88 protein-coding genes, 1 tRNA gene and 1 riboswitch (1 of these 90 cut by a window edge) are annotated in these 115343 nt (G+C 61.2%); of the genes, 33 read left to right on the forward strand and 56 right to left on the reverse strand.

The window, feature by feature from the left end; genetic code table 11:
- Nucleotides 1–949, reverse strand: the 5' portion of a protein-coding gene (gene urtA, locus KZO34_RS10030) for an urea ABC transporter substrate-binding protein (protein ID WP_257900377.1). The gene continues 230 nt to the left of window position 1, outside the view; 949 of the gene's 1179 nt are visible here — the first part of the coding sequence; it begins with the start codon at nucleotides 947–949; its stop codon lies beyond the left edge, outside the window.
- Nucleotides 950–1349: 400 nt separating this feature from the next.
- Here urtA and KZO34_RS10035 point away from each other — a divergent pair, with 400 nt between their 5' ends.
- From KZO34_RS10035 to KZO34_RS10045, 3 genes are all read left to right on the forward strand, one after another.
- A complete protein-coding gene (locus tag KZO34_RS10035; RefSeq protein ID WP_219476152.1) occupies nucleotides 1350–4733 on the forward strand; it encodes a hybrid sensor histidine kinase/response regulator in 3384 nt (1127 codons plus the stop codon).
- A complete protein-coding gene (locus KZO34_RS10040; protein WP_219476153.1) occupies nucleotides 4720–5625 on the forward strand; it encodes a response regulator transcription factor in 906 nt (301 codons plus the stop codon). Before KZO34_RS10035 ends, KZO34_RS10040 begins: the two co-directional genes overlap by 14 nt.
- Before the next feature lie 74 nt (nucleotides 5626–5699).
- Complete coding sequence (locus KZO34_RS10045; RefSeq protein WP_374706520.1) at nucleotides 5700–6440, forward strand: DUF3047 domain-containing protein; 741 nt, start codon at nucleotides 5700–5702, stop codon at nucleotides 6438–6440.
- Nucleotides 6441–6455: 15 nt separating this feature from the next.
- Here the strand turns inward: KZO34_RS10045 and KZO34_RS10050 are convergent, their stop codons facing one another.
- Together KZO34_RS10050 and nhaB are read right to left on the reverse strand one after the other, a co-directional pair.
- Nucleotides 6456–7181: a substrate-binding periplasmic protein gene (locus KZO34_RS10050; RefSeq protein ID WP_257900246.1), complete on the reverse strand. Its 726-nt coding sequence runs from the start codon at nucleotides 7179–7181 to the stop codon at nucleotides 6456–6458.
- A 170-nt stretch (nucleotides 7182–7351) separates the two neighbouring features.
- Nucleotides 7352–8857: a sodium/proton antiporter NhaB gene (gene nhaB, locus KZO34_RS10055; RefSeq protein WP_219476156.1), complete on the reverse strand. Its 1506-nt coding sequence runs from the start codon at nucleotides 8855–8857 to the stop codon at nucleotides 7352–7354.
- 400 nt (nucleotides 8858–9257) lie between these two features.
- On the opposite strand from nhaB, the gene KZO34_RS10060 reads away from it, so the two are divergent.
- From KZO34_RS10060 to KZO34_RS10080, 5 genes are all read left to right on the forward strand, one after another.
- The gene (locus tag KZO34_RS10060; RefSeq protein ID WP_219476157.1) at nucleotides 9258–10922 is read left to right on the forward strand and encodes an AMP-binding protein; all 1665 of its coding nucleotides are present in this window, start codon (nucleotides 9258–9260) and stop codon (nucleotides 10920–10922) included.
- 33 nt (nucleotides 10923–10955) lie between these two features.
- On the forward strand, nucleotides 10956–11723 hold the full coding sequence (locus KZO34_RS10065) for an SDR family NAD(P)-dependent oxidoreductase (protein WP_219476159.1): 768 nt from the start codon (nucleotides 10956–10958) through the stop codon (nucleotides 11721–11723).
- Nucleotides 11724–11755: 32 nt separating this feature from the next.
- Nucleotides 11756–12538 carry an enoyl-CoA hydratase-related protein gene (locus tag KZO34_RS10070; RefSeq protein ID WP_219476161.1) on the forward strand — a complete coding sequence of 261 codons (783 nt, stop codon included), beginning with the start codon at nucleotides 11756–11758 and terminating at the stop codon, nucleotides 12536–12538.
- A gap of 24 nt (nucleotides 12539–12562) precedes the next feature.
- The gene (aliB, locus tag KZO34_RS10075) at nucleotides 12563–13702 is read left to right on the forward strand and encodes a cyclohexanecarboxyl-CoA dehydrogenase (RefSeq protein WP_219476163.1); all 1140 of its coding nucleotides are present in this window, start codon (nucleotides 12563–12565) and stop codon (nucleotides 13700–13702) included.
- 83 nt (nucleotides 13703–13785) lie between these two features.
- Complete coding sequence (locus tag KZO34_RS10080) at nucleotides 13786–14265, forward strand: MarR family winged helix-turn-helix transcriptional regulator (protein WP_219476165.1); 480 nt, start codon at nucleotides 13786–13788, stop codon at nucleotides 14263–14265.
- 18 nt (nucleotides 14266–14283) lie between these two features.
- On the opposite strand, the gene fghA is transcribed toward KZO34_RS10080, so the two are convergent.
- Nucleotides 14284–15129: an S-formylglutathione hydrolase gene (fghA, locus tag KZO34_RS10085; protein ID WP_257900247.1), complete on the reverse strand. Its 846-nt coding sequence runs from the start codon at nucleotides 15127–15129 to the stop codon at nucleotides 14284–14286.
- Between the two features lie 53 nt (nucleotides 15130–15182).
- A complete protein-coding gene (locus KZO34_RS10090) occupies nucleotides 15183–16301 on the reverse strand; it encodes an S-(hydroxymethyl)glutathione dehydrogenase/class III alcohol dehydrogenase (RefSeq protein ID WP_257900248.1) in 1119 nt (372 codons plus the stop codon).
- 149 nt (nucleotides 16302–16450) lie between these two features.
- On the opposite strand from KZO34_RS10090, the gene KZO34_RS10095 reads away from it, so the two are divergent.
- A complete protein-coding gene (locus KZO34_RS10095) occupies nucleotides 16451–17323 on the forward strand; it encodes a LysR substrate-binding domain-containing protein (protein WP_219476167.1) in 873 nt (290 codons plus the stop codon).
- A gap of 56 nt (nucleotides 17324–17379) precedes the next feature.
- On the opposite strand, the gene KZO34_RS10100 is transcribed toward KZO34_RS10095, so the two are convergent.
- The 16 genes from KZO34_RS10100 to mnmG form a co-directional block, all read right to left on the reverse strand.
- Complete coding sequence (locus KZO34_RS10100; protein WP_219476168.1) at nucleotides 17380–18624, reverse strand: D-amino acid dehydrogenase; 1245 nt, start codon at nucleotides 18622–18624, stop codon at nucleotides 17380–17382.
- A gap of 166 nt (nucleotides 18625–18790) precedes the next feature.
- Nucleotides 18791–18889, reverse strand: a riboswitch (glycine riboswitch).
- A 99-nt stretch (nucleotides 18890–18988) separates the two neighbouring features.
- Nucleotides 18989–20821 carry a glutamine--fructose-6-phosphate transaminase (isomerizing) gene (glmS, locus tag KZO34_RS10105; RefSeq protein ID WP_219476171.1) on the reverse strand — a complete coding sequence of 611 codons (1833 nt, stop codon included), beginning with the start codon at nucleotides 20819–20821 and terminating at the stop codon, nucleotides 18989–18991.
- Nucleotides 20822–20848: 27 nt separating this feature from the next.
- Nucleotides 20849–22216, reverse strand: coding sequence for a bifunctional UDP-N-acetylglucosamine diphosphorylase/glucosamine-1-phosphate N-acetyltransferase GlmU (gene glmU / locus KZO34_RS10110; protein ID WP_219476172.1), 1368 nt, complete (start codon nucleotides 22214–22216; stop codon nucleotides 20849–20851).
- A 143-nt stretch (nucleotides 22217–22359) separates the two neighbouring features.
- Nucleotides 22360–22782, reverse strand: a complete 423-nt coding sequence (locus tag KZO34_RS10115) for a F0F1 ATP synthase subunit epsilon (RefSeq protein WP_219476174.1) — start codon at nucleotides 22780–22782, stop codon at nucleotides 22360–22362.
- A 47-nt stretch (nucleotides 22783–22829) separates the two neighbouring features.
- A complete protein-coding gene (gene atpD / locus KZO34_RS10120; RefSeq protein ID WP_219476176.1) occupies nucleotides 22830–24224 on the reverse strand; it encodes a F0F1 ATP synthase subunit beta in 1395 nt (464 codons plus the stop codon).
- Between the two features lie 56 nt (nucleotides 24225–24280).
- Nucleotides 24281–25144, reverse strand: coding sequence for a F0F1 ATP synthase subunit gamma (atpG, locus tag KZO34_RS10125; RefSeq protein ID WP_219476178.1), 864 nt, complete (start codon nucleotides 25142–25144; stop codon nucleotides 24281–24283).
- A 73-nt stretch (nucleotides 25145–25217) separates the two neighbouring features.
- Nucleotides 25218–26762, reverse strand: a complete 1545-nt coding sequence (gene atpA, locus KZO34_RS10130) for a F0F1 ATP synthase subunit alpha (RefSeq protein WP_219476180.1) — start codon at nucleotides 26760–26762, stop codon at nucleotides 25218–25220.
- Between the two features lie 28 nt (nucleotides 26763–26790).
- Nucleotides 26791–27327 carry a F0F1 ATP synthase subunit delta gene (locus tag KZO34_RS10135; RefSeq protein ID WP_219476182.1) on the reverse strand — a complete coding sequence of 179 codons (537 nt, stop codon included), beginning with the start codon at nucleotides 27325–27327 and terminating at the stop codon, nucleotides 26791–26793.
- 15 nt (nucleotides 27328–27342) lie between these two features.
- Nucleotides 27343–27813 carry a F0F1 ATP synthase subunit B gene (locus KZO34_RS10140; protein WP_219476184.1) on the reverse strand — a complete coding sequence of 157 codons (471 nt, stop codon included), beginning with the start codon at nucleotides 27811–27813 and terminating at the stop codon, nucleotides 27343–27345.
- Between the two features lie 67 nt (nucleotides 27814–27880).
- Nucleotides 27881–28138 (reverse strand): F0F1 ATP synthase subunit C, encoded by a 258-nt coding sequence (atpE, locus tag KZO34_RS10145; RefSeq protein WP_012138088.1) that lies wholly within the window; start codon nucleotides 28136–28138, stop codon nucleotides 27881–27883.
- A gap of 74 nt (nucleotides 28139–28212) precedes the next feature.
- On the reverse strand, nucleotides 28213–29085 hold the full coding sequence (gene atpB, locus KZO34_RS10150) for a F0F1 ATP synthase subunit A (protein ID WP_219476186.1): 873 nt from the start codon (nucleotides 29083–29085) through the stop codon (nucleotides 28213–28215).
- A gap of 19 nt (nucleotides 29086–29104) precedes the next feature.
- Nucleotides 29105–29506 (reverse strand): F0F1 ATP synthase subunit I, encoded by a 402-nt coding sequence (locus KZO34_RS10155; RefSeq protein ID WP_219476187.1) that lies wholly within the window; start codon nucleotides 29504–29506, stop codon nucleotides 29105–29107.
- A 271-nt stretch (nucleotides 29507–29777) separates the two neighbouring features.
- Nucleotides 29778–30653 carry a ParB/RepB/Spo0J family partition protein gene (locus KZO34_RS10160; protein ID WP_219477276.1) on the reverse strand — a complete coding sequence of 292 codons (876 nt, stop codon included), beginning with the start codon at nucleotides 30651–30653 and terminating at the stop codon, nucleotides 29778–29780.
- Between the two features lie 60 nt (nucleotides 30654–30713).
- Nucleotides 30714–31508 carry a ParA family protein gene (locus KZO34_RS10165; protein WP_219476189.1) on the reverse strand — a complete coding sequence of 265 codons (795 nt, stop codon included), beginning with the start codon at nucleotides 31506–31508 and terminating at the stop codon, nucleotides 30714–30716.
- 21 nt (nucleotides 31509–31529) lie between these two features.
- A complete protein-coding gene (gene rsmG, locus KZO34_RS10170; RefSeq protein ID WP_219476192.1) occupies nucleotides 31530–32174 on the reverse strand; it encodes a 16S rRNA (guanine(527)-N(7))-methyltransferase RsmG in 645 nt (214 codons plus the stop codon).
- A gap of 9 nt (nucleotides 32175–32183) precedes the next feature.
- Nucleotides 32184–34070 carry a tRNA uridine-5-carboxymethylaminomethyl(34) synthesis enzyme MnmG gene (mnmG, locus tag KZO34_RS10175; RefSeq protein WP_219476194.1) on the reverse strand — a complete coding sequence of 629 codons (1887 nt, stop codon included), beginning with the start codon at nucleotides 34068–34070 and terminating at the stop codon, nucleotides 32184–32186.
- Between the two features lie 636 nt (nucleotides 34071–34706).
- Between mnmG and KZO34_RS10180 the strand changes: the two genes are divergently transcribed.
- Nucleotides 34707–35981: an EAL domain-containing protein gene (locus KZO34_RS10180; RefSeq protein ID WP_219476195.1), complete on the forward strand. Its 1275-nt coding sequence runs from the start codon at nucleotides 34707–34709 to the stop codon at nucleotides 35979–35981.
- A gap of 15 nt (nucleotides 35982–35996) precedes the next feature.
- Here the strand turns inward: KZO34_RS10180 and KZO34_RS10185 are convergent, their stop codons facing one another.
- From KZO34_RS10185 to KZO34_RS10195, 3 genes are read right to left on the reverse strand one after another with little or no spacing between them, the layout of a single operon-like run.
- Nucleotides 35997–39143 (reverse strand): efflux RND transporter permease subunit, encoded by a 3147-nt coding sequence (locus KZO34_RS10185; RefSeq protein WP_219476197.1) that lies wholly within the window; start codon nucleotides 39141–39143, stop codon nucleotides 35997–35999.
- Nucleotides 39144–39145: 2 nt separating this feature from the next.
- Complete coding sequence (locus tag KZO34_RS10190) at nucleotides 39146–40240, reverse strand: efflux RND transporter periplasmic adaptor subunit (protein WP_219476198.1); 1095 nt, start codon at nucleotides 40238–40240, stop codon at nucleotides 39146–39148.
- 35 nt (nucleotides 40241–40275) lie between these two features.
- A complete protein-coding gene (locus KZO34_RS10195; protein WP_219476199.1) occupies nucleotides 40276–40836 on the reverse strand; it encodes a DUF3833 domain-containing protein in 561 nt (186 codons plus the stop codon).
- A 248-nt stretch (nucleotides 40837–41084) separates the two neighbouring features.
- Between KZO34_RS10195 and KZO34_RS10200 the strand changes: the two genes are divergently transcribed.
- On the forward strand, nucleotides 41085–42905 hold the full coding sequence (locus KZO34_RS10200) for an acyl-CoA dehydrogenase C-terminal domain-containing protein (RefSeq protein ID WP_219476200.1): 1821 nt from the start codon (nucleotides 41085–41087) through the stop codon (nucleotides 42903–42905).
- A gap of 65 nt (nucleotides 42906–42970) precedes the next feature.
- Here the strand turns inward: KZO34_RS10200 and KZO34_RS10205 are convergent, their stop codons facing one another.
- The 7 genes from KZO34_RS10205 to rpmH form a co-directional block, all read right to left on the reverse strand.
- Nucleotides 42971–43717 (reverse strand): substrate-binding periplasmic protein, encoded by a 747-nt coding sequence (locus KZO34_RS10205; protein ID WP_219476201.1) that lies wholly within the window; start codon nucleotides 43715–43717, stop codon nucleotides 42971–42973.
- Nucleotides 43718–43919: 202 nt separating this feature from the next.
- Nucleotides 43920–44666 carry a substrate-binding periplasmic protein gene (locus KZO34_RS10210; protein WP_308318791.1) on the reverse strand — a complete coding sequence of 249 codons (747 nt, stop codon included), beginning with the start codon at nucleotides 44664–44666 and terminating at the stop codon, nucleotides 43920–43922.
- Between the two features lie 124 nt (nucleotides 44667–44790).
- Nucleotides 44791–46161, reverse strand: coding sequence for a tRNA uridine-5-carboxymethylaminomethyl(34) synthesis GTPase MnmE (mnmE, locus tag KZO34_RS10215; RefSeq protein ID WP_219476202.1), 1371 nt, complete (start codon nucleotides 46159–46161; stop codon nucleotides 44791–44793).
- A 75-nt stretch (nucleotides 46162–46236) separates the two neighbouring features.
- Entirely contained in the window at nucleotides 46237–47940 is a 1704-nt protein-coding gene (gene yidC, locus KZO34_RS10220; RefSeq protein WP_219476203.1) for a membrane protein insertase YidC, read from the reverse strand.
- Between the two features lie 4 nt (nucleotides 47941–47944).
- The gene (gene yidD, locus KZO34_RS10225; RefSeq protein WP_219476204.1) at nucleotides 47945–48235 is read right to left on the reverse strand and encodes a membrane protein insertion efficiency factor YidD; all 291 of its coding nucleotides are present in this window, start codon (nucleotides 48233–48235) and stop codon (nucleotides 47945–47947) included.
- Entirely contained in the window at nucleotides 48235–48642 is a 408-nt protein-coding gene (rnpA, locus tag KZO34_RS10230) for a ribonuclease P protein component (protein WP_219476205.1), read from the reverse strand. The genes yidD and rnpA overlap by 1 nt, the downstream gene beginning before the upstream one ends.
- A gap of 12 nt (nucleotides 48643–48654) precedes the next feature.
- Entirely contained in the window at nucleotides 48655–48789 is a 135-nt protein-coding gene (gene rpmH, locus KZO34_RS10235) for a 50S ribosomal protein L34 (RefSeq protein ID WP_008940054.1), read from the reverse strand.
- 646 nt (nucleotides 48790–49435) lie between these two features.
- Between rpmH and dnaA the strand changes: the two genes are divergently transcribed.
- From dnaA to gyrB, 5 genes are all read left to right on the forward strand, one after another.
- A complete protein-coding gene (gene dnaA / locus KZO34_RS10240; RefSeq protein ID WP_219476206.1) occupies nucleotides 49436–50890 on the forward strand; it encodes a chromosomal replication initiator protein DnaA in 1455 nt (484 codons plus the stop codon).
- Between the two features lie 56 nt (nucleotides 50891–50946).
- Complete coding sequence (gene dnaN / locus KZO34_RS10245) at nucleotides 50947–52050, forward strand: DNA polymerase III subunit beta (RefSeq protein WP_219476207.1); 1104 nt, start codon at nucleotides 50947–50949, stop codon at nucleotides 52048–52050.
- Between the two features lie 10 nt (nucleotides 52051–52060).
- On the forward strand, nucleotides 52061–53332 hold the full coding sequence (locus tag KZO34_RS10250) for an ABC1 kinase family protein (protein ID WP_219476208.1): 1272 nt from the start codon (nucleotides 52061–52063) through the stop codon (nucleotides 53330–53332).
- A gap of 120 nt (nucleotides 53333–53452) precedes the next feature.
- Complete coding sequence (gene recF / locus KZO34_RS10255) at nucleotides 53453–54580, forward strand: DNA replication/repair protein RecF (RefSeq protein ID WP_219476209.1); 1128 nt, start codon at nucleotides 53453–53455, stop codon at nucleotides 54578–54580.
- A 78-nt stretch (nucleotides 54581–54658) separates the two neighbouring features.
- Complete coding sequence (gene gyrB, locus KZO34_RS10260; protein ID WP_219476210.1) at nucleotides 54659–57073, forward strand: DNA topoisomerase (ATP-hydrolyzing) subunit B; 2415 nt, start codon at nucleotides 54659–54661, stop codon at nucleotides 57071–57073.
- A gap of 102 nt (nucleotides 57074–57175) precedes the next feature.
- Here the strand turns inward: gyrB and KZO34_RS10265 are convergent, their stop codons facing one another.
- The 3 genes from KZO34_RS10265 to KZO34_RS10275 form a co-directional block, all read right to left on the reverse strand.
- Nucleotides 57176–57937, reverse strand: a complete 762-nt coding sequence (locus KZO34_RS10265; RefSeq protein ID WP_219476211.1) for a VC0807 family protein — start codon at nucleotides 57935–57937, stop codon at nucleotides 57176–57178.
- Nucleotides 57938–58092: 155 nt separating this feature from the next.
- The gene (gabT, locus tag KZO34_RS10270; protein ID WP_219476212.1) at nucleotides 58093–59370 is read right to left on the reverse strand and encodes a 4-aminobutyrate--2-oxoglutarate transaminase; all 1278 of its coding nucleotides are present in this window, start codon (nucleotides 59368–59370) and stop codon (nucleotides 58093–58095) included.
- Nucleotides 59371–59468: 98 nt separating this feature from the next.
- Entirely contained in the window at nucleotides 59469–61259 is a 1791-nt protein-coding gene (locus tag KZO34_RS10275; protein WP_219476214.1) for an ABC transporter transmembrane domain-containing protein, read from the reverse strand.
- 127 nt (nucleotides 61260–61386) lie between these two features.
- Between KZO34_RS10275 and KZO34_RS10280 the strand changes: the two genes are divergently transcribed.
- Nucleotides 61387–63204: an ABCB family ABC transporter ATP-binding protein/permease gene (locus KZO34_RS10280; protein WP_219476215.1), complete on the forward strand. Its 1818-nt coding sequence runs from the start codon at nucleotides 61387–61389 to the stop codon at nucleotides 63202–63204.
- Here KZO34_RS10280 and recD read toward each other — a convergent pair.
- The 3 genes from recD to recC are packed head-to-tail and all read right to left on the reverse strand — an operon-like array spanning nucleotide 63191 to nucleotide 72758.
- Nucleotides 63191–65431: an exodeoxyribonuclease V subunit alpha gene (gene recD / locus KZO34_RS10285; RefSeq protein ID WP_219476216.1), complete on the reverse strand. Its 2241-nt coding sequence runs from the start codon at nucleotides 65429–65431 to the stop codon at nucleotides 63191–63193. The genes KZO34_RS10280 and recD overlap by 14 nt on opposite strands.
- Nucleotides 65428–69168 (reverse strand): exodeoxyribonuclease V subunit beta, encoded by a 3741-nt coding sequence (gene recB / locus KZO34_RS10290; RefSeq protein ID WP_219476217.1) that lies wholly within the window; start codon nucleotides 69166–69168, stop codon nucleotides 65428–65430. Before recB ends, recD begins: the two co-directional genes overlap by 4 nt.
- Complete coding sequence (recC, locus tag KZO34_RS10295; protein WP_219476218.1) at nucleotides 69165–72758, reverse strand: exodeoxyribonuclease V subunit gamma; 3594 nt, start codon at nucleotides 72756–72758, stop codon at nucleotides 69165–69167. The genes recB and recC overlap by 4 nt, the downstream gene beginning before the upstream one ends.
- Before the next feature lie 166 nt (nucleotides 72759–72924).
- On the opposite strand from recC, the gene KZO34_RS10300 reads away from it, so the two are divergent.
- From KZO34_RS10300 to KZO34_RS10310, 3 genes are all read left to right on the forward strand, one after another.
- The gene (locus KZO34_RS10300; protein WP_219476220.1) at nucleotides 72925–73359 is read left to right on the forward strand and encodes a DUF4864 domain-containing protein; all 435 of its coding nucleotides are present in this window, start codon (nucleotides 72925–72927) and stop codon (nucleotides 73357–73359) included.
- A 69-nt stretch (nucleotides 73360–73428) separates the two neighbouring features.
- The gene (locus KZO34_RS10305) at nucleotides 73429–75135 is read left to right on the forward strand and encodes a VRR-NUC domain-containing protein (RefSeq protein WP_219476221.1); all 1707 of its coding nucleotides are present in this window, start codon (nucleotides 73429–73431) and stop codon (nucleotides 75133–75135) included.
- A complete protein-coding gene (locus tag KZO34_RS10310; protein WP_219476222.1) occupies nucleotides 75132–77384 on the forward strand; it encodes an ATP-dependent DNA helicase in 2253 nt (750 codons plus the stop codon). The genes KZO34_RS10305 and KZO34_RS10310 overlap by 4 nt, the downstream gene beginning before the upstream one ends.
- A 13-nt stretch (nucleotides 77385–77397) precedes the next feature.
- Here the strand turns inward: KZO34_RS10310 and KZO34_RS10315 are convergent, their stop codons facing one another.
- From KZO34_RS10315 to KZO34_RS10325, 3 genes are all read right to left on the reverse strand, one after another.
- Entirely contained in the window at nucleotides 77398–77769 is a 372-nt protein-coding gene (locus tag KZO34_RS10315) for a VOC family protein (protein ID WP_219476223.1), read from the reverse strand.
- Between the two features lie 75 nt (nucleotides 77770–77844).
- Nucleotides 77845–79128, reverse strand: coding sequence for a GGDEF domain-containing protein (locus tag KZO34_RS10320; protein WP_219476224.1), 1284 nt, complete (start codon nucleotides 79126–79128; stop codon nucleotides 77845–77847).
- A 31-nt stretch (nucleotides 79129–79159) separates the two neighbouring features.
- Entirely contained in the window at nucleotides 79160–81523 is a 2364-nt protein-coding gene (locus KZO34_RS10325) for a sensor domain-containing phosphodiesterase (protein ID WP_219476225.1), read from the reverse strand.
- A gap of 156 nt (nucleotides 81524–81679) precedes the next feature.
- Between KZO34_RS10325 and KZO34_RS10330 the strand changes: the two genes are divergently transcribed.
- Complete coding sequence (locus KZO34_RS10330) at nucleotides 81680–83245, forward strand: phospholipase D family protein (RefSeq protein WP_308318793.1); 1566 nt, start codon at nucleotides 81680–81682, stop codon at nucleotides 83243–83245.
- Between the two features lie 27 nt (nucleotides 83246–83272).
- Here KZO34_RS10330 and KZO34_RS10335 read toward each other — a convergent pair.
- The 8 genes from KZO34_RS10335 to def form a co-directional block, all read right to left on the reverse strand.
- Nucleotides 83273–83349, reverse strand: a tRNA-Pro gene (locus KZO34_RS10335).
- A gap of 35 nt (nucleotides 83350–83384) precedes the next feature.
- Nucleotides 83385–83942 carry a D-glycero-beta-D-manno-heptose 1,7-bisphosphate 7-phosphatase gene (gene gmhB / locus KZO34_RS10340; RefSeq protein WP_219476226.1) on the reverse strand — a complete coding sequence of 186 codons (558 nt, stop codon included), beginning with the start codon at nucleotides 83940–83942 and terminating at the stop codon, nucleotides 83385–83387.
- Nucleotides 83943–83973: 31 nt separating this feature from the next.
- Nucleotides 83974–86055: a glycine--tRNA ligase subunit beta gene (glyS, locus tag KZO34_RS10345; protein WP_219476228.1), complete on the reverse strand. Its 2082-nt coding sequence runs from the start codon at nucleotides 86053–86055 to the stop codon at nucleotides 83974–83976.
- A gap of 2 nt (nucleotides 86056–86057) precedes the next feature.
- Nucleotides 86058–87083, reverse strand: coding sequence for a glycine--tRNA ligase subunit alpha (gene glyQ, locus KZO34_RS10350; protein ID WP_219476230.1), 1026 nt, complete (start codon nucleotides 87081–87083; stop codon nucleotides 86058–86060).
- 124 nt (nucleotides 87084–87207) lie between these two features.
- Nucleotides 87208–88611 (reverse strand): Trk system potassium transporter TrkA, encoded by a 1404-nt coding sequence (trkA, locus tag KZO34_RS10355; RefSeq protein WP_219476232.1) that lies wholly within the window; start codon nucleotides 88609–88611, stop codon nucleotides 87208–87210.
- Nucleotides 88608–89909 (reverse strand): 16S rRNA (cytosine(967)-C(5))-methyltransferase RsmB, encoded by a 1302-nt coding sequence (gene rsmB, locus KZO34_RS10360; RefSeq protein ID WP_219476234.1) that lies wholly within the window; start codon nucleotides 89907–89909, stop codon nucleotides 88608–88610. Before rsmB ends, trkA begins: the two co-directional genes overlap by 4 nt.
- A gap of 1 nt (nucleotide 89910) precedes the next feature.
- On the reverse strand, nucleotides 89911–90846 hold the full coding sequence (gene fmt / locus KZO34_RS10365) for a methionyl-tRNA formyltransferase (protein ID WP_219476236.1): 936 nt from the start codon (nucleotides 90844–90846) through the stop codon (nucleotides 89911–89913).
- Nucleotides 90847–90949: 103 nt separating this feature from the next.
- The gene (def, locus tag KZO34_RS10370; RefSeq protein WP_219476238.1) at nucleotides 90950–91453 is read right to left on the reverse strand and encodes a peptide deformylase; all 504 of its coding nucleotides are present in this window, start codon (nucleotides 91451–91453) and stop codon (nucleotides 90950–90952) included.
- Nucleotides 91454–91860: 407 nt separating this feature from the next.
- Here def and KZO34_RS10375 point away from each other — a divergent pair, with 407 nt between their 5' ends.
- The 7 genes from KZO34_RS10375 (at nucleotide 91861) to KZO34_RS10405 (ending at nucleotide 98167) form a co-directional block, all read left to right on the forward strand.
- Complete coding sequence (locus tag KZO34_RS10375) at nucleotides 91861–92877, forward strand: LysM peptidoglycan-binding domain-containing protein (RefSeq protein ID WP_219476240.1); 1017 nt, start codon at nucleotides 91861–91863, stop codon at nucleotides 92875–92877.
- Nucleotides 92878–92951: 74 nt separating this feature from the next.
- Nucleotides 92952–94133: a DNA-processing protein DprA gene (dprA, locus tag KZO34_RS10380; protein ID WP_219476242.1), complete on the forward strand. Its 1182-nt coding sequence runs from the start codon at nucleotides 92952–92954 to the stop codon at nucleotides 94131–94133.
- A gap of 43 nt (nucleotides 94134–94176) precedes the next feature.
- Complete coding sequence (locus tag KZO34_RS10385; protein ID WP_219476243.1) at nucleotides 94177–94749, forward strand: L-threonylcarbamoyladenylate synthase; 573 nt, start codon at nucleotides 94177–94179, stop codon at nucleotides 94747–94749.
- Between the two features lie 8 nt (nucleotides 94750–94757).
- Nucleotides 94758–95687, forward strand: a complete 930-nt coding sequence (hemF, locus tag KZO34_RS10390; protein ID WP_219476244.1) for an oxygen-dependent coproporphyrinogen oxidase — start codon at nucleotides 94758–94760, stop codon at nucleotides 95685–95687.
- Entirely contained in the window at nucleotides 95677–96501 is an 825-nt protein-coding gene (gene aroE / locus KZO34_RS10395) for a shikimate dehydrogenase (RefSeq protein ID WP_219476245.1), read from the forward strand. The genes hemF and aroE overlap by 11 nt, the downstream gene beginning before the upstream one ends.
- 54 nt (nucleotides 96502–96555) lie before the next feature.
- The gene (locus KZO34_RS10400) at nucleotides 96556–97329 is read left to right on the forward strand and encodes a motility protein A (RefSeq protein WP_219476246.1); all 774 of its coding nucleotides are present in this window, start codon (nucleotides 96556–96558) and stop codon (nucleotides 97327–97329) included.
- Nucleotides 97330–97333: 4 nt separating this feature from the next.
- Entirely contained in the window at nucleotides 97334–98167 is an 834-nt protein-coding gene (locus tag KZO34_RS10405) for a flagellar motor protein MotB (protein ID WP_219476247.1), read from the forward strand.
- An 18-nt stretch (nucleotides 98168–98185) separates the two neighbouring features.
- On the opposite strand, the gene KZO34_RS10410 is transcribed toward KZO34_RS10405, so the two are convergent.
- Together KZO34_RS10410 and KZO34_RS10415 are read right to left on the reverse strand one after the other, a co-directional pair.
- The gene (locus KZO34_RS10410; protein WP_219476248.1) at nucleotides 98186–99298 is read right to left on the reverse strand and encodes an ABC transporter substrate-binding protein; all 1113 of its coding nucleotides are present in this window, start codon (nucleotides 99296–99298) and stop codon (nucleotides 98186–98188) included.
- Nucleotides 99285–101015, reverse strand: coding sequence for a chloride channel protein (locus KZO34_RS10415; protein ID WP_219476249.1), 1731 nt, complete (start codon nucleotides 101013–101015; stop codon nucleotides 99285–99287). Before KZO34_RS10415 ends, KZO34_RS10410 begins: the two co-directional genes overlap by 14 nt.
- A 216-nt stretch (nucleotides 101016–101231) precedes the next feature.
- Between KZO34_RS10415 and KZO34_RS10420 the strand changes: the two genes are divergently transcribed.
- Nucleotides 101232–103802 carry a GcvT family protein gene (locus KZO34_RS10420; protein ID WP_219476251.1) on the forward strand — a complete coding sequence of 857 codons (2571 nt, stop codon included), beginning with the start codon at nucleotides 101232–101234 and terminating at the stop codon, nucleotides 103800–103802.
- Between the two features lie 137 nt (nucleotides 103803–103939).
- Nucleotides 103940–105043 (forward strand): GlxA family transcriptional regulator, encoded by a 1104-nt coding sequence (locus KZO34_RS10425; protein WP_219476252.1) that lies wholly within the window; start codon nucleotides 103940–103942, stop codon nucleotides 105041–105043.
- On the opposite strand, the gene KZO34_RS10430 is transcribed toward KZO34_RS10425, so the two are convergent.
- The 3 genes from KZO34_RS10430 to KZO34_RS10440 are packed head-to-tail and all read right to left on the reverse strand — an operon-like array spanning nucleotide 105035 to nucleotide 109082.
- Nucleotides 105035–106771, reverse strand: coding sequence for a formate--tetrahydrofolate ligase (locus KZO34_RS10430; protein WP_219476255.1), 1737 nt, complete (start codon nucleotides 106769–106771; stop codon nucleotides 105035–105037). The two genes, KZO34_RS10425 and KZO34_RS10430, sit on opposite strands and share 9 nt — an antisense overlap.
- Nucleotides 106755–107690 (reverse strand): methylenetetrahydrofolate reductase, encoded by a 936-nt coding sequence (locus KZO34_RS10435; protein ID WP_219476257.1) that lies wholly within the window; start codon nucleotides 107688–107690, stop codon nucleotides 106755–106757. The genes KZO34_RS10430 and KZO34_RS10435 overlap by 17 nt, the downstream gene beginning before the upstream one ends.
- Before the next feature lie 30 nt (nucleotides 107691–107720).
- Nucleotides 107721–109082: a glycine cleavage T C-terminal barrel domain-containing protein gene (locus tag KZO34_RS10440; RefSeq protein ID WP_219476258.1), complete on the reverse strand. Its 1362-nt coding sequence runs from the start codon at nucleotides 109080–109082 to the stop codon at nucleotides 107721–107723.
- A 209-nt stretch (nucleotides 109083–109291) separates the two neighbouring features.
- Between KZO34_RS10440 and KZO34_RS10445 the strand changes: the two genes are divergently transcribed.
- Entirely contained in the window at nucleotides 109292–109609 is a 318-nt protein-coding gene (locus tag KZO34_RS10445; protein WP_219476260.1) for a PA4642 family protein, read from the forward strand.
- A 39-nt stretch (nucleotides 109610–109648) separates the two neighbouring features.
- Here the strand turns inward: KZO34_RS10445 and KZO34_RS10450 are convergent, their stop codons facing one another.
- From KZO34_RS10450 to KZO34_RS10460, 3 genes are all read right to left on the reverse strand, one after another.
- Nucleotides 109649–110101, reverse strand: a complete 453-nt coding sequence (locus KZO34_RS10450; RefSeq protein WP_219476261.1) for an Hsp20/alpha crystallin family protein — start codon at nucleotides 110099–110101, stop codon at nucleotides 109649–109651.
- Between the two features lie 187 nt (nucleotides 110102–110288).
- Nucleotides 110289–111872 (reverse strand): alkaline phosphatase family protein, encoded by a 1584-nt coding sequence (locus tag KZO34_RS10455; RefSeq protein ID WP_308318794.1) that lies wholly within the window; start codon nucleotides 111870–111872, stop codon nucleotides 110289–110291.
- 54 nt (nucleotides 111873–111926) lie between these two features.
- The gene (locus KZO34_RS10460; protein WP_219476263.1) at nucleotides 111927–112463 is read right to left on the reverse strand and encodes a gamma carbonic anhydrase family protein; all 537 of its coding nucleotides are present in this window, start codon (nucleotides 112461–112463) and stop codon (nucleotides 111927–111929) included.
- Nucleotides 112464–112670: 207 nt separating this feature from the next.
- Here KZO34_RS10460 and prlC point away from each other — a divergent pair, with 207 nt between their 5' ends.
- Nucleotides 112671–114716 carry an oligopeptidase A gene (gene prlC / locus KZO34_RS10465; RefSeq protein WP_219476265.1) on the forward strand — a complete coding sequence of 682 codons (2046 nt, stop codon included), beginning with the start codon at nucleotides 112671–112673 and terminating at the stop codon, nucleotides 114714–114716.
- A gap of 57 nt (nucleotides 114717–114773) precedes the next feature.
- The gene (locus KZO34_RS10470) at nucleotides 114774–115025 is read left to right on the forward strand and encodes a YheV family putative zinc ribbon protein (RefSeq protein WP_219476267.1); all 252 of its coding nucleotides are present in this window, start codon (nucleotides 114774–114776) and stop codon (nucleotides 115023–115025) included.
- The last annotated feature ends 318 nt before the right edge of the window (nucleotides 115026–115343 follow it).

Below are 115343 nucleotides of genomic sequence, written 5' to 3' on the forward strand. Positions count from 1 at the left end.
ACAGCCATGGGCCAAGGTAGGCGGCCTGGGTGACGTCGCCGATGACCATGTCATCGCCGTAGGTTTCCTTGAAGGCCTTAACGAACTCCTGGTTGTTGGGGTTGTCGAGGCTCTGGAAGTACTTCATCGAGGCGTAGATGCCTTCCACGTTCTCACCGCCGATGCCGCGGATTTCGTCCTCGGTCACGGAGATGGTCAGCAGCAGGGGCTTTTCCTCGGTGAAATCCACACCGGCGGCTTTCATCTGCTTGTAGAAGGCGACGTTAGAGCCACCAACCACTGACGCGAAGATCACGTCCGGCTTCTTCAGCTTGATCTTGTTGATGACCGAGTTGAACTGGGTGTGGCCCAGCGGGTAGTACTCTTCACCCACGACCTTGAGGCCCAGCTTGTCGATGTGCTTGCGGGCAATCTTGTTGGAGGTACGCGGCCAGATGTAGTCGGAGCCGAGCAGGTAGAAGCTCTTGGCGCCCTTCTCTTTCACCGCCCAGTCGATACCCGCCAGAATCTGCTGGGTGGCTTCCTGGCCGGTGTAGATCACGTTCGGGGACTGCTCGAGACCCTCGTAAAAGGTGGGGTAGTAGAGCATGCCGTTGTACTGCTCAATGACCGGCAGGATGGCCTTCCGGGACGCGGAGGTCCAGGCGCCGAAAATGGCGGCGACATCGTCCTGGCGCAGCAGCTTGCGGGATTTCTCGGCGAACGTCGGCCAGTCACTGGCGCCGTCTTCCTGAACGTACTTGATCTCGCGGCCAAGCACACCGCCGGAGGCGTTGATCTGCTCGATGGCCAGTTTTTCCGCCTGCACCGAGCCGATCTCACTGATCGCCATGGTGCCGGTGATGGAGTGCAGGATGCCGACGGTAACGCTGTCGTCCGTGACCGCCAGTCCTGTGGTGTTGACCTCGGCGGTTGCCGGTGCTGCCGCTTGCGCGGAAGTGGCCAGCATGACCGACGCCGCCAGTGTCATCAGGCTCTTTCGAAACCCGAGCCCCTTGCCTATCGACCGCCCACCGGCGGTTATCTCTGTCGTACCCATGGTGATTCCTCGCAGTGTTTGAAAGCCGGTACCGCGCTTCCTTGCGAAAGCACAGCGCCCACGACAGACATTCTGCTCAGCCCCCTCTCGGGTGCCCATTCGGCAATCACCCCAGCGCACTACGTCATTTGACGCATTCCGGTGCCCGGTGGGACAGGCTAAAACGCAGGTACACGAATTAGATGTCACCGCATCTCACCGCGCACCGGACGATGGCACGGAACTTGTTGAGGCTTTCAGGTCCGGTGCGCGGAACCCCAAAACCGCACCATAACCGGGCACTTAACCAGGTTACACAGGCAAGGCAGCGATGGCCGCACGACAGAACATTTTCCGGGTTCGGCGCAGTTACAATCAGTGGGTCGCCAACCAGACACTCGAAGACTATGCCCTGAGGTTTACCGCCAAGAGCGCCCGGCGCTGGTCCGCCGCCCGGGTCAGCAACACCGCGCTGGGCGCGATTTCGTTCCTGGCCATGGAAGCCATTGGCGGCTCCATCACCCTGCACTACGGGTTCGATAACGCCGTGGCGGCCATTCTGGTGGTCAGTCTGGTGATCTTCCTGACCGCCATCCCGATCAGTTACTACGCCGCCCGCTACGGCGTGGACATTGACCTGCTGACCCGGGGCGCCGGCTTCGGCTACATTGGCTCCACCATCACTTCGCTGATCTACGCCTCGTTTACCTTCATCTTCTTCGCCATCGAGGCGGCGATCATGGCCATGGCCCTGGAGATGCTGTTCGACATCCCGCTGGTGCTCGGTTATCTGATCTGCGCGGTGGCGATCATCCCGCTGGTGACCCACGGCATCACCACCATCAGCCGGTTCCAGGTCTGGACCCAGCCGGTGTGGATCCTGCTGCAACTGACGCCGTTCGTGTTCATCATCTACGCCGACGCCTCCTCCATCAGCGACTGGACAAAATTCGAGGGACTCGGGCCAGCCGCCGGACAGGGCCTGAATGTGGTAATGTTCGGCGCCGCCGCCGCGGTGGTGTTCTCGCTGATCGCCCAAATTGGCGAGCAGGTGGATTTTCTGCGCTTCATTCCGGAGCCTCGGGATCGGGAGGAAAAACGCCGGTGGTGGGTGGCGGTGATGTCTGGCGGGCCGGGCTGGATCGTGATCGGCATGCTGAAGATCCTGGCCGGCTCCTTCCTGGCGGTGCTGGCCCTGAATCAGGGCATCTCCGCCACCGAGGCCGCCGACCCGACCCAGATGTACGTGGTGGCGTTCAATTACATCACCCAGTCGCCGGAGATCTCCCTGGCCATGGCCGGGATCTTCGTGATCCTGTGCCAGCTCAAGATCAACGTCACCAACGCCTACGCCGGCTCCATTGCCTGGTCGAACTTCTTCTCGCGGCTGACCCACAGCCACCCGGGCCGGGTGGTCTGGCTGTTTTTCAACGTCGCCATTGCCCTGCTGGTGATGGAGCTGGGGGTGTACCGGGCGCTGGAGGAAACCCTCGGCTTCTACGGCATCATCGCCATTGCCTGGGTTGGGGCGCTGGTGGCGGACCTGGTGATCAACAAGCCGCTGGGGCTGAGCCCGAAGCACATCGAGTTCAAGCGCGCGCACCTGTACGACATCAACCCCGTGGGCGTCGGTGCCATGATCACCGCCTCGGTGGTGGGCATCACCTGCCATACCGGCATCCTCGGCGACTACGCCGAGGCTCTGTCCCACTTCATCGCCATGGCCGTGGCGCTGGTGACCGCGCCGTTGATTGCCTGGAAGACCCGCGGCCGGTTTTACACCGCCCGCCCGTTCACGCCCATCGCCACGGACCATCAACTGGTGCAATGCACCATCTGTGAGCACAAGTTCGAGCCGGAAGACGTCACCAGTTGCCCGGCCTACGACGGCACCATCTGTTCCCTGTGCTGTTCGCTGGATGCCCGCTGCGGCGACGTCTGCAAACCCGGCGCCGGGTACCAGGAACAATTGCAGCAGTTTCTTGGCAAGCTGGTGCCCGGCGCAATCCTGAGCCGCCTGCACTCCCGCATTGGCCACTTCCTGACGTTACTGGTGCTGATCAATGGCCTGTCCGGCCTGCTGCTGTCCCTGATCTACTTCAAGACACCAGTGGCCTCGGCGCCCGAGGCGCTGCTGCTGTCGGTCACCCTCTGGAAAGTGTTCTTCATTCTGGTGATTGTCACCGGGGTCATCTGCTGGCTGTTCGTACTCGCCCACGAGAGCCGGGTGGTGGCGGAAGAGGAATCCGGTCGGCAGACGCGACTGCTGATGGAGGAGATCGTCGCCCACGAGCGTACCGACCAGGCCCTGCAGCAGGCCAAGGAACAAGCAGAAGCAGCAAATGGTGCAAAAAGCCGCTATTTGACCGGCATCAGCCACGAACTCCGCTCACCGTTGAATGCCATTCTGGGTTACGCCCAGTTACTGGAGAATGACGACTCGGTACCGCCCCACCGGCAGGAGGCTCTGGGGGTGATCCGCCGCAGTGGCGAGTACCTGGCCGACCTGATTGAGGGCCTGCTCGACATCTCCAAGATCGAGGCCGGACGACTGGACCTGCACCGGGACCAGGTCCGTATCGAATTACTGATGGAACAGCTGGTCACCATGTTCCAGCTGCAGGCGGAGGAAAAGGGCCTGGCGTTCGATTACCACTGCCCCTTCCCGCTGCCAGAAATGGTGACCACCGATGAAAAACGCCTGCGCCAGATCCTGATCAACCTGCTCTCGAATGCCATCAAATACACCGACAAGGGCGGGGTGTCCCTGACCCTGCGCTACCGGAGTCAGGTGGCCGAGTTCACCGTCCGGGACACCGGCGAGGGCATCGCCCGGGAGAACATCGAGCGGATCTTCCGGCCGTTCGAGCGCATCCGCACGCCGGGTCAGAGCCGCACCGGTACCGGCCTGGGCCTGACCATCACCCGACTGCTGACGGAGATCATGGGTGGCGACATCGCTGTCCACAGCGAGCCCGGCCAGGGCAGCACCTTCAAGGTCAGCCTGATGCTGTCCAGCCTGCACAGCGCCGGGCCACGGTCGATTTCCGCCCCGGCCCGACGGATCTACGGCTATCACGGCAGCCGCCGCAAGGTTCTGCTGGTGGACGACGACATCTCTCATCGCCAGGTAATTCGCGCCATGCTGTCGCCCCTGGGCTTTGAAATTGTCGATATCGGCAATGCCCTCAAGGTTCAGGAAACCATTGATACCGAGCGCCCGGATCTGGTCTTGCTGGACGTGTCCATGCCCGGCCGTACCGGCTGGGAGGTGTTGCAGCTGCTGCGTGCGGCGAAGCACGCCATGCCGGTAGTGATGGTGTCCGCCGACGCCAACGAGGGCCATCACGCCGCCGATTCACCGCGCCTGCACGATGGCTACATCATCAAGCCGGTGCGCCTGAACCTGCTGCTGGACACCATCGCCCGGGTGCTCAGCCTGGAATGGCGGTTCGAGAAAAGCGCCGAGCCGCTGGCCGCCATCCCAGTATCGGACAGCGGTGACCTGCCCCTGCCCGCTATGGCACACCGGCAGGACCTGGCGGACCTGGCCCGCATCGGGCACCGAAAGGGCCTGCTCGAGGCACTGCATGGGCTCAAGCACCGGGGCGAGGCGGAGGAACCCTTTACCGACGAGCTGACCCAGCTCACCAACGATTTTCAGTTTGAAAAAATCCTGGAATTACTCGAGGTACCCGAACATGAAGCTTCATGAGGACCGGAAAACCGTCGTGATGGTCGTGGATGACGCGGTCGACTCCATTCGCATGATCAACGATGCCCTCGAGGAAGCGGGCATGACCGTCCTGGTCGCGCTGGAAGGTAACCAGGCGCTCACCATCAGCCAGAACATCACCCCGGATGTGGTGCTGATGGATGCGCTCATGCCGCACATGGACGGTTTTGAAACCTGCCGGCGGCTGAAGGAGAACCCGGCGTTCACCGACATTCCGATCATCTTCATGACCGGCCTGAGTGACACCGAACACGTGGTCATGGGCCTGAACGCCGGCGGTGTGGATTACGTCACCAAACCCATCAACACCACCGAGTTGCTGGCGCGCATGGACGTACACCTCGCCAACGCCCGCATGACCCGCAGCGCCCGCAGCGCCCTCGATACCGCGGGCCAGAACCTGTTTGCGGTGGACCGCGAGGGCAATCTGCTGTGGGGGACACCACAGGTCTGCCGGTGTCTGCCCGACAGCAGCCACCCGGAGTTTCCGGATGTTCGGGCCAAGCTGGAGGAGTGGCTCAGCCACAACCTGGAGCCGGGACACGTGATGCCGTTGCGGGCGCTGGACACCCCCCGCTCGGTGGAATACCTGGCGCTGGTGGACGGCCGGGAATACCTGCTCCGGCTGAAAACCCCGCAGAACCAGAACAGCGCGGCCGCCGCCCTGCGAGAGCGGTTCCAGCTGACGTTGCGGGAATCGGACGTGCTACTGTGGATCGCCAACGGCAAGACCAACCGGGAAATCGGACAGATCCTGGACATGAGCCCGCGCACGGTCAACAAGCATCTGGAGCAGGTGTTCCGGAAACTGGGCGTGGAGAACCGGACCGCCGCAGCCGCCAGCGCCATCCGCCTGCTGGCCACGCAGTAGGCGGGTTCGGGCACTTTTCAGGACGTCGGCTGTCAGCCCGGTAATCCCTCACGATTCCTGGCAAGGAGATGATTTTGCGTCTGACGGCACTGAAGTCACTGATCCCCGCACTGGCCCTCGCCAGCAGCCCCTGGCTGATGCCCACCGCGCAGGCGCAGGGCCCTGAGCTGCCCGCCTTTTCGGCTATTGACACACTGGGGGAAGGCTCCGGCTGGGAGCCCCTGGAATTTCCCAAGATTGACCAACACTCCCGCTACGAGCTGGTAACCGACGAGGGCCGCCAGGTGGTTCGGGCCGAGACCGAGGGCGGCGCCTCCGGGATGATTGCCCGGCTGGACCTGCAACCCTCGGACTCGCTGATTTTGCGCTGGCAGTGGAAGGTATCGAATGTGTTCGAGCGGGGCGATGCCCGGGAAAAGTCCGGCGACGACTATCCGGCGCGGATCTACGTGGCGTTCAAATTCCAGCCGGAGAACGCCGGGTTCTTCGAGCGCGCCAAGCGCAAGACCGTCGAGGTGCTGTTCGGCGAAAGCCTGCCAGGCAACGCCCTCAACTACATCTGGGCCAACACCCTGCCCGAGGGCGAGATGATTCCCAACCCCTATACCGACAAGACCATGATGGTATCGGTCAATTCCGGCAACGAGCGCGTGGGCGAATGGGTGACCGTGGAGCGGGATATCGTCGCCGACTACCGTCAGGCGTTCGGGGAGGCGCCTCCGCCGGTGGTCGGCATTGCCATCATGTCGGACTCGGACAACACCGGCGAAGCCGCCACGGCCTGGTATGGCGACATCAGCCTGTCGACCGAGTGAGCCCGGCGGGCGAGGCTAGCGGTATTCCTCGGGAAAGCCGGGAATGACAAACCCCGGGGTTATGGTCCGCACCGGTGGCACGTCCCCGGCGGCTGCCAGTCTCAGATAGGCATCATCAAACTCTTCCCGAAGTACGGCGGCGCGCGGACTGGCCAGCGAGAACAGCCACGCGATGTTGCGGGTGCGCACCTCGGACTCGACAACCTCACTGTCTGAGGGATAGGTCAGAACCTGGTTGACCGGCTGTCGGTAATCGAGCAAGTAATCCCCGCGATTGCGCTTGAGCATGTCGATGGCGGAACGATGATTGGGCGCCTCGGTGATCCGGATGTCATCGGAACGATTCAGCCAATTGATCAGGCCGGCGTAGGTGTAGCCGCCTATCACGATCACGGTCTTGCCTTTGAGCTGACTGAAATTTTCCAGCGGCGCCATGCCCTCCCGGTACCAGGCGCTCAGCTGGATCGCCAGAGGGCTGACCCAGCTTTCCAGGATCTCACCCTCAAGACTCGGGATATCCGTCAATCCTGGCCACAGATCGATCTGGCCATTGCTCAAATACAGATACACCCGGCTCACCGGCAGATAGATAAATTCCGGCACGTAGCCCGCTTCCTCAACGACCTTTCGGGTAATGTCGATCATCTCCCCGTCCGGCTGCCCGGCATGGTTGCGATAGGTCATCGGTGGGAATTCCACGTAGGCAATACGCAGGGTTTTCGGCGTCGTTGCCTGGGCCATCGCAGGCGATGGCCCCAAAAAGACAAGCAACAAAAGCCACAGGGTAAGGACAGTGGGACGACAGGTACGGCAGCTGTTCATGGATTCCGGTTCTTGTAATCGCTTTTGGCAGAGCTTATCAGACCGGGAAATTTGTGCACGGACAACCGCCGCAAAAAAACAACGGGCCCTCAGATGTGGTTGATCACCATATACAGACCAACCCCGCCCATGACCAGGGTATAGGGGAAAGCCATGATCACCATGCGCCCGTAGGACAGTCGGACCAGGGGCGCGATGGCCGAGGTCAGCAGGAACAGGAACGCGGCCTGGCCGTTGGGTGTGGCCACACTCGGCAGGTTAGTGCCAGTGTTGATCGCCACGGCCAGGGCCTGGAAATGCTCATGGCTGATGCTGCCGGCATCCAGGGCCTGCTTGACTTCGCTGATGTACACCGTGGCCACGAACACGTTGTCACTGATCATCGAGAGCACGCCGTTGGCGATGAAGAACATGCCCGGTTGCTGGCCTTCAGGCAGGGACAACACGTAATCGATGATGGGCTTGAACAGGTGCTGCTCGTGGATCACCGCGACCACGGCGAAAAACACCACCAGCAGGGACGTGAACGGCAGGGATTCCTGGAATGCCTTGCCGATCTGGTGCTCGTCGGTGATGCCGGTGAACGAGGTGATCAGGATAATAACCAGCAGGCCGATCAGGCCCACTTCAGCCAGGTGGAACGCCAGGCCAACCACGAGAATACCCGCAGCAATCGCCTGGACCCAGAGCGCAGCCTGGTCCGCCTTGGTGCGTTTGGCCCGCTCATTCTCGGCAAACTCTTCCAGAACCTGCCGGACCGGTTTGGGCAGGCGCCCGCCATAACCGAACCAGCGCAGCTTCTCCAGCGCCCAGCAGGTCACCAGGCCGGCCGCGAGAACCGGCAGGCTGACCGGCGCCATCTGCAGGAAGAAACCGGCAAAATCCCAGCCCACCACCTTGGCGATCAACAGGTTCTGGGGCTCACCCACCATGGTGGCCACCCCGCCGAGGGCGGTGCCGATGGCACCGTGCATCAACAGGCTGCGCAGAAAGGCCCGGAAATTCTCCAGGTCTTCCCGATGCAGTTCGACCACCTCTTCGTCACTGCCGGCGTTGTGGTCCTTGTGGTGATAACCCTTGCCGGAAGCCACCTTGTGGTACACCGAGTAGAAACCGACGGCGACGCTGATGATCACCGCGGTCACGGTCAGGGCATCAAGAAACGCGGAAAGGATGGCGGCCGCGCTGCAGAACAACAGCGACAGGGCGGATTTTGAGCGCACCCCCACCAGGATCTGGGTGAAGGTCACCAGCAGCAGTTCCTTCATGAAATAGATGCCCGCCACCATGAACATCAGCAGCAGAATCACCGGGAAGTTGGTGAGCACTTCCAGATACACCGCATCCGGCGTGGTCAGGCCGATCAGCAGCGCTTCCACCGCCAGCAGGCCACCCGGCAAAAGCGGATAACACTTCAGCGCCATGGCCAGGGTGAAAATGAATTCGCCGATCAGCAGCCACCCGGCCGTCCCCGGCCCCAACAGATACATCACAATCGGATTGGCGATCAGGAACAACAGGATGACCTGCTTGTACCAGACCGGAGCCTTGCCAAGAAAATTATGGGTGAAGCCGGAAATAACGGTAGTGGGCATTGCGGGTTTCTTCTGGGTTAGCGTGCTGAAAACAGAATCCGGATGCGGAGCCTTATGTTCCCTGATAGTTCTTTACCGGGTAATCGGACCAAGGTATCGAATCGATGCACTGTTGGTAGTGGATGCAGCGTCGCATTGTACCCCAAAAACCGGTTACGCGGTGATAGGGCCCTGCCGCTCTAGCAATATCTTGCTGTATATCACTGGGACCTCCGCGGAAATCATTCCAGTTATATCTCATCCGGTGGTGGACGCACCATACCTCTCATTGGCTACTCCTACAAAATTTAAAGCAATATGTTGACATATAATTTCGGGCGGGCGTATGTTTAAGGCAGCCGCGGCGGTCTGCGCTGCCCGGCATCAACAACAACAAAACTCAAGATGACAGGTGGATCACATGGAAACTGGCCTTACGCCCCAACCGGAACGCCGCTCCGCCATGATTCAAAACGGAGCCTGGAACGACAAGCTCATTACCGATTACCTGGACCAGGCAGTCGCCCGAACCCCTGACCGTGAGGCGATCGTCGGCTATCAGGTGACCGGAGACACCCGCACCGCTCTCACGTACCGTGAACTGGACGACACCGTCACCCGCATGGCCGCGGGTCTGGCCGGGCTGGGTATTGGCAAGGGTGATGTGGTGGCCTGCCAGCTGCCCAACTGGTGGCAAACCACGGCCCTGCACCTGGCTTGCATGCGCATTGGCGCCATCCTCAACCCGCTGATGCCGATCTTCCGCGAGCGGGAACTGCGGTTCATGCTCAAGCACGGGGAGGCCCGGCTGCTGGTGATTCCGAAGGTGTTCCGCAACTTCGACTACGAAGCCATGGTCGATGGCATTCGCCCCGAACTGCCCGATCTGGAAACCCTGCTGGTGATCGGTGGCGACGGGGATCGCAGCTTCGAACAGCGCCTGATCAACATCGCCTGGGAAGAAGAGCAAGACACCGAAGCGCTGTTCCGGGAGCGCCAGCTGGGCGCCGACGATGTCATCCAGATTCTCTACACGTCCGGCACCACGGGTGAACCCAAGGGGGTGATGCACACCTCCAATACCCTGTTTTCCAATGTTCGCCCATACGCGGACCGACTGCACCTGGGTTCGGACGACAAGGTCCTGATGGCCTCGCCTCTGGCGCACCAGACCGGTTTTATGTACGGCATCATGATGCCCGTCTATCTGGGCACCACCGCCATTCTCCAGGATATCTGGGACGCCGAGTATGTGTGCAAGGTCATTGCCGCCGAGCAGCCGGCCTTCACCATGGCCGCCACGCCCTTCCTCGCCGACCTGGTGAAAGCCGCTCCCAGCCATGAGGGCGAACTGGACTCCCTGCGTATCTTCGTCTCGGCCGGCGCGCCGATTCCCAGCGCCGTGGTGGAACAGGCCGGCAAGGTACTGAAGGCAACGATTGTCTCCGCCTGGGGCATGACCGAGAACGGCGCGGTCACCATGACCTGTCCGGAAGATCCCGCCGAACGGGCCAGCCAGTCTGATGGCAAGGCTGTGCCCGGGATGGAGGTGAAGATCACTGACTTCCAGGGCAACGACCTGCCCGCGGGCGAGGAAGGCAACCTGCTGGTCCGGGGCGCGAGCCTGTTTGTCGGCTATCTCAAGCGTCCGGAACTCTACGGCGTCGATGAGGACGGCTGGTTCAGCACCGGCGACCTCGCGCGCATGGATAAGGACGGTTACATCCGCATCACCGGCCGCACCAAGGATGTGGTCATCCGCGGCGGCGAGAACATTCCCGTGGTAGAAGTGGAAAACCTGCTCTACAAATTTCCCGGTCTGGTCGATGTGGCTCTGGTGGGCTGCCCGGACGACCGGCTCGGGGAGCGGGTGTGCGCCTACGTGACGCTCGAAGACAACGCCACCGACGTCACCCTGGACGAGGTCAACGGTTACCTGCTCGACCAGAAACTGTCCCGGAACTACCTGCCCGAGTACCTCGAAGTGATCGAGGCCATGCCTCGCACCGCGTCCGGAAAGATCCAGAAATTCAAACTGCGTGAACAGGCCAGGACGGTTCACCTGGACCCGGCCAAACGCAGCTAACCCGTTTATCCACAGACACAGGAGCAAGCGATCATGAGAGGCCTCAACGGAAAAACAGTCATCGTGACCGGTGGTGGTGGCGGCATCGGCCGCGCCGTATGCCAGCGCTTTGCCGAAGAAGGCAGCCTGGTGGCTGTCCTGGACCGGGACGAAAGTGCGGCCCAGGCCACCGTCGACCGGATCACCGAATCCGGCGGCACCGCCCGGGCCTACGCGGCGGACATCACCAATTATGCCGCCATCACCGAGACCGTGGTGGCGATCGAGAACGACCTGGGCGTGCCCACTGTGCTGGTCAATAACGCCGGTTTCGACCGCTTTCTGCCCTTCCTCAAGACGGAACCGAAACTCTGGGACCAACTGATTGCGGTGAACCTCACCGGTGCCCTGAACATGCACCACGTGGTGCTGCCCGGGATGGTGGCCGCAGGCGGTGGCAAGGTTGTCAATGTGGCCTCGGACGCGGCCCGCGTCGGCTCTTCGGGCGAGTCGGTCTACGCGGCCTGCAAGGCCGGCCTGGTGGGCTTCAGCAAGACCGTGGCGCGGGAACTGGCCACCAAGAACATATGCCTGAACGTGGTCTGCCCCGGCCCCACCGATACCGCCCTGCTCAAGGGCGTCGCCGAGAGTGCCCCGAATCCGGAAAAACTGCTGGAAGCCTTCCGCAATGCGGTGCCCATGAAACGCCTGGCCCAGCCGGAAGACTACCCCGGGGTGATCGCCCTGCTTGCCAGCGATGACGCCAACTTTATTACCGGCCAGGTCATCAGTGTGTCCGGCGGCCTGACCATGGCCGGCTGAACGGCCCTTTTCACAAATACGGAGAACCGACCATGACCTACGAAGACATCCTGTACGACGAAACCGACGGCGTCGCGACCATCACCATCAACCGTCCGGACCGCTACAACGCCTTCCGCGGGCAGACCTGCATGGAACTGATCGACGCCTTCAATCGCGCCGGCTGGAACAAGGACATCGGGGTGATCGTCTTTACCGGCGCCGGCGAGAAAGCCTTCTGTACCGGCGGCGATCAGGGCGCTCACGAAGGCCAGTACGATGGCCGTGGACTGATCGGCCTGCCGGTGGAAGAGCTGCAACGCCTGATACGGGAAGTACCCAAGCCGGTCATCGCCCGCGTTAACGGCTTCGCCATCGGTGGCGGCCATGTCCTACACGTGATCTGTGACCTGAGTATCGCCGCCGAAACCGCCATCTTCGGCCAGGTCGGTCCCAAGGTCGGCTCGGTGGATCCGGGATTCGGCACCGCCTACCTGGCGCGGGTGGTGGGTGAGAAACGGGCGCGGGAGATCTGGTACCTGTGCCGCAAGTACTCCGCCCAGCAGGCGCTGGAGTGGGGACTAGTGAATGCCGTGGTACCGCCGGAGCAGCTGGACGCGGAAGTGCGCCAGTGGTGCGACGAAATCCTCGAAAAGAGCCCGACCGCCCTGAGCATCGCCAAGCGCTCCTTTAATGCCGACAGCGACAACATCGCCGGCATTGGCGCCCTCGGCATGCAGGCCCTGAGCCTGTATTACGACACCGAGGAATCGAAGGAAGGGGTGAGTGCCTTCAAGGAAAAGCGTAAGCCCGAGTTCCGCAAGTACTACAAGTGATGGCCCGATAGCCCGGAGAACACCATGAATTTCGCCTTCAACGAAGAACAAACCGCGATCCGTGACCTTGTCGCCCGTTTCAGTTCCGACACGCTGGCGCCGGGCTATCGCAAGCGGGACCAGGCCGGCGTCATCGAACGGGACGTCATCCGACAACTCGGCGAGATGGGCCTGCTCGGGGGCGAATTGCCCGAGAAATTTGGGGGCAGCGGCATGGACTGCGTCACCAGCGGCCTGATTATTGAGGAGATTGCCAAAGGGGATTTCAACGTGGGCTACATTCCCCTGCTGGCCTCCCTGAACGGCCAGATCATCGCCAGCCACGCCGCCCCGGACCTGGCGAAAGCGTGGCTACACGGCATGACTTCCGGCCAGAAGGTAGCCTGCATCGCCCTGACCGAGCCCCAAGGGGGGTCCGACGCCGCCAACCTGCGCCTGAAGGCGGAGAAGAAGGGCGACGTCTATGTGCTCAATGGCGAAAAGACCTCGATCTCCATGGCCGATCAGGCCGATGTGGCGGTGGTGTTTGCCCGCACCGGCACGGTGGAGCAACGGGCCTCCGGCATCAGCGCCTTCCTGGTGCCCATGGACAGCCCGGGCATCACCACCACCCGCTTCGAGGACAATGGGCAGCGCGCCATCGGCCGTGGCTCCATTTTCTTTGATAACGTGGAAGTGCCCGCCAGCCACCGGATGGGCGATGAGGGCAAGGGCTTCAAGCAGGTGATGCAGGGCTTCGACTACAGCCGGGCGCTGATCGGCCTGCAGTGCCTGGCCGTGGCCCAGCAGTCTCTGGATGAAACCTGGCAGTGGCTGACTGAACGCTCCGCCTTCGGCCAGAACCTGTCCGCATTCCAGGGCCTGACCCACCCGCTGGCGGAATACCAGACCTACGTTCATGCCGCGCGTCTGCAGTGCTACCATGCGCTCTGGCTCAAGGACAATAACCTGCCCCACAACGCTGAGGCGGCGATGAACAAGTGGTGGGGGCCGAAACTGGCCTTCGATGTGGTCAAACAGTGCCTGCTGGCCCACGGCCACACCGGCTGGGGCGAGGACCTGCCCTTCGCCCAGCGACTCCGGGACGTGCTGGGGCTGCAAATAGGTGACGGCACCGCGCAGATAATGAAAAATATCATTGTTCGCGAATACCTACCCCAGTGATGCGCCCCCTCTCCGCCGCGATTCGGGGCGCCGATGAAAGCCTTCCCTGGCCAGCCGGCCGGGAAGGACAGACAGGAGCTCAGATGATCGTTAACGAATCCGGCGGCATTCCGAACCGGCTGTTTTTCCGCCTGTTCCAGACCGGAAACATCCTGCAACGGCAGGTTCAGAATGAAATGGGGATCAGCGCGGTTCAGTGGGCGGTGCTGGGCGCCCTGTCACGGGAAGGTTTTGAGGACGGGACGTCCTTCAACCAGCTCAAGGAGTACCTGCACGTCAGCCGCCAGAACCTCGACGGCGTACTTAAACGCATGGAGCGGGATGGCCATGTGGTGCGGATTACCGACCCCCAGGATCGGCGGGCACGGCTGGTGGTGCTGACCGATTCCGGTCGGGAGTTCTGGAACCGGCTCCAGGACACCATCACCGAGTTTTACCAGCAGGCACTGCAGGGACTGAGCTTCGACGATGGGGTCAGCCTGCTGCACCTGCTGAAAAAACTGCAGCACGAACTTGTTCACGTTTCCCTGAACTCGGAGGCCGGGGAAGGCGCCAACGAGTGAGGGCCATGCCCTGCTCTATCAGCCTGTACAGCCCAGATGCCGGCCATGAAAACGCAGTTGCTGTTCCATGAAGCTGGCAACAAAGTAATAGCTGTGGTCGTAGCCGTCGTGACGACGCAGCTCCAGCGGGTACCCGCTGGCCGTGGCCGCCGCCTCCAGGGCCTCAGGTTTTAGTTGTTCCGCCAGGAAGTTGTCGGCCTCGCCCTGGTCCACCAGGGCCGGCACGAACGTCCGGGTTTGTCGCATCAGTTCGCTGGCGTCATAGGCTTTCCAGCGGTCGGTGTCCTCACTCAGGTAGGCGGTAAACGCCTTCCTGCCCCAGGGACCATTAACCGGGTTACTGATCGGGCTGAAGGCCGACACCGACTGGTAACGTTCCGGATTCCGCAGCGCCAGCACCAGAGCACCGTGTCCGCCCATGGAATGGCCGGCGATGGCGCGCTGCTCCGTTACCGGGAACACGGATTCAACCAGGGCCGGCAGCTCACTCAGCACATAATCGTACATCCGGTAATGCCGGTTCCAGGGACTCTCGGTGGCGTTGACGTAGAAACCCGCGCCCTGTCCCAGGTCATAGCCGCCATCGTCGGCGACACCCTCGCCTCGCGGGCTCGTGTCCGGGGCAACGATGGCAATCCCCAGCTCCGCGGCCATCCGGTGGGCTCCGGCTTTTTGCATGAAATTCTCGTCGTTACAGGTCAGACCGGACAACCAGTAGAGCACCGGAACCTTCTGTCCGTTCGCCACCTGCGGCGGCAGGAAGATGGCAAAGCGCATGGTACAGCCGAGGCTCTCGGACGAATGGCTGTACTGCTTGTGCCAGCCGCCAAAGCTCTTGTTGCTGCTCAGGTTTTCAATGGTCATTGAAGACTCCCCCACCGTGGCCGCCGGCCCGAGCAGACCGGCGACCAACCGCATCACTTGTCGAAATGAATAACGCTGCGAATGCTCTTGCCTTCGTGCATCAGTTCAAAGGCCTCATTGATCTCGGCCAACCCCATGGTGTGGGTGATGAAATCATTGAGCTTGAACTCGCCCTGCAGGTAGCGCTCGACAATACCCGGAAGCTCGGAGCGACCCTTAACGCCGCCAAAGGCAGAGCCTTTCCAGACCCGACCGGTGACCAGCTGGAACGGACGGGTGGAGATTTCCTGACCGGCACCGGCGACACCAATCACGACGGACTCGCCCCAGCCCTTGTGGCAGCACTCCAGGGCTGAGCGCATGACATCCACGTTGCCGATGCACTCGAAGGAATAGTCCACACCGCCATCGGTCAGCTCGACAATCACTTCCTGGATGGGCTTGTCGTAGTCCTTCGGATTGATGCAATCGGTGGCGCCCAGCTGACGGGCCAGATCGAATTTGCTCTCGTTGATGTCGATGCCGATGATGCGGCTGGCCCCGGCCATGGTCGCGCCAATGATCGCGGACAGGCCGATACCGCCGAGGCCGAAGATCGCCACGGTGGCACCCTCTTCCACTTTCGCCGTGTTCATGACCGCGCCCATGCCGGTGGTGACACCACAGCCCAGCAGGCAGACTTCTTCCAGCGGTGCGGCCTTGTTGACCTTGGCCAGGGAAATCTCCGGCAGTACGGTGTATTCGGAGAAGGTCGAGCAGCCCATGTAATGGAAGATCGGCTCGCCGTCCTTGTAGAAACGGGTGGTACCGTCAGGCATCAGGCCCTTGCCCTGGGTTTCCCGGATTTTCTGGCACAGATTGGTCTTGCCGGACAGGCAGAACTTACACTCGCCACACTCCGGGGTGTACAAGGGAATCACGTGGTCTCCGACGTCCACGCTGGTCACGCCCTCACCAACGGCCGCCACGATACCGCCGCCCTCATGACCGAGAATGGCCGGGAAGTTACCTTCCGGGTCCTCGCCAGACAGGGTGAAGGCGTCGGTGTGACAAACACCGGTGGCAACAACGCGGACCAGCACTTCGCCCGCTTTGGGGGGCATTACGTCCACTTCTTCGATCGATAAAGGTTGGCCCGGGCCCCAGGCAATCGCCGCTTTGGATTTGATCATGTCAGCCATAACTCTCTTCGCTGCAGGTACGTGGAAGGCAGAGAACCGCCAGTGTATGCCGGCATTGTATTTATTAATCCTTTATCGATAATTACTCCTTTCATCAATTTACTTTTACTGAGCAGTAAAAATCAGGGGTATAGGCCGGCATGACTTCCTGGGAAGGCGTCAATGAGTTCGTCGCGGTGGCGGAAACGGAAAGCTTTACCCAAGCCGCCCGAAAGCTGGGCGTGTCTATTGCCCAGGTAAGCCGGCAGGTCAGCGCCCTCGAAAGCCGGCTGGCCACCAAACTCTTTTACCGGACTACCCGTCGGGTCTCGGTCACCGAAGCCGGCCAGATCTACTACCAGCACTGCCGGCAGGTATTGGATGCCCTTGAAGACGCCGAACGCTCACTGACCGATCTGCAGCAGGTTCCCAAAGGCAAACTCCGGATCACCGCCCCGGTCACCTACGGGGAAACGGCCATCGCACCACGGATCAATGACTTCGTTCTGCGCTACCCGGAACTTGAAGTGGAGATGAAGCTGACCAATCAGATGCTGGACCTGGTGGCCGAGGGATTTGACCTGGCGATACGACTGGGGAAACTGGAGGACTCCAGCATGATGGCAAAGCGTCTGGCGTCCCGCTCGTTGAATGTGTGCGCCGCCCCGGGCTACCTTTCAGCCCACGGCACACCCCACTCGCTGTCGGAGCTGGATCAACACAACTGCCTGCAGGGTAATCTGGACTACTGGCGCTTTCAGGATCGGGGCAAGCCCCGCAATGTCCGTATCAACGGCACCATCAAATGCGACAGTGGTCGGGCGCTGCTGGATGCAGCCCTGAAAGGCATCGGGATTGTTCAGTTACCGGACTACTACGTCCAGCAGGCATTGGATGACGGTGAATTGATCCCGCTGCTGACGCATTACCGGGAAGACGATGACGGTATCTGGGCGGTCTACCCCCATAACCGCCACCTGTCACCCAAGGTTCGGATGCTGCTCGACTTTTTGGCCGAATCACTGGGCCAGTGAGGACATTCCGGGCGCGACCGTGGGGAAATCAGGCCCGGATAACCGGGCCGTAATTACTAGCGGGCAGTGCTGACGGTCAGGCCGGAGGACGCTGTTTCAACAGCCTCGGCCAGCAGCTCGGCGGTGATCGCCGACAGGGTCCAGCCCAGGTGACCGTGACCGGTGTTGTAGAACACGGTCGGCAGGCGGCCCGGACCAACGCGCGGCATCATGTTGGGTAACATGGGGCGCAGCCCCGCCCAGGGCACCACTCGACGGGTGCTGACCCCCGGAAAACATTCTTCGACCCAGCGGGTCAGCGGCTTGATCCGGTCATCCCGGATGTTCCGGTTGAAGCCATTGAATTCCGCCGTCCCGGCAACGCGGAAGCGGTCGTCGCCCAGCCGGCTGGTCACCAGCTTGGTGGCATCGTCGAGCAAACTGACGGTCGGCGCGGCCTTCTGGGAGGCCTCGTCGTCCAGTTGCACGGTAATGGAGTAGCCTTTGACCGGGTAGATATTGACCCGGTCGCCCAGCTTCGCAGCCAGGGCCCGGCTACCGGTGCCGGCACAGATCACCACGCCATCAAAGGTGTCACGGTGTTGCTGTTCGCCATCGTACGCGGTCACCCAGGCGTTGTTCTGGTCCGCACTGAGTTCGGTGACCGTGTGCCCGTAGCAGGTCTTGACGCCGAGACGCAGAATGGCATCGGCCAGGCCGTTGGTGAACTTGTGGATATCACCGGTTGAGTCGCTTTCAGTGAAAAAGCCACCGTAATAGGTTCCGGCCAGGGTGGGTTCGATCGCCTTCATTTCTTCCGGGGTAACGGCCCGGCGCTCAAGGCCGCCGGCGGCCAGCAGCCTGGAGACGTTGGCGGCGTGATCAAAACCGTCCTTGTCACGGTAGATATGCAGGATGCCCTGCTTCTTGAGGTCGAAATCAATGCCTTCGTCCTGAGCCCACTGGAACAGGTGTTCCCGTGCGGCAATGGCCAGGCGGGCGGTTTCGGTGGTGTTCTGCTCGTACTGGGGAATCGCGGCGATAAACTCCGCAAACCAGCTCAGCTTGTGCCAGGACGGCTTGGGATTGACCAGCAGGGGGGCATCGCTGCGCAGCATCCACTTCATGCCTTTCATCACAGTCTGCCAGTTGTTCCAGACCTCGGCGTTGGACGCCGACAACTGACCGCCGTTGGCGAAGGAGGTTTCCATCGCGGCGTAGCGGTGCTTTTCGTAAACGGTGACATCGAGGCCGCGCTTGGCCAGGGTATAGGCGGTCGTGATACCGGTGATACCACCGCCAATAACTGCAATTCGCTTCATATAACACTCTCCAGAAGGCGTCCAGGGTTCCCTTTCCACACAGATCGGTGGAAAGCACCCCTTCCGTCACTGAACCTGAGAGATTCACGCGCCGATTCAACGGAATCGACGGCTTGCTCCTTCGGTGTGCCGACTGACGCGGTCGTCGACAGCTCTTCGGAAAGTATTCAAGTTAGCGGTCCTTTTGCCTGAGAGTTTCCGGGGCAGTTGCTCCTTCGGCGCCGGTCACACTAACGTGCGACACAGTCTCTCCCGCTAACAAGTCTGGTTAAATGCCAGTCTGCTTTGCAAAATAGCAAAAATCGCGGTTTTACAAAACCTCTAGCTGCCCGCACTACGCATTTGGCGACGGGCAGCGGGGAATTTATTCGACGGTCACACTTTTGGCCAGGTTGCGCGGCTGGTCCACGTCGGTGCCCTTGAGAACAGCCACGTGGTAGGACAGCAACTGAAGCGGAACCGTGTAGACGATCGGGGCAGTGATTTCGTGCACCGACGGCAGCTGCATGACATGAATGCTCTCTTCCGGTTTCACGTCGGCAGCCTGATCCGCGAACACGAAGAGCTCGCCGCCCCGGGCACGCACTTCCTCCAGGTTGGATTTGAGCTTTTCCACCAGATCGTTGTTTGGCGCCACCGTGACCACGGGCATTTCACTGTCGACGAGCGCCAGCGGGCCGTGCTTGAGCTCACCCGCCGGATAGGCTTCGGCGTGAATGTAGGAAATTTCCTTGAGTTTCAGGGCGCCTTCGAGCGCCACCGGGAACTGCGATCCCCGGCCCAGGAACAGGCTGTGGTTCTTGTCCATAAAGGCCTTGGACATCTCGGCAATGTCGGCATCCAGGGCCAGTACCTGATCGACCTGCCCCGGCAGCTGGTGAATCGCTTTCACAATGTCAGCCTCTCGCTGCTCGTCGAGACCGTTATGACGGGCCAGAGCCAGGGTGAAAATCAGCAGCGCCGTGAGCTGGGTGGTGAAGGCCTTGGTGGAGGCCACACCAATTTCAGGACCGGCTTGGGTCATGATCACCAGATCGGATTCGCGAACCAGGGAACTGCCCGGTACGTTGCAGATAGCGAGTGCCGCCCGAAAGCCGGCCTGTTTGGCCTGGCGAAGAGCGGCCAGGGTATCGGCAGTCTCGCCGGACTGGGAAATACACAGGAACAGGGTGTCCCGCTGGATCACGTGCTTGCGGTAACGGAACTCGGATGCCACCTCCACGGAGCAAGGCACACCGGCCAGCTCCTCAATCCAGTATCGAGCGACCATACCGGCGTGATAGCTGGTGCCACAGGCGATGATCTGGACGTGGTTGACGTCCTGCAGGAGATTGGCGGCGTCGGTGCCGAGCGCCTGCTCCAGAACACGGCTGTCGGTAATCCGGCCTTCCATGGTGGCCTTGATCACTTTCGGCTGCTCGTAGATTTCCTTAAGCATGAAGTGTCGGTATTCGCCCTTGTCGGCGGAATCGGCACCGTGTTCGAAGCGGGTGATCTTGCGCTCAACCGGGGTGCCTTCCCGGTCGTGAATGATCACCTTGTCCTTGTGAATGTCCGCTATATCGCCCTCTTCCAGGAACATGAAGCGGTCGGTCACAGGCAGCAGGGCCAGCTGATCCGAGGCGATAAAGTTCTCCCCGATACCCACCCCGATCACCAGCGGGCTGCCTTCCCGGCAAACCACCAGGTGGTCCGGCTCGTCAGAGTGCACGACGGCGAGGGCATAGGCCCCGCGCAGGCGGACGATGGCCGCTTTGACCGACGCATACAGGTTGCCAAGGTCGCGGTAGTACTTTTCGATCAGATGGGCAACGACTTCGGTATCGGTCTGGGAGGTGAACTCAAAGCCTTCGCCCTTCAGTTCCTCGCGCAGCTCCTGATAATTCTCGATGATGCCGTTATGAACGATGGCCAGCCGATCGCCAGACATGTGGGGATGGGCATTGAGCTGGGAAGGCTCGCCGTGGGTGGCCCAGCGGGTGTGGGCAATTCCCAGGTGACCGGTTAGCGGATTGGCGTCAATGGCCTCGCTCAGGGAAGCAACCTTGCCCACTTCCCGGGCCCGCTTTACGACCGTACCGCCATCGACCACCGCCATACCGGCAGAATCATACCCCCGGTATTCCAGGCGGCGCAGACCCTCAATAAGAATGCCCTGAACGTCCCGTTCCGAAACCGCACCTACAATCCCACACATGCTGCTTTCACCTGTTCTGTATGCTGATCAATCAGTTTTCTTTGGCCGTTCCCAGCCAGAGATATTGCGTTGGCGACCACGGGCCACGGCCAATTCGCTGTCGGCCACATCCCGGGTAATGGTCGAGCCTGCACCGATGGTGGCGTCCGTGGCAACAGTGACCGGGGCAACCAGGGAGGTGTTGGAACCGACAAAGACGTCATCCCCGATCACCGTCTTGAACTTGTTAACACCATCATAGTTGCAGGTGATGGTGCCTGCACCCACATTCACATTACGACCCAGAGAGGCATCACCGACATAACTCAGGTGGTTAATCTTGCTGCCCTCGCCCACGATGGCCTTCTTGGTCTCGACAAAATTGCCCACCTTGGTGTCGGCCGCCAGTTCGGTGCCGGGGCGCAGACGCGCAAACGGCCCAATCTGGGCGTTGGCACCAACGCTGGCGCCTTCAATGACACTGTGGGCGTTGATCTGGGCACCATCTGCGATGCGGGCGTCTTTGATCACACAGCCCGGACCGATCGATACGTCATTGCCAATTTCAACTATGCCCTCGAATACGACGTTCACGTCAATCAGGATGTCGTTGCCGATGGTCAGTTCACCCCGGACATCAATCCGGGCCGGATCGGCCAGGGTTGCGCCCTCGGTCATCAGCCGTTCGGCCTCCCGGCGCTGGTACCAGCGCTCGAGCTCCGACAGCTGAAGCCGGTTATTGACGCCCTGAACCTCGAACGGATCACCCGGCTGCGACACCGAGATCGTCAGGCCGTTGTCCACCGCCATGGCAATGATATCAGTGAGATAGTACTCGCCCTGGGCATTGGCGTTCGACAGGGCTGGCAGCCAGGCCTTCAGGTGTTTCGCAGACACCGCCAGGATTCCGGTATTGACTTCATGGATCGCCCGCTGGGCCTCCGTTGCATCCTTCTGCTCAACGATTGAGGTTACCTGGCCGGCAGTGTCCCGAACAATCCGGCCGTAGCCATTCGGATCGTCGAGGTTTACGGTCAGGAGCCCCAGCGTGTTGTGGTCCAGCGCAGCAACCATGGCCTCCAGGGTATCCCGGCGGGTGAGCGGCACATCGCCGTAAAGCACCAACACCCGGGCGTCGTCCGGCAGATCCGGCAAGGCCTGGGCGACGGCATGGCCGGTACCCAGCTGCTCGCCCTGAACCACCCAGCTCACGGTCGCTTCCGAGGTGACCGAACGAACCTGGTCCGCGCCATGACCAATGACGGTATGAATCTTTTCCGCACCAAGCTGCTTCGCCGTTCCGATGACATGGTGCAGCATGGGACGACCGGCCACGGCGTGCAGGACTTTTGGCAGGGCGGATTTCATTCTTGAACCCTGACCGGCGGCCAGGATCACAACGTGTAACGGGCTCATTCAGACCCCCGGAGTGTCTTGATGTCTGTGTCAGTCAACAAAAAAAGCCGCAACCCGTATGGCCGGAGTCCCAACGCTGGGCGTTGGATTTCCAGCCGCGCAGGATGCGGCTTTGGTGTTCGGCAAACCCGAAACGAAAATGCTTAGCGCATTTTGTTACGCAGCTGCTGGATGGTGCGAAGCTGAGCAACAGCCTCGGCCAGTTCTGCAGCGGCACGGGAGTACTCGAATTCACCGGTCTTGTCGGCAAGTGCTTTCTCGGCTTCTTTCTGCGCCTCGAGCGCCGCGGCTTCGTCCACATCCTTGGCACGAACCGCAGTATCAGCCAGCAAAGTTACCAGATTGGGCTGGACCTCCAGATACCCGCCGGACACGTAAAGAATTTCTTCCTCACCGCCCTGCTTGATGATCCGAATGGGACCCGGCTTCAGCTGGGTCAGCAGCGGGGTGTGACCCGGGGCAATACCCAGGTCACCTTCAGAGCCCGCAGCGATCAGCATCTCAATCAATCCGGAATAGATCTTTGTTTCGGCACTTACCACATCACAATGCACGGTTATACCCATGTCAGTTGCCTCTCTGATCGATCCGGAAACAAGTGCAACGGCTCAAATTACTTCTCGGCCTTGCTCTTCATTTCCTTCGCTTTCTCGACCGCTTCCTCAATGGTACCAACCATGTAGAAAGCCTGCTCAGGCATATCGTCATAGTCACCGTTGAGGATGCCCTTAAAGCTGCTGATGGTCTCCTTCAGGGACACGTACTTACCGGGAGAACCGGTGAATACTTCAGCAACGTGGAACGGCTGGGACAGAAAACGCTCGATCTTACGGGCACGGGCAACGGTCAGTTTGTCTTCTTCTGACAGTTCGTCCATACCCAGGATGGCGATGATGTCTTTCAGCTCCTTGTAGCGCTGCAGATTGGTCTGCACGCCACGGGCCACTTCGTAATGCTCGTCACCGATGACCAGCGGATCCAGCTGACGGGAGGTGGAATCGAGCGGGTCGATCGCCGGGTAGATACCCTTGGAGGCGATGTCACGGCTCAGTACCACGGTCGCATCAAGGTGCGAGAAGGTGGTCGCCGGAGACGGGTCGGTCAAGTCATCCGCCGGTACATAGACCGCCTGGATAGACGTGATGGAACCAGTCTTGGTGGAGGTAATCCGCTCCTGCAGCTCACCCATCTCCTGGGCCAGGGTCGGCTGGTAACCTACCGCGGACGGCATACGGCCGAGCAGGGCCGAGACTTCGGTACCCGCCAGGGTGTAACGGTAGATGTTGTCAACGAACAACAGGACGTCACGGCCTTCGTCACGGAACTTCTCGGCCATGGTGAGACCGGTCAGGGCCACACGCAGACGGTTTCCGGGAGGCTCGTTCATCTGACCGTAGACCATCGCTACTTTATCAAGGACGTTGGAGTCCTTCATTTCGTAGTAGAAGTCGTTACCTTCACGGGTCCGCTCACCAACACCGGCGAATACGGAGAGACCGGAGTGCTCTTTCGCGATGTTGTTGATCAGCTCCATCATGTTAACGGTCTTACCAACACCGGCACCGCCGAACAGGCCAACCTTACCACCCTTGGCGAACGGGCAGATCAGGTCGATAACCTTGATGCCGGTTTCCAGCAGGTCGGCAGAGGCAGACTGATCTGCGTAACCCGGTGCCTTGCGGTGAATCGCCCAACGCTCTTCTTCGCCGATCTCGCCGGCTTCGTCGATGGGGCGACCCAGAACGTCCATGATACGGCCCAGGGTCTGGGTACCAACCGGTACCGAGATTGCCTTGCCAGTGTTTTCTGCTTTCAGGCCACGCTTCAGGCCTTCGGTGCTGCCCATTGCGATGGTACGAACAATGCCGTCACCCAGCTGCTGCTGGACTTCCAGAGTTGTTTCGCCACCTTCAAGCAGCAGTGCGTCATATACGTTGGGTACGGAGTCACGTGGGAATTCCACGTCGATAACCGCGCCAATGATCTGAACGATTTGTCCGCTACTCATGCTCGGTTCCTCGTTATCTTAAGTAGTCAATAAAACCAGTTGGACTGTGGACGGCATCAGACCGAAGCCGCGCCGCTCACAATCTCCGAAATCTCTTGGGTGATGGCTGCCTGACGCGCCTTGTTGTAGGCCAACTGAAGTTCGTCGATGATGCCACCGGCGTTATCAGTTGCGCTCTTCATGGCGATCATTCGGGCTGCCTGTTCACATGCCAGATTCTCTACCACACCCTGGTACACCTGGGATTCAATAAAACGTGGCAGAAGGCCATCGAGGATCTGCCTGGCATCGGGCTCGTAGAGATAATCCCACTGGTTCTTGATCTCTTCTTCGTCTTCGCTTTCCGGCAGGGGCAGAAGCTGCTCCACCTTCGGGCTCTGGGTCATGGTGTTTACGAACTCGTTGCTGACCACATAAAGACGGTCGATTTTGCCTTCCGAGAACGCATCCAGCATAACCTTGACGTTGCCGATGAGTTTTTCAGAGCTGGGCCTGTCCCCCAGATGGGTCAGTGCCGCAACGACGTTGCCGCCGTAGCTCCGGAAAAAGGAAGCACCTTTCTGTCCGATGGCGCACAGATCGGATTCCACCCCTTTTTCTTTCCACGCTTTCATGTCACGGACAAGCGCTTTGAACAGGTTAATGTTCAGACCACCGCAGAGGCCACGATCAGTCGACACCACAATATAGCCCACGCGCTTGACCTCGCGCTCGACCATGAACGGGTGCTTGTACTGAGCATTCGCCTTGGCAATGTGCCCGATCACCTGACGCATCTTATCGGCATACGGGCGAGTCGCCTGCATGCGCTCCTGAGCCTTACGCATCTTACTCGCCGCCACCATTTCCATGGCGCTGGTGATTTTCTGCGTGCTCTTGATGCTTGAAATCTGGTTACGTATTTCTTTGCCGACGGCCATAACTCACTGCCTTCTCAAGTTAGACACTCATTGCTACGAAAAGCGGCCCGCACCACCGTGCAGGCCCTTTCTCTTACCAGCTCTGAGTGGTCTTGAATTTCTCAAGTGCAGCTTTAAGGCCGGCAGCGATTTCATCGTTGTAATCGCCTTTCTCGTTGATCTTGTCGAGGAGGTCTTTCTGCTCGGAGCGCATCCAGTCGAGCATCTGCGCTTCGAACTTCACAACCTTGTCGACATCAACGTCGTCCAGGAAGCCTTCGTTGGCTGCAAACAGAACCGTACCCATTTCAGCCACAGACATCGGGCTGTACTGGTTCTGCTTCATGAGTTCCGTTACTCGCTGACCGTGCTCAAGCTGCTTACGGGTTGCTTCATCAAGGTCGGAAGCAAACTGTGCGAAAGCCGCCAGTTCACGATACTGGGCCAGAGCCAGACGGATGTTACCGCCAAGCTTCTTCATGATCTTGGTCTGGGCCGAACCACCTACCCGGGATACGGAGATACCGGCGTTCATCGCCGGACGGATGCCGGAGTTGAACAGGTTGGTTTCCAGGAAGATCTGACCGTCGGTAATGGAGATCACGTTGGTCGGTACGAACGCGGAAACGTCGCCGGCCTGGGTCTCGATGATCGGCAGCGCGGTCAGGGAACCGGTCTGGCCTTTCACTTCGCCGTTGGTCAGCTGCTCAACGTAATCGGCGTTCACGCGGGAAGCGCGCTCGAGCAGACGTGAGTGCAGGTAGAATACGTCACCCGGGTAAGCTTCACGACCCGGCGGACGACGCAGCAACAGGGAGATCTGACGGTAAGCCACGGCCTGCTTGGACAGGTCGTCGTACACGATCAGAGCGTCTTCGCCACGGTCACGGAAGTATTCACCCATGGACGTACCGGAGTACGGCGCCAGAAACTGCATCGCGGCCGGATCGGCAGCGCCGGCGGCAACCACGATGGTGTGATCCATGGCACCGTGCTCTTCCAGCTTGCGCACGACAGCGGCGATGGAAGACTGCTTCTGGCCAACGGCCACGTAGATACACTTGATGCCGGTGTCTTTCTGGTTGATGATCGCGTCGATCGCAACAGCGGTCTTACCAATCTGACGGTCACCGATGATCAGCTCACGCTGGCCGCGGCCAACCGGAACCATGGTATCGATAGCTTTCAGACCCGTCTGGACCGGCTCATCAACGGACTGACGTGCGATAACGCCGGGGGCAACCTTCTCCACCGGAGAGGTCAGCTCGGTGCCGAGCTCGCCCTTGCCGTCGATCGGGTTGCCCAGACCGTCAACCACGCGACCCATCAGCTCCGGACCAACCGGAACTTCCAGGATGCGGCCGGTGCAACGAACTTTCTGGCCTTCGGCCAGACCTTCGTAGTCACCCAGAACAACTGCACCAACGGAATCACGCTCCAGGTTCAGAGCCATGCCGAAGGTGCCGTTGGCAAATTCAATCATCTCACCGTACATGACGTCGGCGAGACCGTGGATCAGTACGATGCCGTCAGAGACGGACAGAATCGTACCTTCGTTCTTTGCTTCGGAAGAGATATCGAGCTTCTCGATTCTCTTCTTGATGATGTCACTGATCTCGGATGGATTCAGTTGCTGCATGCCAATATCCTCAAACCTTGTGCTGAAATCAGGAGCCCAGAGCGTCGGCCAGCTTGGTCAGCTTACCGCGTACAGAAGCGTCAATGACCAGATCGCCGGTGCGAATAATTGCACCACCAATCAGAGACTTGTCCATTGACGCTGCGACTGACACTTTCCGCTCGAGTTTGGTCGAGAGTGCCTGGGCGAGCTTCTGTTGCTGTTCGTCCGTCAGCTCATAGGCTGCGGTAACTTCGATATCAACAGTGCGCTCCAGATCAGCCCGGTACATGTTGAAGAGCGCTGCAATCTCAGGAAGGAGAGTCAGCCGGCGGTTTTCCGCCAGTACAGCGAAGAAATTGCGAATCTGATCGTTGACGCCGTCTTCGGCGACCTCGAGGATCAGTTCGGCTTTCTTCGACTCTTCCAGACCCGGATTCGCGAGAAGCTGTCGAATGTCTTCGTTCGCGGTGACCTGTCCGGCAACCGTCAACACCTGGGACCAGTCAGCCAGTTGCTCATGCTCCTGGGCGGCCTTGAATGCTGCTTTTGCGTAAGGACGGGCCAGCGTTCTCAGTTCTGCCATGATGAACCTCGTCGTTTAAAGTTCTGCCGCCAGTTTTTCCAACATCTCGTTGTGCTTGGAGGCATCGACAGAGGTTTCCAGGATCTTCTCAGCACCGGCGACAGCAATTGCGGCAACTTCTGCACGCAGGGCATCACGGGCCTGATTCCGTTCCTGTTCAATTTCGGCCTTGGCCTGCTCAATCAGCTTCTGGCCTTCCTTGCGGGCGTCATCTTTCGATGCTTCCACAATCGCGGCCGCGCGCTTGTTGGCCTCTTCGACCAGACCAGCTGCTTGCTGTTTCGCTTCACGCAGTTCCTGAGCTGACTTTTCCTGAGCCAGTTCCAGATCGCGCGCCGCGCGGTCTGAGGCAGCCAGTCCGTCAGCGATCTTCTTTTGACGCTCCTGCAGTGCGGCCATGATAGGCGGCCACACGTATTTCATGCAGAAGACGACAAAGATAAAGAACGCGATGGCTTGACCAATCATCGTCAAATTAATGTTCACGTCTTCACCTCTCGCCTGTGTTGTTAAGAATCATATGACCGGGGAAAAGCCCCGGTACTCGACTCGATTAACCGGCGATCTGGCCGACAAACGGGTTGGCGAAGGTGAAGAACAGTGCGATACCAACACCGATCATGGTTACGGCGTCCAGCAGACCAGCAACGATGAACATCTTGACCTGCAGCATCGGAGTCATTTCCGGCTGACGCGCAGCGCCTTCCAGGAATTTGCCACCGAGGATACCAAAGCCAATCGCAGTACCCAGGGCACCCAGGCCAATCAGCAGTGCAACGGCAATCGCGGTCATTCCAACTACAGTTTCCATGATAACTCCCAGTTTTCAGTTTAGGTTTTCAGTTTAACGGTTAGGGTTTAAAACTACGGCTTAATGAAGTCCGATCAGTGACTGTCTTCGTGAGCCATGCTCAGGTACACGATCGTCAACATCATAAAGATGAATGCCTGCAGGGTGATGACCAGGATGTGGAAAATCGCCCAGGGTACAGACAGCGTCCACTGAGCCCACAGGGGCAGCAGCGCAATCAGGATGAAGATCAGCTCGCCGGCGTAAAGGTTACCGAACAGACGCAAGGCCAGTGAGATCGGCTTGGCGATCAGGCTCACGCCCTCCAGCAGGAAGTTCACCGGCACCAACAGGATCTTCAGGAACAGGTTGTCAGACGAAAACGGATGCAGGGTCAGTTCGCCCAGGAAGCCGCCCACGCCCTTGACCTTCAGGCTGTAGAAAATAATCAGGAAGAAGACGGACAGGGACATGCCCAGCGTCACGTTGACGTCGGTGGTCGGTACGACCTTCATGTAGTCGGCGCCCGCCAGATGGAACAGCTGCGGCAGGAAGTCCACCGGCACCAGGTCCATCAGGTTCATCAGGAAGATCCAGCAGAAGATGGTCAACGCCAGCGGGGCAATGACCTTGTTCTTGCCGTGGAAGGTTTCCTTGACGCTGTTGTCGACGAACTCGACCATCACTTCAACGAAGTTCTGCAGGCCACCGGGCTGATCGGAGGTCGCGCGCTTGGCCGCCATGCGGAACAGAAACAGGAACAGGACGCCGAGACCGACCGCCCAGCCCAACGAGTCCACGTGTACCGCCCAGAAACCCATGTCCGACGCTTCCTGCGCCGTGTGAGCCAGTGTCCAGGTGGCGTCTTCGATTACGGTTCCGTCGGCACGCTCATAGCCTGCCGGCAGCTTACCGTAGGTGAGGTTCTGGAGGTGATGCTGAATATATTCGGATGCACTTCCTGCCATAACGGTTTCCCAGGTCCAGTTAGCTTTGCTGCGTATTGCTGCCCGCCAGAAGCGGTGTCAACCAGTTGGTGACCAGCATGATCGCAAATGTTAAAAAAAGTGCCGCTACATCAAGCGGCTGAATCCATTTGAACACCATCGTGAAAGAGATGGCGCACAGGATGAGCTTGCCGGCCTCACCCTGGTAAAAAGAACTCATGATCTTCTTGGCAGACCGCGCGCCGGAATAGCGGAATGCCTTGAGCGCAAAATAACCGTGGGGCAGAAGAAAAATGAGACCGCCCAATAGCGCTGAATAACCTGACACCTGGCCTCGAAACAGTAAAAACGCCAGGCTGACGACGACCAGTACCACACTTTCTATGACAAACCATCGTGCGATAGGCGGGCGGCGAATACCGCTCGGAGTCGTCTGCGTCATTTTTTTCCCGGGAGTACGGTGCCTTTAACCCGATGCAGTTTAAAAATTAGACAAATACACCGATACGAGCGCCGCAGATTATATGTGTTCAATGTGCACGAATCAACAAAACCGGGTTCCGCAAAAACCGGTCAGAAAGGGCTTAACGACTGACGTTGCGCCGGATGGGACACAAATAGGCGAGTGACCGTCTTAACAACACTACATGTTGTGTAAATTCGGGAATGCAAACTTTCGTAGGCGTCCGAAGGAATCAGACAATCGGGCCAAATTACTTGATATGGCCGAGAATGCCGTCCAGTTCGTCCAGGGAACTGTACTCGATCACCAGCTTGCCCTTACCGCGCTGACCGTGAGCGATGGACACCCGGGCGCCGAGGCGTTCGGCCAGGTCATCCTGCAATGCCCGGATGTTCGGATCTACCGCGGCCTGCCCGGAGGCCTTCTGGCCCGGCTTCTCCTGCTGAACCCGGCGAACCAGGGCTTCAGTCTGGCGGACGGACAGGGACTTGGCGACCACCTGCTTGGCGACCAGCATCTGCTGCTCCGGTGGCAGGGTCAACATGGCCCGGCCATGGCCCATTTCCAGATCACCATGCTCCAGCATCAGGCGCACATCTTCGGTCAGACCGATCAGACGCAACAGATTGGTGATGGTGGTGCGGGATTTGCCCACGGCCTCGGCGACCTGGGCCTGGGTCAGGCCGAATTCGTCCTGGAGCCGCTGGAGGGCGAAGGCTTCCTCAATGGGATTGAGGTTTTCACGCTGGATGTTCTCGATGAGCGCCATGGCGATGGCGGCTTCATCGGGCACGTCACGAATGATGGCGGGAATACTGTCCAGCTCGGCCATCTGGGTCGCGCGCCAGCGACGTTCGCCGGCAATCAGCTCGTAACGACCCTCGGCAACGGGGCGAACCACCACAGGCTGCATGACACCCTGTTGGCGAATGGAATCCGCCAGCTCCTGCAGGGCGGCCGGATCCATGTCTCGCCGGGGCTGAAACCGGCCACGCTGGACCAGGTCGATCGGCACCTCGCGCAGTTCGCCGTCGTGGTCCTTCAACTCCTGATCGAGGTTAACCTTTGAGCCCGCCAGCAGGGCGCCCAGTCCGCGCTCGCCCAATCCTCGTTTCTTCGCCGCCATGGTGTCAGTCATTCTTCCCGTTGAAATTCGTTGTGCGTTATTGAGTGACAGGGCGGTATGTTACACCGCAACCGGCGCGGATGTCTTTGTTGAGCCATGGCGACGAACCATCTCGCCGGCCAGGGCCAGGTAGGCTACCGCCCCCTTGGAGGCGCGGTCGTATTTCAGGGCAGGCATGCCATAACTCGGGGCCTCGGCCAGCCGGACATTCCGTGGAATGACGGCCCGGTAGACCTTGTCGCCGAAATATTCGCTGAGCTGGCCGGACACATCCAGGGTCAGACTGTTGCGGGGATCGTACATGGTGCGCAGGATACCCTCGACCTGGAGATTCGGGTTCACGGTTTCCTGGATCTGTTCGACCGTGTTCATCAGGGCCGCCAGGCCCTCCAGTGCGTAGTACTCGCACTGCATGGGGATTAGTACGGAATCCGCCGCGGACAGGGCGTTGACCGTGAGCAGGCTCAGGGAAGGCGGGCAGTCGATGAGAATGTAGTCGTACTTGTCGCGGACCGTATTGAGCGCCAGGCGCAGGCGATGCTCGCGGCCAATCTCGTTCATCAGCTCCACTTCCGCCGCGGTCAGGTCGCCGTTGGCGGGCAGAATGTCAAAACCGGAGGCCTCAGCCAGAAAGGTAACCTCGGCTGCGGACGCCCGCTTGGTCAGCAGATCGTAACCGGACAGTTCCAGGGCATTTTTGTCGACGCCGCTGCCCATGGTGGCATTGCCCTGGGGATCCATGTCCACCAGCAAGACCCGACGCTTGGTGGCGGCCAGAGACGCAGCAAGGTTCACGCAGGTGGTGGTTTTACCCACACCGCCTTTCTGATTGGTCACTGCAATCACGCGCGCCATGTCTCGCCTCCTGTTCGCGGGTTACTGGGAATGATCTGCCCGGGCGATCACCAGCAGGTGTCGGTCACCGTCGGCGCCGGGTACTGCCAGGGACCGATGGGAGGTTACCTGCCAGCCGGCCGGAAGGGCAGCCACCTCATCATCCGGAAACTGGCCTTTCATGGCAAGGAACTCACCCTCATTTGCCAGCAGATCACCACACCAGGTCACCAGGTTCTCGAGCGCGGTAAAAGCCCGGCTGCTGATCTGGCTGAACGGCTGCTCCGGCGCACAGGCTTCGGCCCGGCCGTGGATCACCTCGACATTACCCAGCCCCAGTTCCAGCACGCACTGGTTGAGGAAGCGGGTTTTCTTGCCATTGCTGTCGAGCAGGGTAAACCGGCGTTCGGGCAGGGCGATCGCCAGCGGGATTCCGGGCAGACCACCACCGGCACCCACATCAAGCAGGTGTTCGGTGGTCACCCAGGGCAGAATGCTGAGGCTGTCGAGCAACTGCCGGGACACCATCTCCCGTTCATCGCGGACGGCCGTCAGGTTATAGGCCCGGTTCCATTTGTTGAGCAGGGCCAGAAACGCCAGCAACTGCTGTTGCTGGGCCTCGCTGAGGGACAGGTCCATCGTTGCCAGCCCGTCCCGGAGCTGGCGCTGCCAGAGTGCGTTGGTCATGGGATCAGATCAGGCACTCTGTTTACGCAGCAGATCGCGTTTTTTCAGGTGCACCAGAATCTGGCTGACCGCCGCCGGCGTGACCCCCTGAACCCGGGATGCCTGGGCCACGGTCTCCGGACGGACCGCTTTCAGTTTCTGCTTGATCTCATTGGACAGGCCGCCAATGACGTCGTAATCCAGATCCACCGGCAGCGCGGTGTTCTCGTTCCGGCGCAGGCGCTCAATCTCGTCCGCCTGACGGGAAATGTAACCCTCGTACTTGATCTCGATCTCGACCTGATCGGCAACGTTCGGATCCTCGGCGTGCTCCGCCCCGATCTCGGCAATGTGGCTGTAGTCGATTTCGGGACGGCGCAGCAGTTCGGCCAGAGTCTGATCCCGGTTCATTGGCTGTTTGAGAAAGCCATTGGCCCGTTCCCCCGCGTCGGTGTCGGGATGGATACGGGTGGACTCCAAGCGACTGCGTTCTTGGCCAATCGCCTCACGCTTGTCGTTGAACTTCTGCCAGCGTTCGTCGTCCACCAGGCCGAGCTTGCGACCGGTCTCGGTCAGCCGCAGGTCGGCGTTGTCTTCGCGCAGGATCAGGCGGTATTCCGCCCGGCTGGTGAACATGCGGTACGGCTCTGAGGTACCCATGGTGATCAGGTCATCCACCAACACACCCAGGTAGGCCTCATCCCGCCGGGGATACCACTCCTCCTTCTCCTGGGCCCGCAGTGCGGCGTTAATGCCGGCCAACAGACCCTGGGCGCCCGCTTCCTCATAGCCGGTGGTGCCGTTGATCTGGCCGGCAAAATACAGGCCCTGGATGAACTTGGTTTCCAGGGTGTGGCGCAGGTCCTGCGGGTTCAGGAAGTCATACTCGATGGCATAACCCGGCCGGGTGATGTGGGCGTTCTCAAACCCCGGAATCGAGCGCACGGCTTCCAGCTGGATGTCGAACGGCAGGCTGGTGGATATGCCATTCGGGTACAACTCGTTGGTGGTCAGACCCTCGGGCTCGACAAAGATCTGGTGTGAGTCCTTGTCGGCGAACCGGTTGACCTTGTCCTCGATGGACGGGCAATAACGCGGGCCGATGCCCTCGATGTTACCGGCGAACATCGGCGACCGATCGAAACCGCTGCGAATGATGTCGTGGGTCCGCTCGGTGGTGCGGGTCACGTAACAGCATATCTGCTCGGGATGCTGGTCCCGGCTGCCGGTAAAAGACATCACCGGCGCGGGGTTATCCCCCCATTGCTGCTCCATCACCGAGAAATCCACGGAACGGGCATCGATGCGTGGCGGCGTGCCGGTTTTCAATCGGCCGACATTGAATGGCAGTTCGCGCAGACGCTGGGCCAGCGCATTCGCCGGGGCATCGCCCGCACGACCCCCGGAATGGGCCTGCATGCCGATGTGGATAACTCCGCCGAGGAAGGTACCCGTGGTCAGCACGACGGTTCTGGCATTAAAACGGATGCCGGTCTGGGTCACCACGCCGGTGACCTCGTCGTTCTCGACAATCAGGTCGTCTGCGGCCTGCTGGAACAGGGTCAGGTTGGGCTGATTTTCCAGCTCGTGACGAATCGCCGCCTTGTACAGCACCCGATCAGCCTGAGCCCGGGTTGCGCGTACGGCCGGCCCCTTACGGCTATTGAGTACCCGGAACTGGATACCGGCCAGATCCGTCGCTTTCGCCATGGCGCCACCGAGCGCGTCAATTTCCTTGACCAGATGGCTTTTGCCAATACCGCCGATGGCCGGATTGCAGGACATCTGGCCCAGGGTCTCAATGTTGTGGGTCAGCAGCAGGGTTTGGGAACCCATGCGCGCCGCTGCCAGCGCGGCTTCGGTACCGGCGTGGCCACCACCAATGACAATGACATCGAAACGGGTCGGGAAATCCACAGTTCACCTCGGAAATCGGGGGATAAAAACAGGCCGGCGAGTATAACGCCTGATCCATGAAATTGCAGTCGGAATGTGCAAATTTTAACCAGAGCCGGGGCAGGTGGAAAGCCAGTGACGCCCCGGGAGCGGCTAAACCGGCCGGAAATGCGGGGGTGCTTGCGTAGTGGAATACCGAAATTCTCAATTTTTCAAACGCTTGTAAGGGTCTTCTCACAAAAGTTTTCAAGACAGTTATCCACATCCCGGGGTACCGGTTAACCAGCCCTGAATTACATATAACGTTTTGTTTTTATTTATTTTTAAAATATATGTCCAGAGCTTATCCGAAGGTTGTCCAATAAATTATCCACAGATTTCACCACTCTTTTCCCGGCCAGCGGGCGCAGACTCCCACAGGCACTGACGGTGTCACCCTGACGCAACCTGTTTTAGGGCGTGCGGGCGTCGAACACCCAGGGATGCGCACCCTTTTTGTGCAGTCGTTTAATTCCCGGCCCGGTTTCAGACCCTTTGTCTCACGTGTTTGCTGCTCTCACCGGCTTTGGCACGGATTTCGCGAGTCGTTACCATCCTATTGATGTTAATCCATGGCCAGGACGGCTCCAACAACAGCAAGGTCCGAGGGTGCTGACCATGAGCAGCGTAGTCCGGCTTTCACGCCGTAGCCATGCCGGGATCGGGGTGACCCCCGATTCCAACGTTATCCACAGTCACGAATTCCAGTCCGTGTACCAGCCGATTCTGAGTCCAACCCATCAGAAACTCGTCGGTTACGAGGCGCTGGTACGCGTGAGCCGGCGCAGTCAGCCGGTGTCACCGGTGAGCCTGTTCGAGCAAGCGCAGGCACGGGGTCAGACCGCAGAACTGGACAAACACCTGCTGCACCTGCATCTGGCCAATTACTCGGCCCAATCCAGTCCGGTCTGGCTGTTCCTGAACATCAACCCCGACACCTGTGTCCACCCCGAGGCCTCCCTGGAACGCCTGGCTGCCCAATGCAAACGCCACGGCATCCACCCGGAAAAAGTAGTGTTGGAACTGGTGGAAACCGCGTCGGAAGACCCCGGCGCATTGATGGCATTTATCCACAATGCCAAAACCCTGGGTTTTCAGATTGCGATCGATGATTTCGGCATGGGCGATTCCAATTTCGAGCGCCTGTGGCAAATCAACCCGCTGATCGTAAAGCTGGACCGCAGCCTGTTGGTCAACGCGGAGACCAACAATCGGGCCCGACTGTTGCTGGAGAGTCTGGTACGGATGATCCGAGAGAGCGGCAGCATGGTGTTGCTCGAAGGCATCGAAAATGGTGCTCAGGCCAGAATCGCCCTGGCTACTGAAGCCGACCTGTTGCAGGGGTTCCTGTTTGCCCGGCCTGGGATCATTGCCGACGCCACTGTGGATAAATCGGAATCCCGGCTGCGAACGGTGGTGACCGACGCCAGCGAGTGGACGCTGCAGGACCATCGGGACCAGGAAAATTACCTGCGCCTGTTACGCTTCGAGATCATGGATGCCTGCCACGGTCTGGCGCGCGGCAACGATTTCCGCCTCGCTTGCCAGCGCCTGCTGGAACTGGACGGGGTAAAGCGCTGCTTCGTACTGGACGGCAATGGTGTACAGCAGGGCAACCTGGCTCACGCCAGCCAGGATCTCAATCGGGGCAAATTCAACCCCCTGTACCATTCGGCTGGTGCACGCTGGGGCCATCGGGAATACTTCCGTAACGCCCTGGAGCGACCGCAACATATCAACAGCTCCCGGCCCTACGTCGCCCTGCCCGACGCCAAACGCACCATCACCTTGTCGACCAGCCTTCCGACCCGGTCCGGTGTCCAGGTGCTCTGCGTAGACGTGCACCCGGACGAAGTCTTTCACGGCCAGATGGCGTTTCCCTCCACACTCTGAACGGCGGTCCCGACCTCAGAAGTCGTCCGCCCGTTTCCGGGGCGCCGCGGCCATGCCGGAGCCCCCGGCCGAACCGGTAGCCTGGCGTTCCAGCTCCATCTCCACGGCGTTGGTGGACTTGGCAAAACGCGCCAGCAGGTTATACAGCACCGGGATGATGAACAGCGTCAGGGTGGTGGCAAACACCAACCCGCCCAGAATCACCATGCCGATGGCGGCCCGACTCTCTGCGCCGGCGCCGGTGGCAATCACCAGCGGGACCGCGCCGAACACCGTCGAGATGGTGGTCATCAATACCGGCCGGAAACGCAGACCGGCCCCTTCCAGAATCGCGTCTTTAACCGCATACCCCTTGTCCCGCAGCTGGTTGGCAAACTCGACAATCAGGATCCCGTTCTTGGCCATCAACCCCAGCAGCATGATGATGCCGATCTGGCTGTAGATGTTCAGGCTGATGCCGGACCACCACAGGGCCAGCAAGGCACCGGTCCCGGCCAGCGGCACCGGGAGCATGATGATGAGGGGGTGAATCCAGCTTTCGAACTGTGCGGCCAGCACCAGGAAGACGATCACGAATGCCAGCCCGAAGGTCAGATAAATGGCCGCGGACGATTCCTCGAACTCCCGGGACAGGCCCTTGTAACTGACCCGGGCTTCCGGCGGCAGGTTATCCACAGCCAGGTTGTTCAGGTAAGTCAGGGCCGACCCGAGATCGTACCCATCTGCCAGCGACGCACTGATGACCACAGCCGGCAGCCGGTCGATGCGGCGCAGGTCCGGATTGGCACCGGTCTCCCTGACCGATACCAGGGCCTGCAGGGGAATCAGGCTGCCACCGTCCCGGGGGCGCAGGAATATCTGGCCCAGATCCGCCGGTGTTGCCCGATCGGCGTCCGACGCCTGGACAATGACGTCATACTCCCGCCCCCGGTCCAGATAGGTGGTGACCTGACGGGAGGCCAGCATGGTCTGCAGGGTCAGGCCGACATCCTGGACGGTAATATCCAGATCCGCTGCCCGTTCCCGGTCAATGGACACGCGCAGCTCAGGGCGGGTCAGCTCGAAATCGGTTTCCAGATTCAGCAGATTGGGGTTTTCCTTTGCCCGTTCCACGAGTTCATCGCTCCAGGCCTGCACCGATTCGTAATCCGGCCCGGCGATGACAAACTCCACCGGCTGGTTAAAGCCACGCTGCCCCAATCCCGCAGGGTTTACCGCCACGGTCCGGATCCCCGAGATCTGGCTGAGCTTGCCCCGCAACTCACTGGTAATCTGCTGCTGTTTGGTGTCCCGCTCCTCCCAGGGCACCAGCCCCATGATCATGAAGGCGTTGTCTTCCTCGTTGCGGAATCCGACGATGGACAACAGCCGGTCAGCGACACCGGATTCCAGGTAGGGCAGCAGCTGCTCCTCGGCCTGACGAACATAGTGATCGGTATACTCCACCGTCGATCCCCGGGGCGCGCTGGTGGGCATGATGATGATGCCACGATCCTCGGTCGGCGCCAGTTCCTGGGGCAGCTTCGGGTAGATAACCGCAGCGGCAATCAGGCCCGCGATTCCGAGACCGAGCAGCAGGCCCGGCTGGTTCAGGGAGAACTTCAACAACCGCTGGTACCCGCTGGTCAGGCCATCAAGAACCTTCTCACTGGCGGCCCACAAGCGGTGACCCTCGGCCGACTCCGGACTGTGCCGGAGCCATTTCGAGCACAACATGGGCGCCAGGGTGAGCGCCACCAGACTGGAGACCACCACCGCGGCGGCGAGGGTAAAGCCGAACTCGGCGAACAGGCGACCGATGTTGCCGCCCATGAACGAGATGGGCACGAACACGGCCACCAGGGTCAACGTGGTCGCGATGACTGCAAACGCGACCTGCTTTGCGCCCCGGTAGGACGCCAGCAGCGCCGGTTCACCATCGTCGATCCGGCGCTGGATGTTCTCCAGCATCACGATGGCATCATCCACCACCAGGCCAATGGCGAGAATGACGGCCAACAGGGTCAGTACGTTGATGGAAAACCCCAGGAAGCCCAGTCCGATAAAGGCGCCGATCACCGCCACCGGGATGGTCACCGCCGGAATCAATGTCGCACGCCAGGAGCGCAGGAACAGGAAGATCACCAAAATCACCAGGGATACGGCAATCGCCAGGGTGATGAGCACTTCCTTGATCGACGCCCGGATAAAGATGGATTCGTCGTAGCTTTCGGCGATGGTCACTTCCGGTGGCAGGGTTTCCCGGATTTTTTCCAGTTCCGCCTGAACCGCATCGGAGACCGCCACGGTGTTGGCTTTGGACTGGCGGATGATGCCCATGCCGATGGCAGTCTGGCCATTGGCGCGTAACCGGCTGACGTCCGACTCCACGCCCATCTGTACATTCGCGACCTCGCCGAGGCGCAGCAGGTCGTTACCGTCGCGACGGATGACCAGCCGCCGGAATTCGTCGACGGTGGATAACCGGCCCTCGGCCCGGACGGTGAAGTTACGGGTGGAGGAATCCACCGAACCGGCGGGCAACTCCACGTTGTTGCGGCGCAGGGCCGCTTCCACCTCGGCCACGGTAATGTTCCGGGCCGCCAGACGCTCCCGATCCAGCCACACCCGGATGGCGTAACGGCGCTCACCACCAATGGAGACGTCGGCCACGCCATCAAGCACGGACAGCCGATCGGCCAGTGCCCGATCGGCGAAATCACTCAGTTCGGCGCTGTCCCAGACATCGCTGCGCAGCGTCACCCACATCATCGGGCGAGCGTCGGAGTCGGCCTTGCGAACCACCGGAGACTCGGCTTCATCCGGCAACTGATCGGCGACCCGGGACACAGCATCCCGGACATCGTTGGCGGCGATATCCACATCCCTGGCTGTGGAAAACTCGATGCTGGTGCGGGATTCCCCCTGCTCGGTGGACGACTCGATGGATCGGATGCCCTCAATACCGCTGATTGCACCCTCCACAACCTGGGTAATCTGGGTGTCCACCACTTCCGCTGCAGCGCCGATATAGTTCGTGGAAATGGACACCACCGGCGGATCGATGTCCGGATACTCCCGCACCGGCAACCCCAGCAACGCGGCCAGGCCAAACACCACAATCAGGAGACTGAGAACGGTCGCGAATACCGGTCGCTTGATGGAGACATCGGAGAGAATCAAGGTCAGGTCTCCAGGGACTGGCTAAAGCGGTTATCGGGAATGGCATTTTCGCCATCCACCACTTCGATGCGGTCACCGCTGCTGATGCGGTCCTGGCCGGTGACAATCACCGCATCCTCGAGGGTCAGTCCCTCGGCCACTTCCACCCTGCCCGGCATCCGCGATCCCAGGGTGACGGAGATCCGTCGGGCAATGCCATCCTCGGCAACAAACACATACTGTTCATCGCCCCGAATCATCACCGCCTGTTCCGGAATCACCAGGGCCTCTCGCTCCCTGAGCGTCAGGGTCGCCGACATGAACTGCCCCGGACGCAACATACCGTTCGGATTATCAATCAGGGCCCGCACCGGCAGGGTCCGGCTGAGTTCATTGATGCGGGTGCCCAGCTCGGCGAGCTGGCCTGTAAACCGGATCTCGGGAAAAGCGGGCGAACGCCCGGTGACTGGCTGTCCCAGCCCGACCTGACCCAGGAACCGCTCCGGGATGGCAAAATTCAGTTCCATGCGGTCGGTGGAATCCAGGGTGGTTACCGGCGTTCCAGCACTCACATAGGCGCCAACGGCAATGTCGCTGAGCCCAACCACGCCATCAAAGGGTGCTTCAATCCGGTGATTTTCCAACCGAACCCGGGCAGCGTCCAGCTGGGCCTCGGCGACGATCACGGTGGTCCTCAGTGCGTCCACCTGAGCCTGGGATACGCTGTTGTTCGAGCGCAGCCGCTGGGCCCGATCCAACTGTCGGCGGCTGTCCGCCAACTGGGATTCGATCACTTGGAGATCGGCCCGGGCCTGACGGTCGTCCAGTCGCAACAGAACATCCCCTTCACTGACCCGGTCGCCCGGCCGAAGGTTCAGGGCAATCACCCGGCCACTGACCTCGGTGGTCAGCGCCACCGCGTTCATGGCCCGGAGGTTACCCACCGATTTGACCACATCCCGAACGGTATCCTGTTCCGGCAACCGGGTGTTCACCACGCTGGCCGGGCGCTCGCGACCGGCCTTTGCCGCATCCTCGACGCCCAGATTCTGATACCCCACCGCAGCGCCCGCCGCCACTACAACCAAAACCAGTGCCACCAGCCATTGCTTCCACATAAGAGATTCCAGCGTCTGTAAATCGTCAGGTGAGTCTATTTCTTCCGGATGACCAGGACGATCTCCCCGACCTCAATGCCCCACTTACTCATGGTGGTCTGATTGATCAGGGTGTCCGGCGTCACCAGGTACATCCAGTCGTCCATGCGCACGTCCAGGGTGCCGTCACCGTACGCCACCCGCAGGACATAGTTCATGTGAATGGCATTGCCCTGCCACTCCATCATGCCGGGCTCGACCACATCCCCGGCCGTGGCGCGATACCCCTGTTCGACGGGAGCCAGCGTCCAGACCCGGGTCTGGACCTCGCCGTCGTCGAACCGAAAGACCTCGTCCAGAGTGCCAGTGCCATCGTCATCCCAGGAGGCGGAGATATCCGCGTCGAAGGTACGGATCACTTCACCGGAATAGTCCTTCACCACACCCCGGGCCGACAGTTCGCCGGTGAAGAACTGGTCCGGGATCAGCGCGGGCGCGCGCTCACTGTAATCCTCCAGTGAGGGGCCCGCGCATCCGGCGAGTAGCCCCACCCCGAACAATACCCAGAGAACCCGGACCAGACCAGAGACAGCAACGCTAACAGAGGGGATTTGCATGACTTTTACACTCGCGCAACAGAACATGGATGAAACAACTGTGCCCAAGAATACGCAGTACCCGGGCACTCCGATCAGCCTGCGTCAAGGCCTCTCGGCGGTTTCGTCATTTCAGCCAATTGTCTTTCCTGACAGGAGCGCGAGTGCTTTTCGTCAATGGCAGCGCACGGGTAATACCGTAAAACAGAGAGCAATGGAGGCCAAACTGACCTCTCAAACCTGACATCAAGAGAACACGAGGAACCGTTATGCCGGTTTACAAGGCGCCATTGCGCGACATGAAATTCCTGCTCAATGAAGTGTTCGATTACCCCCGACACTACCAGGGCCTTGCCAGCGGTGGTAACGCCACCCCGGACATTGTTGACGCCATCCTCACCGAGTGTGGCCGGTTCTGCGAAGAGGTGCTGAGCCCGCTGTACCAGACCGGGGATGAGGAAGGCTGCACGCTGGAAGACGGCGTCGTCACCACCCCGACGGGCTACAAGGAGGCCTACGAGCAGTACGCCATGGGCGGCTGGCAGGGACTGTCCGCGCCCGAGGAATTCGGTGGCCAGGGCCTGCCCGCGTCCATGGGCCTGCTCAAGCAGGAGATGATGGGCACCGCAAACTGGTCGTTCTCCATGTACCCGGGCCTGTCCCTCGGTGCCATGAACACCATTTTCCTGCATGGCAGTGAGGCGCAGCAGCACACTTACCTCGCCCCGCTGACCGAGGGTCGCTGGGCGGGCACCATGTGCCTGACCGAACCCCAATGCGGTACCGATCTCGGCCAGGTAAAAACCAAAGCCGAGCCCCAGGCCAATGGCAGCTACCGACTGACCGGTACCAAGATTTTCATCTCCTCGGGCGACCATGACCTGACCGAGAACATTGTCCACATCGTGCTGGCCCGCCTGCCGGACGCACCCAAGGGCACCCGGGGAATCAGCCTGTTCATCGTGCCCAAGTTCCTGCCGACCGACGATGGCGGTGTTGGCAAACGCAATGCCGTGACCTGCGGCAGCCTGGAAAAGAAAATGGGCATCAAGGCGTCCGCCACCTGCGTGATGAACTTTGACGGTGCCACCGGATACCTGATCGGGCCGGAGAACGAGGGCCTGAACTGCATGTTCACCTTTATGAACACCGCCCGCATCGGTACCGCCATCCAGGGTGTGGGTCCGGCAGAGCTGTCCTATCAGTGGGCGCTGGCTTATGCCCGGGAGCGCCGCTCCATGCGGGCTCTGTCCGGCAAAAAGGAACCGGAACAGGTCGCCGACGCGCTGATTCACCATGCCGATGTGCGCCGGATGTTACTGACCCAGAAGGCCATCGCCGAAGGTGGTCGGGCCATGCTCTACTACGCTGCCCGACTGGCGGACCACATGGTGGAGGGCCACACCACGGGCGATCAGAAGAAAGCCGACAGGTACGACGACAAACTCGGCTTCCTAACGCCGATCCTGAAGGGCTTCCTCACCGAACTGGGGTGTGAGGCCGCCAATCTTGGCATGCAGGTATTTGGTGGCCACGGGTACATCCGTGAGCACGGGATGGAACAGATTGTCCGGGACACCCGGATCGCCACGCTCTACGAGGGGACCACCGGCATCCAGGCCCTGGACCTTCTGGGGCGCAAGGTGCTGTTGATGACCCAGGGTGGGGCCGTGCGGGACTTTACCCTGAAAGTAGCCAACTTCGCCCGCAAGCACCTGACCGACAAGCGTTTGCGTCCGTATGCCGTGGAACTGCTGAAACTGACCGCCCAATGGAACCTGCTGACCGTCCGCGTAATGCTGGCAGCCCGCAAGGACCGGGACGTGGTGAGTGCGGCGGCAAACGATTTCCTGATGTACAGCGGCTACGTCACCATGGCCTACATCTGGGCCCGCCAGGCGGCCGTGGCCGCAGACCGGCTGAGCAAGGGCGGTGAGGAATCCGCGGCGTTCTACAAGGCCAAGCTGGCCACCGCCGAGTTCTACTACGAACGGCTGCTGCCACGGGCGCAGGCCCACGCCACCAGCATGCTGAGCCCCACCAACAACCTGATGCAACTGGACGCCGAGGACATGGCCTTCACCGGCTGACCGGACCCGCCGTTATCGGGTCATCGCCGGGACTCCACAATCCCGGCGAGCAACCAATCCGAACCTCAGAGACCGTACTTGGTCTCGATGGCCTCAAACATGCCGGAGTCGTGGACCTGCTCCAGGGCCTCGTTCAACTTATCCACAACCTCGTCCGGGGTTCTGGGATTGATCGCCAGGAACAGTTCGGTGTCGTTGAACGAGTAAACCGGGACCAGGCCCTCCACGTTCTGCTGCGAGGCGAAGTAAGGGCCCGCGAGGCGATCGGCGATCCAGAGGTCGATCTGGCCCAGCTCCAGACGCTTGGGGTTCAGGTCGTCGCTGTCCAGGGCCGATACCTCGTAGCCTCGGGCCAGCAGGTATTCGGTCATGACATCGTTGCGGTAGCCACCAAAAACCTTGTCCTCGGCATCGTCGAGGCTGTCCATCTCGAACTCCGAGTCCGCCGGGGCAAAGATGGTCCACAGGTTCTTGGTCAGCGGCCCCACCCACTTGAAGCGCGGTGCCCGCTCCTCGGTGTAAGTGGTGCAAAAGATACCGTGATTGGGCTTATTCAGGGCCCGGTTGTAGCCATAGTCCCAGTTACGGAGCTTGATCACGTAATCGAGATCGGTGTTTTTCAGAATCGCCTTGACCATTTCCGTGCACAGGCCATCAACGTTCGACCCGTTGTGCTCAAACGCGCGGCCGGTGGCGCTCATGTTGTAGGGAGGGAAGTTCTCAGTGTAGAAGTAGAGCTTGTCAGAAGCCTGACTGTTCGGGGTGATGGCGAGGAAAGCCACCAGGGTTGCCAGCAGGGACAGATGCCGCACGTTTTCTCTCCTTTAATTTTTTACCACAACAAACGGTGGCGTCGCTCTTGATGCGGGCGGCAGTCTAGCTCAGCTGGTATCAGGGGTTTACCGAATATGTGTTTAATTTCGTAATTAAATCAATGGAAAACGCCCCCGCCGATCCGGTAACCAGGGAGGTCACGCACCGGGTCGGGGACCGTTCAGGCTGTGGAAAACTCGTTCAGAGACCGTATTTGGTCTGAATGGCCTCGAACATGCCGGATTCCCGGATGGATTGCAGGCCGGCGTTCAGGCTATCGACGATCTCATCCGAGGTCTCCGGATTCAAGGCCAGGAACAGTTCCGTGTCGTTGAACGAGAACACCGGTACCAGCCCCTCGACGTTTTGCTGGGAGGCGAGGTAAGGTCCGCCAAGGCGATCAGCCAGCCAGAGATCGATCTGGCCCAGCTCCAGGCGCTTGGGGTTGAGGTCGTCGCTGTCCAGGGCCGAAACCTCATAACCCCGCTTGATCAGATACTCCGATTTGACGTCGTTGCGATAGCCGCCAAAGACCTTGTCCCGGGCATCGTCGAGGCTGTCCATCTCGAACTCCGAGCCCGCCGGGGCAAAGATGGTCCACAGGTTCTTGGTCAACGGGCCGACCCATCGGAACTGAGGCGCCCGCTCTTCAGTGTAGGTGGTACAGAAGATGCCATGATTCGGTTTACTCAGTGCCCGGTTATAGCCGTAATCCCAGTTACGCAGCTTGATGCGGTACTCAAGATTGGTCTGTTTCAGGGCGGCGGTTACCAATTCGGTGCACAAGCCGTCGATGTCTCCGACGTTGTGCTCGAAGGCCCGACCGGAGGCACTCATGTTGTAAGGGGGGAAATTCTCGGTGTACAGGTACAGCCGTTCGGCCGCCTGCGCGCAGGACCCCGCCATAACCAGGCCAACCAACGCAGAACCCAGGACTGTTTTAACCACGACTTGTTACTCCCAATTGAAAACGACACGAATAGGTCGTTGTCAGAACGCAAGATTCACGCCCTGACCCGGGCCATTACCCGGGAAAAACGTTTCAATTGGTAACCAGTCGGTTTTATCCGGGTTACTTGCCGATGCAGAAGCTCGAGAAGATTTTGCCCAGCAGCTCGTCCGGGCTCAGGTGGCCGGTGATTTCCCCGAGTGCGTCCTGGGCGGCCCGCAGGTCTTCAGCGAGCAACTCTCCGGCGCCGTAGCCTTCGAGCTGGCCTTGCCCCTGCAACAGGAACTCCCTGGCCCGTTCAAGCGCATCCAGATGCCGGCGACGGGCCAGAAATCCGCCCTCGGTGGTGCTCGCAAAGCCCATGCACTGTTTCAGGTGGTCACGGAGAGTCTCCAGTCCCGCCGACGACTTCGCCGCGAGCCGGATCACCGGGGCGCTGTGGCCATCACCCTCGGTAATGCCAACGGCTTCATCGGAAAGATCCACCTTGTTACGGATCACCGAGACCGGCGCATTGGCGGGTAACTGGTCGATGAAGTCGGGCCAGATCTCGTGCGGCTCGGTCTCGGAGGTGGTGGTGGCATCGACCATCAGCAGGATACGGTCGGCCTGACGGATTTCCTCCCAGGCCCGAGCAATGCCGATCTGTTCCACCTCATCGGGACTGTCCCGCAAACCGGCGGTGTCGATGATGTGCAGGGGCATGCCATCAATGTGGATATGTTCCCGGAGTACGTCCCGGGTGGTGCCCTCAATGGCGGTGACGATGGCGGCTTCGCGCCCGGCGAGGGCATTGAGCAGGCTGGACTTGCCGGCGTTGGGACGGCCGGCGATGACCACTTTCATGCCATCCCGCAGGATGGTGCCCTGCTGAGCCCCCGCCAGGATGGTTTCCAGCCGCTCGAGCAGTTGCTGCAGATCGCCGGCGACCTTGCCATCGGCCAGGAAATCGATTTCCTCCTCAGGAAAATCAATGGCGGCCTCGACGTAGATACGCAGGTGAGTCACTGCATCCACCAGGTCATCCACCCGTCGGGAGAATACCCCCTGCATGGAGCGCACGGCACAGCGGGCGGCCTGTTCCGAGCTGCTTTCGATCAGATCGGCTATGGCCTCGGCCTGAGCGAGATCCAGCTTGTCGTTCAGGAAGGCGCGCTCGGAAAACTCACCCGGCCGAGCCAGGCGGGCACCGCGGCTGCAAACCTCCCGAAGCAGGAGATCCAGGATGACGGTACCGCCATGGCCCTGAAGCTCAAAAACATCCTCACCCGTGAAGGAGTGGGGATTGGGGAAGAATAACCCGATGCCCTCGTCGATCAGACCTCCGTCCTGGTCCAGAAACGGGCCGTAATGGGCGTACCGGGGTTTCGGGGCAAACCCGAGCATCTGCTGGGCGATCTCCGCCGCCGCCGGGCCCGAAACCCGCACGATGCCAACACCGGCCTGACCGGGAGCGGTGGCGATGGCGGCAATGGTGTCTGAAGTCTGGCTCATCTGAAATTCCTTGGGCACACAACCAACAGAGGCTCCATGAAGGAGCCTCTGTCTGGTTCAGTTCAGTCGCACTGGTCAGTGCTTCTTGGCTGCCGTTTCTGCTTCAATCTTGCGGGTAATGTACCACTGCTGACTGATTGACAGAATGTTGTTCACCAGCCAGTACAGTACCAGACCGGCCGGGAACCACAGGAAGAACACGGTGAAGATCAACGGCATCATCTTCATGATCTTGGCCTGCATTGGATCCGGTGGTGTCGGGTTCAGGTGCATCTGCAGGAACATGCTGGCACCCATCAGGATCGGCAGGATGAAGTACGGATCCATCTGGGACAGATCCTGAATCCAGAGCATGAACGGTGCGTGCCGCAACTGAACACTCTCGAACAGTACCCAGTACAGGGAGATAAACACCGGCATCTGCACCAGGATCGGCAGGCAGCCACCAAGCGGGTTGATCTTTTCACGCTTGTACAGAGCCATCATTTCCTGGGACATGCGCTGCCGATCGTCGCCGTACAGTTCTTTCAGGCGGGTCAGTTGCGGTGCAACTGCCCGCATCTTGGCCATCGATTTGTAACTGGTGGCGGAGAGATGGAAGAACACCGCCTTGACCAGGACCGTCAACAGGATGATAGCCACACCCCAGTTGCCGACCAGGCCGTAGAACCATTCCATGATGATGAAAAGCGGCAGAGAGATGAAGAACAACCAGCCGAAATCGACGGTGCGATCCAGGTTCGGTGCCACGTTTTCCAAACGGTCGATGATCTTCGGGCCGACGTAGGCACGGGCCCCGACTTCCACGGTTTCCCCGGGCGCCACGGTGGTGGCTGGATAGACAAAGCCCATCACGTAAAGTGGCCCGCGGCGGGTGGTCTGGAACTGTGCCGGCTGGTCACGTTCCGGTACCCAGGCGGCCAGGAAATAGTGCTGCAGGAAAGCCAGCCAGCCGTTGGTCACAGACTGGTTAATGGGCGTTTCCGACAAGTCGCTGAAATCAAACTTTTCGTACGGATCTTCCGGTGAGCTCATCACCATGCCTAGGAACGCCTTGATCCCCATGCTGGTCTGGGCGGTCGGATCGGGGGCCTGGTCACGAACGATCTTGCCAGTGAAGTTACCTTTCCAGGGCTGACCGGACTCGTTGTTGATCAGATACCGGACATCGATCTCATAGCTGTCCCGCTCGAACTGGTACCGCTTGGTAATTGTCACTCCGGCGTCGGTCGTGAACGTGAGATCAACCGTGAGCTGATCCTGACCTTCATCCAAGGTGTAGCTGTTGGCCGTTGTCTGGTAAACCGGCGCGGTGCCATTGGCCCGGCTGTCCGGACCGTCGCGACCGATCAGCCCGCTTTCCATGACGTAGGTGCGGGATTCGGTGTTGGTCAGCAGTTTCAGCGGTTCTGTGCTGTTCAGGGACTTGTCGTAGTCGGTCAGGGAGCTCTGGACCAGATTGCCGCTGACCCGATCGATGGTGAGGTCCAGGACATCGGTTTGCACAGTGACGAACTGGCCTTCGACCGTCACGTCGGCGTCGGTGGAGCTGGCAATCTGTTCGCCCGACTCCGGGGTGGTGAACTCTTCACCGCTCTGAGCGCCTTGCTCCTGCTCGGGAAGCACCATGCTATCGGTCCCGGTAGACGCCTGGGAGGACGCTGCTTCCGCGACCTGCTCAGTGGGCGGCTGCTGGTGATAATCCTCATTCCAGGCAAGCACCATCAGATAACTGACAATAGCCAGGCCGGCAAATAATACGATGCGTTGAATATCCATAGAGTTACTGTCTGGTCTGGGTTGGGGTTTGAGAATGATCAGCCTGCCGGCAAGGTGCCAGTTCGGTGTTTGCGGGTTCTGCCAGGCCGGGCACAGGATCATAACCGCCTTCGGCCCAGGGATGACACCTCAATAACCGACGGATTGCGAGGTAAAGACCTTTTCCCGCGCCATGATGGCTAATGGCTTCAACAGCGAATTGCGAGCAGGTGGGGGTATGGCGGCAATGACTGGCCATCAGGGGGCTGATTGCATACTGGTACAAGCGAATGGGCAAGAGCAGGAGTTTGCGCATTAACCCGTTCCTCTACCGGCAGGCTTTGATGAGTTTGCCCGGGATGGCTGGGATTGCTGATGTTTTCGCTTCAGTCGTTGCCAAAGCTCAGTCAGCGAAGCCCGGATGGCGTGGTTATCGAGACTCGCCAGCCCCTGGCGCCCCAGTACCACGATGTCCAGACCCGGATAGTCGGGCTGGTGCCTGAAGGTCTCCCTGACCTGACGTTTTATCCGGTTTCGCTGAACCGCAAGCTTCAGGTTTTTCTTTGAAAAAATCAAACCGATCCTGGCGTGACCGAGGTTATTCGGTGTCGCCAGGATCAGAAAATTCCGATGCGGAACTTTCAGCTGTACGTCATCGAAGACTCTGCCGTAATCGGCCGGGCGCAGTAGCCGGTGCGATTTCGGGAAACTCAAAGCCTTCATGAGGCGAACTGGTTACGCGGACAGACGAGCGCGGCCCTTTGCACGGCGACGAGACAGTACCTTGCGACCGTTGGCAGTGGCCATACGGGCACGGAAACCGTGAACGCGCTTACGCTTCAGGACGCTTGGTTGAAACGTTCTTTTCATGGTGATGATCTCACAATTCGTAAGTTGGGAATTCCTAACTGGCTGGAAAATGTACAGCCAAAACAGGAGCGGCATTCTATGCAAATGCGGGGGGAAATTCAATGGTTATTGCTAGGGGCTTGTGCGGACCTGGTTATGCGTCCGGTTCGTCGGGCCAGTAATTAAATCTATAGGTCTTTTTAGAATTCTTTTAAAAGATTATTTATTACTGTTATTACTTAGGCTGTTTTCTGTGGATAAGGGAAAAAAAAAGCTGTTTCATAGGAAGTTAGGATATTGATAAGGGTTGTGACAAACCGCGATAAGGTCTGTGGACGGATGGCATACGAAATGTGAATAAGTCCGGCGATGAAATCGGAAGGCAGTTATCCACCGATCCGTACGGGGTTTCACACAGGGTTAATCGCAGGGTATACACACAGGGGTGTGAGTAAGTCGAACCCTAAAAAAATTCTGTACACAAGGCTGTAGGTAAGTCTGTAGTAAATTGAAAAATAAGTTATTTAATTTCCACAGGCTGTTCATGAAACCGGTTTTACCCTTTCACTGATCGGGCGGTCAGGTTAGAATCCGAAGTCACCTCTATGGATTGGATGTCTCCTCATTCTGATCTGAGACATTTCTGGGTTATCGGGAGCAGGCTGTCGTGCCGAACAGTATGTGGCATCAATGTCTTGAAGTACTCCGGGATGAGTTTCCCGCACAACAGTTCAATACCTGGCTCAGGCCCCTTCAGTCCGATCACCGCGAAGGGCAGCTGATGCTGTTCGCGCCAAACCGGTTCGTAATGGACTGGGTGAACGAAAAATATCTCAGGCGTATAGAAGAAGTTCTCAAGGACCTGAACGGTGGTCAGGCACCCAGGGTAAACATGAAGGTGGGCTCGGCACCCCGGGAAAGTGAGCCGGTGACCCGCTCGGAAGTTCCGGTCAAGGCCAAGGGCGGCATTCAGGAAGAGGCGGGCAGTCGGGTAACCGAGGAAGAGAAAGGGGTTGCGGTCAGTGTCGGTCACAACACGGCGGTGCGACCGAAATCGGCGAACGAGCGTCGCCCGGTGCAGGTGGAAGGTGATATCAAGCACCAGAGTTTCCTGAATGAGGGGTTTACCTTTGAAACCTTCGTGGAAGGTAAATCCAACCAACTGGCGCGCGCGGCATCCATGCAGGTCGCCGAAAATCCCGGTGGGGCCTACAACCCGTTGTTTCTCTACGGGGGTGTGGGTCTGGGTAAAACCCACCTGATGCACGCCATAGGCAACGAGATCGTGCGTCGGAATCCGAACGCCAAAGTGGCCTACCTGCGCTCTGAACGGTTTGTCGCGGATATGGTCAAGGCGCTGCAGTTGAACGCGATTAACGAGTTCAAACGCTACTATCGGTCGGTGGACGCGCTGTTGATTGATGATATCCAGTTCTTCGCCCGGAAGGAGCGTTCGCAGGAAGAGTTTTTCCACACCTTCAACGCGCTGTTGGAGGGGGGGCAACAGGTGATTGTGACCTGTGACCGGTTTCCGAAAGAGATCGTGGACATGGAGGAGCGACTCAAGTCCCGGTTTGGCTGGGGCCTGACGGTGATGGTGGAACCACCGGAACTGGAAACCCGGGTTGCGATTCTGATGAAGAAGGCGGATCAGGCGAACGTAAAGCTGAGCAGTGAGGCGGCGTTCTTTATTGCCCAGAAGATTCGGTCGAACGTGCGTGAGCTAGAAGGGGCGCTTCGTCTGGTGATAGCGAATGCTCACTTCACGGGCTCGGAGATTACTCCTCCGTTCATCCGTGAGAGTCTCAAGGATCTGCTGGCGCTGCACGAAAAGCAGGTCAGCATCGACAACATTCAGCGCACGGTGGCCGAGTACTACAAGATCAAGGTGGCGGATTTGTTGTCCAAGCGCCGGACCCGGACGGTGACGCGTCCGCGCCAGGTGGCCATGTCGCTGTCCAAGGAGCTGACCAACCACAGTCTCCCGGAGATAGGCGATGCGTTTGGAGGCCGGGACCACACCACCGTGCTGCACGCGTGCAAGAAAATCGTGGAACTGCAGGAGACTGATCCGGGTATCCGCGAGGATTATCAGAACTTTATGAGATTGCTGACCACCTGATACCGGGCGTTGGCGAATAACATTCACCCTTCCAACCTAAAAGAATGCTGAGTGCCATGAAACTGACGATCAGCCGTGAATCCCTGCTTACCCCGCTGCAAAGCATTGCCGGCGTGGTGGAAAAGAAACAGACCATGCCCGTGCTTTCCAACGTGTTGCTGGTGGCCGAAGACAATACCCTGACCCTGACCGGCACCAATATGGAGGTGGAACTGGTGGGCCGGGTAACGCCGGTGCACGTGGATCAACCGGGACAAATAACCGTACCCGCACGCAAGTTGGCGGATATCTGTCGGGCGCTGGGTGAAGAAGCACCCATTGAACTGGCGCTGGAGGGGGATCGGCTGCATCTGCGTTGTGGCAAGAGTCACTTTACGCTGTCGACCCTGCCGGCTGAGCATTTCCCGAACGTGGAAGACGAGGCGGAGAGTTTTCGGTTGGAGCTGCCGCAGAAGGAGCTCGGTCGGATGCTGGACGCAACGGCGTTTGCCATGGCCCAGCAGGACGTCCGCTACTACCTGAACGGTTTGCTGCTGGAAGTGGACCAGGGGCATGTGCGGACCGTGGCCACCGATGGCCATCGCCTGGCAATGGCCCATCTGGAGCTGCCAACGGGCTGCCCGGAGCCACGGCAGGTCATTGTTCCGCGCAAGGGCGTGCTGGAACTCGCCAGGTTGCTGGATGATGTGGAAACCCCGGTTACCCTGGTAATTGGTGACAACCACCTGCGGGCAACGGTTGGCGCCTATACCTTTACCTCCAAGCTGATCGAGGGCAAGTTCCCGGATTACAACCGGGTCATCCCCCGGGGCGGAGACAAGGTCGTGATGGCGGATCGGGCGACCCTGAAGAACACGTTGCAGCGGGCGGGGATTCTGTCCCATGAGAACATCCGGGGTGTGCGTCTGAATCTGGCGCCGAACGAGCTACAGGTATTTGCCAATAACCCGGATCAGGAACAGGCCGAAGACGCGCTGCCTGTGGACTATCAGGGCGAATCCCTTCAGATCGGGTTTAATGTAGGCTATCTGGTGGATGTCATGAACGCACTGGATGATGACCAGGTGAAGATTACCCTGTCGAACCCGAACAGCAGTGCCTTGATTGAGTCGCAGATTGATAACCGCTGCTTGTATGTGGTCATGCCGATGAGGCTATAGGAGGAAGAACATGGGCACCGTGACGAACGGAATCAAAGGCGCGTTCAGAATCGGGCAGACGCTGTCCGTACTGGGGCGCACGGGTGTCAATTGGGTCCGGGGCGAGCGGCCCCCGACTCCACAGTTGTTGCGCCAGACGTTTGAATCGCTGGGCGCAACCTACATCAAGCTCGGACAGTTCATTGCCAGTTCCCCAACGTTTTTTCCGAAAGAGTACGTTGAGGAATTTCAGTACTGTCTGGATAAAACCCCCAACCTGCCCTTCGGCGTGATCAAGAAGATCATTCGCGATGAACTGGGCCGGCCACTGGATCAGGTGTATTCGGACATCGATCCGGTTGCCCTTGCCTCGGCCTCCATTGCCCAGGTGCATGCGGCGCGTCTGGTCACCGGTGAGGACGTGGTGATCAAGGTGCAGAAACCGGGTGTGGAAAACATACTGCTGACCGACCTTAACTTCCTGTACCTGTCAGCCCGTATTCTCGAAACCCTGGCGCCGAAGCTGTCGTGGACCTCTCTGTCCGGCATCGTCGAGGAAATCCAACGCACCATGATGGAGGAATGCGACTTCATCAAGGAAGCCAACAACCTGAAGGTCTTCCGGACGTTTCTTCACGAATCCCACAACGACGACGCCACGGTACCGCTCGTGTACGAGCATTGCAGCACCCGCCGGGTTCTGACCATGGAACGTTTTCACGGTGTCCCGCTGACCGATCTGGAAAGCATTCGCGGCTACGCCCGGGATCCGGAACGAACCCTGATCACCGCCATGAACACCTGGTTTGCCAGTCTTACCCAATGCGAATTTTTCCACGCGGATGTGCACGCCGGCAATCTGATGGTGTTGAAGGACGGTCGGGTCGGCTTTATTGATTTCGGCATTGTCGGACGGATCAAGCCGGATACCTGGCAGGCGGTGAGTGATTTCATCTCGGCGGTGATGGTGGGCAACTTCGAAGGGATGGCGGATGCCATGATTCGGATCGGCGTCACCCATCAGACCGTTCGGGTCGATGAACTTGCCGGGGACCTTCGTCGTTTGTATCAGCAGATGGACAAGATGGTTCCCGACCAGGTGCCCTACGAAGCGGATCAGGCGGAAGACGACGTAAACCATATCCTGATGGATATGGTGAAGATTGGGGAGAGTCACGGACTGCACTTCCCGAGAGAATTCGCGTTGCTGCTGAAACAGTTCCTGTACTTCGACCGTTATGTACACATCCTGGCGCCGGAGATGGACGTGTTCATGGACGAGCGGTTGAATATGTTGCACTGAGGCATGTCTCGCCTAAACGGGCGTGCTTTTGTACACTAGGGCGGCGTTGCACCAAGTGGCGCTGCCTTTTTTGTGGGCGTTTTGAACTTCCCCACCATCCTCTCTCGAGTTCCCGTTTTTATGGCGCTAGTGAAACTCCAGACCCAGAACTTCCGTAATCTGTCGTCTGCGCCAGTGACCTTTTCTCCCTCTTTCAATCTGCTGTACGGCGAAAACGGCAGCGGCAAAACCAGTGTCCTCGAGGCCATCGGTTATCTGGGGCTGGGTCGGTCATTTCGGGTCAGTCGGCATCAGGCGGTGGTGAGCCATGGCGAACGGCAGTTCACGGTATTCGGTGGGCTGGATCGCGGCCCGGATGGTGAGGCGGAAACGAACGCCAACGGCATTGCCCATCGTGTGGGTATTTCCCGGGATGTGGTCCAAAAAGAAACTGTTCTTAGGGTGGATGGCGAAGGCGTTCGCAGTCTTTCTGCGCTGGCGATGCACCTGCCCGTGTCGGTCATTGATCCCGGCGTTTTCGATATCGTGGCGGGTGGGCCGGGGAAGCGACGCCAGTTTCTGGATTGGGCGGTGTTCCACGTGGAACCCTCGTTTGCCTCGGTATGGCAACAATGCCAGAGGGTCACATCACAGCGGAATCAAACGCTGAGAAATGGTAGACTAGACGAGGGCCTGTTACGGGTCTGGGATACCCAGTATGCCGCCCTCAGTGAGCGGATTAGCGCCGCACGACGAAAGACCTTTGATCAATTCAAGGCCGCGTTCGAAAAGCTGGTCCACGAAGTGGACGTGGGGTGGACCCAGGGGCTGAAGTTGGAGTTTTATCCAGGCTGGGATATCGGCCAATCGCTGGTGGATGTCCTGGCTAGCCACCGGGAACAGGAACGGCGGATGGGGCATACGTTGTACGGCCCGAATCGCGCCGACATCCGGTTAAAATTTCAAGGCCGGCCAGTATCGGAAACGTTTTCGAGGGGCCAGCAGAAAACCCTTGTTATCTTGATGAAAATTGCCCAGGGCATGGTGTTGAGTGACCTGGGCAAGCAGGTGACCTTTTTGCTCGATGATATCAACGCCGAGCTGGATGTGGGCCACCGGGCCATGTTGGCCAGGAAGTTACAGGCGTTACGTTGTCAGGTGTTCATCACGTCCATCGAACATCCCGAACCGGATGTGTTGTGGCCGACCGATCATGCGCCGGAGTACAGAATGTTCCACGTGGAACATGGAAAATTGACGGTAGAATAAAACCGGCCCGGCCGGACCTGAAATCGCCCCGAAGCGACGGCCAGGCCCGCTACCGGTACACCCCTTCAGGAGTCTCTAATGAGCGAATCGAACTACAATTCCTCCAGTATCAAAGTCTTGAAAGGACTGGATGCGGTGCGGAAGCGGCCTGGCATGTACATCGGGGATACCGACGATGGTACGGGCTTGCACCACATGGTTTTTGAGTTGGTGGACAACTCCATCGATGAAGCTCTGGCTGGCCACTGCTCCGAAATCGGTGTCATCATTCACCCTGACGAATCCATTACGGTGAAGGATAATGGCCGGGGCATTCCGGTTGATATCCATGAGGAGGAAGGGGTATCCGCAGCCGAAGTCATTATGACCGTTCTGCACGCTGGCGGAAAATTCGATGACAACTCCTACAAGGTCTCCGGTGGTCTGCACGGTGTCGGGGTGTCAGTAGTAAACGCCCTGTCCTCCACACTGACCCTGACAATCCGTCGGGACAACAAGGTCTACGAACAGACCTACACCCACGGTGTCCCCAATGCGCCGCTGGCCGCCGTCGGTGAAACCGATGCCTCCGGCACCAAGGTTCATTTCATTCCCTCGCCGGAAACCTTTACCCACATCGAATTCCACTACGACATCCTCGCCAAGCGACTGCGGGAACTGGCTTTCCTGAACAGTGGCGTACGCATTCGTCTGACCGACGAGCGCAGCGGCAAGGAAGAGGTGTTCGAGTTTGAAGGCGGGCTGCGGGCTTTTGTTGAGCATCTGAACACCAACAAGACACCGATCAACCGGGTTTTCCACTTCAACCGTGAGCGCGAAGACGGGATCGCCGTTGAAGTCTCCATGCAGTGGAACGATGCGTTCCAGGAGAACATCTTCTGTTTTACCAACAACATCCCCCAGCGGGATGGGGGTACACACCTCGCCGGCTTCCGGGCCGCCCTCACCCGCTCCCTGAACAACTACATTGAGCACGAAGGCCTGGGCAAGAAGGCGAAGGTCAGCACCTCGGGCGATGATGCCCGCGAGGGACTGACCGCGATCATCAGCGTCAAGGTGCCGGATCCGAAGTTCTCTTCCCAGACCAAGGACAAACTGGTTTCCTCCGAGGTGAAAACCGCAGTGGAGCAGGAGCTGTACCAGAGCTTCGCCGACTACCTGCAGGAGCAGCCCAACGAAGCCAAGTTGATCGTCAACAAGATGATCGAGGCCGCGCGGGCCCGAGAGGCCGCACGCAAGGCTCGGGACATGACCCGCAGGAAAGGCGCCCTGGATATTGCCGGCCTGCCCGGCAAACTGGCCGACTGCCAGGAAAAGGACCCCGCCCTGTCCGAACTGTTCATCGTGGAGGGTGATTCGGCCGGTGGCAGTGCGAAGCAGGGCCGGGATCGTAAGACCCAGGCCATCCTGCCCCTGAAAGGCAAGATTCTGAACGTCGAAAAAGCGCGCTTCGACAAGATGCTGTCATCAGTCGAAGTCGGCACCCTGATCACCGCCCTCGGCTGCGGCATCGGCCGGGAGGAATTCAATCCCGACAAGCTGCGCTACCATTCCATCGTCATCATGACCGACGCCGACGTCGACGGTTCCCACATCCGGACCCTGCTGCTGACCTTCCTGTTCCGACAGATGCGGGAAATCATCGAGCGCGGCCACGTCTTTATTGCCATGCCACCGCTCTACAAGGTCAAGCGTGGCAAACAGGAGCAATACCTGAAGGATGAAAAGGCCAAGGAGGCCTACCTGACGCAGACCGCTCTGGAGGGCGCTCAGCTGTTCGTCAATCCGGATGCGCCGGCTATCAAAGACTCGGCCCTGGAAACCATGGTCAAGGACTACCAGGCAGTCATGGCGATGATTGATCGGCTGTCACGGGCCTATCCGGCCAAGGTCCTGGAACAGATGCTGGACAATGTCACCCTCAAGTCCGAACACTTGAAGGACGAAGAGGCCGTGGCTCGATGGGTGGCACGGTTGGGCGAAGGCCTGACCCTGGATACTCGTACCGGCACCAAGTACACCTTCTCGGTAACCAAGGACCCGGAACGGGACCTGTTCCTGCCCAAGGTCACCATCTATGTTCATGGTATTCCCCATGAGCACGTCTTCAATCATGAATTCTTCGAGTCCTCCTCCTACACGGCCATTGCCCGTATGGGTGAGACCCTGGAAGGCCTGGTGGAAGACGGCGCGTACGTTCAGCGCGGTGAGCGCAAGCAGGCCGTACTGTCCTTCGAGGGCGCACTGGCGTGGCTGATGAAGGAAGCCCAGCGTGGCCTGAATATCCAGCGCTACAAGGGGCTGGGCGAAATGAACCCGGAACAGCTGTGGGAAACCACCATGGATCCGGAAACCCGGCGGATGATGAAGGTGACCATCGAAGACGCCTTCGCGGCCGACCAGATCTTCACCACGCTGATGGGGGACGATGTTGAGCCACGTCGGGACTTTATCCAGACCAATGCCCTGGAAGTGACCAACCTGGACGTGTAATTCCCCGGCCGATCCAGCCATAAAAAAAGCGGCGAGGATAGAAATCCTGCGCCGCTTTTTTTTGCCCGGATTCCCTGAGGACGACCGAGGGATCTGGGACTATTAACCGCCGGATTGATTACCCGAGTTCCGCTTCTGCTTTTCCTTTTCCGCCAGATGAGGCGCCATGACCTCCTCCAGGGTATAGCCGGTCAACCGGCGGATGGTGCGCCAGAGGTAGTAAAAGATCAGCATCATCATGATCATCGAGGGAATCGCGATCATCGGGTAGCTCACCAGGGTCATCCGGCCCAGTTCCTCGTTGAAGGCCTCGGTGCCGGACGGGCTGGTGACAATCCAGCGGGCAATCACGTAGTTCATGATCGACGAGAACAAAAAGGTACCGGCGAAGAAATAGCTGGCCTTGAGCAGCCTCGCCTCAAACTCGGCCACGCTGCCCTGCTCCTCCAGGGACCGATGGATCTTGTCCACGTCCAGAACGTTCGGGTTGTAGAGCAGGGTTCGCACCAGCGGGAACTTGGTGCGCGTCGAGATCAGCACCGCCAGTCCAATGATGGCTGGCACCGCGGCTTCCTTGATGGCGAGCCAGCCGGCGTCGAGTTCCAGCAGGCCAATGCCCCCGGTCAGGCCAACGCTGATCAGACCGAGCACTGCGATGAAGTTTTTCTTGCGGTAGCGGACTAGTTCGAACAGTCCCCAGCCAAGTGGAAACGCCAGTCCGATGATCAGGGCATTGACGCTGCCCAGATGTTCGTCGCCGCTGAATTTCATCAGGATCACGGAGGGAATCACAATGCTGACCAGCAAATCGACCCAGGGACGGGGCTTGTGGTCTGGATGCGTCGAGGTCGTCGGTGAAGTCATAAATCAGCCTGGTTGATGAACTGCCGCAGGTTCGGAAGTGCTGGTTGAAATGGGGTATGCCGGCAGTATACGACAATTTGGAGGGCTTCCGAAGGCATAAAAAAACCGGACCCAACGGGTCCGGTTTTGATCAGCGCTTAGGGGCAACGCCTCGTTTAGGCGCCTACTTCCTTCAGGCTTTCCTCGACAATCGCCAGGCCTTCCTCCAGTACCGCGTCCTCGATGGTGACCGGCATCAGGAAGCGCAGGGTGTTGCCGTACATGCCACAGCTGAGCAGGATCAGACCCTTTTCCTTGGCTTTTTTGGTCACCGCCGCCGCCAATTCGGGTTTCGGGATCCGGCTGTCCTTGTTCTCAACCAGCTCGAACGCAGCCATGGGGCCGAGGTTACGGGCGTTGTCGACATGCTCGAACTGCTCCTGCCACTGGCTGAAGCGCTGCTGGAGCTTGTCACCGAGACGCTGGGCTTTACCCAGGATGTCCTCTTCCTTGAACACGTCGAACACCGCCAGTGCCGCCGCGCAGGCGGTGGGGCTGCCGGTATAGGTGCCGCCCAGGGAGTTGGGGCCGGAGGCATCCATGTGCTTGTCGGTGCCAACAATCGCGGAGATCGGCATGCCGTCCGCCATGCTCTTGGCCATGGTCATCATGTCCGGCTCGACACCGCTGTGTTCGATGGCAAACATCTTACCGGTTCTGCCGAAGCCGCTCTGGACCTCATCCACGATCATCAGAATGCCGTTCTCGTCGCAGATCTTGCGAATCTCCTTCAGGAAGCTGGTGGGTGCGGCGTAGAAGCCACCCTCGCCCAGCACCGGCTCAATCACGATGGCGGCGGTGTCCTTGGCCGGCGAGTCCGCTTTCATGGCCATCTTCAGGCCACGGAGCGCTTCGTCTTCACTGACTCCGTGGTACGGCACCGGATAGGGCGCGCGGTACACCGTTCCCGGCATCGGGCCGAAATCGGTCTGATAGGGCGCGGCCTTGCCGTTCATCGCCATGGTGTAAAAGGTCCGGCCGTGGTAGCCGCCATCGAAACAGATCACATTGGTGCGGCCGGTCGCGGCCCGGGCAATCTTGATCGCGTTTTCCAGGGCTTCGGCACCGGAGTTGGCGAGCATCACCTTGGCGTGTCCCCGCACCGGCACCACGCCGCTCAGTTTTTCGGCCAATTTGACGTAGCCCTCGTAGGGCATGACCGTCTGGCAGGTGTGCATCAGCTTGTCCAGCTGCGCCTTAACCGCTTCCACCACCTTTGGATGACGGTGACCAATGTTGAGAACACCGATGCCGCCGGCAAAATCGATCATCCGCTTGCCGTCCGCATCCCAGAGTTCTGCGTTGGTTGCGTGATCGGCAAATTGTTCATTGGGACTTGCCGCGCCCGCTGCAACGTAGCGTTCTTTGAGTGCCTGCAATTCTTTATTGCTCACTTTGCCTTCTCCCTGAGTTCAGGTTCGAATCGTTCACTAGTCAGTGTAAGGAGTACGGGCAGGAACCACAAACCGACCATCGTGGTGTTTGCCCGAACTCAGGTGGTCTCGTCACGGAATTGCAGCCGGGCCAGACGCCGGTACAGCTCGTTGCTGCGCATCAATTCCTCGTGGCTGCCGACGGCCAGCAAGCGGCCCTGGTCCAGGACGGCAATCCGATCGGCGTCCCGCACGGTTGCCAGCCGGTGAGCAATGACCAGCGTGGTCCGGCCCTCCGTCAACGCCGGCATGGCCTCTTGAATCAGGTGTTCACTCTCGGCGTCCAGGGCACTGGTGGCCTCATCCAATAACAGTATAGGCGCATTGGCCAGCAGCGCCCTGGCAATGGCCAGACGTTGTTTCTGGCCTCCGGACAGGCCCAGCCCGGCGTCGCCCAGTCGGGTATCGTAGCCCTGCGGAAGATCCTCAATGAACTCATGGGCGTGGGCGACCCGGGCGGCCTCAATCACATCCTCGAGGCTGGCATCGGGCCGGGCGTAACGGACGTTGTCCGCCACTGTGCCATGAAACAGCGCCGGATTCTGCGGCACCAGGGCGAAGCACCGGCGCAGGTCGGCCAGCCACAGTGTGTTGGCGTCCAGGCCATCAATCAGAATGCGGCCCTGATCGGGTTGGTAGAAATGCAACAGCAGGTCGAACAGGGTCGATTTTCCGGCCCCGGACGGTCCTACGAGGGCCAGGGTCTCCCCGGCCTGAATCGCCAGCGAGAACTCCGCGAGCGCCGGTAGCGCTTGGCGCCCGGGATAATAAAAGGTGAGGGATTGGATCTTGATGGCACCCTCTACCCGGGGCGGCAGGGCTTGGCTTCCGGTACCTTCAGCCGCCTGAACAAAGGCGGCCGGGGTCCGGAGCAACTCGAACAGCCTTGCCGCCGACCCGGCGGCCCGCTGCAGTTCACCAATCACCTCACTGATCGCCCCGGCGGCGACCCCGACCAGCAGGCTGTAGAACACGAATGCGGCCAGTTCGCCCGGTGAAATCCGGCCGTGAATCACATCCAGGCCTCCGATCCAGATCACCACGCCAACGGCACCCATGACCAGTGAGATGGCCAGCGTGGTCAGCCAGGCACGCTGACGGATCCGTTCCCGGGCGATCGCGAAGGCTTTCTCCGCCACTTCGGCGAAAAACCGACGGTCGTGGGGCTGATGATTGAACGCCTGAACGGTTTTTATCTGGGTCAGGTTCTCACCGACATAACTGCCGACATCGGCAACCCGATCCTGGCTCAGACGTGCCAGCTGTCGGACCCGCCGGCCAAAAAACAGGATTGGAGCAATCACCAGGGGGAATCCCAGCAGGATGATGCTGGCGAGCTTGGCATTGGTGACGAACAGCAGGATCAGGCCGCCAACCAGCATCAGCGCATTGCGCAGGGCAATGGAGACGGTAGAGCCGATCACCGACTGCAGCACCGTGGTGTCGGCGGTGAACCGGGACTGGATTTCCAGGGCCCGGTTCTGCTCGAAGAAGCCCGGGTGCAGGTCGATCAGGTGGTTAAACACCTTCTTGCGGATGTCCGCCACCACCCGTTCGCCGATCCAGGACACCAGGTAAAACCGGGCGAAGGAGCCGAAGGCGAGCCCAAGCACGAGCACAAAAAAAAGGCCGATGGCGCGGGCCAGCATGGCGGGCGATTCGGTTGCCAGGCCCTGGTCCACCAGGATGCGCAGTCCCTGCCCCAGCCCCAGCGTGATGCCCGCGGTGACCACCAGGGCCACCAGCGCTCCGACTACGGCCTTCCGATACGGCCGGATAAACTCGATAACCAGTCTCAGGGCCTGACGATGTCGGGTGTTGATGATCTGCCTCCTGGGTTCAACGTACATTCGGCCGGCGTTAACGCAACCGGGATTGCGGTACACTCTAACGCCGGGTCCGGTCGGTTCCATCGCCCGGGCTTCATCATCATACGGTTCCTGCCGTTGCTTTGCCCTGTCAGACAAGGAATTTTCTGTGCGCGCCTACGCCGACAACGATTATCCCGCCCATCACAAACCGGACTGGAAAGTCATTGCCGGGCTCTGGCCCTACCTCGCGGAATTCCGCGGACGGGTGATCCTCGCCCTTGTACTGCTGGTTCTGGCGAAGGTCGCGACGGTGGCAACGCCGGTGGCACTCAAGTACATCGTCGACTATCTGGATCAGAACCGAAGCGGCGAGCTGCTGCTGTGGATCCCGGTATTGCTGGTGGTCGCCTATGGCCTGCTGCGTTTCGGCGCCACCCTGTTCAGTGAGCTCAGGGATGCGGTGTTTGCCCGGGTTGCCGAGCGCGCCATGCGCCAGGTATCCCTGCGGGTCTTCCGGCACCTGCACAACCGGGAGCTGGCGTTTCATCTGGATCGCAAGACCGGTGGTCTGGCCCGGGATATTGAGCGCGGCACCAACGGCATCAGTTTCCTGTTGCGCTTCACGCTGTTCAACATCGTCCCTACCCTGCTGGAAATCCTGATGGTCGCTGGCATCCTGCTGGTGGTGTTCAACGTCGGGTACGTCCTGGCGATTCTGGTGGCGGTCGTGGTGTACGTGCTGTTTTCCATCCGGGTTACCGAATGGCGAACCCGGTTTGTGCGCGAGGCCAATGCCCGGGACAACCAGTCCAATTCCCGGGCGGTGGACAGTCTGCTCAACTATGAAACCGTCAAATACTTCAACAACGAAGCCTTCGAAGCCGAGCTGTACGACCGCGACCTGCAGGACTGGGAGCAGGCTCGCCTGAAAAACCGCCTGTCACTGGCGGTGCTGAATACGGGGCAGGCCCTGATTATCGGCGTGGCCCTGATTGTGATCATGGCGATGGCGGTACGCGAGGTCGCCAGCGGCGCGATTACCCTCGGGGATTTCACCATGATCAACGCGTACCTGCTCCAGCTGTTCATCCCTCTCAATGCCCTCGGCTTTGTCTATCGCGAGATCCGCCAGGCCCTGGTCAATGTCGAACGCCTGTTCGGTCTGCTCGGTGACCAGCCGGGCATCGAGGATGCCCCGGACGCGACACCCCTGGCCGTTGCCAAGGGGGAGGTGGAGTTTGACCATGTCCACTTCGCCTACCGGGCCGACCGACCGATCCTGAACGATGTGTATTTCCGCATCCCCGCCGGCCACACGGTTGCCGTTGTTGGCGCCAGTGGCGCGGGCAAGTCCACCCTGGCGCGCTTGTTCTTCCGGTTTTTCGACGTCGATGCCGGCGCCATCCGTATCGACGGCCAGGATATCCGGCGCGTCACCCAGGACAGCCTGCGCGCGGCCATTGGCGTGGTGCCCCAGGATACCGTCCTGTTCAACGACACCCTCTATCGCAACCTGGCCTACGGCCGGCCCGGGGCCACCGAAGCGGAGGTCCATCAGGCCGCCCGCATGGCCCACCTGGAAACCTTTATCCACAGCCTGCCGGAAGGTTATGAAACCCGGGTTGGCGAACGGGGTCTGAAGCTGTCCGGGGGCGAAAAACAGAGGGTCGCCATCGCCCGGGTCATCCTGAAGAATCCGCCACTGTTGATATTGGACGAAGCCACTTCCTCGCTGGATTCGCTCTCGGAACAGGCCATTCTCGGGGCGCTACGGGAAGTCAGCCGGCAGCGTACGACCCTGGTGATCGCCCACCGGCTGTCCACCATCCGCGATGCCGACACCATTCTGGTGATGGATGGTGGCCGTATCGTCGAGAGCGGGCACCACAACGATCTGCTGGCCCGGCAGGGCCACTACGCCCGGCTCTGGGAGCAACAACACGACGGCGGTGATGAGGCCGGGCCGGACGCTAGCGCCCGATGAGTCCCCGGGCCAGGCCCGAGGCCCGCACCACCTGCTGTTTGGCGCTGTCCTGGAAGACCCCGGCGTCGCCGGTGATCAGGCTGAACCAGTTGCGGGCCCGGGTAATCCCGGTGTAGATCAGTTCCCGGGTCATCACCGGACTGATCCGGTCCGGTAGCACCAGGCAGGTGTGGTTGAACTCCGATCCCTGGGACTTGTGCACCGTCATCGCGTACACGGTTTCCAGCTGCTGCAGCCGGCTAGGGGAGATCCAGCGGATGTCATCGCTGCCATCGGCGGCGGGAAAGGCCACGCGCAGCGTATGCTTCGGTTGGCCGTTGTCGTCCCGGTCCCAGGGCACCGACAGGGTAATGCCGATATCCCCGTTCATCAGTCCCAGGTTGTAATCGTTGCCGGTGACGAGCACCGGCCGGCCCGGATACCAGCCTTCGGCCTTTGGAATCAGCTTGTGGGCCAGCAACTGGCGCGCCACCAGGTTGTTGATGCCGTCCACACCCCAGGGGCCCTTGCGCAGCGCACAGAGTACCTGGAAATCCGAGAACGCCTTGAGCGTCTGCCGCGCCAGTTCATCCCAGGCCTCCCGTCCACTCTCTTCGGTGAGCGCGTGGGTGTTCAGCAATGACAGGTAATGGCCATAACCCACCGGCGGCGGCAGAGGCTGAGCGTTCACCTGGCGTCCCTCGCCCCCGTTGCGGAAGGCCACGGGGCTGCCCGAGATGGCATGGTCGGCGATCCGGGCCAGGGTCTCGTCCGTGGCCGGTGTCGGGGTGTCGCCGTTGAGCCAGATCACATCGTCGAAACTCCCGTTGCGACAGGCCGCGAGCATGGGCGCATCCAGGGCGTTGGTGTTGACCGCTTCCGCGAGTTTGCCAATGCCACTGCCCTCACCGAACCGGTAACTGGTGCGCAGCATGGCAACCGCCTGGTCCAGCCTTTGACCCTCAGAGTCCAGCAGCGCATCCGGTAGCGTCGCGCCGATGACCGCGTTCAGCCAGCCGGCGGTATCCGGGGTGTAATGGGCGGCTGTTGCGCGCTGACAGAGCTCGCCCAGAACCGCGCCCGCGTCTACCGAGGCCAGCTGGTCCTTGTCACCCAGCAGGATCAACTGCGCACTCGCCGGCAATGCCTCGAACACAGAAGCCATCAGGTCGACGTCGACCATGGACGCCTCGTCGATCACCAGGATGTCCACCAGCAGGGGGTTGTCCCGGTTATGGCGGAACCGACGGGTATCGGGGCGGCTGCCGAGCAATCGATGCAGGGTGGTCACCCGAGTCGGGATATCGTCGAGGCTGACCTGTCCGGGCAGCCGATCCAGCGGCAGTCGGTTGGTGGCGCCGCCGATGGATTCGTTCAGGCGGGCGGCGGCCTTTCCTGTGGGGGCGGCCAGCCGGATCCGGTATTTCCGCCCGTCCCGCTGAGCTGACTGGCTGGCGACCGACTGCAGGGCGGCCAGCAGGTTGACCACGGTCGTGGTCTTGCCGGTGCCGGGCCCACCGGTGATCACCGCAAACCGGTTCCGGGCGGCCAGCGCACAGGCGAGCTTCTGGTAATCGACTCCGGGGTGTCTGCCAAACAGGGTTTCCAAGGCCTCAGCCAGGGTCGCTGCCATTTCGGAGCTGGGGTCTGCCAGCGGGGACGTCAGCGCCAGCCGGGCCCGGATGCCGTCGGCGATCTGCCGCTCGTAATGCCAGAGCCGACGCAGGTACAGGCGAGTGTCGTTCAGCACCAACGGCGTCGTGAGTGAACCCTCACTTACCGCTGAGGATCCAGCCAACGCCTCAAGGCAGTCATTCAGGCTGATCCTGGCGAGGACGTTACCGGGCGCCGGGGTCGCTCCGGTGGCTGCCTCCTCGTCGGTGCCAACGGGCTTGGCATCGTCAGGTGGCAGGGCCAGTGTGGCGTCGGCATCCTGCAGCAGGTTGGTGAGATCCACGCAGACATGGCCCCGCCCCACCTGATGGGACACCAGCGCGGCGAGCAGCACCACCAACGGCGAGGATGATTCGCCCTGCTCTTCCGACAGTGTGCGGATCAGCCGGGCAAAGCCGACGTCCAGTGGCCGTAGCCAGTCCCGTTGCTGCCAGTGATCCAGCAGCTCGTCCATGGTATCGGCACAGGTAAACAGCTGCCGGGTATCGATCGCCGGCACGGATCCAGTTGGCCCCTGGGTTTCGGTATCCAGGTCCAGCGCGAACTGCTGGTCGGAATGGCGGGTTCTGCTCATGCGGCGGCCTCCCCGGGTCCGTGTTGGCCATCGAACAGGGCGTCCAGCCGTTCGATCAGGTGTCTGGGCGGCTTGTCGGTAAACGCACCGGCATTGGCGGCCCGATAGCCGCGCAGGAACAGGTAGACCGCGCCACCGACGTGACGGTCGTAATCGTAATCCGGCAACCGCGCCTTCAGCAGCCGGTGCAACGCGAGCAGGTAGAGCACGTACTGAAGGTCGTAACGCTTGTCCAGAATGGCTTCGCCCATGGCCTGATCGGTGTAGGCGTGGTCGTCTTCGCCCAGGGTATTGGACTTGTAGTCGAGCACGTAATACTGCCCCTGGTACTCGAACACCAGGTCGATAAAGCCCTTGAGCATGCCGTTGAAGCGGCCGGGTTCGGCCTGGGGTCGGTCGGCCCGGTTTAGGGTATGATCCTTGACCAGGCTGTCCAGGGTTCGGGTGCTGACGTTGCGGCTCTCGAACCAGAATTCGAGTTCCGGTCGCAGCTGGGTCAGGTCGGCGAGACTCGCCCGCTCGGATGAGCCGCGCTGCAGCGGCAGTGGCTGGCGAATAAGGCCCAGCAACCACCGCTCAAGAGGCGCCACCCAGTCGCCCCAGCCGCGGGTGCTGCAACGTCGGGAGAGATAGTCCCGCAGCAGCGACGGGTTATCCACAATGGTCCGGAATCCTTGCTGGCTGCACCATTCCAGCACGTCATGCAGGAAGGTGCCGGGGCCGGCCCCGCGGGGAAACTGGTGATGATCGCCGGTGGCCGGGGTTTCCGGGAAAGCGTCGTCCGTGGCCTGGGCGCTCTCCTCCAGCAGGTTCTGGGTTTCGGCGTCTTCGACTTCCCCGGTAAAGACAATGCCGGTCCCGCTCATGCCGGTGTACTCGATCGACGAGTAACTGGCAATCCACCAGTCTTCCCTCGCCTCCCGACTGGAAATCAGCGCCGGACCCAGGGCTTCCGGCTCGGGCTGGTGGTAGCAGGTATCGGTCGATTCCGGCATCGGGGTCACGGCGATGGCCGCCTCGCCCCGGGCCAGCGGTTCCAGGCAGCCGGTCACGACCGGCTGGCCAGCGCTGTCAGCCCCGCTCTGGCCTGCCACCAGATAGCCGAGCCCGCTCCGGGACCACTGATCAATGGCTGCCACCCCGACCCAGGTGGCGAACCGGGCCCGGGTCAGGGCCACGTAAAGCTTGCGGATATCCTCACCCAGACGTTCCCGATCGGCCTGGGCGATGTCGGCCGCGGTCGGGTCGAAAACCGTGACCAGCTGGCCACTGGCATCGTGGTAGCGCACCCAGGCCTGGTTTTCACTCTGGGCGCGGAACGAGGTGCCGAAGGGCAGGAACACCAGCGGGTATTCCAGGCCCTTGGATTTGTGCACGGTAATGACCTGCACCAGTCCGGCGTCGCTTTCCAGCCGCAGGGTGCGATGTTCGTCCTCGTCGTCCGCGGCGCGCAGGATCTGGGTGAAGTGGTGAACCAGGGCGTGTTCGCCGTCCAGTTGCAGACTGTCCTGCTGCAGCAGTTCGGCAATGTGCAGGATGTCGGTCAGGCGCCGTTCGCCGTCCGGCCGTTGCAACAATCGCCCGGGCACGTCGAAGTCCATCAGGAAGCTGCGCAGCATGGGCAGTACGCCCTGGCTTTGCCACTGCTGGTGGTAGCCCATGAAGCGTTCAATCTCCCGTTCGAGGGCGATCTCGTCGGTCAGCAGGCGGTTCAGGGATTGCCAGGATTGGGCCAGCGTCGGGGTGGCCAGGGCCGCCCGAGCCAGGCCCAGCTGGCGAGGTTCGGCAAAGGCCCGGAGCCAGCACAGCACCTCGGCGGCTTCGGGTGAGGTCAGCACCGAGTCCCGGTCGGACAGGTACACGCTCTTGATCCGTCGCTCACCCAGGGCCTGGCGGACGGCGCTGGCTTCATTGCGGTTGTTGACCAGAATGGCGATGTCGCTGGGCCTGACCGGCTGCACATCGGCCGGATCAGCGGTCAGCGCAAAGCCGGCCCGGCCCTCTTGGCCCAGGGCCAGCAGGTGGGCAATCTCGCTGGCGCAGGTCTCGGCCAGATCCGCCGTCGCCGCGCCCTTGGCCAGGCCCCGCGATTTGCCGCCGGGGGCGTCTTCGCTGTCCAAGGTCCAGAACGTCAGGCTGGGCCGCACCGCGCCGTCAACCGCCCAAAGCCGCTTGGTGCCGTTGGCGTTCACACCCTGGAACGGCAACGGCGAGGTATCACCCTGACCGAACAGAAAGGCGCCGTCGCGACTGGTCTGGTCCGCGTAGGTGAAAATCCGGTTAACGGCCCGGACCATGGGCTCGGCCGAGCGGAAATTGCGGCCCAGGGTGTAGGTGCGTTCACGGGCGCCCTCGCGGGCTTCCAGGTAGGTGTAGATATCGGCACCCCGGAAGCCGTAGATGGCCTGCTTGGGATCCCCGATCATCAGCAGGCAGGTGTGCGGGTGGTTGTCCGCTACCCGGTAGATGCGATTGAAGATGCGGTACTGGACCGGATCGGTATCCTGGAATTCGTCGATCAGCGCCACCGGGAACTGCCGGCGAATGGTGGCCGCGAGCTGGTCCCCGCGGGGGCCGTTCAGGGCCTCGTCCAGCCGGGTGAGCAGATCGTCAAAGCCCATTTCCGAGCGCTGTTGCTTTTCGGCTTCCAGGCGCTGGGCAACCCAGCCGGTGGCGTGCCTGAGAATGTCGGCCTCGGCGCTGGGCAGATTCTGGCTGAACGCAATCAGCTCGGCGATGGCGTCGAAGGCCGGGTGCTCCGGCGCCGGCTCGTCGCCCTTGAGTTTGGTGGGCAACACCGCCGGTGTCTGGTTCTGGAAGCCCGCCTTGTCCAGGCCGTTTGGGTAGAGGTCGTCCGAGGCTGCCCAGGCCAGTAGGGTGTCCCAGGCCGCGACCATGGTTTTCTTGCTGCCCCCGTGGAGGCGCTTGCTCTGGTGCAGTGTGTCCAGGAGTTCCAGTACCTCGTCTTTCCAACTGGCCCAGGGGTAGCCCTTCAGTTCCCGTGCGCGGTCAAGCCGCCGGCGCTGGACGGCCTCAATGGCCGCGGTCACGTCGCCGTCCGGCGTCGCCAGGCTCCGGGCCTCGGGAATCAGGTTGCGCACGGCCTGGCGCAATTCGATCGGCGTGCGCCAGTGACCCAGGGCTTCCTCCATCAGTTGGCTCGGGAGGGGGTAGATGAACGTGCGCCAGTAATCCCGGACCACGTCGTCCAGCAGATCGCTCTGGTCGGTTTCCAGGGTCAGCTTGAACAGGCTGCCGCTGTCGAAGGCGTGCTCGCTGAGCATGCGGTTGCACCAGGCGTGGATGGTGGAGACCGCCGCCTCGTCCATCCATTCGGCCGCCAGCAGCAATTTCTTTCGGCACTCGGGCCAGCTCGCCGGGTCCGGGTAACTGTCATCCCGTAACTGGTAAATCAGCGCGGTTTCCGGTGACGCCGCCGCGTGATCCGAGGTGTCGGAAAACACGTCCGCGGCCTGGGTCAGCCGGGTCCGGATACGGTCCCGCAGCTCCTTGGTGGCGGCATCGGTAAAGGTCACCACCAGCAGGTTTGGCGGCAACATTCCCTGGGCCAGTGGGCTGTCTTCCGGTTGCCGGTGGCCCAGTACCAGGCGTACGTACAGGATGGCAATGGTGAAGGTCTTGCCGGTCCCGGCGCTGGCTTCGATCAGGGTGCTGCCGTTCAGGGGCAGGGTCAGCGGATCCAGGTTGGGGTTGCGATTGGTCATCTCGTTACTCATACCAGTGCCTCGATGGCGGCCGCCGCGGTGGTGTCCTGTTCGGCCTCCCAGAGGGGGACATACAGTGCGTGCAGCAGTGCTTCGAATTCGTCGCCGGCGAGCAGATCGGCCGGGGATTCGAAGCCACCGCGCAGGTAGCCGGTGTCCCGGTCGAGGGCATTGGAGTACGCCTGCCCGGCATCGGCGATGGCCCGATCATGGTCACCGCGGTATTTCTTGCTCTGGTAGAAACTGTAGATCCAGGCGAAGCCCGCGTCGCATTGCAGGGGCAGGACGCGGGTGGTGGCTTCCATCCAGCGGGCCAGAATGGCGTCCAGGTGGGCTCGGGCCACCTCCGGTGACAGCGGCGCGAAACGGAATTTCCTGCCCTCCTCCTTGGCCAGCACCAGGGTTTCGAACGATTGGCCGGTGAGCTGGCCGGCCAGGTGCCGGACCCAGTCCGGCAACAGGTTGGCGTAGCGCACCCGTCGTCCACCGGCAGAGCCCGATAGCAAGCTCGACGTTGCAATGACCAGGCGGCACAGGTCGCCCTGGTGATTGGTGCGCAGCCCGTCGATCAGGTCCACCAGCTCGACGGTCCCGGTGTCGTTGCTGAACCGGTAGTCGAGGACCCGGGGTTCCGCCAGGACCTCCGGCCAGTCGGCCAGCGTGGCCCGGTAGCGTTCGAACAGGTCCGGCACCCGGCCCGACAGCTCGGAGCGCAGCCGGTGTTCGGTGACCCCCATGCCCAGATCCCCGCGCCGGGCCATCCGGTCCAGAGTGTGTTCCAGTCGGTCGAACAGTTCATCTTCCGAGGCGGCCTTCAGCACGCTCGCCTGGATCAGTTCGTTATCCAGACGCCAGCGATCCAGTCCGTTCAGGTCGAAGTTCTCGTTGTCCGTGTCCTCGTCCTCCACCGCCTCGAAACGCACCTGCAGTCGGCGCTGGTAAAAGGTGTCGATGGGCTTTTTCAGGAACTGAGCGAGGTCATTGAGGGTGATGGGCTCTTCCGGGGCCTGGTACGGCAGGGGCGATTGCGCCGCTGCGATTGCCTCCTCGGCATGGGCGGTTCGCCACTCGCGCTCGTAGGTGAACAGGTTGCCTGCCCGGAGCACCTCCGGCACCGGATTTGGCGCCCCATCGTCCCCGCCCTGCCCGCCGTTGGCGGGGGGAAAATAGGCCCGGCTGAACGGTTGCAGCGGGTGTTCGGTGGTCAGTGCCTGGGAGACAGGGGTCCGGGCGTCGTCTGGTAGCTGCCAGAGGTTGTCGAGATGATCCCGAAGTTGCCCGACCAGCACCGAGGGCGGCCGCTCGGAGTCGTCGCGGATGCTGCGGCCGACCCAACTGATGTACAGCTGCTCCCGAGCCGACAGCAACGCCTCGAGGAACAGGTAGCGGTCGTCCTCCCGGCGGTAACGGTCGCCCGGGCGGTAATCCTCGGCCATCAGGTCAAAATCCACCGGGGGCCTCGACCGGGGGTAATCGCCGTCGTTCATACCCAGCAGGCACACCCGCCGAAAGGGAATTGCGCGCATAGGCATCAGGGTGGCGAAGTTCACCTTGCCGGCGAGGAACCGCTGGTTCAGGCCGCCCTCATCCAGACCCTGCAGCAGCACGTCCCTGACGATGTTCAGGGGCAGACGCTGCTGCTCCAGGCCGGCAGCCAGGGCATCGTCCAGCCATTGCTCCAGTTGCCGGCGGAACCGGTTCAGCAGCAACAGGTCGGTGCCTTCCAGCTGGTCGAAAAACTGGCCCAGCATCGCCGAAAACAGGGCTTCCCATCCGCTCGGCGAACGTGGTTCCTGGAGCTCCTGCCAGAGTTTCTCGAGCTGGTGCACGAAGTCGTTCAGCCGGCCGGCCAGGCTCGCCTGAAGGCCACCGATCTCGCCATAGGGCTGGACCCCGGCCCAGGGCTCATCCTCACCCATACCGTAACCGAGCAACATCGCGCGGAGCCCCGCCTGCCAGGTGTTGCGGTCCAGATTGCCGGGCAATGCCAGGCTTTCCCGGTGTGCGCCGTGCAGGCCCCAGCGGATGTTGGCACCCTCGACCCAGCGTCGGGCCAGGGGAATCTCATCCTCGGTGATGCCGAAACGGTCACGGATACCGGGTACTTCCAGCAGGCTGATGATTTCACTCACGGCGAACCGGCTGCGTGGCAGGGACATCAGGGTTTCGAGGGCAATCAGCACCGGTTCATGATGGCGCTGGCCCTGATCCGAGATGGTGAAGGGAATGTGGCGTTTGCGACCAGCCGGGTAGCGCCCGAACACGGCCTGAATGTGTGGCGCATAGATGTTGATGTCCGGCACCATGACGATAATGTCCCGCGGACGCAGGTCCGGGTCGGCGTTGAAAGCAGCCAGCAGCTGGTCATGCAGGATCTCCACTTCCCTCTGGGGGCTGTGGGCGTCGTGGAAGACCAGGGTGTGATCCTCGGCCAGATCCACCTGCCGCTGCTCGTTGCGAATGTCCTGAAGCGGGGTCAAGTGGTAGATGTCGTTCTGGAGCTGGTGCAGCAGGCGGGGACAGGACGCCTCACCATGTTCGGAAAAGATATCGATTTTCTGGTCTGGAGTCCGGAACCGGTCACGGTACTCCTCGGGATTGTCGAATTCATCCAGCAGCCGGATGTAATCCCGGCCCTGTTTGCCCCAGGCGGCCAGCAGCGGATTGGCGTGCTGGTGCAGCTGGTCCGGATCACCGATCTGCGAGAGGGCCGGGTGGGCGATCCCGCGCTTGCGTTCGGCCTTGAGCAGTTCCCGGTCACTGATGATGTCGGCCCAGTAGAACTGACAGGGGTTATGCACACACAACACCACCTGACTGAACCGGCTGAGCACGTACAGCGCTTCCAGGGCTTGGCGTGGCAGGGAGGAGACCCCGAACACCACGATACGTCTGGGCAGTCGATCCGGGTTGGCCGGGGCCGTTGCTGATTGTCCGAGCGCCATGAACCGGGTGTGGATCTGTGACCGGCTGGTGTGGGCCTCGGCACCGATATCCTCAACCAGACGCCGCCACAGCACGGGCTGCCAGCGTCGCTCTTCGTCCAGCGGTTTTTCCTCGTTGCGGGCAGTGATCACCACATCCCGGCCCTGCTCCCAGGCACTGAGCCAGTCCGCCCGGAACACCTGATACTGGTCGAACAGGTCGGCCACTTTCTCGGCCAGCTGGAAATCCCGCAAGTCCGGATCGGTGCCCTCGAGAAAGCGAGCCAGAGGGGTGAAGACGGCATCCTCGCCCACCAGTTCCGGCAACAGTCGGTACAGGCGCCAGACCAGTCGGCGCTTGTCGAACGGCGATTGCTCCGGTACCTCTCCCGCTGGCAGGACCGCCCGGTAGGCCTGCCAGATAAAACGGGCGGGAAACAGGAAGTCCATGCCGGCGGCAATGCCCAATCCCCCGCCACTGCCGTCCTCCGACCGTTTCTCGGCCAGCGCCAGCTTCAGCCACTGGGCAATGCCATTGCTCTGAACCAGGAAGGTTTCGCTTTCCAGCGGTGGCAATGGCGTTTGTTGGCAGATAAACACCACGGCCCGTCGCAGGTCTTCGAGGTGATTGGCGTGAATGGCGTGAAAGCCGGGTTCAATGGCGGAGCGATCGGCCATGGGGATCCTTGTCGGGTAGTCAGTACAATCCTGATGCCACAGGTTACCGCATGTGGCGTTGGATTCAGACTGCGATTTAGGTCGCCTGTTTTTTGATCAAAAAAAGCATCTGTCCCCCCAGAATAGGCGTAAGCTGTAGAAGGGTTCATTGAGGAGGATTCCTCTCATGAAAACCAGTGCATCTGCCACCTTGATCCGATGGCCGATATGGTTCCTGACATTGGTGATTGCGGTCACGTCATCGGTACTTCGGGCAGAGGATAAGGATACCGCTATCCGTAACGTCATCCTCCTGCAGATCGAAGCGTTTGCCAACGACGATGAGGAGGCGGCCTGGACGATTGCGTCCGAAGGCATCAAACGCCGTTTTGGCTCTTCCGACGTATTTCTCAGCATGGTCCGGGAGGCCTACCCGGCCGTTCACCGGGCCACTGCCATCGAGTTTGCGGAACGGGTGCCCCACGGTCCGTTCGAGATCCAGGTGGTCCGGTTGCAAGGTCCCGAGGGCAAGCGCTGGGATGCCTACTACCGGATGATACTGATCGAAGGCGAATGGAAAGTGGCGGGCGTGCGAGTGCAGCCTGCCGAACTGGGGATTTGAGCCACCGGGCCGGTCGTCGTAGAGTTGGGGGCCGGATAACCCTCAGCGTCAAGGTCACCCAGATCCCCTATGAACACACAGCCCCAGGACTCACGGCCCCAGACCGCGGATCTTGACAATCCCCTGTACTACCTGGAAAACATGGAAACGGTGCTGCGCTGGGTTGCGACGCACCACCGAGACCTGTTGCTGACGACCGAATACGCCCGCCTGAACGCCTTTTTCGATCTGTCCCGGTCCGCGCGCGCATTGCTTACCCGGATGGTGATGCGCACCGGAGAGCTGTTCCGGGCTGACAAACTCAACTACCCGGAACTGACCGTACCCGAAGCCGAGGCCCTGGTGGAACTGGTGAACCAGGGCTGGCTGGATGCCGAGCCGATGCTGGGCCTGGATGATCTCTTCCGGCTTTATACCCTGGCGGAACTAAGACCGGTGTTTGCCGACGAGCTGACTCGTCAGGGTCTCCCGAAGACCCTGGCCAAGGCCCGGTTGCGTGAGGTCCTGCGACCCCGGTACGCCCATGCCCTGCCAGTGCCGGACTGGCTTGGCCCCGATCAGGCACCGGTGGTCCGGGTGCAGCACATGGCCCTGTTCGACCGGATCCGATTGATGTTCTTTGGGAACCTGCGCCAGAGCTGGTCCGATTTCGTGCTGGTGGAGCTCGGTCACCAACGCTATGAGCGGGTAACCCTGTCGCCGGACTCCCGGGCCTTCCATCAGCGCGAGGACGTGGACTGCTACCTGGCCATGCACGATTGCCGGGAACGGCTGGATGCCGGTGTTCCGGCCGATGCCGTGTGGGCGGATGTGCCCGCGGCTTCGGAGAATCCCTGGCTCTCCAGCCGCCGGGACCGGTTGTTGCTGGAGCTGGGCCGACAGGCCGAACGCCAGGGTGACCGGACCCTGGCCCTCGAAGCCCTCACCGCCAGTGGCCACCGCGAAGCCCGGCTGAAGCGACTGCGGCTGCTGGAACGCATGAAGCGCTTTGACGAGGCCTGGGACCTGGCCCGGAGCTGGCAGACCGAGGACCTGAGTGATGCCGAGGCCCAGGGGCTGGGCCGACTCCTGAAACGCCTGGCATCCCGAATGGGGGCACCGTCGCCCCGGGTCACCCGGGAACCTCCGATCGAGACGCTCACCCTTACCCTGCCACCACCGCCGTCGGGGTCGGTGGAGCTGGCGGCGCGGGATGCCCTGAGCCGGGACGACGCTCCGGTTTTCTACGTGGAGAACACCCTGATCAACGGCCTGTTCGGGCTGCTATGCTGGCAGACCATTTTCACCGCCATCCCCGGCGCCTTTTTCCATCCGTTTCACACCGGTCCGGCCGACCTCACCCGCGAGGATTTTGTCGCCCGCCGCCAGTCGTCGTTCGATCGGTGTTTTGCCTTGCTGGAGGATGGCGGCTATCGCCGGGTCATCCTGGACAATTATGCGGCCAAGCAGGGCGTCGCCAACCCGTTCGTGATCTGGCCGGTGCTGACTGGGGAGCTGGTAACTCTGGCGCTGGAATGCATTCCGGCCCGAGACCTGCGGATTCTGTTCGAGCGTCTGCTGTTGAACATCCGGGAACACCGCAGCGGGTTCCCGGATCTGATCCAGTTCTACCCGGCGTCCCGGCCCACCGAGGCTCGCTACCGGATGATCGAGGTGAAAGGCCCGGGGGATCGACTGCAGGACCACCAGGTTCGGTGGCTGGCGTTTTTCGCCGGTAACGGCATTGCCGCCAGCGTCTGTTATGTACGCTGGCAAAGCGACGGAGAGTCTGGGTGAAGGTTGCCGTCCGTACCCTGTGTGAATTTGCCGCTCGCCGTGGCGATCTGGATTTCCGCTATACCCCGGCGCCCAGTTCCGAGGAGGGCATAGCCGGCCACCAGTCGATCCAGGCCCGGCGCGGGTATGGTTATGAGAGCGAGTATTTACTCACCGGGGAATGCCTGGGTTTGAAGCTTTCGGGTCGAGCGGATGGCTATCATCCGCATCGCGGCCGGCTGGAGGAGATCAAGACCCACCGGGGCGACCTGTCCCGTATCCGGGAACACCAGCGGGCCCTGCACCGGGCTCAGTTACGCGCCTACGGGGCATTGCTCTGTCGTCAGGAGAACCTGAAGAAACTGGAACTGACCCTGGTGTATTACGACACCGGCAAGGACAAAGAGACGCCGATCACCGAAACCGCCACGGCGGTCGAACTCTGGCAGGAACTGGAAGCCTTGTGTGATCAGTTCCGGACCTGGGCGGCGCAGGAGGAGCATCATCGGGAACGGCGGGACGCCCGACTGACGGGCCTGCGGTTTCCCTTTCCGGCGTTCCGGCCGCGCCAGCGCCAGCTGGCGGAAACCGTCTATAAGAATTCGATGCAGGCGGGCACCCTGTTGCTGGAAGCGCCCACGGGCCTCGGCAAAACCCTGGGTACCCTGTTTCCAGCACTGATGGCAATGCCGGCCGCGGGCCAGGACCGGCTGTACTACCTCACCTGTCGCAACACCGCGCGCCAGCTGGCGGTTGATGCCATCGAGCGCCTGCGTACTGCCCAGGACAACCCGCAATACTGGCCGTTGCGGACTCTGGAACTGGTGTCCAAGGACGACGCCTGTGAGCATCCGGACAAGGCCTGCCACGGAGATTCCTGCCCATTGGCGAAGGGGTTCTTTGACCGGTTACCGGACGCCCGGGCGGAAGCGGTTCAGACCGGGACTACCCTGACCCGGGCGGTGCTGGCGCGAATCGCTGCCGGGCACGGAATCTGTCCCTACTTCCTGGCACAGGAGATGGCGCGCTGGAGCGATGTGGTGGTCGGCGACGTCAACCGGATGTTTGACCAGTCTGCCCTGCTCCACGGTCTGATCCGTCAGAACCAGTGGCACGCCACCGTACTGCTGGATGAGGCCCATAATCTGGTGGACCGCGCCCGGGGCATGTACTCGGTGCGCCTGGACCAGCAGCGTCTGTTGCGGATCCGGAAAACCGCGCCGAGGGTACTTAAGTCGCACCTGGACCGGACGGCCCGGGCCTGGCAGGGCGTTATCCGGGATCATGGCGACGCCGGCGACACCCCGGTGTTCCTCGACAGCCTGCCGTCGGCGCTGGTCGGCAGCCTGCTTGGACTGGTCTCCGCGCTGACCGACTTTCTGGCTGACAACCCGCCGGACCTGGCCTTGCAGGAACTGCTGTTCGAATCCGTGGCGTTCATGAAGCTGGCCGATACCTTCGGCGATCATTCCCTGTGCGAGTTCCGCCGTACCGGCCGGGGTCGCGCCAGCGTGACCATCCAGAACCTGGTGCCGGCGGACTTTCTGCGGGAACGGTTTGCGGCGGCCCGCTCGGTGCTGCTGTTTTCCGCGACCCTCAGCCCCGGGGTCTATTACCGGGATCTTTTGGGTCTGCCCGACGACAGCCGGTTTACCTCCCTGCCCAGCCCGTTCACCGCGGATCAGCTTCAGGTGCACTTCACGCCCCACATCAGTACCCGTCAGGCGGACCGGCAGGCGTCGGCCCAACCCATCGCGCAGCTGATTGCCGGGCAGTTCCGGGAGCGGCCGGGACACTACCTGGCGTTCTTCAGCAGCTTCAGTTACCTCAATACCGTCAGTGACGCGCTGACCCGGGAAGCGCCGGAGGTTCCGCAACGGTCCCAGCAGCCAGGCATGAGTCCGCAGCAACGCGCGGCCTTCCTGGACGGGTTCCGGGAACCCGGTGGCAGTGTTGCGTTTGCGGTACTCGGAGGTGTGTTCAGCGAGGGCATTGACCTGCCCGGTGACCAATTGATCGGAGCCTTTGTCGCCACCCTGGGCCTGCCGCCCTTTGATGCCTGGCACGAGATTCTCAAGGCGCGTCTGCAGCAGCGCTTCGGGGCCGGCTATGACTACACTTACCTGATCCCCGGTCTGCAGAAAGTGGCCCAGGCCGCGGGCCGGGTGATTCGTACCCCTGAGGACGAGGGTGTGATCTGGCTGATCGACGACCGGTTTCTCAAACCACCAGCCCGGAATCTGTTACCTGGCTGGTGGTTTGAGACCTGACGGCGATGCGGCGTTACCCGAAGTGGAAAAACGCCAGCTTGTTGCCGTCCGGGTCCTTTACGTAAGCACCATAGAACTGGTCGGGGATCCGCTGTCCCGGCTCGCCGTCGCAGCTGGCTCCGAGTTCGATGGCTTTGTGGTAATGGGCATCCACCGCCTCTTTGGAGCCGGGATGGATCGCCACCATATTGCCGTTGCCCGGGTGATTGGGCTCTTTGTTGAAGGGTTCGCAGACCGCCAGCATGGGTGAACCCATGCTCTTGCCGATGAAGGCAATGCGGCCCATGTCCAGCAGGACCTTGGCGCCCAGATCGGCGAGCAGTTCCGCGTAAAACGCCTTCGCCTTGTCCATGTCACTGACACCGATGGTGACGTATCCGATCATGTTGTTTGCTCCGCTTTGGGTTTTGGTATTGGTATACATACGGGCAGTTTCCTGCCGGGATTAATGGGTGTGGGTTCAGTCGCCTTTGGCACCACTGACCACCACCCGGTTCCGTCCGGCCCGCTTGGCCTGGTAAAGCGACTGGTCGCACATGGCGAGCAGATCGCGCACGGACGGGACATCCGTTGACCAGCTGACGACACCGGCACTGAGGGTGACGCTGAAGGGCTGGCCCTCGTCGCTGACGAACGCCAGGGTTTCCAGGCTCGTGCGCAGGGATTCGGCCACATGCCGGGCATCGCCCAAGGTGGTGCCGGGCATCAGCACAATGAACTCCTCGCCTCCGGTCCGGGCCACGATGTCGGCCTTGCGGGTTCGGGATTCGATCAACCGGGCAATGGTCTGAAGCACGGCGTCGCCCATGGGGTGGCCCCAAGAGTCGTTGATTGCCTTGAAGAAATCAATGTCCAGAGAGATGAGCGAGAAGGTGTGGCCGTAGCGCTCGTTCTCGGCCGCCAGTTCTTCCAGTTTCCGGAGCATGTACCGGCGGTTATACAGACCCGTAAGCTCATCGGTGATGGATAACTGCTCCAGTTCCAGCTCCAGAAGCTTACGGTCGTCGATGTCCGTGATCACGCCGTGCCAGGTGATGCTGCCATCGATATCCCGCTCCGGTCGGGACACGCCCCGAAGCCAGCGCACCCGGTCACCGAGCACAATCCGGAAATCACACACCCATTGGCAAAGGGTCCGGGCCGATTCGTCAATGGTCGCCTGGACCCGCGGCAGGTCGTCCGGGTGGATCGGGTCGAACATCAGGTCGGGATTGGCCCTGGCGTCTTCTGCCGACACGCCATAGAAATCTTCGGTCTTCTGGCTCAGGTAGGGGAAGTGAAACCGGCCGTCCGGATCCATCACGAAGCTGTAGATGACGCCCGGCAGGGACTCGGCCAGCTTCTGGAGCTGATGCTGGCTGACCTTCTCGTCGGTAACATCGAGATGGGTGCCCATCAGCCACCGGTGACTGCTTTCGTAGCGGTCGGTGAGCAGCGTGCCTCGGGTATGGATGTACCGCCACTGGCCATTCTTGTGCAACATCCGGACCACGCACTCGTATTGCGGATTCTCGCCATTCAGGTACTGGGCCAGGGCCTGGTGGGCGGCCTGCACATCGTCGGCATGACTCAGCCGTTCCCAGGTCTGGAAGGACACCGGTGACAGTTCGTCGAGGCTGTACCCCAGCATGGACGCCCATCGGTCGTTGAAGATGATCTCGCCGGTGTCCAGATTGAATTCCCAGGTGCCTGCTCCGGTACCTTCGAGGATGGCCTTCAACCGGGTTTCCGCAGATAGCTGCATGGGGTCCCTTACCTAATATGTTCGTGCCTGGCTAGTTAAGCACATGTCGGTGGTCCCAGTGAAACCGACGTGCCCATTCCAGCGCCTCTTTCAACGGCAGCGGCGGACTGTACAAAAATCCCTGTCCGTTTTCGCAACCCAGTTCAATGAGTCGTTGCTCGACCTCGACGGTTTCGATCCCTTCCGCAACGGTACGACGGTTGAAGCTGTGAGACAGGCCCAGGATCGCCTGGACGATCATGCCGTCGTTCGGATCGGTGATCATGTCCTGGACGAACGAGCGGTCGATCTTGATTTCCCGGGCGGGCAGATCGCGGAAATAAGTCAGTGACGAGCAGCCGGTGCCAAAGTCATCAAGCGAGATATCTATGCCCAGGTCCCGGCAAATTCCGAGGTTTGCCAGTGCCGTGTGGGCATCGTCCAGGGCGGTGGTTTCGAGAATTTCGATAATCAGCCGGGACCTGACCTCAGACCGACAAGGGCCGAGGACGGTGCTGATATCGTCCGGAAACTGGTCACTCAGGAAATGGCAGGGGCTGAGATTGACACTGATCGTGTAAGGAAGCCCCTGTTCGACAAACTCTTCGAGCACCTGAATGGCAGAGCGGATGACGAACAAGCCAACCAGGCGGGCGTGTTCGGTGTACTCGATGTGATCCAGAAATCGTCCAGGGCTTAACAGGCCTTCGTCCGGGTGGTTCCAGCGTATCAGGGCTTCAAAACCCTCAAGCGACCGGTTTTGGAGGTTGAGCTTGGGTTGGTAATAGAGTTCCAGTTCCCGGTTGTTCAGGGCTCCGCCAATCTGTTCCAGCACGCGCACCCGCTCCTTGCGGGTCAGGTGACTGTCCAGATCGAAGACCTTATAGCCGTTCTTGCCGGATTCCTTGGCCGCGTACATGGCCTGGTCCGCATGCCGGAGCAGCATATCGGTATCGACATTGTCGTCCGGGTAGACGGTGACGCCCATGCTGGCCGACAGGTGCAGTACGAACCGTTGATAAATGATGGGCTGGCGGATGGTTTCCAGCATCCGGGCGTAGACTTTCGGGTGGTCGACCTCCCTGAGAATGGCGACGAATTCGTCCCCCCCCAGCCGGGCCACGACGTCGTGTTCACGAACGGCGGTCTGAAGCCGCTGCGCGACGCTCTTGAGAACCGCATCGCCAACGGCGTGTCCATGCTCGTCGTTGATTTCCTTGAATCCGTCCAGATCGATAAAGCAGACGGCGACCTTGCCATTGCGCTGATCGGCCTCGTGCAACTCCTCTTCGAACAGTTCGGTCAGGCGTCTGCGGTTGGGCAGTCCGGTCAGGGCGTCGTAATTGGCTGCCTGCTCGAGGTGTTTCTGGTGCTCACGTCGTTCCTGGTACAGGCGCTTTCGCTCGATCAGGTTGCCAACGGTTTGCAGCAGGGGGTCGAGTTCGTCCGCCAGTTGTTTTCGGTAGCCACCCAGGCGGTTGGCGAGGCCGACCAGACCGATCTGCACGTCTTCGGAAAAGATCGGAATCCCGATGTAGCTGTCAATGACCGGATGGCCGGGGGGCAAGCCACCGCGCCGGGGATCGGTGCCAACGTCATCCGAGATGATGACTTCGCCGGTCACCATCGGTTTGCCAAGGAGGTTGTCCAGGCGCTCGAAGATCAGGCCCCGCCGTTCCACCTGTTGATAGAGTGCCTGGGTTTCCGGGCTCCAGGCGATGTTGGTGATGGCGCCGATCTTCAGAAAGGGCGCGCCGCCCTCCGAATGCAGTACTTCTCCGATAAATCCGAACTGGCTTCCGGTCAAGGACAGCAGATCGTTCAGCATCTGCTCGAAAGCGGCCCGCTCATTGTCGCTGGTCAGGAATACATTCTGGGCCCGGTGGATCGCCCGGCTTAGATGAGAAACCTCGACGTAGTCGCTTTCGTCGCTCGCCAGATACGAGCGTTCCAATTCGTCTTCAATCAGGCTGGCCAGCGTGCGCAGGACATCCAGGTCAATTTCGGTGTACGTGCGGGGTTGGTCGTCGATGATACAGAGCGTCCCAAGCTTGAAGCCGCTCGGTTCGCGGACCGGCATGCCGGCGTAGAAGCGAATGTGGGGCTCGTCCGTCACCAGCGGATTGTTGCGAAACCGGGGATCCTGGGCGGCATCCTCGACCACAAACAGTTTGTCCTGTCGGATGGCATGATCACAGAAGGCGACGGAACGCGGCGTTTCCTGCAGGTCCGTGCCCTGGCTCGACTTGAACCACTGCCGTTCGACGTCAAGGATGGTGAACAGGGCTATTTTCACCCCGTAGTACTGGCGCGCGATCCGGGTCAGCCGCTCGAAGCGCTCTTCTGGCGGGGTATCGAGAATGCCGAGCCGTTCGAGGGCGGCCAATCGTCGTTTTTCAACGCTGCTAGGAGTCATACAGCTGCCTTGGATGGGAGGGGCGCTCTGTGTCATGACAAGTTTTGTGCCATGACAAATAGCACAGCAATGGCTACCTTGAAAATAACAGCTTGAGCATAACACTACTCCGGACGAAGTGGCCGGGTCTGTTTGGTTCACCAGAAAGGAATTGTGGTGTCCGAAAACTCAATTATACGGCTACCAGGGATCGCAATCCTCGCCATGGTGATGGTGAGTCTCGTCGGTTGTGCTCTGCCGGCAATGACCGAACGCACGGAGAGTGTGTCGCTCCCGATCCAGCAAACCGAAGATACCCGACTGGGACGGGCCATCGCCCCGGCGCTGGCCGAGCACGGTGACAACAGCGGCATTCTTACCCTGGCGGATCCCTTCGACGCCTTTGCTGCCCGTGTCTTGTTGGCGGAAGGGGCCGATGCCTCACTGGATGTCCAGTACTATATCTGGCGGTATGACACCAGCGGCCGATTGCTGCTCAACGCGCTCTACCGGGCGGCGGAGCGCGGAGTCCGGGTCCGGTTGTTGCTCGACGACAATGGCATCTCCGGTATGGATGAGCCCCTGGCGGCACTGGACGTTCACCCCAACATCGAGGTGCGGTTGTTCAACCCTTTCCCGACGCGAAGCGCCAAGTGGTTGGGTTATCTCGGCGACTTTTCCCGTCTGAATCACCGCATGCACAACAAATCCTTCACCGCGGATAACCAGGCCGCGATCATCGGCGGCCGCAACATTGCCGATGAGTATTTTGGTGCCGGCTACGGGGCGCTGTTCGCGGATCTGGACATCCTGGCCATCGGACCCATCGTCGACGAGCTGTCCAATGACTTCGATCGTTACTGGGCCAGTGCGTCAGCCTACCCGGCGGAGCTGTTGTTGCCCGAGATGGGGCTTGAGGAACTCATCACCCTGATGCGGTCGGCGCAGGCGCTGGAACAGAGCCCCGAGGCGGCCGAATACGTACGTTCGGTGGCGGATTCCACGTTTATGACCGCCCTGCTGAAAGGCGAGCTACGCTTCACCTGGGCGCCGGTCAGCATGGTGAGTGATGACCCGGCCAAGGCGCTGGGCGAAAGCGATGGTGACGACCTGATGAGCCGGCAACTGGCTCGGGCCCTGGGGGAACCCACCTCTTCCGTGGATCTGGTGTCGCCCTACTTCATACCCGGCAAGCCCGGCCTGGCGCTGTTTCGGGAACTCGAAAGCAAGGGGGTTGAGGTCCGGGTACTGACCAATTCCCTCGAGGCCAACGACGTGGCGCTGGTTCATGCCGGCTACGCGAAATACCGAAAGCCGCTGCTGGAAGCGGGCGTGGAGTTGTTCGAGCTGCGCAAGCTGGACGAGGGCAAATCCGTGGAGAGAGGATTGCAGACCGGCCTGTCAGGCAGCTCCTCTTCCAGTCTGCACGCCAAGACCTTTGCCGTGGATGGCGACACTCTGTTCGTTGGCTCCTTCAACTTTGATCCCCGTTCCACGCACCTCAATACCGAGCTGGGCTTTATCATTGAGGATCGTGAGCTGGCGGCCATGCTGGAAACCCTGTTTGAAGAGCGGCTGGCTTCGGTTGCCTACGAAGTGGTGCTGGATGACGACGGCGATCTGCAGTGGATTGAGCGTAACGGCGATGAAGTCATCCGCCACAGTCATGATCCTGAGGCCGGGGCGTTCAAACGGGGGATGGTGTTTGTGTTCTCTCTCTTGCCTATCGAGGGGCTTCTGTAAAAAAGAAGTGTAGGCAAAACGGGAAAGTGGTCGGCGTGGCAGGATTCGAACCTGCGACCCCTTCGTCCCGAACGAAGTGCGCTACCAAGCTGCGCCACACGCCGATCAACGGCCGGTATTATACGGATTCACTCTGGTTTTACCAGCCCTCGGCCGACAAAAGCGCATCCGTAAAAGCGCTGAGATTGTCGTAGGTCGTGACCCGGGCGCCGGGTATAGGCCGGGCGTCCAGGTGCCGCTCCGTCTCCATTCCATTGCCGGTGCGCACCAGTACCGGTTGGCAACCCGCGGCGAACCCCGCCTCCAGATCCTTGCGACTGTCCCCCACCATGATGGCACCCTGCAGGGATGCCAGGTGAAAATGCGCCCGGATCTGCTCCAGCAGGCCGGTCAGGGGCTTGCGACAGCGACAGTGATCGTCCGGGTGATGGGGGCAATAGGCGATGAAATCGATGCAGCCACCCGCCGCCTCCACCAGACGCTCAAGCTTGTCGTGCATGGCATCCAGCTCGTCGGTGTTGTAATACCCGCGGCCAATCCCTGACTGGTTGGTGGCGATGGCGACCCGGTGACCGGTGTTACACAGCCGGGCCACCGCGTCGATGCTACCGGGAATGGGATGCCAGTCATCCGCAGAGCAGATGTAGTTGCCATCGTACTCGTTGATGACCCCGTCCCGGTCGAGGATGATCAGCATCGTGTCCTGCTCGCCCCTGCCTCTCTGACTGTCAGCCGGCGGTCGGCAGCAGCGAAATGTCCGCGACCCGGAGGAACAGGTTGCGGAGCCGGTTCAGCAGGGCCAGGCGGTTGTCCCGGATGGCCTCATCCTCGGCCATCACCATGACCTCGTCGAAGAAGGTATCCACCGGCTCCCGAAGGCTGGCCAGCGAGCGCAGCGCGCTGGCGTAATCGCCCTGCTCGAACAGTGGCAGCACCTTCTCGGCCTGCTGGTCGACCTGGTTGGCCAGCGTCTGCTCGGCGGGATCCTGCAGCAGGTCGGAATTCACGGTTTCACCGACCTGATCGCCACCCTGTTTGGTCAGGATGTTGGACACCCGCTTGTTGGCGCCGGCCAGGGCCTGGGCCTCGGGTAGCTGGCGGAAGGCCTCTACGGCTTTGACACGACGGTCGAAGTCGAGCGGACGGGTCGGACGGCGGGCATGCACGGCCAGATAAACTTCGGCGCCGATGCCCAGCTCGTCATAGTGGGCGCGGAAACGCTCTAGCATGTAATCGACCACGGTCGAAGCGGTGTTCTGCTCGGTCAGCACCGTGAAGTTCTCCTCGGCCCACTGGCAGCATGTCTGCAGGTCCAGTGGCAACTCCCGCTCAATGATGATGCGCAATACACCCAGGGAGGCACGGCGCAGGGCGAACGGGTCGCGGGTTCCGGACGGCGGCTGGTTGATACCGAACAGGCCAACCAGCGAATCCAGGCGATCAGCGATGGCAATGGCACAGCCGGTCAGTGTGGTCGGCAGGTCGTCGCCGGCAAACCGTGGCATGTACTGCTCGTTCAGGGCCTTGGCAACGTCCTCGGCTTCGCCGTCGTTGGCGGCGTAGTACTGACCCATGATGCCTTGCAGGTCGGTGAACTCCAGCACCATCTCGGTGACCAGATCGGTCTTGGCCAGCATGGCAGCGCGCTCGGCCAGGGCCGGATCGCTGCCGATGGCATCTGCGATTTTCTTCGCCAGGGCCGCCACCCGGACCGACTTGTCGTAGATGCTGCCCAGCTTTTCCTGGAACACGATCGGTTTGAGCAGGTCGATACGGTCTTCCAGCCGGGTCTTGCGGTCGGTTTCGTAGAAAAAGGCAGCGTCGGACAGGCGTGGACGAATCACCTTTTCGTTACCGGAGATAACCTGGGCCGGGTCCTTGCTCTGGATGTTGGCCACGGTAATAAACAGGGGCATCATCTCGCCGTCGGCAGCAACCACGTGGAAGTACTTCTGATGTTCCTTCATGGAGGAAATCAGTGCTTCCGCGGGAACCTCCAGGAAGCGTTCCTCGAAGCGTCCCATCAATGGCACGGGCCATTCGTTCAGGGCGGTGACTTCGTCGAGCAGGTCGTCATCGATGACCGCCTTGCCGCCGGCTTCGCGCTCGGCGAGCTCGGCCACCCCGGCCCGGATCAGCTCGCGGCGCTCGGCGAAATCGGCAATGACAAAGCCTTCCTGTTTCAGCACCACTTCGTAATCGCCGGGCGTCGGCACGATCAGGGCTTTCGGGCAGTGGAAGCGATGGCCCCGGGTCTTGTTGCCGGGTGTCAGGCCCATGATCGGGGCATCAATGACCTTGTTGCCGAACAGCAGAACGACCCAGTGGACGGGGCGGACGAATTCGGTCCGGTGTGCACCCCAGCGCATGCGCTTGGGGATGGGCAGTGCCGCCAGTGACTGCTCGACCAGTTCCGGCATCAGCTCCACGGTGGGTTTGCCCTTTTCGACGGTCCGGTAGACCACCCAGGCGCCCTTGTCGGTTTCCAGGGTGTCGAGCTGGTCCGGGGTGACGCCCAGCGAAGTGGCAAAGCCGGTCAGTGCGCGGGTCGGGTTGCCGGCGTCATCAAACGCGGCCTTCACCGCCGGGCCGCGCTTCTCAACAGGCTTGTCCGGCTGGGCGTCGGACAGGTCCCGAACCCGGACGGCCAGACGGCGAGGGGCGGCGAACGCCTCAACCTTGCCAAACTCAATGCCGGCGTCTTCCAGACCCCGGGTGATGCCCTGGGTGAACGCATCAGACAGAGGCTTGAGTGCTTTCGGGGGCAGCTCTTCGGTGCCCAGTTCGACCAGAAAATCCTGTGTTGCCATGGTTATGCCTTCCCCTGTTCCTGCTGTGCCTTCTTCGCTTTTTTGCCTTTCTTGCCGTTGGCCTTGTCATCGGCGGCGTCCGCCGCGGCCAGTACTTCCTCACGCAGGGCATCGGGCGCCAGCGGGAAGCGGAGTTTGCGGCGACTGTCGAAGTAGGCCTGGGCCACGGCCCGTGCCAGGGTACGTACCCGCAGGATGAATCGCTGGCGCTCGGTCACCGAGATGGCGTGGCGGGCGTCCAGCAGGTTAAACGTATGGGAGGCCTTGAGCACTTGCTCGTAGGCCGGCAGGGCGAGGCCAGCGTCGATAAGCCGGGCGCTCTCGCGCTCGTGGACGTCGAAGCTGTGGAACAGGAAGTCGGTGTCCGCGTGCTCAAAGTTGTAGGTGGACATCTCTACTTCCTGCTGATGGAAGACATCGCCGTAGGTGACCACGCCGTCCGGACCTTCGGTCCAGATCAGGTCGTAGACACTGTCCACGCCCTGCAGGTACATGGCGATCCGCTCAAGACCGTAGGTGAGCTCGCCGGTTACCGGATAGCATTCGATCCCGCCGACCTGCTGGAAGTAGGTGAACTGGGTCACTTCCATGCCGTTCAGCCAGATCTCCCAGCCCAGACCCCAGGCGCCCAGGGTCGGGGATTCCCAGTTGTCTTCCACAAACCGGATGTCGTGGACCAGCGGGTCCAGGCCCAGGGCCTTCAGCGACTCGAGGTAGAGTTCCTGGATATTGTCCGGGGATGGCTTCAGCACCACCTGGAACTGGTAATAATGCTGGAGGCGGTTCGGGTTCTCGCCGTAGCGGCCGTCAGTGGGGCGACGACTGGGCTGGACGTACGCGGCATTCCAGGTTTCCGGCCCGATGGCACGCAGGAAGGTCGCCGGGTGGAACGTACCGGCACCCACTTCCATATCGAGCGGCTGGAGTACCACGCAGCCGTGCTGCGCCCAGAAATTCTGCAGAGCCAGGATCAGACCCTGAAAGGTCCTGATGTCCGGAGCGGTAGTTTTCGTTGCCTTGTCTGTCACGACGTTTGCCTACTGATCGGTCTGAGTGTGGCGCCCCGATTCCGCCGGGGCACTCTGAAAAAAGGCGCATTATACGCTTGCCAAAGCGGTATTTCTAAGAGGAGTTCACTGCCTTGATTTTGAACTAGAAGAACGTCAGCCCCACCTGGAACAGTTTTTCCACATCCCGGATCCGGGATTTGTCCACCAGGAAGAGGATAACGTGGTCATCGGGCTGGACCCGGAGGTGATCGTGAGCGATCAGGACTTCGTTGTGCCGGACAATGGCACCGATCGTGGTTCCCTCCGGCAGGTTGATTTCATCCAGCCGCTTGCCGACCACCTTGGAGGAGCGGTGATCGCCATGGGCGATGGCTTCAATGGCCTCCGCGGCACCCCGGCGCAGGGAGTGCACGTTCACCACATCGCCCCGGCGCACGTGGGTCAGGAGGCTGCCGATGGTGGTTTGCTGGGGTGAAATGGCGACGTCAATGTCGCCGCCCTGGATCAGGTCCACGTAATCCGGATTGTTGATCAGCGTGAGCACCTTGCGCGCGCCGAGCCGCTTGGCCAGCAGCGAGGCCATGATGTTGGCCTCGTCATCGTTGGTGACGGCGCAGAACACATCGGTGTTCTCGATGTTCTCTTCCAGCAGGATGTCCTTGTTGGCGGCGTTGCCTTCCAGCACGACAGTCTTGCGCAGGTTTTCCGACAGCATCACGCAACGGTCGTGGTTCCGCTCAAGCAGTTTGACCTGGTAGCGGTTCTCCAGGGTATGCGCCAGGCGCTGGCCGATGTTGCCACCCCCGCAGATGAAAATGCGCTTGTAGTTCTTGACCAGGGGCTGAAGCTCGCTCATGACCGACCGGATGTGGTCCGACGCGGCGATGAAGAACACCTCGTCGCCATCCTCGATCACGGTGTCGCCCTGGGGCATGATCGCCCGGTCCTTCCGGAAGATGGCCGCCACCCGGGTATCGATGCGGGGCATGTGGGTGCGCAGGTAGGACAGCTCATGGCCGACCAGCGGCCCTCCCTCCATCGCGCGGATGGCCACGAGCCGGGTCAGCCCCTTGGAGAACTCCAGTACCTGCAGGGCGCCCGGGTTTTCGATCAGTCGGGTAATGTGCTTGGTCACCAGATGTTCGGGGCTGATGAGGACATCGATGGGAAAACCGCGCAGGCTGTCGAGGTCTTTCTTCCGGTCCTTCTGGTAAAACAGGTCCGATTTTGCCAGATAGGCGTTGGCCCGGACCCGACAGATGGTGGTCGGGGTCTTGTACAGAAGCTTGGTGACCTGGCAGGCCACCATGTTGGTTTCGTCACTGCTGGTGACGGCGATCAGCATGTCGGCGTCTTCGGCCCCGGCCTGCCGGAGTGACGTTGGGTAAGACGCTTCGCCCTGGACCGTGCGGATGTCGAGTCGGTCCTGCAGCTCCCGTAGCCGGGCACCGTCGCTGTCGATAATGGTGATATCGTTGGCTTCGTTCGCCAGGTTCTCGGCCAGTGTGCCACCCACCTGGCCGGCACCGAGGATCAGGATCTTCATGCTTCGGGTTTCTCCAGTACGGCGTAGAAGAAGCCGTCATGGCTGTTTGCATCGGGGAGCAACTGCCGCCCCGCGCCCATGTCCCGTCCCCATGAAACCTCCGGTTCCACGAGTACGGCGGTGTCCTGCTGTTTACGGAATCGCTGGATTATACGGTGGTTTTCCTGGGGGAACACCGAACAGGTCGCATACACCAGTCGTCCGCCGGGTTTGAGGATAGACCACATGGCTTCCAACAGCCCAAGCTGAATGCCCGCCAGGGGCACGATGTCCGTTTCCCGGCGCAGCAGCTTGATGTCCGGGTGGCGCCGAATGACGCCACTGGCACTGCAGGGTACGTCCAGCAGAATCCGGTCGAAGCCTTCGCCATCCCACCACTGGTCCGTGTCCGCAGCGTCGGCCTGGGTCAGGGTGGCCTTGAGATCCAGCCGGTCGAGGTTCTCCTGTACCCGTGGCAGGCGCGCGGGCGATTCGTCGATCGCGACCACTTCGGCCAGGTCGCCGCAGGCCTCCAGAATGGCGCAGGTCTTGCCGCCGGGGGCGGCGCAGGCATCCAGCACCCGCTGGTCCGGGGCCAGGTCCAGCAGCGTGGTGCACAGCTGGGCGGCTTCGTCCTGAACGCTGACGGCGCCATCGGCAAACCAGGGCAGCTGCTCCACGGGCACCGGTCGGTCCAGTTGGATACCGCAGGGCGCAAAGCGGGTGGCCCTGGCCCCAATACCGGCTTCGGCCAACAGGACCAGGTATTCCTCCCGGGTGAAACGGAGGGCGTTGACCCGAAGCGTCATCGGCGCCTGGGCGTTGTTGGCGTCTAGAATCCGCTGCCAGTCATCCGGCCAGTTGTGGCGCAGTTTCTCCACCATCCAGGCGGGATGACTGAACCGGTCCGCGTCATTTGCTGGCTCCGGCGCGCCGTCCCGCTCGGCGGCGCGCAGCACACCATTGACCAGGCCGGTGAGGTGCGGTTTGTCCAGTGCCCGGCAAGCTTCAACGGTCTCATTGAGAATGGCGTAGGTGGCCTGTTGGCTGAACCGGAGCTGAAACAGGGCGACCAGCATCAGGTGATGAACGATGCGATCGGGCGTGCGCAGCGGCTTTTTCAAGCGGCCGCGGAGCTCGCCGTCGAGACGATGAAACCAGCGGCAAGTGCCGTAACACAGTGCCTGCAGCACCGGACGCTCGTTCATGGGCAGCCGCGCCAAAGCCGGGGGCAGGCACTGGGACAGCGACTGACCGGATTCCACCGCCAGCAACACCTCCGCGGCAACCGCCCGCATGGGCTGGCCCTGGCCCGGCATATCAGCGAAGCTCCTGGCCGGGCAGCAGCAACTGTTTGCCGCCGTTGATCAGATCTCCGGCGCTCTGGGCCCGGGCGCCGGGCAATTGCAGCCGGGTGATGCGCAGAGTGCCGCTGCCGCAGGCTACGTCGATACCTTCCCGTTCCCGGCGGAGGACGGTGCCGGCGGGCTTCTGGCTGTCGTCCGGGAGCGCCGTGGCAGCGTGAATCCGGACTCGTTGCTCGCCCAGGTCGGTGAAGGTGCCCGGCCAGGGATTGAACGCCCGAACCAGGCGCTCGATGGTCGCCGCACTGTCGGCCCAGTCGATGCGGCCTTCGTCCTTGGTCAGCTTGTGGGCATAGCAGGCGACGTCATCATTCTGGGCCTCGCCTTTCAGTTCGCCTTTTTCCAGCAGCTGCAGGGCTTCAACAATGGCATCGCCGCCGAGCGTGGCCAGGCGGTCGTGAAGACTGCCGCCGGTGTCGCCGGCTTCGATGGCGGTCAGGGATTTCAGCAGCATGGCGCCGGTGTCGAGGCCCTCGTCCATCTGCATGATGGTGATGCCGGTTTCGGTGTCGCCGGCGGCAATCGCCCGGTGAATCGGGGCGGCGCCGCGCCAGCGCGGCAGCAGGGAAGCGTGAATGTTCAGGCAGCCGTGGGCAGGAATGTCGAGCACGGCTTTGGGCAGGATGAGGCCGTAGGCAGCCACGATCATCACGTCCGGTTCCAGCGCAGCCAGTTCCTGTTGTGCCGCCTCCGTCTTAAGGCTTTCCGGTTGAAACACCGGAACGCCGGCGTCGAGAGCCACCTGTTTGACCGGGCTGGGCATCAGTTTGCGGCCGCGGCCGGCCGGACGGTCGGGCTGGGAATAGACGCCGACCAGAGTATGGTGGGTGCCCAGCAGGGCTCTCAGAGCAGTGGCTGCAAAATCCGGGGTGCCGGCAAAAACGAGTCGCACGGTGCTGAAGTCTCTGTTCCGTTGAATACGAAAAGACCGGGTCGCAACCCGGTCCGAAATCTGTCTGTGTTTCCTGGCAGCGCTCTGGTCTCCGCCCGCCGGGTCAGGCGCTCTGTTTGTGCAGTTTCTCCAGCTTCTTGCGAATCCGGTTACGCTTCAGAGTGCTGAGGTAATCCACGAACAGCTTGCCATTCAGATGATCCATTTCGTGCTGGATGCAGACAGCCAGCAGTCCCCGGGCTTCCAGTTCGTAAGGCTGACCGTCACGGTCAATGGCCCGGATCATGCAATGTTCGATGCGGCTGACGTCCTCGTAGAAACCGGGTACCGACAGACAGCCTTCCTGCATGTCCTCCAGTTCACCGTCGAGCACTTCGACTTCGGGGTTGATGAACACCCGCGGCTCGCTCTTGTCCTCGGACAGGTCCATCACGATGATCTGCTTGTGGACATTCACCTGGGTTGCCGCCAGGCCAATGCCGGGCGCATCGTACATGGTCTCGAACATGTCGTCGATCAGCTTGCGGATGTCGTCCGTCACCTCGTCTACCGGTTTGGCGATGGTGCGCAGACGGGGATCCGGGTATTCGAGAATATCTAGTATCATGACGCTCGTATCTTGACCTGTGTAACTGAGTGCAGTGTTAACGTTTGTATCCCGTGTAAAGTTCTGCAAGCGAGTGCAACTGATCGCCAAAATGCGACAGCGTACTGCGCAAAAAATCACCCTCTATTTAAGATGATCGGGTCGGAACCGCAGTATTCAACGGCTGCCCGCAGCGTTAACGCGATTCCCCTATTATCCAACAATTCGTCGATTGAGTACAAACTGATCAGTTAATAGTTAAAATCTTTCGCCGGAAGGATAGAATTTACTGGAAGAACAAAAGATAACATCACAAATTCCGGGACTTCTTCTATAGTATCAGGAATAACAACGTAATAAGCTGCGGATAACTGGCTGCATCCAAAAAGAATGCAAAGACTCAAGGCACGCGATCAAGGACTTACACAATGAGGAAACTGCTGTACGCTCTGGCAGCATTTACGCTGCTGTTCACCTCCTGGGCCCAGGCTGCACCGGAGCTGCGATCCGATCATCCCGAGCGTTACACTGTCGTGAAGGGTGACACCCTGTGGGATATATCGGGCCGTTTTCTGAATAACCCATGGTACTGGCCTGAAATCTGGCACGTGAACCCTCAGGTTGCGAATCCTCATCTGATCTACCCCGGCGATCGCCTGGCCCTGGTCTATATCGATGGTGAGCCCCGCGTAACCAAGGTCGCCTCCAGCGATGTCGTTAAGCTGTCGCCCAAGGTCCGCTCCGAGCCGATTGATACGCCCATTCCCGCGATTCCGCTGGATGCCATCAGCAGCTTCCTGACCGACACCCGCATCGTGACGCCGGAAGAACTTAACGGCGCGCCCTATGTGCTCGAGGGTGAAGATGGCCGGATCATCACCGGCGCCGGCGACCGCGTCTATGCCCGGGGCCAGAAACCCGCGGACAAGGTCGGTATCTTCCGCCGCACCAAGGAATTTGTGGATCCGGAAACCGGCGAGTTTCTGGGGCTTGAGGCCCGTAGTGTCGGTGCCGGTAACGTGACCGCGGAAAACGGCGATGTGCTGACCCTGAGGCTGACCAAGTCCAATCAGGAAATCCGCATTGGCGACCGGCTGTTGACCAACATCAACCGACCGATTTCCACCAGTTTTGTCCCCAGCGCGCCCGAGCAGGACGTTGAGGGTGTGATGATCGCCGTTGACGGCGGTGTTACCCAGATCGGCCAGTTCGACGTGGTGGCGATTAACCGGGGTGAACGCGAGGGCCTCGAAGCGGGTAATGTCCTGGCGGTATTGAAGAGCGGCAACATGGTTCGTGATCCCCTGACCGGCGAAACCATCGAGCTGCCATCGGAACGGGCGGGCCTGATGATGGTTTTCCGTACGGATGAGAAGATGAGCTATGGTCTGATGCTGCAGGCCACACGTGCGCTGGCGGTGGGTGACAAGGTGACCAACCCCTGATGAGCTAGCCCTTCAGGCGCAGATAATGGCCGGGCCAGGATGGTCCGGCTTTTTTTGTTTTCAAGGATGACAATGTGACCGACCTACCCCCCGAGGCCCGGAATCCGGGCACCGATCCCGAAGACACCGAACACTGGCTGGCGCTGGTGAACCTGCCCGGTTTTGGCCTGCGCCGCCGACGCAAGCTGGCGTCGGCGTATCCCCGTCTAACCGACCTGCTCACCCAGAACCCGGCCACGCTCCGGGCCAACGGCCTCCCGGCTGAAACCCGGGACGCGATCCGGGCCTGGCAACAGGGTGATCCTGATCATCCGGTGGTGGCGAAGGTGGCGCGGATCCGGCAGGACTGTGAGCGTCTGGGGATCGCCATCGTGACCTGGCCGGACGTTCGGTATCCCGAGGCCTTGCGTCACATTCACGACGCGCCGCTGGTGTTATTTGCCCGGGGCGACATCAACCTGCTGGCCCGGGACCAGATCGGCATTGTTGGCAGCCGCCACGCCACTCGGGCCGGCCTTGACCACGCCCGACGCTTTTCGGCCGAACTCAGTGCCCGGCACCTGCTGGTGACCAGCGGGCTGGCGCTTGGCGTCGACGGCGCCGCCCACGCCGGTGCCCTGGACCAGGGCTTTCCCACCCTTGCCGTCATCGGCTGTGGGCTCGACCGGATCTATCCGAGTCAGCATCGGCGGCTCGGGCAGCGGGTGATCGAGCACGGCCTGATGCTTTCGGAATACCCGCCGGGCACGCCTGCCAGGGCGGCGCACTTTCCCCAGCGCAACCGGATCATCAGTGGCCTCAGCCGGGGCGTTCTGGTGGTGGAGGCCGGTCTGAAGAGCGGCTCTCTGATCACCGCCCGGCTGGCGCTGGAACAGGGTCGTGAGGTCTTTGCCATTCCGGGCTCGGTGCACAGCCCGGTCGCGCGTGGTTGTCATCATTTGATCAAGCAGGGTGCCCGGCTGGTGGAAACCGTGGACGATGTGCTCGAGGAACTCGGCACCTGGTGGTCCTTTTCCGAGCCCGTTTGCACGGATTCACCGGCGGCTGGGCAACGGGTTGGCGAGCGTCCGGGACTGGCCGGCCTGGAGCGGCGGGAAATCGCGGTGTTTGAGGCTTTAGGGTATGATCCGCAGTCAACAGATGCACTGAGTTCAGCGACCGGTCTGCCGGCGGACCAGCTCATGCAGTCCCTGCTGCTTCTGGAGCTGCAGGGACTGGTGGGTTCGGCGCCCGGTGGATTCCAGCGGATCGCCTGAGCCCGGTGCGAGAGTCAATTCGACAGCGACCCAAGACACCGACATGACAGTTCCCTCCCCCCTCAGCGACTGGCAGCTTCACTGTGCGCGCAGAACCCTGCTGGACGGCGGCGTGATTGCCTACCCGACCGAAGCGGTCTGGGGCCTTGGCTGCGATCCCTGGGACATCCAGGCGGTCGAGCGTATCCTTGAACTGAAAAACCGGCCCATGAACAAGGGCATGATTCTGGTGGCCAGCTCCCTGGAACAGGTGCGTTTCCTGCTGGACCCTCTGCCCCCTGAGCTCCAGCGGGCAGCTGAGCGGCATTGGCCGGGGCCGGTAACCTGTCTGTTGCCGGACGTGAAACGGCAGATTCCGCAGTGGGTCCGGGGCCACCACAGCGCCATTGCCGTGCGGGTCAGCAGCCATCCGGTGGTCCGGGCCCTGTGCGACGCCGCCGGCATGCCCCTGGTTTCCACTTCCTGCAATCCGGCCGGGCGCCAGCCCGCGCGGTATTCCTGGCAGGTACGCCGGTATTTTGGCCACCAGCTCGACTGGCTGGTCCCGGGTGAGCTTGGCGGGCGTCGCAACCCGAGCCGCATTATTGATATTGTCAGTGGTCAGCAGCTTCGTTAGGAGAGTTCATGCCTCAGCAACCGGATATCCAGGCCGTGAAAGATTACCTTCTGGGCCTTCAGGAGCGTATTTGCACCCGCCTGCAAGCCCTGGAAGGGGATGCCGTTTTCGCGCGCGACGCCTGGGACCGTCCCGAGGGCGGCGGCGGTGTCAGCCGGGTCATCGCCGATGGCAGCGTTTTTGAAAAAGGCGGCGTGAATTTCTCCCACGTCATGGGCGAGACCATGCCGGCCTCGGCCACCGCGCACCGGCCTCATCTGGCAGGCGCTCCCTGGCAGGCCATGGGCGTGTCACTGGTGATTCATCCGAACAATCCGTATGTCCCCACGTCCCACGCCAATGTCCGGTTTTTCGTCGCGTCCCCCAAAGACGCGGAGCCGGTGTACTGGTTCGGCGGTGGCTACGATCTGACGCCCTACTACGGATTCGAGGAAGACTGCGTGCATTGGCACCGGACCGCCAGGGCCGCCTGCGAGCCGTTTGGCGACGGCCTCTACCCTCGCTTCAAACACTGGTGTGACGACTACTTCTACCTGAAGCACCGGGACGAACCCCGTGGTGTCGGCGGCCTGTTTTTCGATGACCACAACACCGGTGATTTCGCCCGGGATTTCGGTCTGATGCAAGCGGTTGGCGACAGCTATATCGAGGCCTATGAACCGATCGTTCGGCGCCGGATGGCGCATCCGTTCGGTGATCGCGAACGGGATTTCCAGCTCTACCGACGCGGACGGTATGTCGAATTCAACCTCGTGTACGACCGGGGTACGTTGTTCGGGCTGCAATCCGGCGGTCGCACCGAATCCATCCTGATGTCCCTGCCACCGCTGGTGCGCTGGGATTACAGTCGGGTGCCGGAACCCGGTACCGAGGAAGCACGCCTGACCGAGTTCTTCCTGACCGGACGGGACTGGCTGGAGGCAGACCATGAACAATGATCTTTACGCCGTGGTCGGTCATCCCATCAGCCACAGCAAGTCGCCGAGAATTCACAGCCTGTTTGCCAGCCAGACCGGCGAGGCTCTGGAGTACACCGCCATTCAGGCGCCCCTGGATGATTTCGCCGGCACCGTTCACGGGTTCTTTGCCCGTGGCGGCAAAGGCCTGAACATCACGGTTCCGTTCAAAGAGCAGGCCTGGGATCTGGCCGATCGGCGAACGGATCGGGCGGCGAAGGCCGGGGCGTCCAACACACTGTATCGGGACGCTGACGGCACGCTGATCGCTGACAATACCGATGGCCACGGTCTGGTACAGGATCTGGACAACCACGGTGTCACCCTTGCGAACGCCCGGATTCTTGTCCTGGGCGCCGGCGGTGCGGTTCGCGGTGTGATCGCCCCACTTCTGGCCCGGCATCCTGCCTCACTGACCATTGCCAACCGCACCTTGGCCAAGGCCGAGGCGCTGGTGCAACTGTTTACCCCGGATGCCCAGGGTACCGAGCTGAATGCCTGCGGGTTCGAGCAGCCCGACCGGCCGTTCGACCTGATCATCAATGGCACCAGCGCCAGTCTGCAGGGTGACTTGCCGCCGGTGTCGGCAAATGTGATCGGGGCCGACACGGTCGTCTACGACATGATGTACTCTCTTCAGACCACCACCTTCAACCAGTGGGCATTGGATCGGGGCGCCCGGCACGTTTTCGACGGTCTGGGTATGCTGGTGGAACAGGCTGCAGAATCGTTCCGGATCTGGCGCGGGGTCCGTCCCGAGACTGCCCCGGTGATCGAGGAACTGCGTAACGACTGAGCCGGTGGCAGGGGTTTGGGCTACGCTCTGGGTCAACTTTATTAAGGGTTCTCAATGGATATTCTTACCCTCGTCGGGCTTGTCGCAGGTGTGTTGATTGTGGGCATGGCGATGCTGGCCAATGCCTCGCTGCTGACCTTCCTCAATCTGCCCGGTCTCGCCATCGTTCTGGGCGGCACGTTTGCCGTCACCCTGATCAAGTTCCGGCTGCCCTCGGTCATGGGTGCCTTCCGGCTCGCCTTCAGTGCGGCCTTCACCGATCGGATGGCACGACCGGCCGGGTTGATCCGGGAGGTCGGCGCGCTGGCGATGGTCGTGCGCAAGGAGGGTATTCTGGGGCTGGAAAACCACAACACCGACAACGTGTTCCTGCGCAAGGCCATCAACCTGTGTGTTGACGGCCACCCGCCGGAGCTGGTGGAGGAGGCGCTGGCCCAGGAAGCGCAGCAGACGGCCGAACGCTACGAAGTGGCCGAGCGGGTGTTCCGGGGGATCGGTGAATCCGCCCCGGCCATCGGCATGCTGGGCACCCTCGTGGGGCTGGTGCAAATGTTGAACACCCTGGACGATCCTTCCTCCATTGGTCCGGCCATGGCCATTGCCCTGTTGACCACCCTTTACGGCGCGTTCATCGCCCAGCTGATCGCCCTGCCCCTGGCGGACAAACTGCAGCTCAAGGCGGAAGACGAAACCCGCAATCAGATGCTGATCATCACCTCGATCAAGAACATCATGCGGGGCGAGAACCCTCGGGTCATGACCGAGTTGTTGTCGTCCTTCGTGCACCCGGACCAGCGCACCGGCCTGGCGCCGGAGCGGGAGGCCTGACCCTTTGGAAGTTGTTCAGCAGAAGAACCGCAACCGGCTGAAGACCTCGACGCCGGCCTGGATTGTAACCTTTGCCGATCTGGCGACGCTGCTGCTGACGTTCTTCATCCTGTTGCTGTCCTTCGCCGAGATGGACGTGGACAAGTATCGCGCCATGGCCAATTCCATGTCGGTGGCTCTGGGATCCAGCAATGTGGTGGGGCAGGACGTCGGGGGCTCCCCCATCACCCTGATCGAATCGGATACCGTGTCCTTGCCCGAGCCCACCGAAAGCCAGACCCGGGAACCGGAATTCATCGACGAACGCGATGACTCGGTGGCGGAGACCAAAATCCCCGGCGGGGTGATTGATCTGGCCAGTCGACTGATCCGCGAGCTGGAGCCGGAGGTGGCGTCGGAAGCCCTGAACGTCAACTATGACGACCAGCAGGTGGTGATCCGGTTTTCCGAGGAGGCCACCTTTCGCTCGGGCGAAGCCGATATCAAGCCGGAGATGATTCCGATCATCGAACGGGTGGTGAATGTGCTGTCCGAATGCACGGGGAATGTCTTCGTGTCCGGCTATACCGATGACCGGCCGATTTCCAGCAGCCGTTTCCGCTCCAACTGGGACCTGTCGGCGGCCCGGGCGGTCTCGGTGGTGCACGAGCTGGTGCTCAATCGTCAGGTGCCGGCGGAACGGGTGGTGGCGGCCGGGCGGGCCGAAACCAACGCCCTGGTGCCCAACGATTCCCCGGAAAACCGCGCCCTGAACCGGCGAGTGGAGATCGCCATCCGTGACCCGAAATGTACCGACTCAACCGGGACCGGTGAGGCACCGGTGGAAATCCTGCCCTGATCGGCGGAATGCCCGGGTTTACTGCTTCAGCCAGGTTTGAAACCACTGTTCGCGCAGCTCCAGGGTCTTCGAATACCAGCGGTGGTCCCTGAAGATGGCATTGTCCATGTGCGCTGGTGCGGTTGGCATGTGGGGCTGCATGGATACGCCGGTATCGGTATGCAGCCCGATTCGCCTTTGTGCCGACTTCCGCGTTGGGCCATAACTGATCAGGTTCGCCTGATCGGCCATCCGCTCGGTGCGGGTGGCAAAGGCAATAAAGGCCCGGGCCTGGTCGGCCTGATGGGTTCCGCGAGGAATGGCCCAGCTGTTGTACCCGATCAGTTGGCCATCCCAGATCACCGAGATGGGCAAGCCTTCCATCACCCGGGCATGAAAAAACCGGCCGTTGTAACCGGTTGCCATTGAAGCCTGGCCACTGGCCAGCAGCGCCGCCGGTTCCTCGCCGCTGCGCCACCAGAGGATGGCATCGCGGATGCTGTCCAGTCGCCGGGAAGCCAGTTCCAGGCCCCGGTGAGTGCTCAGCAGGTCGTAGAGCTGCTCCCGGGGCACCGACAGCGACAGCAGCGCCCACTCAAACAGCCCCACCGGTGACCGGCGCAGGGCCCGTTTCCCCGGAAAGGTTTCCAGATCGAAGAAATCCTCGACGCTATCCGGTTTTTCCCCGGGGAACGCCCGGTCGTTGTAGGCAATGACGGTAGAGAACACGATCTGGGTGATGAAGCAGGGCTGGATCGCGCCCTCCATGAAATCTTCCTCCGCTGGCGTGCCGTCAGGCGCGGGGACCAGAATCCCCGGGTCGACAGGCTCCAGAAGTCCGAGATCGCAGGCCACGCTGGCGTCAGACTGGATCATATCGATCACATCCCACTGTACCTCCGTCCCGGCAAGGTGGTTCTTCAGATCCTTGATGCCCCCGTCGTAATGCACCGTCTCAATCACGACACCGGTTGCCTTGGTGAAGGGTTCGAAATAGGCGCGCCGCTGGCTTTCCTCGTAGGCGCCACCCCAGGTCGCGACCGTGAGTACCTCGCGCGGCGTTTCCTCCGGCGGTTGGGACCCGGCGAAGGCCGGTGCCAATAGCCACGCCACCAGCAACAGGTGCACCACCACTCCCTCAGGCCGCTTCATTTTCCTCCTCCCGCAGCTCATGGACGATCTCCAGGTAGGCACGAATCACCGCTTCCTCGGGAACCACGCCCTGCAATTTTCCCTCCTCGGACACCAGCGGCACGGCCTCACCCAGAAAGCCCCGCAAAAGCTCCATGGATTGCCAGACCGAGGTACTGTCGTCGAACACGGTGTACGCCCGGATCGCCAGCTGCTCTATGGGAATCTCCCCAGGGCTGTCGAGGATGCCCTGTAATCTCACGATGCCCCGCAGTTTGCCGCCGTCGTCCACGATCATCGCTTCCGAGCGCTGATCGTGGACCAGTCGCTGGCGCACGGCCTCGACGGTATCGCTGGTGTGAGCGGCGGTGTAAGTGGTGGACAGGTAATCCCGGATCAGGCGTGCCCCGAGAATGGCCTTGTCCCGTCCCAGTGACAGGTCAAAGCCGCGGGCACGAAGTTCCAGGTCGAACACGGATCGGCCGATCGCCCGGTAGGAGAGGACATTGGCAAAGACCACCGACACCATGGCGGCAATGGTCAGATCGTAGTTACGGGTCAGCTCGAACACGATCAGAATGGTGGTCAGTGGCGCACCGATCACCGAACTGGCCATCGCCATCATCCCGCAGATGGCGTACACCACCAGACCGGAGTAAGGCACGGGTATCAGGTACGGCAGGACCATACCGTAGAGGGCGCCGAAAAGAATGCCGATCAGCAGGGCGGGACTGAAAACACCGCCGACAAACCCGAAGCCAATGCACAGTGCCGTCAGCGCAAGTTTGGCGGCTACGACCAGTGCCAGTTCGGCAATTCCGAAGGCACCCTCGATGGTGGCGAAGCGCAGGGTTTCCTGCCCGATTCCCAGGATTTCCGGTATCCAGAGGGCAACGATGCCCACAACCAGTCCGGCGACGGCGGGCCGCGCCCAGCTCGCCGGGATGCAGCGCCGGCCGGCTCGGGCACTGTATTTCAGCAACACCACAAACAACCACGCCAGACCGGCACATAGTACCCCTTCCACCGCAAACAGCAGGAATTCATAGCTGTGTTCGACGCGGGTGAAATCCACCAGGAACAGCGCCGGGCGGTCGAAGATGACGTTGGCGATGATGTAGCCGGTGGCTGCGGCCACCGTTACCGGCGCAAAGGCCCGCAGCGAGTAGTGGCGCAGAATGACTTCATGGGCGAAGACCAGTCCCGCGATCGGGGCGTTGAAGGCCGTGGAGATCGCCGCGGCCACGCCACAGGCGATGGCAATGGAACGCTGGTGGCGGAGATTGAGCCGCACGCGGCCGGCGAGGTTGCCGAACATGGCGCCGAGGTACACGAGGGGACCGTACTGGCCGACGGACGCACCACTGCTCAGGGATATCAGTGCCGCCAGAGTGGAGGCGAGACCGCTTTTCAATCCCGGCGCAGGGCCGGGAGTCTGGGCCGCGAGGATCGCATCGGGTGGCGCAAGGCCACGGCGTTCCCGAATCAGAAATCGCACCACCAGACCCACCAGAAGACCGCCGATTGCCGGAACCCCCAAGGTGGCGGCGGTCACCAGTCCGGGCTGATTCCCGGCCTGAACCCTGGCGTAGGGTGAAATCAGAAGGCGATCGTTCAGGTACCCCACCGCCTCGACAAATCCGATCGCCGCCAGCGAGCCGGCCATACCCACGGCAATGGCCACCACCGTCACCATGCCTATCTGATACGCCATCTGTTGAACGCCGACCCTGTCCATACTGCAAGTAAAGTCCTGTTTGCTGAAACCCTCAATGCCTGGCCGCAATCCTGGACTCGGGTCTGATCGCCGGGCCCCGTTGCTCGGTGCCGTTTTTGGACGGCTTGATGTCGTATTGGATTCACCGCCGGGGGTGAATCGGAGCCACATTTAATCAAAGTGCGGTGCCCATGGCCGGGACGCACCGGCGGTGATTGAGGTAAAGGAGGGGCAGAGATGGCACAGCTACCGAAACGCGCGAAAGTCGTTATCATTGGCCAGGGCGGAATTGTTGGCTCCTCGGTCGCCCATCACCTGATTGAGCAGGGTTGGGATGATCTTGTGGGCCTGGAAAAATCGGCCATTCCCACCGACATCGGCTCCACCTCTCATGCGTCGGATTTCTGCTTTACCACCTCCCACGACAAACTGAACATCTACACCACCAAATACAGCCAGGCGTTCTACGAACGACGCGGCAATTACGTGAAGTGCGGCGGCATGGAAGTGGCAAGGGTGGACGACGATGAACGCATGGACGAACTGCGCCGCAAGGTCGGCTCGGGCAAGGCTTTTGGCACCAACGTCAGCATGATTTCACCGAGTCAGGCCAAGGAGCTGTTTCCACTGCTGGACGAAAGCCAGATTCAGGGCGCCATGTGGGATCCGGACGCGGGCCTGGTGGTTCCGCGCTCTCAGAAAGTGGCAGGCGACCTCGTTGAAGAAGCCGTGGCAACCGGCAAACTGAAGGTGTTCCCCTACACGCCCGCCACCCGCATCGACGTGCAGGATGGCGAAGTGCGTGGCGTCGGGACTGACAAGGGCTATATCGAGACCGAGTATGTGGTCCTGGCCATGGGCATCTGGGGGCCTCTCATGGCCTACACGGCGGGGGCGGCGCTGCCACTGATGCCGCTGGAGCACCCGCTGCTGTTCTTCGGTCCGTACGAGGCACTGGCCGGCACCGGCAAGCAGATCGTCTATCCCCTGTTCCGCGACCAGGGCAACTCCGCTTACGTGCGCGACACCGGTGACCCGACCACGACCGAGGGCGGCCGGATCGAGTGGGGCTATTACGAGGCGGAGAACCCTCGGCTGGTGTACCCCGGCGCAATCGCGGAACCCGGAGAAGCCCGGATGTCACCGTCCATGCGTGACCTGTCGCTGGACCAGGTCATGGAGGCCTACGAAAAAGCGATCGAAATGACGCCGATTCTGGGGGAGCTGGGCTGGGAGGAGAAACACTCGTTCAACGGCCTGCTGTCGGTGACACCCGACGGCGGTTCGCTGATGGGGGAATCGCCGGAGGTACGTAACCTCTGGTTCTGCGAGGCGGTCTGGGTCAAGGACGGGCCGGGCGCGGGCAAGGTGCTGGCGGACTGGATGACCCAGGGTACCCCCGAGATGGATCCGCACAGTGTCGATATTGCCCGCCACTACCCACTCCAGAAGACCCCGGCCTACGTCTACGGCCGCTGCTACGAAACCGCCAAAAAAATATACACCCCGGCGGTTCACCCGCGCGAACCCTATGAGACCGGCCGCCGGATGCGTACCAGTCCCTTCTATCCGAGAGAGGTGGAATTGGGTGGCTATTTCATGGAAGCCGCCGGCTGGGAACGGGCCCATGGCTACGCCGCCAATGAGGCCCGATTGTTGCCGAAGTTCCGGGACTACATTCCGGTGCGGGAGAACGAATGGGATGCCCGGCATTTCTGGGATGTCTCGAACGCGGAACAACTGGAGATGAGCGAATCGGTGGGCATGATCAACCTCTCCCACTTCGCCATCTTCGACGTTTCCGGTGCCGATGCCGAAGCGCTGCTGGAGTTCCTGTCCGTGGCCAAGGTTGGCGGCAGTACACCCCACGGCAAAGGCGTGTACACCCATTTCCTGGATGCCCGGGGCGGCGTCCGCTCCGATCTGACCATCATCCGGCGGGGAGACGATGACTACCGGGTAGTTTGTGGCGGCGATACCGGGCATCGGGATTATTGCTGGATCACGCGAATGGCCAGGAAGCATGGCTATAACAACGTTCGCATCGAAGACCGTACCGATCACCTGGCTACCCTCGGTCTCTGGGGCCCCCGGGCCCGGGCAACCCTGGCCGCACTGGTCAGCAACCCGGATGAGCTGGCCCATGAGCGCTTCCCTTTCGCCACCGCCCGGGAACTGGAGGTTCAGGGCGTCCCGGTCTGGGCCTTCCGGATTTCCTACGTTGGTGAACAGGGATGGGAACTCTACTTCCCGTTCAGCTACGGCCTGAAAATCTGGGATCTGCTGTACGACGCGGGCGTGACCCCGGTCGGCATTGAAACCTACGCCAACACCCGTCGGTTGGAAAAGAGTCTGCGCCTGCAGAACGTCGATCTGGAGGTGGACTACAACCTGTACGAAGCCGGACTGGCACGTCCGAAGGTCAAGGAAGCCGATTTTCACGGCAAGGAAGCCTACTTGCAGCAGCGGGCGCTGTCCCGACAGGCCGCCTATCTGTGCACCATGACCATGACCGAGCATCGCGACGCCGCCGGGGTATTGCGTTACCCCGTGGGCCAGTGGCCGATCCTGAATCCGCAAACCGATGAGGTGCTGGTGGACAGTCACGGACGGCGATCCTATTGCACCAGCGTTGTCTGGGGACCGTCGCTGGGCAAGAACATCCTGCTGGGGTATCTGCCCGATGAGTACGCCCAGGAGGGTCGGGAATTGGCCCTGGAATACTTCGGGCAGTCGTACCCGATCCGGGTCGAGGCCGTGGGCTATCGCGCCCTGCTTGATCCGGATAACGAGCGGGTGAAGTCCTGAGCCGGCGATGGCATCGCCGGGGAACTGTGGTCGCTTTGCCCGATCAAAAGGTGATAACTATATTGAGGGTTAGGCGGCCCTTTCGGGATGAACGCCAAGGGTCGCGACGAGATCCGCCAAGCTGCGGGGGAGGCACCGTGTCCACCAAAACAGACTCTTGTGAACCTCCGTCTGCCCGGACGCCGTATCAGGTGGGCTTTTTGCTCATCGATAAATTTACCCTCATTGCCCTGGCCACCGCGGTGGAGCCGCTGCGCGTGGCCAATCAGCTGGCCGGCTCGGAGCTCTACTCCTGGAAATTGCTGACGGTTGGCGGCGCCCCGGTGCGTGCCAGCGACGGCATGGTGGTGATGCCAGATGCCGGGCTTCGTGACGATGACCAGTTCGACCTGGTGATTGTGGTGGCCGGCCTGGATGTCGTCCACAGTTTCTCTACCGTGGAAGTCCGCTGGCTGAAACAGCAGGCCCGCCGACACGCCGTCCTGGCGTCGGTGTGCACCGGCGCCTATGTGTTGGCCAGTGCCGGTCTCCTGGATGGCTACGCCTGCAGCGCCCATTGGGAATGCCTTGAGGCGATACAGGAAAAATTCCCCCGGGTACAGACCAACAATCGCCTCTTTACCCTGCAAGAGGAGCGCATGACGTGCACGGGCGGCACCGTCCCCATGCACATGATGTTGCGCTTCCTTGGGCTCCGTCACGGCCGGGAACTCAGCAACGCGATCTCGTACATCTTTATCTGTGACCGGCTCCGTGAGGAGTCCGACCAACAGCCGGTGCCGATGTTGCCCCGTCTGGCCAGCGCGCAGCCCAAGCTCGCCGAGGTCGCGAAGCTGATGGAAGCAAACATCGAGGAGCCGCTCAGCCTGGGCGAGCTCGCCACTCTGGCCGGGACCTCCCGGCGGCAACTTGAACGGCTGTTTCTCAAGCACCTGGGCTGCACGCCCTCCCGGTATTATCTGGGGGTACGCCTCAATCGTGCCCGCCGGTTACTGAAACAGACTTCCTGCTCGATCGTCGAAATAGCGTCCATCTGCGGGTTCGTCTCGGCCACCCATTTCAGCCGCTGCTATCGCAGGACCATGGGCCGGGCCCCCCGCCAGGAACGGATGGATGCCTGGCCGCCGACGGATCCCCCGGCCGACGACGGCGGGCCGTCGCCGTCCTCGCGGGAGGCGCTCCGGCTCGCCAGTACCGAGTCGACCTACGGTACCTTCGGTAAACGTGCAGGCTCACGTTAGCCCCACCACCAGGCCGTCTTCGTCCAGGGCAATGTCCAGGGCTGCGGGCCGTCGCGGCAGTCCCGGCATGGTCATGACATCGCCGCACATTGCCACCACAAAGCCGGCACCGGCCGCCAGACGGACTTCCCGGACCGGCAGAGTGTGCCCGGACGGGGCACCCAGGGCAGTGGGATCGGCGGAAAAACTGTATTGGGTCTTGGCAATACAGACCGGCAGGTAGCCGAAGCCCATAGCCTCGTATTCGTTCAACTGGCGTTTTGCCAGCGCGGTAAATTCGACCCGGCCGGCATGATAGATCCGGGTGGCAATGGTTTCGATCTTGTCGGCCAGCGGCAGGCTGTCGTCATACAGAAACCGCACGCCGGGCTGGTCGGCATTGATCTGATCGAGCACCGCCTGGGCCAGTTCGGTGGCACCTTCGCCGCCGGTGGCCCAGTGATCCGCCGGTACCGCACGGACCCCCAAATGCTGGCTGATGGTCTGGATCAGGGTAATTTCTTCCTCGGTATCCCCCGGGAAGCGGTTGATGCAGACCACCGGGGTCAGCCCGAACTGCTTCAAATTCTGAATATGCCGTTCCAGGTTGACCGATCCCGCCCGCAGCCCGGCCAGGTCCGGCATGGACAGTCGACTCCGGGGCACGCCGCCCTGCATTTTCAGGGCCCGGACGGTGCACACCAGCACGGCGGCATCCGGCTGCAGGCCCGAATGCCGGCATTTGATGTCGATGAATTTCTCGGCGCCGAGATCTGCCCCGAAGCCCGCTTCGGTCACCACGATGTCGTTCAGTGCCAGCGCCGCCCGGGTCGCGGTAACCGAGTTGCAGCCATGGGCGATGTTGGCGAAGGGGCCGCCGTGGATGAACACCGGGTTGTGTTCCAGGCTCTGAACGAGGTTCGGCTGCAGGGCCTCTTTGAGCAAGACCGACAGCGCCCCTTCCATGCCCAGGTCACCCACCGTGACCGGGCTGTTATCTGACCGTCGGCCGATGATCATGTTGGCCAGTCGCCGGCGCAAATCCGCGCGCCCTTCGGCCAGGCAGAGAATGGCCATGATCTCGGAGGACACGGTGATGTCGAACCCGGTTTCCCGGGGCACGCCGTGGGCCTTGCCGCCGAGCCCGCAGACCAGGTTCCGGAGCGAGCGATCGGTCAGGTCCAGGACCCGGCGCCAGCTGACCAGTCGTGGGTCCAGGCCGGCTTCGTTGCCCCAGTGGATATGGTTGTCGATCAGCGAGGCCAGCAGGTTGTGGGCAGTGGTGATGGCGTGGAAGTCGCCGTTGAAATGCAGGTTGATGTCCTCCATCGGAATGACCTGGGACCAGCCGCCGCCGGCGGCACCACCCTTCATGCCGAAACAGGGCCCCAGGGAGGGCTCGCGCAGACAGACCGAGGAGCTCAGGCCGAGACGGTTGAGGCCGTCATTCAGGCCGACGCTGGTGGTGGTTTTGCCCTCCCCGGCCGGCGTCGGTGTAATCGCGGTAACCAGGACAAGCTTGCCGCGCGGCGCCGTCGCGGAGGTGTCGACATACGCCATGTCCAGCTTGGCTTTGTAGTGGCCGAAGGGCACCAGGCTCTCAGCGGGCAGACCGAAACGTTGCTGCGCCAGCAGCAGAATGGACTGGGGCTGAACCGAACGGGCGATTTCGATGTCCGGTTTCGGTGTCAGCGGACCGTTGTCCAGTACCGGTGTGTCGGAGGCTTTTTCATTATACCGGGGACGCATTGGTCTGACTCCTCTGGTCCTCTGCGGACCGACTGTGCTGTTGAATCCATTGTGCTGATTGCCGCAATCCGCCGAAGGGGAACAGGTGTATGCCCTTGAGCAGGGTTTCCGGATTGTCCAGGCGGTACTGGACCAGGGCCCGCACCATACTGTCGGGCGTCCAGGTTCTCAGCAGCCTGGCGCTGCCGGGACGCCGGAGCAGCATGCGGCTCGAGGCGCCAACACCACACTGGGCGGCGTAGCTGAGCAGGGTTTTCATGCTCGTGGGGCCGGCCAGGCCAATGTAGACGGGAATCTGTTCGAGCAGCGTGCCCAGGCTCTGTAGCCAATCGATGACGATCTGGGCCTCGAAGGTGAACTGGGTGACCACCCAAAGGCGTATGCCGGTGGTGCGGGCGTATTCCTGTTTGACCTCCAGCGCGCGGACCAGCGCTGCCTTGTCCGCCCGGGGATGGCCCTCGGGGTGGGCGGCAACACCGATGCCGTGGAACCGGAACCGCGCCAGGATGTGGGATTCGAGCACCGCCAGGGTGTCCGGAAACGGTCCCGCCACAGCATCGCGGTCGCCGGCAATCAGCAGCAGGCGGTTCACGCCGCTTTCCTGCAACTGGGCCAACCAGTCGTCCAGTTGCCCCTGGCTCTCCGCCATCCGCGCCGGGACGTGGGGCACTGCATGCATACCCAGAGCCAGCAGCCGCCGGCAGGCGGCGAGCGTGTCCGCAAAGTTGCCGTTGGGAAGAAAGGGCACGTAAACCGGAGTGCCGGCCGGCAGTAACTGTGGCAGGTCCTCGGTCATCAGGATCTGCCGGGGCGTCGCTTCAATCGACGCCGAAGCCACCAGTGCCTGCAGGCACTGGTCGGCTTCATCGCCCGGGGCGGTTTGAGCCGCCAGGGTGTGGGGTTGGTTCGCCAGAGTCATAACGCGTCTTCCTGTGGTAACCAGCGGTTCTCAGTCGGCAAAATCAATGCCCTTGGCGCGGGCGCGTTCTCTGGCATTCGGGTTTACTGACGGCCGGAAGGGCACCTCCACCACTTCGGCGTCGACGTCGGTCGAGCCGTCCGGGGCGGCATACTCCACGGGCAGGTGCACGGTGAGCCGGGTGCCGATGTCGCGCAGCGCCAGGGGCACGTAGGCCAGGGCGATGTTGGTTTCCAGTTCCGGTGAGTACCAGGGCGAGGTGACGTAGCCTTGGGGCGCGCCTCCATCGGCTCCGCTCACCAGCCAGAAGTCATTGGCATAGTCGGTGACCGCACCGCCGCCGAAGCGTATACCCACCAGAGTGTGGGTGAACGGGGCGTTCCCGGCCTCCAGCTGCTCGCGAACCTGCTCCAGTCGCTCTTTGCCGATGTAATCCGAGTCTTTGTTGCGGGGCACCTGATAGGCCAGATTGCACTGAAACGGCAGGGTCTCGGCGTCCAGGTCCTGGCCCCAGGACAGAATGCCGGCGGCAATCCGACGATGGTGGGCAGGAGCGATCACCCGGAGGTTATGGGTCTCGCCGGCGGCAAGCACGGCGTACCAGATGTCCTCGGCATATTTGGTGGCCTCCCTGAGATAGATCTCGTAACCCTTCTCACCGGTGAAACCGGTCTGGGACACGATCACATCGTGCTCCGCCAGCCGGGCCTCCATCAGGCCATAGTAAGGAAGGTCGCGCACCGCGTCACCGAACAGGTCGACCATCAGCGCCTCGGACTTCGGGCCCTGAATCTGCAGCGGTGCCACGTCGATCTCTGCGATGCTGACGTTGAACCCCATTCCGATGTTTACGCCTCGCAACCACAGCTCCAGATCGCTGTCTGACAGGGAGAACCAGAATTCGTCCTCTGCCACCCGAAACAGCACCGGGTCGTTGAGAATGCCGCCGTCCTCGTTGCAGAGGATGACGTACTTGCCCCGCATGGGTTTGATCTTGGTGGCGTCGCGGGTAATCACGTAATTGACGAAACGTTCGGCATCCGGGCCCTTGACCTGGATCTGGCGCTCAACCGCGACATTCCAGAGGGTGACGTCGTTGACCAGGGATTCGTACTCGACCATGGCGCCGCCCTGCTCGGGCGGTACGTACCCCCTCGGATGGTACATCCGGTTGTAGACGGTGGCGCGCCAGCAACCGGCCTCATAGGAGAGGTGCCAGAATGGTGACTTGCGCACCCGGGTGGAAATCAGCATCTCCACCGGTGTGGGCCCGGACTGTCGCAGGTTGATGGGGACCTTGCGGTCGCTCTGGTCGATTGAGTCCGGTTGCCGTGCGGCCCCGGCCCGTTGGTGTGGATCATTTTGGCGTGCTTGCTCAATGTTGACGGCCATGTCTGTCTCCCCCTTTGGCGGGTGTTGCTGATAGCCTCAATGTGACTGGCTTTGGCGTGGGCGGGTGGAACCATTACGACATGGAAGCGACCAAAAGCGTCAAGGTCATATAGCCCGGGCGAAGACTCTCATGCTGAATTCATATAACTGAGCCGGTTTCAGATCCTTATACTGTGTCGCCCCACATACCCGATAATGAGAGAGAGATTATGAGCGGACCCGACAAGCCCAAAGTCATCGGTGAGGAGTGGAGTGATGAGCGCGTGAAGAGCTTTCTTGCCATCGAGCCCTATGACACCGCCCAGAACCCGGACTTCAACGCCCTGCTGAAGGCCTATCAGGCCATGCGGGCCGGGGATTTCGAGCGGTTTATCGGGTTCTTTGTCGAGGCGGGACGGAATCTGAATGGTGTTAATGAAAACGGCGAGACCATTCTGGACATCATTTCCGAGCATCGCCGGAGTGTGGACTACGCCCGGGCCCTGGAACAGGCCGGCGCGAAACGGACAGCCGCGACCGGGAACTGACGTTCCCGGCGCAACGGGTCGGTTTCAGTTTCGAGTGGTTTACTGGACGTCGACCTGGATCGCCTTGGGCTCCTTCGGTTCGGCCTTCTGCAGGGTCAGGGTCAGCAAGCCGTCCTTGAAGTTGGCCTTGACGCTGTTTTCGTCGACATTCTCGGGCAAAGTGAACCGGCGCATGAAGCTGCCGTAGAAGCGTTCGACACGGTGGTGTTTCTTGTCCCCGGTCTCCTCTTCGTGTTTCCGTTCGCCCTCAATGCTGAGGACACCGTCGTGCACGGTCACCTTGACGTCGTCCTTGCTCATTCCCGGCAATTCGGCGTCGATGGTGAATGCCTCCGAGGTTTCCTTGATGTCGACGGCCGGAGCCCAGTCGCTGCGGCTGAACAGGTCTTTGCCCTCGCGCTCGTTGGGACGAGCCACGCCGAACATTCGGTTATAGCGGTTCATCAGGTCTTCGAATTCACTGACCGGATTCCAGCGGGTGATGTTGCTCATGGGAATACCCTCCTTTTCACGATAACGAATCTGTAAGTTGTCTCTCAGCTTCGCTCGCGGAACTGCCTAACACCGGTGGCACCAGCCGGATGGTTGTCCGTGAACATCTGCTATTACCGAATGTAGGCGCTAAAGGAGGTATTTCAAGGGTGGTTCTGGTCGAATTTTGATCAGCGTCAATCCGGGCTCAAGGACTGCCAAAGTGGCGGTGCAGGAACGGGCGGAACCGGTCCATGGGGGCGCCCGGAGTCCGCAGATCCGGCCGGGTGCCGGGCTGGAATCCCGGCAGATCGCCGGAAAGAAACGGGGCGATCAGTGCCGGGTCGCCGCTGATCACGTGGACGATGACATCCCGGCTGGCGTTTTCGCCCGTGATCAACGGGGCCGGCTGATGATCCCCGAGAAGGATCATGAGGGTATCGGCGTGCACGTACCGGGCAGCGAATTCACCGGCAACGGTAAGTGCATAGGCGATTGACTCGCTGTAGTGGGCCCGAACCCGGTCCGGGTCACGCCAGAGCGACGCGGGAGCCTCTCCCGTCCCCCGCCAGCGTTCGAACACCCGCCCGTTACCGATGGTGTCCCAGTCCTTGAGGACCGGCAGCACCGGAACCCAGGGGGCGTGGCTGCTGATAAGGGCCAGCTCGGCGAACAGTGGCTCGGTTGTCCGCTTGCGCAGTTCCTGGAACCACTGCCAGGTAAACTGGTCCGGCATGGTCACCCAGTTGAACGCCGGTCCCTGGTAATCCAGATCGTCGTGATCGTAGATCTGCTCATAACGAAGCTGTCGGCCTTCCGGCCAGGGTTGGGTGATGGCGGGCATGACCGCCAGGGTACGGTGGCCGGTTTGGCGAAAATCATCGATCAGGGTGGGATATCCGCTGCTCAGAAGCGTTTCGTAGGCAAGCTGGTTGTGGACCCAGTGGCCACTCAGCACCGAGAGGTGGCCAAGCCAGGACTGGCCCCCCTGGATCGGTGATTGCAGTCGCCCGGTGGCCACGGTCAGGCCGGCAGCGGCCAACCGGTCGGCCATAGCCCCCAGCCGTTGATCGATCAGGGCCCGGTACCGGTCGTCGGTCAGTGTGGAGATGCCATAGGATTCAAGAAATCCGAGAACCACGTCTTTACCCGCCAGCCGTGGCAGGGACCTGCGCTGGTTGCCGGGGCCTGGCTGCTGCTCCAGCCGCTGTGCCAGGGCTTCGCTCTCCTGGTGGGTATTCGTGATCAGGGAGGCCTGCTGGGCGACGAGGGCCAGTGCCGGTGTCCCAATGAGTGGGGTTACTGTTCCCGCAACCGCCAGACCGGTAACCAGCAACAGCGGTTTACCGAGGTGCGTCGGGGAGTGGTGACGGAGGCGCTCCAGGCTGAGACCAAAGAGCCAGCCGATACCTCCAAGCAAACCGAGAACCAGCGCGAGCGCCAGTACCGCAACAGTGGCACCCAGGTTGGTGTTCAGGAGATTCCAGCCGGCGTTGACCAGGCCCGCTTCCAGGTAGAGGTTCAGTCCACGTCCCAGGCTTTGGCGCACCAGGGCGTCCGCCAGAGCCAGCAACGCAATCGTGCTGTAGGTGAACGCCAGCACCACGGTAAGGCGGTTGCCGGCGTGTGGGCGGAGGCACGCCAGGGCCCACAGTGCGAGCGCCTCAACCGACAACCACGGAATGGGCCCGGGCAACGCCAGTGCCGGGATCAGGAACAGACCGTTGAGAATCAGTAACCAGAGCAGCATCAAACGTTTTTGCCCCCGGCTGGCGGTTAGAACCGTGGTCACGGCGACCCGTAACCACCAGATATACGCCGCCGTCGCGCTGCCCGGACCACCGGCTCAGCGCTCGCTCAGGTAGCTGTCCTTGAGCCTGACGTAATTGGCGGCGGTGTAGACAAAGAAGCCGCGTTCCTCCTCGGTCAACGCCCGGGCTTTCTTGCAGGGCGAGCCGACGTACAGGTGGCCGGATTCCAGGGTCTTGCCTGGCGGAACCAGGCAGCCGGCGGCAACGATGACCTCGTCCTCGACCACGGCGCCGTCCATGATGATGCAGCCCATGCCGACCAGAACCCGGCTGCCGACGGTGCAGCCATGCAGCAGCGCCTTGTGGCCGACGGTGACGTCATCGCCGATGGTGAGCGGGTACCCGCCCGGGTTGTAGTCGCTGGCGTGGGTGATGTGCAGCACCGAGCCGTCCTGGATGCTGCAGCGATCGCCAATGCGAATCCGATGCATGTCGCCGCGCACCACCGTCATCGGCCAGATCGAACAGTCGTCGCCGGTTTCCACGTCGCCGATGACCACAGCACTGGGGTCCACCCAGCTGCGTTCACCAAATTGTGGTGCTTTGCCCTTGTGTGAGCGTACATTCGTCATTACATATACCTTTCAGGTGTCCATTGCTTCGGAGTCTGGAGTCTTCGGGGCAGAACTTTCCAAAACCCGCTCAAGCACGTCCATGTGACGCTTGAGCTCCGCCATCCCTGGCTTCGCACAGTTTTGGAAAGTTCTGCCCCGAACACTCCCCCGGATCTTGGAGTAATTTGAAACTACCTTACACACGAACAGCTGAGAAGGGGACCTATGAATAACCCGCTACTGACTGACGATCTGCTGCCGAAGTTCGATCATGTCCGCACCGAGCACATGGAAACGGCCATTGACCAGATTCTCAGCGAAAATCGCGTGAAGATCGCGACGCTGGCCCAGCAGGAAGACCCCACCTGGGAGACCCTGGCCCAGCCGATGCAGGCCATGGAAGATCATCTCAGCAATGCCTGGTCGGTGATCTCGCACCTGAACGGTGTGATGAACAATGACGAGCTGCGCAAGGTCTACAAGAACTGCCTGGAAAAGCTGACCGAGTACAGCACCGAAGTCAGCCAGAACACCGCCCTGTGTGAGGCCTACAAGAAACTGGCTGCCCGGGATGACTTCAAGGACCTGAACGAGGCCCAGCGCAAGTCGGTGGACAACACCTTGAGGGATTTCCACCTCGGCGGCGTGGATCTGCCCGAGGAGCAGAAGCAGCGGTATGCGGCTCTGTCCCGGGAGCTGGCGGAATTGTCCAACCGCTTCAGCGACAACGTGCTGGACGCCACCCAGCACTGGTACAAGCACATCACCGACGTGGACGAGCTGGCGGGTGTGCCCGAGACTGCCATCGAAGGGGCGAAACAGGCCGCGCGCCAGAAAGAGCTGGATGGCTATGTGATTACCCTCGATTTCCCGAGCTTCTTCCCGGTCATGACCTACTGCGACAACCGCGACCTGCGCCGGGAAGTCTACGAGGCGTTTGTAACCCGGGCCTCGGATCAGGGGCCGGACGCCGGTACCTGGGACAACACGCCACTGATGGCGGAGATCCTCAAGCGTCGGCATGCCCTCGCCGAGCTGCTGGGCTTCAACAACTACGCGGAACGCTCCCTGGCTACCAAGATGGCCCGCAGTACCGACGAAGTGCTGGAGTTCCTGAACCAGCTGGCGGCGAAATCCAAGCCGGTGGCGGAGCAAGAATTTGCCGAACTCAAGGCATTTGCCAAAGACGAGTATGGTGTCGAGGACCTTCAGGCCTGGGACGTCGGCTATTACAGCGAAAAGTTGCGGCAGCAGCGCTATGACATCTCGCCGGAAACCCTGCGCCCCTGGTTCCCGGTCGACAAGGTGGTGCCGGGGCTGTTCCGGGTCGCGGAAAAACTGTTCGACGTTCAGATCGAGGCCAAGCCCGAGGTCGAGACCTGGCACGAAGACGCCACGGCCTATTGCATCAGTCGCAACGGCGAGCCGCTGGCCTGGTTCTACCTCGACCTGTTCGCCCGCCAGGGCAAACGTGGTGGCGCGTGGATGGCCGACTGCCGGGTTCGCTGGCGCAACCTGCGCGGCCAGTTGCAGTTGCCGGTGGCCTTCCTGACCTGTAACTTCACGCCGCCGGTGAACGGCAAGCCGTCGCTGCTGACCCACGACGAGGTCACCACCCTGTTCCACGAGTTCGGCCACGGGCTGCACCACATGCTGACCCAGGTGGACGTACTGGATGTCTCGGGTATCAACGGCGTGGCCTGGGACGCGGTCGAGTTGCCCAGCCAATTCCTGGAAAACTGGTGCTGGAACCCGGAGTCGCTGGCGCTGATTGCCTCCCATCATGAGACCGGCGAACCGCTGCCGGAGGACCTGCTGCAGAAACTGCTGGCGGCGAAGAATTTCCAGTCCGGCATGGGCATGGTGCGTCAGCTCGAGTTCTCGCTGTTCGACTTCCGCCTGCACGCGGAATTCAGTGATGAGGCGCCCACCAACCCGCTGGATATGCACCGCAAGGTTCGGGAGGAAATTGCCGTGGTGGAAACACCGGCGTTCAACCGCTTCCCGAACTCCTTCTCGCACATCTTTGCGGGCGGGTACGCGGCCGGCTACTACAGTTACAAGTGGGCGGAAGTACTGGCGGCGGATGCCTTCTCCCTGTTCGAGGAAAAGGGCATCTTCGACCCCGAGACCGGCAGGGCGTTCCTCCAGAATATCCTGGAAAAAGGCGGCTCCCAGGAGCCAATGGCGCTGTTCAAGGCCTTCCGCGGCCGGGAACCGCAAGTGGGCGCCCTGCTGAAACAAACCGGCATCACGGACGACGCCGCCTGAGCCAATGCGTACCGGCAGTCGTACAGACTGCCGGATACTTATTTCCGGAGTTTAGTTATGGCGAGCCCCAAACGTTTTATCGCCGGTGCTGTCTGTCCCCGCTGCGCGGAGATGGACAAGATCATGATGTTTACCACGGATGACGACGATCAGGTGCGTGAATGCGTGGCCTGCGGGTTTACCGATGCGGTGTCTGACACCGAACAGCCGAGTAATCCCGAGTTGGAGACGCGGGTGAACAAGCGGAACAACGAGGACGATCACACGGTTAAGCAGGTGGTGTTTTTTAAGGCTGGTCAGGACGACTGAGTTTTGTTCATCTGGCCTGATAGGTCTGGGGGCTGCGAGGGAGCAGGGGGATGTTTTTCCCTTGGAAATGGAACTCGCTGCGCTCAGATATCCATTTCTGGCGGGAAAAAATCCCCCTACCCCCTCACGTCAGAACGCTTCAGTTAGCTGCAGCTCCAAAGCTTTTCAGGTCTTGGCCGATGGTGTCCGCCCCACTCCAGCCTAAGCTCTTCAGGACATCACTGAGAGGTGCAAACAAGAGGGTGTGGGGGTGCTTTTCTGTCGGGAAAAAAATGTCTGAGCGAAGCGAGTTATTTTTCCCAGAAGAAAAGCATTCCC

Origin of the sequence: Marinobacter sp. F4206 (assembly GCF_019392195.1) — a bacterium.
GTDB lineage: Bacteria > Pseudomonadota > Gammaproteobacteria > Pseudomonadales > Oleiphilaceae > Marinobacter.

What these genes read in the sequence shown, in the direction of transcription:
- KZO34_RS10435 (WP_219476257.1), bottom strand. Translation starts at nt 107,690, where the DNA reads ATGACTCTGGCGAACCAACCCCACACCCTGGCGGCTCAAACCGCCCCG.
- KZO34_RS10300 (WP_219476220.1), top strand. Translation starts at nt 72,925, where the DNA reads ATGAAAACCAGTGCATCTGCCACCTTGATCCGATGGCCGATATGGTTC.
- KZO34_RS10320 (WP_219476224.1), bottom strand. Translation starts at nt 79,128, where the DNA reads ATGCAGCTATCTGCGGAAACCCGGTTGAAGGCCATCCTCGAAGGTACC.
- KZO34_RS10115 (WP_219476174.1), bottom strand. Translation starts at nt 22,782, where the DNA reads ATGGGTATAACCGTGCATTGTGATGTGGTAAGTGCCGAAACAAAGATC.
- gmhB (WP_219476226.1), bottom strand. Translation starts at nt 83,942, where the DNA reads ATGCTGATCATCCTCGACCGGGACGGGGTCATCAACGAGTACGATGGC.
- KZO34_RS10460 (WP_219476263.1), bottom strand. Translation starts at nt 112,463, where the DNA reads ATGACGAATGTACGCTCACACAAGGGCAAAGCACCACAATTTGGTGAA.
- atpA (WP_219476180.1), bottom strand. Translation starts at nt 26,762, where the DNA reads ATGCAGCAACTGAATCCATCCGAGATCAGTGACATCATCAAGAAGAGA.
- KZO34_RS10165 (WP_219476189.1), bottom strand. Translation starts at nt 31,508, where the DNA reads ATGGCGCGCGTGATTGCAGTGACCAATCAGAAAGGCGGTGTGGGTAAA.
- recF (WP_219476209.1), top strand. Translation starts at nt 53,453, where the DNA reads ATGGCGCTAGTGAAACTCCAGACCCAGAACTTCCGTAATCTGTCGTCT.
- KZO34_RS10430 (WP_219476255.1), bottom strand. Translation starts at nt 106,771, where the DNA reads ATGCGTCCCCGGTATAATGAAAAAGCCTCCGACACACCGGTACTGGAC.
- KZO34_RS10445 (WP_219476260.1), top strand. Translation starts at nt 109,292, where the DNA reads ATGAGCGGACCCGACAAGCCCAAAGTCATCGGTGAGGAGTGGAGTGAT.
- KZO34_RS10160 (WP_219477276.1), bottom strand. Translation starts at nt 30,653, where the DNA reads ATGGCGGCGAAGAAACGAGGATTGGGCGAGCGCGGACTGGGCGCCCTG.
- KZO34_RS10375 (WP_219476240.1), top strand. Translation starts at nt 91,861, where the DNA reads ATGAGGAAACTGCTGTACGCTCTGGCAGCATTTACGCTGCTGTTCACC.
- KZO34_RS10040 (WP_219476153.1), top strand. Translation starts at nt 4,720, where the DNA reads ATGAAGCTTCATGAGGACCGGAAAACCGTCGTGATGGTCGTGGATGAC.
- KZO34_RS10325 (WP_219476225.1), bottom strand. Translation starts at nt 81,523, where the DNA reads ATGACTCCTAGCAGCGTTGAAAAACGACGATTGGCCGCCCTCGAACGG.
- KZO34_RS10090 (WP_257900248.1), bottom strand. Translation starts at nt 16,301, where the DNA reads ATGATCAAATCCAAAGCGGCGATTGCCTGGGGCCCGGGCCAACCTTTA.
- KZO34_RS10135 (WP_219476182.1), bottom strand. Translation starts at nt 27,327, where the DNA reads ATGGCAGAACTGAGAACGCTGGCCCGTCCTTACGCAAAAGCAGCATTC.
- KZO34_RS10410 (WP_219476248.1), bottom strand. Translation starts at nt 99,298, where the DNA reads ATGAAGCGGCCTGAGGGAGTGGTGGTGCACCTGTTGCTGGTGGCGTGG.
- KZO34_RS10420 (WP_219476251.1), top strand. Translation starts at nt 101,232, where the DNA reads ATGGCACAGCTACCGAAACGCGCGAAAGTCGTTATCATTGGCCAGGGC.
- KZO34_RS10315 (WP_219476223.1), bottom strand. Translation starts at nt 77,769, where the DNA reads ATGATCGGATACGTCACCATCGGTGTCAGTGACATGGACAAGGCGAAG.
- nhaB (WP_219476156.1), bottom strand. Translation starts at nt 8,857, where the DNA reads ATGCCCACTACCGTTATTTCCGGCTTCACCCATAATTTTCTTGGCAAG.
- rpmH (WP_008940054.1), bottom strand. Translation starts at nt 48,789, where the DNA reads ATGAAAAGAACGTTTCAACCAAGCGTCCTGAAGCGTAAGCGCGTTCAC.
- KZO34_RS10100 (WP_219476168.1), bottom strand. Translation starts at nt 18,624, where the DNA reads ATGAAGCGAATTGCAGTTATTGGCGGTGGTATCACCGGTATCACGACC.
- KZO34_RS10470 (WP_219476267.1), top strand. Translation starts at nt 114,774, where the DNA reads ATGGCGAGCCCCAAACGTTTTATCGCCGGTGCTGTCTGTCCCCGCTGC.
- trkA (WP_219476232.1), bottom strand. Translation starts at nt 88,611, where the DNA reads ATGAAGATCCTGATCCTCGGTGCCGGCCAGGTGGGTGGCACACTGGCC.
- recB (WP_219476217.1), bottom strand. Translation starts at nt 69,168, where the DNA reads ATGAGTAACGAGATGACCAATCGCAACCCCAACCTGGATCCGCTGACC.
- KZO34_RS10180 (WP_219476195.1), top strand. Translation starts at nt 34,707, where the DNA reads ATGAGCAGCGTAGTCCGGCTTTCACGCCGTAGCCATGCCGGGATCGGG.
- glmU (WP_219476172.1), bottom strand. Translation starts at nt 22,216, where the DNA reads ATGAGCCCGTTACACGTTGTGATCCTGGCCGCCGGTCAGGGTTCAAGA.
- rsmG (WP_219476192.1), bottom strand. Translation starts at nt 32,174, where the DNA reads ATGACCAACGCACTCTGGCAGCGCCAGCTCCGGGACGGGCTGGCAACG.
- KZO34_RS10415 (WP_219476249.1), bottom strand. Translation starts at nt 101,015, where the DNA reads ATGGACAGGGTCGGCGTTCAACAGATGGCGTATCAGATAGGCATGGTG.
- hemF (WP_219476244.1), top strand. Translation starts at nt 94,758, where the DNA reads ATGCCTCAGCAACCGGATATCCAGGCCGTGAAAGATTACCTTCTGGGC.
- KZO34_RS10265 (WP_219476211.1), bottom strand. Translation starts at nt 57,937, where the DNA reads ATGACTTCACCGACGACCTCGACGCATCCAGACCACAAGCCCCGTCCC.
- atpB (WP_219476186.1), bottom strand. Translation starts at nt 29,085, where the DNA reads ATGGCAGGAAGTGCATCCGAATATATTCAGCATCACCTCCAGAACCTC.
- KZO34_RS10050 (WP_257900246.1), bottom strand. Translation starts at nt 7,181, where the DNA reads ATGGCCCAGGCAACGACGCCGAAAACCCTGCGTATTGCCTACGTGGAA.
- aroE (WP_219476245.1), top strand. Translation starts at nt 95,677, where the DNA reads ATGAACAATGATCTTTACGCCGTGGTCGGTCATCCCATCAGCCACAGC.
- atpG (WP_219476178.1), bottom strand. Translation starts at nt 25,144, where the DNA reads ATGGCCGTCGGCAAAGAAATACGTAACCAGATTTCAAGCATCAAGAGC.
- KZO34_RS10450 (WP_219476261.1), bottom strand. Translation starts at nt 110,101, where the DNA reads ATGAGCAACATCACCCGCTGGAATCCGGTCAGTGAATTCGAAGACCTG.
- KZO34_RS10060 (WP_219476157.1), top strand. Translation starts at nt 9,258, where the DNA reads ATGGAAACTGGCCTTACGCCCCAACCGGAACGCCGCTCCGCCATGATT.
- prlC (WP_219476265.1), top strand. Translation starts at nt 112,671, where the DNA reads ATGAATAACCCGCTACTGACTGACGATCTGCTGCCGAAGTTCGATCAT.
- gyrB (WP_219476210.1), top strand. Translation starts at nt 54,659, where the DNA reads ATGAGCGAATCGAACTACAATTCCTCCAGTATCAAAGTCTTGAAAGGA.
- KZO34_RS10155 (WP_219476187.1), bottom strand. Translation starts at nt 29,506, where the DNA reads ATGACGCAGACGACTCCGAGCGGTATTCGCCGCCCGCCTATCGCACGA.
- KZO34_RS10080 (WP_219476165.1), top strand. Translation starts at nt 13,786, where the DNA reads ATGATCGTTAACGAATCCGGCGGCATTCCGAACCGGCTGTTTTTCCGC.
- KZO34_RS10095 (WP_219476167.1), top strand. Translation starts at nt 16,451, where the DNA reads ATGACTTCCTGGGAAGGCGTCAATGAGTTCGTCGCGGTGGCGGAAACG.
- yidD (WP_219476204.1), bottom strand. Translation starts at nt 48,235, where the DNA reads ATGCGCAAACTCCTGCTCTTGCCCATTCGCTTGTACCAGTATGCAATC.
- KZO34_RS10275 (WP_219476214.1), bottom strand. Translation starts at nt 61,259, where the DNA reads ATGTACGTTGAACCCAGGAGGCAGATCATCAACACCCGACATCGTCAG.
- aliB (WP_219476163.1), top strand. Translation starts at nt 12,563, where the DNA reads ATGAATTTCGCCTTCAACGAAGAACAAACCGCGATCCGTGACCTTGTC.
- def (WP_219476238.1), bottom strand. Translation starts at nt 91,453, where the DNA reads ATGATACTAGATATTCTCGAATACCCGGATCCCCGTCTGCGCACCATC.
- KZO34_RS10070 (WP_219476161.1), top strand. Translation starts at nt 11,756, where the DNA reads ATGACCTACGAAGACATCCTGTACGACGAAACCGACGGCGTCGCGACC.
- KZO34_RS10385 (WP_219476243.1), top strand. Translation starts at nt 94,177, where the DNA reads ATGACAGTTCCCTCCCCCCTCAGCGACTGGCAGCTTCACTGTGCGCGC.
- mnmE (WP_219476202.1), bottom strand. Translation starts at nt 46,161, where the DNA reads ATGAGCCAGACTTCAGACACCATTGCCGCCATCGCCACCGCTCCCGGT.
- KZO34_RS10035 (WP_219476152.1), top strand. Translation starts at nt 1,350, where the DNA reads ATGGCCGCACGACAGAACATTTTCCGGGTTCGGCGCAGTTACAATCAG.
- rsmB (WP_219476234.1), bottom strand. Translation starts at nt 89,909, where the DNA reads ATGCCGGGCCAGGGCCAGCCCATGCGGGCGGTTGCCGCGGAGGTGTTG.
- KZO34_RS10200 (WP_219476200.1), top strand. Translation starts at nt 41,085, where the DNA reads ATGCCGGTTTACAAGGCGCCATTGCGCGACATGAAATTCCTGCTCAAT.
- recC (WP_219476218.1), bottom strand. Translation starts at nt 72,758, where the DNA reads ATGGCCGATCGCTCCGCCATTGAACCCGGCTTTCACGCCATTCACGCC.
- dnaN (WP_219476207.1), top strand. Translation starts at nt 50,947, where the DNA reads ATGAAACTGACGATCAGCCGTGAATCCCTGCTTACCCCGCTGCAAAGC.
- atpE (WP_012138088.1), bottom strand. Translation starts at nt 28,138, where the DNA reads ATGGAAACTGTAGTTGGAATGACCGCGATTGCCGTTGCACTGCTGATT.
- rnpA (WP_219476205.1), bottom strand. Translation starts at nt 48,642, where the DNA reads ATGAAGGCTTTGAGTTTCCCGAAATCGCACCGGCTACTGCGCCCGGCC.
- recD (WP_219476216.1), bottom strand. Translation starts at nt 65,431, where the DNA reads ATGAGCAGAACCCGCCATTCCGACCAGCAGTTCGCGCTGGACCTGGAT.
- KZO34_RS10065 (WP_219476159.1), top strand. Translation starts at nt 10,956, where the DNA reads ATGAGAGGCCTCAACGGAAAAACAGTCATCGTGACCGGTGGTGGTGGC.
- KZO34_RS10195 (WP_219476199.1), bottom strand. Translation starts at nt 40,836, where the DNA reads ATGCAAATCCCCTCTGTTAGCGTTGCTGTCTCTGGTCTGGTCCGGGTT.
- glyS (WP_219476228.1), bottom strand. Translation starts at nt 86,055, where the DNA reads ATGGCAACACAGGATTTTCTGGTCGAACTGGGCACCGAAGAGCTGCCC.
- KZO34_RS10440 (WP_219476258.1), bottom strand. Translation starts at nt 109,082, where the DNA reads ATGGCCGTCAACATTGAGCAAGCACGCCAAAATGATCCACACCAACGG.
- atpD (WP_219476176.1), bottom strand. Translation starts at nt 24,224, where the DNA reads ATGAGTAGCGGACAAATCGTTCAGATCATTGGCGCGGTTATCGACGTG.
- KZO34_RS10250 (WP_219476208.1), top strand. Translation starts at nt 52,061, where the DNA reads ATGGGCACCGTGACGAACGGAATCAAAGGCGCGTTCAGAATCGGGCAG.
- KZO34_RS10190 (WP_219476198.1), bottom strand. Translation starts at nt 40,240, where the DNA reads ATGTGGAAGCAATGGCTGGTGGCACTGGTTTTGGTTGTAGTGGCGGCG.
- glmS (WP_219476171.1), bottom strand. Translation starts at nt 20,821, where the DNA reads ATGTGTGGGATTGTAGGTGCGGTTTCGGAACGGGACGTTCAGGGCATT.
- KZO34_RS10305 (WP_219476221.1), top strand. Translation starts at nt 73,429, where the DNA reads ATGAACACACAGCCCCAGGACTCACGGCCCCAGACCGCGGATCTTGAC.
- yidC (WP_219476203.1), bottom strand. Translation starts at nt 47,940, where the DNA reads ATGGATATTCAACGCATCGTATTATTTGCCGGCCTGGCTATTGTCAGT.
- KZO34_RS10400 (WP_219476246.1), top strand. Translation starts at nt 96,556, where the DNA reads ATGGATATTCTTACCCTCGTCGGGCTTGTCGCAGGTGTGTTGATTGTG.
- fghA (WP_257900247.1), bottom strand. Translation starts at nt 15,129, where the DNA reads ATGACCATTGAAAACCTGAGCAGCAACAAGAGCTTTGGCGGCTGGCAC.